This is a genomic window from Lacibacter sp. (genome assembly GCF_035299325.1).
Lineage (GTDB): Bacteria > Bacteroidota > Bacteroidia > Chitinophagales > Chitinophagaceae > Lacibacter.
The window spans coordinates 173,014-275,732 of the sequence record NZ_DATGWT010000040.1; the positions used below are offsets into that span (position 1 = coordinate 173,014).

Sequence of the window (102,719 nt, forward strand, 5' to 3'; positions counted from 1 at the left end):
ACCAAACTTCGCAGGATCACCAAAACAATCAAGATAATCGTCCTGTACCTGGAAGGCAATACCAAGGTTGCGACCGAATTGATAAATGTGATCTGTATTACCAACACTTGCGCCGCCAATCATTGCGCCAAGTTTTAAACTGGCCGCCAGAAGTACTGAGGTTTTTAATTCGATCATCCGTACATATTCATCAAGATGAACCGTTTCTCTTTTTTCAAAATCCATATCCATCTGCTGCCCTTCCGATACTTCCAGTGCGGTTTTATTGAAAAGCCCAAGAATCGGTTTTACATCACCTTCCACTCTGCCGAGGTAATCGTATGACATGGTTAATGCTACATCACCGGCAAGTATTGCGGTGTTCACCCCATGAATGGCATGCACGGTTTGCTTACCACGACGCAGTGGAGCTTCATCCATAATATCATCATGGATCAACGAGAAATTATGAAAGAGCTCAATAGCCGTTGCTACTTGCCACGCATCTGGCTTGATATCATCAAACAACTCATTGCCCATTAACACCGCAACAGGACGTACACGTTTACCTCCAATGCTGAGGATGTGCTGCGCCGCATCATACAACGATGCCGGTTCATGGGGGAAATGACGCTTGTTAAAATATTCTTCGAATTGCTTTAATAATTGCTCAAACGACTGCATAATTTTTTTGATGTATGATTTCTGATGTCTGATTCAGGATTTGTGAAACAATCGGCAAGATAACTAAGTATGATCAGGATGTTAAATCAGAAAACAAATCCGGCATCCTAAATCATAAATCAGCCATCATTTCTTGCCTCTCTTCTTCTTCGGATGCTGAAACTTCGTTGGCTTTAACAGTTTTTGTTCGGTTGAATCAATATGCCCCAGCACTAATTCATAATCCAATTGACGTTTTTCCAAATTTGCTGCCACTACTTTGATCGTTACTTTATCACCCATTCTAAAACTTCGTCCACTGCGTTTACCAACAAGACAATAATCTTCTTCATTATGTCTGAAATCATCGAAATCGCTCAGCGAAAACAGGCTGACAAGTCCCTCGCATTTATGTGCAACGGTTTCCACCCAAAATCCAAATGATGCAACTCCACTCACCACACCATCAAACTCTTCACCCAGAAACTGGCTCATGTATTCCACCTGTTTGTATTTATTGGCAGCACGTTCACTTTCCATTGCCGAACGCTCACGCTCACTGCAATGCTTACACTTTGCTTCCATCTTTTTATCGATCTGCGGTTGCTTGTCCAGGCATTGCTGTAGTACACGATGCACCAATACATCAGGGTAACGACGGATAGGCGAAGTAAAATGACAATAATGTTCAAAGCCCAAACCATAGTGGCCGATATTCTCAGCGGTATAAACTGCCTTCGCCATGGTGCGAATGCCTAATGCTTCCAACACGTGCTGCTCCGGTTTACCATGAGCATCTTTCAGCATCTGGTTGAACGATTCGGCAATGCGTTGGGGTGATGATACATCGAACGTATGTCCATACTTTTTTGCAAACACCATGAACGGACCAAGCTTTGCTTCATCCGGTGTATCGTGCACACGATAAGGGAAAGGAATTGGTTTATCCTTGACGGTAATCTTACCAATAAACTCCGCCACATGTTTATTCGCCAGCAACATAAATTCTTCAATGAGCTGATGCGCTTCTTTACTTTCTTTAATGGTGATACCAATTGGCTTGCGGTTTTCATCTAACACAAAACGCACTTCCTGCGAAGAAAAATTGATGGCTCCTTTTTTGAAACGATCTTTCCGCATTTTTTGTGCAAGTGTATTCAACAGCAGTATTTCATTCTCATATAACCCTTTACCAGCTTCAATAATTTCCTGCACTTCTTCATAGCTGAAACGATGATCAGAATGAATAACGGTTCTTCCCAGCCATACATTTTTGATCTCGCATTTTTCGGTCATTTGAAAAACGGCAGAGAAAGTATATTTATCCTCTCTCGGACGAAGCGAACACAATTCATTTGAAATACGCTCAGGCAGCATCGGCAATACACGATCGGGTAAGTAAACAGAGGTTGCTCTTGCATACGCCTCATCATCAAGCTTCGTTCCCGGCTCCACATAATAACTTACATCGGCAATGTGTACACCAATTTCATATAACCCATTTTCCAGTTTCTGAATCGAAAGCGCATCGTCAAAATCTTTTGCATCAACAGGATCGATGGTAAACGTCAGCACATCACGGAAATCCCTGCGGTTCTTGGCTTCTGCAGCACTTACACCATCCGGGAAACGTTCAGCCTGCTCCATCACTTCATCATCAAAACTTAAATTGAAACCGGCCGCAAGCAAGATCTGCTTCATGGCAATATCATTCTCTGCTTCCTGTTTCACCAGTTCCAGCACTTCACCTTCAGGAACACGTTTGGCTTTATCCCACGATGTGAGTTTCACCACAACTTTATCATTATTCGTTGCGCCATTCAGTTTATCTGTGGGGATGAAAAGGTCAGGCATCGGCCGGTCTGTTTCAGGAATAAAAAAACAGTAATGCTTTTGTATACTGATGCGCCCAATGAACTGCGTTTGTTTACGCTCAATGATGCGGATGATCTCTCCTTCTGTTCTTCCACCGCCACCACCGCTTTTGGTGATCTGTACTTCAACCGTATCGCCGTGTAAGGCTGTATTAAAATGTTGAGGGCGAACGATCACATCACGTTCCATATCAACAACGGTTACGTAGCCCATGCCGCTTCTTGTAATTTCAATAACACCACGATGACTCGCACCCGGATGTTTATGCTTACCACCGCTGACTTTTGATTTATGTTTTGAAGAAGAATCTTTTGATTCTTTCTGCTTCGGTTCTTTGTTTATTTTCTTTTTCTTCATAGTGTTTAATTTGTTGCCACCCGGACACTGATACACGATTTTTTTTATCAGTGTTTCTGTGTGCCTTGTGACTTATCATTTTTTGTCGAGAACTGCTGAATAAAATCAATCACTGATCTTTTCAACTGCTCTTCCCCGTTAAACAAGATACGATGACGGATGGGTAAAACGAACATAGGAAGATCTTCCAGTTCTTCTTTGAATTTATCCAACCGTACGGCATCTTTCTCTGTTGTAATAATAATTTTTGTTTCATGATCCATTTTGCTGAAACGCTTTCGCACCTCTTTCAAATCATCAATACTGAAAATATGATGATCGCTGAATGTTATTCGTTCATACGTGTATGAATTAGAAAGAATATGTTCCTTCAATGGTTCAATATTGGCAATTCCGGTAAGCAGCAACACTTCCAGTTGCTTATGCAATTGATATTCCTGTTGCGGATGCAGGATATGATATGGCACGCCGTATTCAATGGTTGAAAAGAACAGTTGCTGATGCGGCAACGGTTTGATCTCTGCTTTAATTTCGTTTCGCTCTTCTTCTGTTAATGCAGCCGGACATTTAGTTACTACAATGATCTCTGCACGTTTGTAACTGCTTCGTTCATCACGAAGGTCGCCGGTAGGTAAAAAGAAATCACGGGTAAAAAGATTGTTATAATCCGTCAACAAAATATTCAATCCTGCTTTAATAGCCCTGTGCTGAAAACCATCATCCAGGATGATCGCTTGCGTCTTCGGTCTGTCGTGCAACAGTTGTGGAATTGCTTCCAGTCTTGATTCGCCCACGGCCACCACCACATCCGGAAACTTTAAATGAAACTGCATGGGTTCATCTCCAATTTCCAAGGCATTGGTTGATTCGTTTGCCAAAACATAGCCTTTTGTTTTGCGCTTGTAACCACGACTGAGTGTTGCAATATTCACTTCATCTTTTAATAACCGCAGCAAATATTCAACCATTGGTGATTTGCCTGTGCCGCCCACACTGAGGTTGCCCACACAAATGATGGGCATATTGACTGATGTGGATTTGAGCACATTGTTATCGTACAATCTGTTGCGCAGCCATACAATTGCACCGTACAGCAAAGCAAACGGCACCAACAAAAAACGAATGGATTGGAATGTGAGATTAGCCAAATTCATATATGCGCTGTGGCGTAATGCAATAGTTTAAAGGTATATCAAATTGTGCACGGTCGGTGATGGTATCAATAGCTTCAAAATAGCTCAACCCTACCTTCAACACATCGGGCCGGCATTTGGCAAGAAACTTATCGTAAAAACCTTTGCCGTAACCAACACGATAACCGTCGTTATCAAAAGCAAGCAAGGGCACAAATACCAGGTCGATCTGTTCTTCACCAATGAAGTTGCCATTTACCGGTTCATGAATACCCCACTGGTTCTTCATTACATCCACCATCTCGTCATATTCAATATGGAGCAATTCATTCTTTTCATGATCCATACGGGGAATAACGATCTTTAATTCCGGGTTACGGAATTCGAGATAATGTAATAAATGATCGGTTTCTATTTCCTGTTGTTCTTTAATGGCGAGGTAGGTGTGAACGTAGAAAAGATTGGGCAAAGGCAGTTGCTGAAAATGGATGAGGATAAGATCATCAAACCGGTTCCTGTCTCCCACGGTGAGGCTTAACCGCTTTTCTTTAAATACTTTCCTTGCCTCTTTTTTCGTCATTCTTCTTTGGGTTTGTTTACGAAGATAGAAAAGATGGTGGTGCCATAGTTACGCTCCGCCCTGTAAAACGGGAACTGTGTATAACTGTTGCGGGGAGTATGTTCCAATACAAACCATCCACCTTCATTCAGTAATTCATGTTTAAAGATCATCTTGGGCAATTCGTCAATGGTGCCTAATGCATATGGCGGACCTGCAAAAATGAAATCAAATTTTTCGTTGCACTGCTCAATGTATTTGAACACATCCATCTTCACCACTTTCAAATCAGTACCGAGTTTAGCGTTGGTCTGTTGTATGAACGCAGCCATATTGGTATCCTTTTCTACAATGGTTTGGTCGGTTGCACCACGGCTCGCCAGCTCGTAACTGATGCTGCCCGTTCCGCCAAACAGATCCAATGTTTTGAGGCTTTCAATATCGAGATTGTTTTCAATTACATTGAACAGTCCACCTTTTGCAAGATCAGTAGTTGGTCTTGTGTAAGGCATTTTAGCCGGTGGCTGAAATGTTCGTCCGCCGAATTTTCCACTTATGATACGCATGATAAAACCTGGTCGAGTGAAGCTGATAAATGTACCGGGTGTTCTTCCGTTGCTGCCGGGAAACTAAACTGCAGTTCATCTTTCAACTGCAAATTTAAAATGTAAAGATGCAACACATCATACAAAGCCGATTGCTGATCGATCATCCCCTGCAAATAAACAGTGGTTTCTTCCTGTGTAAGATCAAGCTGTTGCATGGCATTGAGAATATAATACAACACATCTTCCGGTGTGTGATAATTGTACGATTGTAATAGTAACCAGTTGCCGTTTTTCTCAACTGTTAATTGCACTTCATTAAAACGAATGGTTGCTGTTACCCTTGCTCCTCCTGCTGCTGTTTTTGTTAACAGCAACGATTGCACATGCCACCACTCGCCTTTCGGAAAACGTTTATTTAATAATGATGCAAGATCTGCATCAACGGCATAATGATTCACGAGGCTTTGCTGCAACACAATGTCTTTCACCAACACATGGTTTGTTTGCGGACCATGCACCAATTGTAATAATTGTTCTTTACCTGGCTCGCTGTTGAGTATTGCAGGCACCAGCACGTTTAAAGGAGCATATTGCAACAGGATCACTTTCTGGTAATTGGTGTGCACCCAGGTATAAGCGGCTGCAATGGTGCTTAACTTCTCTTCTAATTGTGTAGCAGTGATCTGCTGATCCAGTTCAAACACTACCCAACTGTTCACTTTCTTTTCTGTTGGCTGAAATGACGCAAAACCAATAAAGCCGGTACCCGTTTGCACCAGCAGGTAAGCACCTGCAGTATCAACATGTTTTGCTTCGTTCGATTCAATAAATACAGATGGGTGTAACACAGTTATCATTGTTCAATTGCTGCAATAATACGAAGAAAAAGCTGCAAGCGATAAGCAATTAGCTACAAGTAAATGGCTGCCAGCCACATGCTCCACGCAAATACAGCGTGTTTTGTTTTGCTTGCAGCTAACAGCTCGTGGCTAAAAGCTTTCTTCCTATTTTCGCCAAAAACGACACTGCTTGGAAACAGCTTTACCGAAGAATAACCTGCAACTGGAAATTACCAACCGACAAATTCTTTCCATTTCATTACCCATCAGTTTATCGCTGCTGGTACCCTTTCTTAATTTCACGGCCAATAATTTTTTCCTGAGCGGATTGGGTGAAGCTGCACTTGGCACTGCAGGTATTACCGGTGTGTATTTCCTTGTGGTGGCCGTTGTGGGGAATGGGTTAAACAATGCCATTCAATCGCTCATTGCACGCCGGGCCGGTGAAAACAGGCTGGAAGAGATCGGGAAGATATTTTCACAAGGTGTGCGTATTGCTTTCATTTTTGCAGCCATCGGTATTGCACTCACCTACCTGTTTGCACCTATGATCTTCGATTATGCATTGCGTTCGCAAAATGTGGATGCCAGTGCAGTGAACTTTTTAAAGATCCGAGTGTGGGGGCTTCCTTTTCTTTATCTCTTCCAGATGGGAAATGCATTTTTGGTTGGGACGAATAACAGCCGCTACCTCATGATCGGTACGCTGTTTGAAGCAGGTGCCAATATTTTTTTCGATTACGGATTTATTTATGGTCATTTCGGTTTGCCAGAGCTGGGTTTTAATGGTGCCGCTTATGCATCGGTGTTAGCAGAGTTTATTGGGATGATCGTTGTGTTCGTGCTCATTTTTATAAAACGACTGCACCTACGTTTTCATTTATTCAATTACCTGCGTTACAGTAAAGAGCTCACTAAACTGATCCTGAATATTTCCGCACCGCTTATCGGGCAGTTTTCCATCAGCCTCATCAGTTGGTTGATCTTTTATATTTTGATTGAGCATCACGGAGAAAGGGCCCTCGCTATTTCAAACGTAATGCGCAATATTTTTTCACTGGCAGGTATATTCATCTGGGCCTTTGCTTCCACCACCAATGCGATGGTGAGTAATATCATTGGCCAGGGACGAAGTCATGATGTACATAAACTCATCAACCGCATTATGAAGCTGAGTTTCATCTCCGCCGTCTTCATGTTTATCCTTTTCAATGTTTTTGCACATGAGTTGCTGTCGGTGTTTCAATTATCCAAAGAGTTTGTTAATGCAGCTGTACCGGTGTTGCGTATTGTAACAACAGGTATGCTATTTATGTCTATTGCCGTTGTATGGTTGAATGCAGTAACAGGAACAGGTAATACACGTATGAATCTCATTATTGAAGCTGTTACCATTGTTGCCTATCTCGTTTATGTTTACTTAGTATTGGAAGTGTACAAACTAAGCCTGCTGTGGGCATGGGCATCTGAATTAATTTACTGGAGTGTGATCTTTGTGATGGCGTTTAATTATTTGAAGAGTGATAAGTGGAAGGGAAAGGTGATTTAGCTAAGAGAAAAAGAAAGGAAAGAGGAATTAATTTTTTTTGGCATTTATGCTATTACGACATTAGTATTATTGAACAACGAACGATATTAATCTCACAAAAGCTATGAAAAGTAAGTCGACTTCAACGTATCTTTTAAAATTCACTTTTCTTCTTGCGACATTGGTTGCCAGTTTCACTGTGAACAGAATTTTTGGACAGGATACTTTAAAAATAACGCATCAAATCAGGGAAAAATTACCTGTTCCTTTCGGGACGCTTGTTAAACTGAAAATAGAAATAGTTGATGGAAATGAACTTAATGACAAGGGACATCAAAGCAGTTATCTTTTCAGAGTAAAAAGTGTTGATAGCATAATACTTTCTAGTCCAATATTAATTGAATTCAAAGATGAGACAGGAAATTTACCAAACAACGACTTCGAGCTATATAAATATTTATACGATAAAACAACTCGTACCATTTCTTCAAGCGAAAGTGAGAAAATGAAAAAACAGTATGTTGGCAAGGAGTTTAATATTGTTGCATATGAGACCGGAGGATTTACCGGTATTCCTGATGGCTATTTCGAGTATCAGGAGCTTAGACAAGATTATGGATTTCACTTCAGGCATTATCTAATTGTTGTTGCCGATTTCACAAAGAAACAGAGTGGGCAGAAGATCTCTTACCTAAGCGCCACACTTTGCCATCAGACTCTTCTTTGTTAGCTAATCAAATCAATCGTACCTACGGCACAAGAAAAACGCAAAATCAGCGAATGAATATAGTGTTTCTATTCTTCTGTTCCGGAGGAACATCCTGTCGGTAGCTAAATGTAAAAAGATGAACAGCGTGCCGTAGGTACGCATGGTCTTTTTGTATACAAACGCACGCTTTCTGAAAAGTTTTATCTTACAGTCCAATCACCACTCCTTCCGTTTGTATGAAACGAAACCTTAGCATCTGGCAAAAACTATTTATTACTGTTTTCTGTTTCGGCATTGCCATAATTGGTTTTATGCTCAAGCTACCGTCGATGTTCCGTGGTATGGATAAAGAAATGCATGCTGCATTTTATTTTCTTGCTGCAGCTTTCTTAAACATCCTGTTTGCCAAACGCAATTTCATCATTCACGCATTCATCTTTGGTTTCCTGTATATGTTTGGTTACGCTATTGAACTGGCGCAGGAATATTCAAACAAATATTTTCATAAACGTATTCATGGCCGGTTTGATCCGGAAGATGTTGCATCGAACCTGCAAGGGCTTATCTATTTTTCTGCGATCTGGATTGTGTATGCTGCCATCGGCTTTCTGATCAGGAAACCAGTTGTTGCAACAGAACAACAGGCAAACCCAGAATAAGAAATTGTTAGCTCCTGATTTTTTCATGTTCAATTCTTAATTTCATCACATGCAACGAAGACTCTTTTTACAAAAGGTTAGTTTATTTAGCTCATCGCTTTTGGCAGCGCCATACCTCAGCTTTGGAGAAACAAAAAACTCAGCAACTCCAAGGCTTAAGTTTATCACCGCCTCTGACGGACATTGGGGTCAGCCAAATACCGATTTTGAAACTTCGCATCGCAACCTCATCGAAGCGATCGGTAAAGAAGAACATGTTGACTTTGTGGTGTTCAATGGAGATCTCATTCATGATAAGCCCGAGCTTATGCCGGATGTAAAGAAAGTGTATGATACATTGAAAGTACCTTACTATGTGGCAAGAGGTAATCACGACAGAATAAGTCCGGAAAACTGGCTGCAACTATGGAAACATCCTGAAGATTTTGCATTTGTTTCAAAAGAAAAACACGGTATCATTCTTCTCAATTGTTCTAACGAAGCAGGTAAGTATCTCTGCGCAAATGTTGAGTATGCCAAATCAAAACTGGAAGAGTTTAAAAACTTACCGCAAGTGTTTCTCTTTGTTCATATCTCCCAAAATACGTGGACGCAGCACGGTGTTTCCTGTTCTGAATTGCTGGATACCATCGCTGCATATCCTAATGTAAAAGCAACTTTTCACGGCCATGATCATGATGTGGATGGCATTATGCTTTACAAGAAAAAACCATTCTTATGGTCGGGACATTTTGGTGGCAACTGGGGCAACCCCTTCCCATCGTACCGTGTATGTGAAGTTGCTGAAGATGGTAAAACAGTTACCTGTCTCAAAACAGTGAAGGACGGAACTGTTTTAAACAGGCATAATTTATAGTCACAATTTATTCTATTGTACTCCGAAATGTAATTTTCTGGGTAACCCAGGAATCAATTTTTTCGCCGTGTATGGTAGCTGGTTTCCAACCATACGATTCTTTAATTAACCGTGTTGCTTCTTTAACCAGCGCAGGATGTACTTCTTTTGAATTAGTGACCGTAACATCTCCAATTGAACCGGTGGATTGTATAACAAAACTTACTTCAGCCACCTGGTCAGCTGATTGTTGACCCTTCGGAATTTTTACATACTTACTTACAAGTTTCAGGTTGATATTCTTTTGTAAATAATTATTCCAGTCCTCCACACTTTTATATGCTGCAGGCTGTAAAAAGCTTTCGGGATAAAATATTGTTATGGGAAAAGGCGGCAAGGTAAAGACGGCATCGTCTACTTTACCCGGAGCTACACGATAGGCTGTTTCGATAAGTGTGGCATACTCAAATTCTGTTATCACTTTTAAATAAACACTGCTGGTTGATTTTAAAAACACAGAATAATCGCCCATATTATTTCCGCTGTTGAAAGCCAGATCCTGGTACAGTGAGGCATCGTAAAAATAAGTACTGACGGTTTTTGCCCGTTTAATTATAAGCGATTTACAGGGACGACCGGCAATCATTACCGTTTTATCTTCTTTCTTTACACTTACTACGACTGAATCTTCATTGCCTGTAATTGCTTTGTAGATCGTATCAATTCCTTTGAATAAAATAAGTGGTGCCGAAGAATCTTTTAAATGAAACTCAACCGCTTTACTGTTGTCCCGTTTGTAGTTTCCTTTTTTGATGTACACTTTCTGAACAGGCCCCAATGCAAACATCTTACGCATACTCTCATCGCTTACACCTTTTATTTTCGATGTAACCTCCACCTGGTAGTCAACAATTCCTTCAAAGGAAGTTTGCTGTGCATGAACCGCAGGGAAACTAAAAAGAAATAATACAAGACCGGCAAGGCTATGAGAAATTCGCATCGTTAAAATTAAAGAAGTCTGAAAACATTTTAATACACAGCTATTACAATAACGGCACAGTTATAAAACAATCACAATAAAAAAACGCCCAAAAAGCGGGCGTTATAAAGTAATAAGCTGATCGATTAATCCTGCCAGGTATAAGTGAAATTCAGTTTGTGGTATCCGCCAGCATCTTTTACAATAAGGTAACCGTCTGTTTTCGTTTTTAAATAAGTGTATTGTGCATTAGTTACATTACCTGTATAATACCCCGTCTTTGCAGGATCACAGATAGCAAATCCAGCAAAAGCACTGATCACTATGTTATCGAATACGATCGTTTCTATGTCCCAACTGCTGTAATCGCTGATCACACAATTATTGAAATTAATGGTCCATTGTGGAGGAAACGCACCGGGACCTTTAATAGTCGCAGCGCTAACTGTGGCTGAGGTGGGTGTAAAATGCGTGTAATAAACAATAGTACTGTAGGTTGAAATATCTTCCGGAGTCCAGCGAAGATTCAGCTGAAACTTTCTATTGTAAAGTGTGCGCAGGTCTGCATCATCAATCAGGATCTTCACCTTTGTTTTATTATCAGGAAGAGACGTGTAGGTAATTTGTGCCGTTGCAAAACTTCTCCAGTCGTCACCTACTGAATATCTTGATAAAGTTGTACTGATTTTTTCTTCCGTGACAGTAATAAATTCAATGGCAACCTTTGTACCTTCTGCAACAGGTGAAATTGCAAAATTATTCTCAGGGCTTTTATATGTTGTTGCTGTCAGGGTATTACTGGTGGAGGATGCACCACCTTCATCTTTTACTTTTACGGCAATGCTGTGCTGCTGACCGCTTGTTAAACCTTCGATACGATAAGTAAATGTTGTGCCAGTAGTATTGGTTGGATATATTTGTTTTTCTATATTGTCAATAACTGTAAAGTAACTCAGCGGCTCATTTTCGGGGTCTGTTGGTTTAGTACCGTCAATTGTAATGGTCGTAACACCTGTTTCCGTTTTATTGATGGTAAAAGCACCGGGAGCCTGGTTAACAGTAGTTGCGGTTTGTAACGTACTTTCTGTACTCTTGCCCGCAGCTGATTTGGCAACTACTTTTATCGTGTATTGGGTTTGTGGCTGCAATGCAGTGATTGTATAATTCAGCGTGGGAATGCTCCCTGACCTCAAAACATTATTCACATACACATCATAAAAAACAGTTCCGTTATCCGGCAATGTTGATGCATTCCAGATAATATCAATTGCTTTATACGTGGCTTTTGAAAGTGTTACCGTAAATGCAGAAGGCGCTGGAGAGTTAACCGTTGAAAAACTGAAACTTGATTCAGTAGTATTACCAGATGCATCTTTTGCAATTACTTTACCTGTATAACTTGTGTTCTCAGTAAGATCCTCAAGTTTAAAATTCGTACTGGTTAAAGACGTAACAAGGGATTGACCTTTTAATTCAACCGAATAAGTTACGGCTTCATTTTCAGGATCTTTTGCAGCAGTCCAGTTTAATTGGGCGCTCGTTGACTTTACATCAGAGACTGATACTGTGAAACTTTGCGGTGCTTTGTTTGCGGCATCACCAGATTTTTTACAAGCAGCAAATGCAAGTAGCAGAAAGAGGATACAGATTTGTTTCATGTTAATTAGAAAAAATTTGAGCAAAGAAAAGGGAAACAGAATAATAAACAAATTGTTGTTGAACAATTTTTCCTCTGCCGGAACGCAATGTACTGATCGGGCACAGGTGTTTATACTTAACCTTAATAATAGTTTATAATGAGCCGGGGGAAAAAGGCTTACTTGCCTTCAACGCTCTAAGTTTTAACCCAGTTGCTTTGATCCTGTTCTTATTAAAACACAACCGTGCTTTCCCAACAGGAGAAACGGCATTGATGCCTGCAAGTCCCTGCACCATCCATTTGCCATTCTGCCGGTCACGTGCATGCCAGTTATCTTTCTGAATTTTGCCGGCAGGAAAAATATATTGATCGGCTGATTTGATGAGATGATAACTATGCGGATAAGCGGTTACTGCCGCAGCCCAATCGTAAATGGTTTGTAATTGTTTGGATGTTGCAGGATCAATAACGTAAAAAGTTATTCTGTCATCTTCCTTCACCTGCAGCAATGCGCCAACATGATAGTTCCATAACTGGTTTAACCCGCCAATATGATTGCGCAGAAAATAACCACTGAACACCCATGCTTTGTAATTGGGAATCGACCATGCATCTAACAACACACAAACAGCATCAGCTCTTGCTTCGCAATTATTATGTACATCATGCCATTTAAATAGAGGATGGTTTTGAAAAAATGTAAACAGCTTCTCCGCTTCTTCTTTTGTTACGGTTGCATCCGGATTTGTAGTATCAGATAAGAGATAATCAAAAAGTGTAGGAACCAAAACTTCATCCATTACAATGAAGGTAATGCATTGCCGGGGAAGCTAAACAGATTGCGATACTTATGGCGAATGGAAAATGTTTATGAATCGCTTTCCGGTATGCATACCTAAAGCTTCAACAACCCTGCCTTATACAAAGTACTTACCGGTTTATTATCCCAGAACAATTCAAAATCCTCCAATCCCTGCTGTTCATATTCGTCTTTTATTTCCTGCATACTCAGCAGCTTATCATGCTGCACAGAAAGTTTGGGTAAAAGTTGCAGCAACCACTCTCCTTTTGCAGTATCGGTATTGATAGTAATGTTTTCTTTTTTTGTGGCGAAAGTTATCTGTAACACTTCCCAGCTACTTCCCTTTTTTGATTTGGTGATCACTTCCGATTGCAGTACCGTTCCCAGGAATACAACTTTAGCGGCAGGTTTGAATAATGGAATTTCATCATCGAGCAACACATTCACGATATGATCAGCTGCAACCGTTGTCTTTGGCACTTTCACATCAAACCATTTTTGCAAAGGATCATCTAAACAAAGTCCCTGCATATAGTTGAACAATGATTTCTTCAACCCAAAACTGAAACTTTCATGATCTGCTCCTGTTTCATCAATATGCTCAACATCATTATCAGCAAATAAAATCGCAACTTCTTTTGCTTTCTTGACGTTGAAGTGTTCGGGGTTCATTCCAACAGGGCTATGAGCCGTCATGGCAAATTGGTGCCAGAAAGCTGATTGCAACACACCTGTTTTAAACATCTGCCGAACCATCTCCAATGAATCAATTGTTTCCTGCGCAGTTTGAGTTGGGAAACCGTACATAAGATAAGCATGTACCATAATACCGGCTTCGGTAAAATGTTTGTTCACTTTTGCAACCTGTGCAACAGTAACGCCTTTGTTGATAAGTGCAAGCAATCGATCACTCGCAACTTCCAATCCACCACTCACTGCAATACAACCGCTTGCTTTTAACAGCAGACAAAGATCACGGGTGAAACTTTTTTCGAAACGCACATTCGTCCACCAGCTAACTACTAATTTTCGTTTAATGATCTCTAACGCCAATGAACGCATCAATGCAGGTGGTGCAGCTTCATCAACAAAATGAAAACCATTGTTACCTGTTTGTGCAATGATCTCTTCCATGCGGTCGCATAAAAGTTTTGCAGCAATGGGTTCGTAGAGTTTAATATAGTCGAGTGAAATATCGCAGAAGGTGCATTTGCCCCAATAACAACCATGCGCCATGGTTAATTTATTCCAACGCCCATCGCTCCATAAACTGTGCATGGGGTTCACCACTTCAATTACTGAAATGTAATCGTGCAGTAACAGATCGGTATAATCAGGTGTGCCGACTTCGGATTGTTTATAATCTTTACAGGAACTGTTGTTGATATAAGTAACGATCCCATCCTGCAATAAAAATGTGCGTTTCAATTGAGTTGCGTCAATTTCACCAGCAATAAATTTCAACAGTTGTTCAATTGGTGCTTCGCCATCATCTAGCGTAATAAAATCGAAGAACTCAAATACACGTGCATCTTTGAGTGAACGCAATTCTGTATTCGGGAAACCTCCACCCATCGTAACCTTAATGTGTGGATGATTTGCTTTTATCCATTGTGCACTTCTGAACGCTGCATACAAATTACCGGGGAATGGAACTGATATGGCAACGAATTTCGGCTGCACTTTTTCAATATGTTTTTGCAGCCGTTCAATTAATAACTCATCAACAAGCGTTAAAGATTTTTGCAGTTCAGCATACAGTTCATCAAAGCTGTTGGCGCTTCTGCCCAAACGCTCGGCATAGCGACTGAAACCAAAATGTTCATCCACACATTCTTTAATGAGATCGGCCAGGTCTTCAAGATAAAGCGTAGCAATATGTTTGGCTTTATCCTGTAAACCCATTGCACCAAATGCCCAATGAAAATCGGTGAGCTCGGCAAATCGTCCCGCTTCAGGCAATAAGTTTCGTGAAGCGATCAAATGTGCAATAGTTGGATTTTTTCCCTGCAGAAACAAAACCACATCATCAATACTTTTGATATACTCTTCTTTCAAAGCCAGCATACGTTTGGCGTTGGCAGAACCGTTTTGTACATCAGGAATGGATGCAAATATTTTTGACAAGCCTTTCTTTGAAAACAGTTGCAGCGTTACTTCAATACCAAGGTCACTTTGAAAAGAAGATATACCTTTTGTATTGAGAAAACCTTTCAGGTAGGCCGTTGCAGGATACGGCGTATTTAGTTGTGTAAAAGGAGGCGTAAATAAAAAAACCGTTGCGTTCAAATGTGGCGATTAATCTGCAAACGTACAGGAAATTTTTCTTCCATAACCCCCGGATGCTTAGGCTTTCCAGGTGGAGAGCAATTGTTTTGCTTCTGATTTAATGGTTGGATCGTCTGCAGCAGTGTTGGGCAAACGCAGTAAATGATTCAGCGTTTCAATTGCTTTTGCTTTTTTGTTGTTACGGTGATACGCCTTTGCCAGTTCAAGATAGTTCAACACAAACTCCGGGCTTAATGCTTTTACTTTTTCGTAATAATATACTGCTGAGTCAAGTGAGTTTTTTTGCAATCCACCAAAGAATACTTTTACAGCAGCCTTCTCCATCCCGTTCAAATTACTTACTTCGTAATGCCAGCGGGCTATCACAAACAGTGCTTTAAAATTTTGTGGATTATAAGTAAGTGCCCTGTCTGCATAATTCTTGATCTCACGAACGTATTCTACTTTTTCCTTCCCGTTTTTGAGTAACGACATTCGTGCATAAGCAAACGACATGGCTACATTGGCATCACTGTCTTTTGGATTCACCCGCAATGCACGTTCAGCATAGATCTTTGCGGCCTTATAAAAATCCATTTGCTTTTCTTTCGTTGACTGACGACGGCCAATGCGACTGGCCAATTCGCTGCAACGTGTTAATCCATGCAAATGGGTAGGTTGTTGTTTAATTACTTCTTTAAACTTCTGGTAGGCTTCTTCTTCTTTTAATTGCCGTTCGAGCATATCGCCCTGCCTCACAAGTTCTTCAACCGACTGTGCAAACGAAACACCCGTAAATATGAGTGCACTAAAAAAAACAACAATGACTTTCTTCATGTGATCCGGTTAAAATGTTTTGTGCAAGGTTATGCCGGTTTTACCCTGAAAGTTTTCAATGGGTGGCGAACACTTATCAATTTCCACCTTTATTTCCATAATAACGGGAAAACGGGTCTTAATCGTATCACAAATATCCTGTGCCACCGTTTCTATCAGACTGCTTTTTTGCATCATTCGTTGCTTTACGATCTCAAACAAAGCCACATAATTGATTGTCTGCCCGATAGATGTGATTGGTCCCGCAGGTTCATAATACACAGAAAGGTTTACTTCAAACGGACCACCTGTTTTATCTTCTCCGGCATATAATCCATGATGTGCATGAAATTTCAACTCTTTTAAATGAACGGCTATCATGTGCCGAAAATAAAAAAGTCCCGCTGTATCGGCGGGACTATCTTTTCACAACAAAAAATTATACAACTCCTTTTGCTGATAAATAACGTTCTGCATCCAATGCGGCCATACAACCACTGCCTGCAGCGGTTACTGCCTGTCGATAAATTTTATCCTGCACATCACCACCAGCGAACACGCCTTCTACATTTGTTTTAGAAGTACCAGGAATAGTTTTGATATATCCGGCTTCATCCATATCAATAAAGTCTTTGAAGATGGCGGAGTTTGGTTCATGACCAATCGCCACAAAGAAACCTTGAACAGGTATTACCGATTCTTCATTTGTTTTATTGTTCAACACTTTCATTCCATCTACTTTATTATCACCAAGTATTTCGATGGTTTCTGTGTTCCAGTAAACTTTAATGTTCGGCGTGTTGAGTACACGATCCTGCATTACTTTACTTGCACGCATTACATCTTTACGAATCAACATGTGCACTGTTGAACAAAGCTTACTGAGGTATAATGCTTCTTCTGCCGCAGTGTCGCCTGCACCAACAATGGCTACTTCTTTCCCTCGGAAAAAGAAACCATCGCACACGGCACATGCACTTACGCCATAACCGTTGAGTCGTTGTTCACTTTCAAGCCCCAGCCATTTGGCACTTGCTCCTGTGCAAATGATCACACTATCTGCTTCAATGAGTTTTTCATCATCGATCCAAACTTTATGTGGTGTTGAACTGAAATCAACTTTTGTTGCCAATCCATAACGGATATCGGCACCCATGCGTGCTGCTTGCTTTTCAAAATCAACCATCATTTCCGGGCCTTGTACTCCTTCTGCATAACCGGGATAGTTTTCCACTTCTGTTGTAATGGTTAACTGTCCGCCGGGTTGAATTCCCTGATATAACACAGGCTTCAGGTTCGCCCTTGATGCATAAATAGCGGCGGTGTAACCTGCAGGACCTGATCCAATAATCAAACAATGTACTTTTTCTGCTGCTTCCATATTCGTCTTCAAATTTTTAAGTCGACAAAAATAGTCCTATCCATCCAATTGACATGTAACCGTGGTTACATGCGCAGCTGGTGTGGATAATTAGCGGGGAATAATAACCGTAGTAAACTGGTTGGCATAACCGCCAAAGTAACCCAAAGCTCCATTACTGATATTGCCCAATATCTTGGTGGGAGATGAAAAAGGGTTGCCGATACTCTGGTAACTGAATTCTACAGTTCGCCAGAAATCGAATGTGGCTTTATCAATATTGCTGAATTTAACGGTAACTGTATCTCCTTTTTTGAAAAACCCATACTCATCAAAATCAAGGTCAACATTACGATCAATACCACGGTCAACATCAACCATATAAGTTGTGCCATTCACAAACGCATCATCAAACACCGAATTAAACCCCGGCAAAAACGGTTCGCTGTTTACTTTGGTGAAATAGCGTGCATAATCACCAAACGGCTGGGGGTCTGTCACTTTTGCCCTTACCACTATCTTTTTGCTGGTATCAGGAGTATTGGGCGCCTTTAACCACCATAATGAATCAATCGTTTTTCTGATCTGCGGAATATTGGTTGTGGCTTTATACTCTTTTTGCTGCCAAACAATGCGAAGCTGGTATTGCTTGCCCAATTCTCCTTTAATGATCGTTAACGGGCTTGCAGGATCGCTGCTGTAAAAACTGAATGGAACGGTTGTTCCGGGTATTACCACATCGTATCGGCGAAGCTGATGCGTTGTGCCACCGTTAGAAATATATACTTCAGCATCCTTCACCAGTGAATTACTGATCACATCAGCTGAAACCTTGGAAAAATAGTTGAGACTTTTTGTAAGAATCACCACGGGGTCCTGCCCGTTTTCAATGGAAGCGTCAACAGTGAGTAACTGATCGGCGTCTTTCAGGTCAAAATCTACTTTCTTTTCACAACCCAGCAGAATAAATAAGAAACTGCTGAGCAATACAAGTCGTTGCATAGGTCAAATTTACGGGATGATCTTTTGAGATAAACATGAAGAATATGCTAATTGTTTATTTGAATTTGTCTTTCGACTTCGCCCGATATAAATAATTGCCCTTTTACTGCCGCTTAAGACATAAAAAACCCCGACACTGAGGCCGGGGTTGATACTTAATACCCATTATAATTAATTTCCGAGATAGCTCTTCAGCGCATTGCTGTAGCGGGCTTTCTGTAAACGTTTGATCGCTCTTTCTTTGATCTGGCGGATACGTTCTTTGGTAAGATCATATTTCTGACCGATCTGCTCAATGGTAACACCGTTTTCGCCATCTAATCCAAAATAAGCATTTACGATCTCTGCTTCACGTGGGCTGAGTGATTTCAATACACGACGGATCTCGTTACGCAAAGAATCCTTCATTACATCTTCATCAGTATCATCGCTGCCTTCCAGCAAATCACCCATAGCTACATCTTCTGCTTCGTGCACAGGTGCATCTAAAGAAGTGTGACGGGTATTGCTTTGAAAGATATTGTTGATCTCTGTTTCGCTCATTTCCAGGATATCAGCCAACTCTTCGGTAGAAGGCTCACGCTCATGTTCCTGTTCAAACGCCATGTATGCTTTGTTTGCTTTATTGTAAGTACCGATCTTATTCTGTGGTAAACGCACCAAACGACCCTGTTCAGCCAAAGCCTGCAGAATTGATTGACGGATCCACCAAACAGCGTAAGAAATGAATTTAAAACCTTTGGTTTCATCGAAACGCTGAGCAGCTTTGATCAAACCGAGGTTACCCTCATTGATCAGGTCACTTAATGATAAACCCTGGTGTTGATATTGTTTTGCTACCGATACCACGAAACGAAGATTCGATTGTACCAATTTATCCAAAGCCCGTTGATCACCCATTTTGATCCGCTGCGCAAGAGTTGTTTCCTCTTCGGGCGTGATCATGGGAATCTTTGAGATTTCCTGTAAATACTTCTCAACCGCTTGTGAATCACGATTGGTAATCTGAGTTGCAATTTTGAGCTGCCGCATATTAAATTCCTCTTAATTGTTTGAAACGTTACTAAGACAGGGAAAATCGACCGGGAGTTGGGAAAATCTCGTTAAGAATCCACTGTAACCGAGAGCAAAGTTAATCATCAATCGCCGTTTTTCATAGCCCATGTGAATAATTGAGGCTCATATAGGCATCCTTGTATCGTTTTCAGTGGAAACTTAACACTGATAAACAACAAATTAAAGGTTCAGAAGGTTTATTTTCAAACAATAATTTTACATAAACGGTTAACTTGCAAATTTAATAATTGATTGATATGGAATGGATTGATTTAAGAAGCGATACAGTAACACAACCCACAAAGCAGATGAAAGAAGTTATGTGGCAGGCTGAGCTTGGTGATGATGTGTTTGGTGAAGATGCCACTGTTAATAAGTTGGAAGAAACAGCCGCAAAACTGTTTGGAATGGAGGCCGGGTTGTTCTGTCCATCGGGCACAATGACCAACCAGATTGCAATTAAAATGCACACCCAGCCCGGCGACGAAGTGATCTGTGATGAACTGAGCCATGTTTATCAATACGAAGGTGGCGGCATTGCTTTTAACTCAGGCGCATCTGTTCGTTTATTGCAGGGTGATCGTGGTCGAATAAAAGCAAGCCATGTTTTGGATGCTATTAATAACCGTGATGATGTGCATAAAGCCATTTCCAGCCTGGTTGTGCTGGAAAATACCAGCAACCGTGGCGGTGGCAGTTGTTATGAGCTCGAGGATATTGCTGCCATAAAAGAAATCTGCAAGGCTAATGACCTTATCCTACATCTTGATGGTGCCAGGCTTTTCAATGCATTGGTAGCAAAACAACAATCAGCCAACGATTACGGGCAGCTTTTCGATTCGATTTCGATCTGTTTGAGTAAAGGGCTTGGCTCACCTATCGGCAGCGTGTTGCTCGGAACAAAAGAAAAGATAAAAAAAGCAAGACGCATCCGTAAAGTATTTGGGGGTGGTATGCGCCAGGCAGGGATCATTGCTGCGGCAGGCTTATATGCATTAGAACATCATGTTGATCGATTGGCAAAAGATCATCAACATGCAAAGCTCATTGAAGCAACTTTGTTGAATAACCCTATCGTTGAAACGGTATTGCCGGTTGAAACCAACATTGTCATTTTTCGTGTACAAAATCATGTGAATGCTGAAGAACTTGTGCAGAAGCTAAAAGAGAATGGTATTCTGTGCTTTACCATGGGCAAACAGCAGATACGTTTTGTGCTGCATCTCGATATAACAGAGGACATGGTTCAACGTACAATAGAATTACTGAAAAAAATATAAACCCCGGCGTGTGCCGGGGTTTTACTTATTAAAATCAATTTATTAATTATCATTTACTGTCTGAACGTGCAGCTTGTTTATTCTGCGCAATAAAGTACTGCTGAATCATATCGTTCATGATGTTTACAGTTTCACCAAGATGAAGATCGTTTTTAAGCCGGTTGATAAATGACTTGTTGCGTTCTTCTTTATTGGTATTTCCTTTAATAGCTGCAAGATCAACTTCAAGGTTCGACACCTCTAATGGTGCTGTCAGTTTAGTTAACGAATCAATTGTTTGAATAGTACTGCTCAAAGTTTTCTTTTCCTGGCGGAACTTATCAACCTTCAATGAGAAATGCTTATCATCATACTTCGATAACCAATCACTCTTTTCACCAATTAACTTGAATGAAGGGCTTTGACTGATGCGTTGCTTGCTTTGCTGAACAATGTAATTAAAATCAAAATCAGATTTCCATACTTTGTATTGTGCACTGCCAATTTCATCCCATGTTAATGCAAATGGCTCGTCTTTTTCACGAAGCTTCAGATATTCATATTGATCAGGCAGTACAATATCCGGCACAACACCTTTCAACTGCGTACTTGCACCTGTAACACGATAGAATTTCTGAAGTGTCAATTTAATGTTTCCGAGTTCAGATGGATTATTACTTGTCCAGCTTGCACGGTCGAGTTCAATATTACGTTGAACAGTTCCTTTACCATAAGTAGATGTGCTGCCCACGACCAATCCACGTTTGTAATCCTGGATAGCTCCGGCAAAAATCTCAGAAGCTGATGCACTGAATTCGTTTACCATTACAGTAAGCGGACCATCCCATAAAACATTCTTATTTCTGTCACGAAGGATCGTTGGTGATTCATCTCTGCTTTTCACTTGCACTACAGGTCCGTCTTCAATAAACAACCCAACCATTTCAACAGTTTCCATTAAAGATCCACCACCATTGGTACGAAGGTCAATGATCAAACCATTTACGCCTTCAGCTTTCAACTTGATGATCTCTTTTGCCACATCCTGTGCACAACGGTTGCCGTTTGCATCCTGGAAGTCGGCATAGAATGCAGGAAGATAGATATAACCGATCTTATGATTGTCCGGTCCTTTTATGATTGTGCTCTTTGCACGGTTCTCTTCAAGGTCGATCTTTTCACGAATCATGGTTACCACCTTAATGGCACCGCTTGGCTTTTTAACAGTAAGTCTAACTTCCGTTCCTTTCTTACCACGGATCAAACGTACTGCATCAGGCACTTCAAAACCGGTAAGATCCTGTGGTTCTGCAGCGCCTTGTGCCACTTTCAACACAATATCTCCAACCTGGATTTCACCAGATTTTGCTGCTGCACCTGCAGGCACAATCGTTGTGATCTTGATATTGCCATCTTCTTCCAATAAAGATGCACCAATACCAAAGAATTCGCCGCCACTCATTTGCTCATCAAAAGCAATTTTTTCCAATGGTGGTAAATAGCTTGTGTGAGGATCCATGGTTTCAGTTATAGCATTCACCAGGTAGTTGAAACGGTCCTCATCTTTAAATCGGTTACGGAAACGATCGAACATACGATCAAAAGTCTTCAACACTTTTTCACGTGCTTCTTTTTCCATCTGGGCGTTTGTTTTCGCAACAAAACCATCTTTACCCTTATTTTTTTCCTGTTGTTCAACAAGATCAACATAACGGTCGAGTGTGTAATATTTTAATTTCAGACGCCAGGCTTCTTTGCGCTCAGCTTCTGTTTTTGCATAAACACGTTTATCATCATCATCCATATACTTTTCTTCAACAGAAAAATCAAATGGCTTTTGTAAGATGTCTTTGTAGATCAAAGCCACTTCTTCCATTCTCTTTTTGTATACCGTATTGATGGCATAAAATGATTCAAGTCGTGCACCATGGATCTCATCATCGATCTTGGTTTCAAATTTCTTGAATTCTTCAATATCAGATTTCAGGAAATAACTCTTATCAGCATCAAGATCCTTCAGGAACTTGGTAAATACCGTTTTTGAAAATGCATCATCGATCTTTTTGGGGTTATAATGCCCCTCCTCTAAAAACTCACCGATCAGCTGCAGAATGCGTTCGAAACGGTTTGTAGGTTCATTACGGGTAGTGGATGATTGTACGGCGTAAAAGATACTGCCCCCCAACATGAGGACCAGTATGATCAGCAAACTCTTTTTACTAAACATATATTGGATAAAATTTGACATAAAACAATAATCGTAAAATTAACGAGAAAAGGCGTCCTTTTATTAGCCGTTTGTACAAATAAAGCCTTTTAACAAGCTGTTTGGTCAAAAGCTGTGCCCTAAAATGGTCTGTTTCGGGCTAAGAACATGCCTACACACATTATTTCCCCCTCATAGCAACAGCAAGTTTCGAACAAACCACATCAACTAACCGGCTTTTGCTATTTTAGCTTCATGACAGAAAATTCCGATATGCAACTACAAGAACTCATCCGGAAAATCCGTGATTTGGAGCAACAACAGGAATTGAACAGACAACAGCTCAATATTCTTAAAAATGAATTAAGGTCTTTTTTGAATACAAGCAACAATGTAACTCAACAATCAACATCCAGGTCAGTTACAAAACCATCCTTCAGCATAGAGCAGTTCATTGGTTTAAAGCTCCTCAATTTTGTAGGCATCATTGTTCTTTTGATCGGAATTGTGATAGGTGTAAAGTTTGCAGTGGACAAAAATCTTATCTCTCCTCTCCTGCGCATCATTCTTGCTTATTTAGCCGGCATTGTATTATTTGCTCTTAGTTTTTTTCTTCATAAGAAATATGAAGCGTTCAGTGCCATTTTATTCAGTGGAGCAGCGGCAACTTTTTATTTTACTACATATGGTGCATTTGAGTTTTATGGTTTCCTGTCACGACCATTTACTTTTTCATTGATGGTGTTGCTCACCATTTCAACTGTCTGGATCTCTTTACGCTTCAACCGACAGGAAATTGCAATACTTGCATTGGTTGGTGCGTATGGTATTCCCTTTTTAGTTGGCGGAGATTCAGGGAATATTGCAGCACTCTTCACATACCTGTTTGTTATCAATTGCGGCATACTGTTCATCTCATTCAGAAAAAACTGGGAGTGGCTCAAGTACTTGTCATTTGGTTTTAGCTGGCTTATTTTACTATCATGGCTGGTGATCAAATACGATACCAGCTGGTTTAATACAGGAATGATGTTTTCCGCTGCACTTTTTATTCAATTCACCATTACCATTTGCGGGTTCAATTTACTCCGTTCAAAAAAATTAATGGAGAAAGATTACTTCCTGCTTTCGCTGTTAAGTGTATTTTTTTACAGCGCTGTCTTACTACTCTATAAACAAAGCAATGAAGCTTCCACCTATGCAAACATTGCCCTGGCATTGAGCTTCCTGCATTTTACAATCAGTGCGGGAGTTTATTTCTTTTTGAAGACACAACGCAGCCTGAGCAGATTTTACCTGTTAGCCGGCATCGTGTTGCTCATCATTTTTATACCGGTGAAATATGATGGCATTCTTATTTCTGTACTCTGGATAATTGCAGCTTTATTATTGTTTATTGCAGGTTTCATGTTGAAAATTAGTATGCTCCGTTTTCTTTCCTTTTCGTTGTTTGCAATAACAATTATTAAACTGGCAGCAATAGATAGTATGCGATTTTCCACGATTGAAAAGATCATTACCTGGATTTCAATTGGAGCAGTATTACTGGTGATCTCTTTTTTATACCAGAAATACAAACAATTGCTATTTGGGAAAGATGAGCAATAACTTTAATAGTAGAAGTAAACCAGAAGTCGGGATGACTACCGCCAGTTCGAACCTTTTCATAATTGACATCGAGGCAATTTTGTCATCATCGATCTTACATAACGATATGGTTCATTTAATCCAACGATAATTTCCATACCATTAAAGCAGTTTTATAGAATTGTATAATGCTTTCAATTGGAATAGTATCTTCAATTAAAACATCGACCATCCAATGAATTCCTTCGTTTAATTATGAAAGCAAAGGAAATACCTCCAGTTAACGATAAAATGAATACAGCAGGAATTTCGTCGGCTTTTGTTGTTCTTTTCAAAATACAAAAATCTCAAAACGATCAATATACTATTCAAAAAAGAATGATTTTATAATATCTGCAATTACGATTAAGTTCATATATTATTAAAGAATATGGGGATTTCAAAGGCTATGGCTTAACCAATGACTCAAGTTAAACTGTGAACCAAAAAAATACTTCTAACACATTTCTATTCAATATTCAGCGGATAAAGAGCGTCAAAGAGTATTTTATTAACCACCCAACCATTTTGATAAAAATGAAAGCGGGCGGTAGAAACCGCCCGCGTGTTGACTTTAAACCTTATCCGTCAACATGAGAAAATTGCAAAATTTCTAAAGGGATTTATCCCGATAGTGTTTCATTGATACATTCCATGTTTTAATTTTTTATTGGTACAGAACCTGAAGCAGGCAGATTAAAATCAACTTCAGTCAGCGGAACATCAAAATAGTCCATATAATTGTACTCCATAAAACAGTTGCGTACTTCATCGTTTGCAGTACCCGCCAATGCAGCCGGCAGATATACCACTGCATTTAAACGTCCACCCCCCTGTGTTACAGGTGCTGTTACACCCCAACGTCTTGCATCATAAAATGCAAGACCTCTCATAAACAACGCCACTCGTCGTTCTCTACGGTATTCTTCAAGTGCCTGTGGCAAGGTGAGACCTGTTCCCGCAACAGCTGCAATACCGGCATTTTGAAATGATCTTATCTCATCAATTATTTGAAGACCGGCTTCTATCTGACCTGTACGAATCAGTGCTTCAGCTGTCATCAATGCATTTTCTTCGTACGTTCCAGCAACTGAAACAAGTCCTTCATTTTGATTGGTTGCAAAAGTTCCCCCATCTTCAACATTTTTAACTGCCCATCTTGTACCAAACTGTAAACCCCTGCTACTGATATTAGCCGGATATGGCGAAGTATTCAGGTAAAAGTTTTTATCTAACCGATTATCCCCTGCTTTGTATTCCTGTATCAAACGCTCGCTGGGAAAAATAAATTCCTGCGCTGTACCAATGAGCACATAGGGATGAAAAAAAGCACCCACCACATCATTGTTTCCATCAAGGGTCATTCCCTGGCGAAAAATTTTATCTCCTGGTTGAACACCAGCTGCAGTGAGCGTTTTTATTTGATCCCAATCAGCCGGCGTCATATCTCCTATTTTTTTATTCACCAATAAATTTCTTGCTTTCATTGTATTGATCTGTCGTTTCCACATGTCGGGAGTGATCACATCTGCGGGCGCATTGTAAGATGGCGTGATTGATTTAAAGATGGTCTCATAGTCGGTATTTGCAGTTACGCCTGTTAATGCAGCGGCAGCAGCATCAAAGTTTTTATTTGCTTCTGTGATAATTGCCTGACTACTGACATAGGTTCCATTTGTTGTTCCATCTGTATTATCATTAATAATTCCGGCCAGGTACAATGAACCTACCCTTGAATATGCAAATCCTTTCCACCACAGGGCCCATGTTTTAAGAACAGCTTTTTTAGTGGTGGCGTTCCCTGAAAATTTTAACTCCGGATTTTCCAGCGCTTTTAAAAGAATATTTGCCTGTGAAATGTAGAAATATGCAAAAGCCCACTCATACTGAAATACATTTCTGTCTCCTGCCTGACGGCTGTTAAAGCCCTGTAACGAAGTTTTTTGTGTAACGCCAAAGGGGTTGGTGACAACCGTGTTATCCGGCAGTGTTACTTTGTATACCTGATCAGCCCAACGCATACCCCAATTTCCATAAGGGGAAAATTGTTCATCGCCCATGATGCTATGATGAGCATCTGCCACAGCTTTTACATTGGTAACTCCGGCGTTAACCACATTGCCCAATTGCCTGTTGATAATACCTAAAGCAAAGTTGGTAATTCCTCCCTCAGATGTTAAGGACAATGCCGGTGTTGGTTGATTGGGATTAATCAACTGCAGCTTTTCTTTGTTACAGGAAGTAGCTACCGTCATCCATGCCAATGCTGCTATTAAAATTATTTTTATACGCATAAGAAAGAAATTTATTTTTTACAGTCCAAGATTGATACTGATTTGATAAGATTTAAGATTGGGAACACCGAAATAATCAACCCCATTAATTGCACCCAGGCCAACAGCCTGGTTACCTTGGGAATCACTGGTATCTGTAGATTCCGGATCCAGACCCGAGTATTTTGTAAACGTCAGCAGGTTACGGCCAGCAACCGTTACTGATGCTGTACGGAGCCATTTTGCCTTGCGTTTCACTTTATCACCAAGCGTATAAGTGAATGATAAATCCCTCAGCCGCACATAAGAACCATTTTCTACAAACCAACTGCTCGGGCTGATCGAATTATAAAGACTGTTGTAGTATTCGACGAATGCGCCTTTTTGACCATTGATTGTAATTTGCTTATCAAAATCTTTATGCAACCTGTCACGATACATCCATTGACGTGTTATATTATAGATTTTATTTCCTTGTCTCCAATCAAACTGGAAGGACACAAGCAGCATTTTTTTAATGGTAAAACTGTTGGTAAATGAAGCGTTGAATTTTGGAAACGCATTTCCGGCTATTATCTGATCATTCGCATCAGACATGACTGCTCTGTTTGTGCGTTTATCTACTACGGTATTATTAACAACCTCATAAAATCCCCTGTTTGCTTCAGCGATATAAGGTGTTTTATCAGGTCTTAATGCATCCAGGCTTGTAATAGGATACATGGTATTGAATATGCCTAATTGTTCGCCTTCCCTTAGACCAAAAAATCCTGTTACAACTTCTTTACCGTTTGAAATTTTATCCACCACAACTTTAAAAGCGCCTAAGCGTCCACTGAAATTCCAGTCAAAGTTTTTGGTTTCTGCAACATTTACATCAACAGAAAGATCAAATCCTCTACTGCTTAATGTCGCCAAGTTATCCAGCGTATTTTGAAACCCGGTAGATGGAGCAACGTCGGCAGGTTGAATAATATCTTCAGAAATTCTTTTCCAATAAGTACCAGACAGTGTGACACGATTTAACCATGCAGTTTTGCTGGTTTTAAATGTTGCATCTGTTCCGATCTCAAGTTCTTTTGAGCGTTGTACTTTTAACAATGGATTACTTGCCTGTGATGGCAGACTTAAACCAACTCCTCCTGTACCAACTGCTGTAGCATTCAAAATCACCTGGCGTGCATAGCGGCCGGGTTGGATACCTGCTTCTCCATAGGCAGCACGAAGCTTCCAATCAGTCAGCCAGTTTGTTTTTATCCATTCAGATGGACGAACATATCCTGTTACTCTTGGAAATGTAAAGGCATCTGCCGCATCGCCGAATTCGGAAGAGTAATCGGAGCGGACACCTGCACTGATGCCGAACAAATTACCATAGTCAAAGGTTTGATTAATGAGAAATCCAAACGTTGTAAACTCATCATCATAGCTTCCTGCATTTTTGATTTGCGCTACATTAATATTGAATGGAGGATAAGATGGCAAACCGGAACCGTTAGCAAAATACTGGTGATTTTTTGAATTTCTCCAATCATAGCTTACCTGGGTTGTTGACCTCAGTGGAATGCGTATCTTAAAATCATCTTCAAAATCAAATCGCAAAAAGGCGGATGCAAGAGAGTTCTGATAGGTAAATTTTTTAAACCGGCTGGTGATCGAACCTTCAACAGATCCGCCCCAAAATGCTTCACCTGACTGTGGAGCATTTCGCTGATTAAGAAAATAGCTACTTGAATCTGTATTCCAGATCTCCATTCCATATTTATAATCCAGTTCAAGAAATTTAGAAAATTTGTAATTGAGATTTACACTTTGAATCAGGCGGTTTTGTTTTTGGGATCGTGTGTGCCACTCACGTTCCGATAAAGGATTTAACTGATTTTCCTGTTTTGGTTTTACTACTAAAAAACCGGCTGGTCCCCTGAAATTAAAATCAACAAACTGCCATGAATTAACAAGATTGAATCTTCCTGTTGCACTTAACAGATCTTCATCTGTAAAAATCATTTGTGTCGAGGAACGGGCTGTGAGTCCTTTAAAGATTTCAAACCCGAGATTGGCAGAAATATTGGTGCGCTTAAATCCATTATATAAAACGCTTTGCTGATTGAGGTGTGCAACGTTGAGTGAATAATCTGCTTTTTCACCTCCACCAGAAATGTTTAATGAAGTATTATGGGTGAATGCCCTGCTGTATGCGCTTGATAAATGGTCATAGGTTTTCTCCCGATAAGGTTTATCATTTTTTACATTGGCCAGAGCAGCGCCATTAAGACTTGCAGTTACAAATGATGGCGCAGGCCATTTACCATTTACATCGGGAGCAATCCTTGCAGTACCATCTGTAATATAACCCTGCGCATCCGTTACAAAATGATGAAACTTGTTGGTGATCTCATTCTGTCTGATAATTTCGTCAAAGCTTACTTGTGTCCTTAGATCCATCTGTGGTTTTCTGCCACGGACTCCTTTTTTTGTAAAGATCTGGATCACTCCATTGGCACCCTGTGCGCCATAAAGTGTTCCGCCTGCAGCACCTTTTACAACTTCAATACGATCAACCGTTGACAGATCTAACCCATTTAATCCACCATTCACTTCAATACCATCAACCAGAATCATCGGCGGGGTTGCACTCAAATCATTAATGCCTCTTAATACAATTTGTGCGGCAGTACCCGGTACACCACTTGGAAACTGAACGGAAGCACCTGCAATTTTACCCTGCAAGGCCTGTTCCACACTTGCCATTGCCGTTTTAGAAATGTCTTTTGAATTGACGGCACCAACATCAATAGCTACTTTTTTTCTTGAGGTTGCCACACCAACGCCTGTAACAACCACCTCACTCAACGCCTTATTATCTATTTTCAATCTGATCGTCAGCACTGCTGATGCGACAGGAACCTCCTGTGTTTCGTAACCTACACTACTAACAATTAACACAGCATTTGCGGGGATGGATCTCAATTTAAAATTACCATCTCTTGCAGTTGTGGTTCCTGCTTTTCCATCTTTCAATTTTACAGATATCCCAAATAAGGGAGTACCTGTTTCGTCCGTTACTGTTCCGGAAATGTCCCTGTTCTGTGCTAAAGCCAGCTGACAGCAAAACATCAACATTCCCGCAAGAATTAAGAAAGTTTTTCTCATTGCAATTTGTTTAGAGTTAAAAAATGAAAACGAAAATCGATCACCTGTCATGTCGGGCTGTGACAGGTATTAGTTGGAGTTAACTAATACAGTGTTGTAAATATTATCCGGCCACTTTGCTGATGTGCTTGTTTTCGCAACAAACATTTGCATATTGATCCGGGGCGTGGTCGTATTCATGGGTTTGTCCGGCATTATCCATTTTTTCTTCACTGGCATTTTATCATAACATTCATTGTTCTTATTGGCTAAGCATGCGATTCTTAATGACATGAACCAGACAAAATTTATTGTCATAAGTATTTTTTCTTAAACAAGTGACACCACATTCATTGTAACAACGATGAATTCCGGGTGTTCGTACACTCAGCAAATTAGGAACAAGAAAAAAGGATGAAGGAGGGTTTTGTCCTATCGGCTAGGCATTTCTTCCGATCGGACGTAAACTAATTCTGGCAGAAAAACGAAACAGCTCAGCATCTATTTTGCCGGAACTATTTTTATAAGTAACAACAACTGTTTAGTAAAAAAGAATCATGCATCGTATATAAAAATCATACACTGCAACTGATCAAACGTAAATCCTTAAACTACCGGTAGATTATCTCCCCATTATTTTCTTCCGGTGTTCGATCCCCCAGTTCCGCAAGGGAACAAGAACCATATTAAGTGAGCGGCCGTGCTCAGTAATGGCATATTCCACCGTTGGAGGAAATGTATCATACACGGTCCTGGTAATAAGTTTATTCATTTCCAGTTCTTTTAATTCTTTCGACAACATCTTGTCGGTGATGCCATTAATTTCTTTTGAAATTTCTTTAAATCTTTTTTTACCAAACAACAGTGAAATCATAATCGGGAGTTTCCACTTGCCATTTAAAATTTCAAGTGCATCACTCACCTGCAAAATGAATTTGTCACAATCGCAATCAACTGCTCTCTTTTTTGATTTATTTGTTGTCATTTCCTTTACTATACCTGATGATAGTACTATCCAGAAGTATAGTACTATAAAATAGATAGCAAATGTAAATAGGTTTGCAGATAACCTGATGATCTGAATAAAAAAAATTTCTCAACAGGTGGGTAGAAATTTCGGAAATCTCAAAGACATTTTAAGTACTCAAAGATTTTAATCAAATTTAATGCCTCACTGAGTGACCGGTGTTCTTAAACAAAAAAATAAAATAACATGACAAACAACAAGATGAAAGTGGAAATCTGGAGTGATGTAACATGCCCGTTCTGTTACATTGGCAAAAGGAAATTTGAACATGCACTCAATCAATTCAAGGATGCTGACAAAGTTGAAATTATCTGGAAAAGTTTCGAACTTGCGCCGGGCTTTCAAACAGAACCTGTGAAAGATATGTACCAGTTTTTAGCTGCTCATAATGGAGTAAGCCTGGAACAAATTAAAACCATAAGCAACCAGCTTGCAGATTCAGCGTGGCAGGTTGGTTTGCAATACAATTTAGAAAAAGCCATCCCGGCGAATTCGTTCAATGCACACCGTCTTTCTCACCTGGCCAAACAGCGACAACTGCAAGACAAAGCAGAAGAGCGATTATTCAAAGCTTACTTCACGGAGGGGAAAAATATTGATGACATTCCAACACTTATAGCATTAGGTAAGGAAATAGGATTGGATGCAGCTGAAGTAAAAAATGTTTTGGAAAGCGATCAATATGCTGACGAAGTAAGGCAGGATATAGCTGATGCAAATCAGGCAGGGGTAAAAAGCGTTCCTCATTTTACATTCAATGGACAGGAAAGCATTTCGGGTGCACAGGATAGCAAAGTTTTTTTGGAAAAATTAGAACTAGCATTTACAGCGTGGAAAAGTAAAAAGTCCTTAGCTGATATTACTGCAACGGATGGACAGGCTTGCAAAATTGGCGAGGTTTGCAGCTAACCCTGATTACTGTTTATCAAGGGGGCTGAATGTTCTTCAGTTCCCTTGATTTATTTATTCAAAAGGTGGACCAAATCTATTCCGATTGTTTGTCCAGACTTTGGCAACTGTGTTTATTTTAAGCGAACGCATGACAACGAAAATATCTGTTCATGAAAATGCATTTCCTATCGCAATGCTTCAATTATTATTCACAGAATTAGGTCATCAGGCATTAAACGATCGGCTGTTACTGCTTTCTTCTTATGCAATACGATCATCCTGTGCAGGTTCAGGCAATGGAAAACCAACAGGTTTTCATTGAAAGCAATTCGCCTTTTTGGCAGCTGTACCTGTTTCACTTGTTGTAACTTTCCCACAAATGCAACGTTGCTGTTTTTTCGTATATCATTCATGACAATACTAATACAAGTCGTTGCTGATAAATATTTCAGAAGACACATAACACGGTAAATTATTTGCACCACTGCAGGTTCCCTTTTAATCTTTTTTAAGATGGTGTTCGTAGAATTTCCAGAGATCTGTTATTTCAGCTTTTATAGCGTCTTGCAGGGAACCTGTAAAATAATTCATATAAGATAAACGGAATTTCTGTATCCGGTCAGCATATCCATTTTGTAAGGAAATAAAAGTATCAGGATTAACCTCATGAAGGAACGCTTCCAGTGTTAAACCTTTGTTGATGGCAGCGATCGTTTTTACTTTTAATTCTTTCATATAATTCAGCCACGAATGGATAATATCTTTCCCTATATGTATGTCTCCATGCCCACCTACAAAATATTCAAAGTCAAGTACATTTATTTTTTCCAACACTTCTATCCAGGAGTCAGGATGGGCATTCCAAAACAAGGGTTCATAATCATGTACAAGATCACCGGTTACAAGCACTTTATCCTGAGGTATCATCGCTATGATATCTCCCTGTGTATGTCCATCACCCAAAAAATACAATTGCAGATCAGCGTTTTTGTCATGAAGGATAAGTGAATCATAGAAGGTAAGGTTAGGAAGAATAATGGCCGAAGATCTGATGTCTTTGGAATAGGCACCCAACTCATCACTCAATCCGGAAAAATAATTCTTCCTTTCTTCGCTTATTGAAGACAGGGCGGAATCTCTGGCAGCAACTGATTGTTGCCATACCGTTTCACTCCATGATATTTTCTCGTCTTCTGCATATAAAAAAATATGACGGGCTGCTTGTTGTTGTGCAATGATAATCAGCGAAGGGTTTTCCTGTAAGAAGGCCTGAGCTCCCAATATGTGGTCTGTATGATAATGGCTGAAGATGAGGTACCTGATCGGAAGGGCAGATATTTTTTTTCTGATCGCTGCTATTAATTCTTTCGCCATGAACAGGTCTGTCTGTGACTCAATGACCGATAAATATGTTGCGTTTACAATAATGGTTGTTGTGCTGTTAATTCTTGACACACGTGAGGGATGTGCGATATAAACATGTTCCGTCATCTTTGTGATTACAAAAATTTCTTTTGCCTCTTTACCAAGCAAAGTGAGCGTGTTCAATATTTTCAAAAAAAGCAAAACTGCTTTCCTGAGTACCTTCATAATTTAAGTTTGACGTTCAAATAGGAAACAGATATTCTGCTTAGTGCAGTTCAATTAACTTTCAGTTTTCCTTATCAATTTAATACAGCTGCAAATCTTCAGAAGATTTCTTTTATCCTTCCAACAGCCCGCAAATGTTTTGAAGCGATTAGAAATTACTTTGGCAATGCTCAAAAAACCAAATGCCGGTTTATTCGGGCATGTTTTGCATTTACTGTTTCACTAACCGGATTGTTTTATGCTTTTGTCCATTGTTCCAATCTGCCGATAATAAATAGACTCCCCCGGCAAGTAACTGCAGATCTACGGTAAACAGGTTGCTGCCATGCGAAACAGTTACATTTTGTATACGTACCAGAGCACCTTTACTGTCAAAAAGCTTTATTGTTGCCTTCGATGCATTAGCCGTGACGATGTTCACAAAAACAAGATCATTGACCGGGTTGGGCCACAGTCTGAAGACATCGATCCCTGTACAGGAAGATTGCCGTATACTGGAATATTGCTGCTTCCCTTCCAACTCGTACATGGCAATGCGATAAAAATTATTTTCAAGCGGTTTCTCATCTGTAAAAGAATAGTGGTTTTCAGTCGTGCTATTACTGACAGAAGGTATCTCTCCAATCACTTTCCAGTGAATACCGTTTGCGCTCCTCTCGATTTTGAAGCGACTGCTGTTTTGTTCATGCACTGCTGTCCAGTTCAATTGTACTGCAGCTCTATCGCACTGCACATTGAATGAAGTAAAAAGAAAAGCTAACGGACCGGTGGGATCTTCAGCATCAGTGATTCCCGGCAACGCTGACAGTGACATATAAAAAAGACCTTTTGTACTGGCATCCCAAATCCATCCGGCATAAATATCTAATTTATAAGTGAAGTGATCAGGAACAAAACTGAAAGGCACAAAGGACTCCGTAAATGAATCTTTTTTTAAATAGAGAAATGAAGTGTTATTTACTCCGTTAAAGGTATTGCTTGCTAAGAGCAAAGCCTCTCTTGCATTTGCAAGGGAGGTGAATGTTGACGGAAGAAGGCCACCGAATCTGGACCAGCTGAGTCCGTAATCGGTACTGATATAAAAAGTTCCTGATTTTCCTGCCAGCAATAAACTGTCATTAGCAGTTATGATGTCATACACGCCCTCCGTAGGACGTACCTGGCCCAAAAGTAACCGCTCTTCCCATACTGTTGAATTAACCGGGCGGTGGTCATAAATCCCATTGGCAAGTGTACCGGCAACCATTGCATGGTTAGTTGCTGCAATCGAATTAATATTTGCACTTAGCGAAGAAAGTCCTTCAGAGAATGTAAGCCAGCGGTTGCGTAGTACCGGATCTAATTTATACACTGAGTTGCCAAGAGTCGCTGCATACAAATCACCGTTCCATATACAGAAGTCAGACACAAATGGAATTATTCCTGAAGTGATATTTTGCCAGGTTCTGCCGCCATCCACACTTTTTGCTACACCGATTGAATAGGAGGAAACAAAAAGTTCGTTTTTAAAAATGATGACATTATCAACTGAAATAAATTGAGGAATACGACTTGTTGAATCCCATGTTTGACCTGTATCCACACTGATATAAATTATATCTTTCCCTCCTGCATAAAGCGTATTACCCTCACGGTTTAGACTATGAATATCTGAAGCAGGTAATTGTTCAACTCTTTTCCATTGAGCAAACAATACTGAAGAATTCAAAAGTAAGACCAGTGCAATTATCAGTTTCAATTGGTTTGCTTTTAAAAAGTTAGTCGCAAAAATCTGTTTACAGATTTTTTTGTTTTGCATGTTCTCATTTTTTGTCGTACGATTATTCTAAGCTTATTTTTCGGATCCGGTTGCTATTTGCTTCTGCGACATAAATATTGCCCAGCTCATCTATTCCAAGGCCAACAGGGCCATTAAATTTTGCTGAAATTCCCAGTCCATCGTTAAAACCGGAAGTAGTTCCAGCGATAGTTAAAACAAACCCTTCCGGGGTGATTTTACGAATACGATCTGAATCTGCTAAATATAAGTCCCCCGATTGATCAATAACCAGATCTCCCATTGTAGTACTGAATTGAGCTTGCCCGGAATAACCATCCCTGTCACCTGCAGTACCATTACCTGCCAGTGTAGAGATCTCTCCCATAGGATCTATTTTGCGGATCTGAAGGCTACTTTGGTCCACAACAAATAAGTTGCCCATTTTATCAATGGCAATTCCACCCGGTCTGAATTGTGCAGGTCCGAAAACTGTTGACACCTGACCGGCGACGCTGATCTTGCGGATGCGTTTGTTTTCCCAATCCGATACATAAATATTTCCCTGGTTGTCAGTAACAATGCCAATACTTTCGCCAAACATTGCGGCTTCTGCATTCCCGTCAGCAAATCCCCGTTTTCCATTTCCTGCAACAACAGTAACCACTGCATTGGTTGTTATTTTCCTTACACGAAAATCATGCAGATCCAATGTATAGATGTTGCCGCCTTCATCGGAGGCAACACGGATCGGAATGGCAAATCCTGCGTCGGTGCCAATTCCACTTGTTGTATCCTCCATACCGACACCGGCAAACGTAGTAACCTGCCCACCGGCTATTTTCCGGATACGATGATTGAGACCATCTGCAACATAGATATGCCCGTTGGAGCTAACAGCCACGTCCTGCGGCGCACTGAATGCTGCTGTTAAGGCAGGGCCATTAACATAAAATGCTGAACCATTTCCGGCTATGGTCGTTACCACCCATTTTTTGTCTACCGGCGGTTCAAAAGCGCACGTAATTTTATTGCAACTGCTGCTTCCAATAAGCAGTAGGAAACTTAAGCGAATTAAATGTGTCTTCACGATTGAATGATTAAAACTTGATCTGACCCATACTCTGTTGTCAAAGCTGAGTTCGAAATTTCCCAAGAGAATGACACCCAAATTAGTAGCCATCGCTCTTAATAATTATGACAGTTTCCAAATGGTTGTTTTATTCTTCCAACCGGCAACTAATAAAAACCAGGTGGCAGCGAAGTTGGGGTTTGGGTTCTGAATACTGAAAATTTTATTAGGAGAATAACACCATCTTTTGTTTAGCAATCTCAGCTGAATGAAAAAACGTTTCGGGCCGCTGGTGGTTTGTACCAACATCAATGGCATTATGCTTCCCTTCTTTGTTTATGTATCGTTGCAATTAAATTATCCATCAAGTGATGAATATCTTTTAACGTCTGTTCATCTTTAATTGTATCATTCTCATCAATCTTCGTCTTAATAAACTGGATCAACAAATTAAGCTCCTCAATGTTTTCAGCTTCAATAACACGTAAGGTTTCCAGAAGTGCTTTGTGTCCAAATCTTCCATCACTAGATGCGGTAATTAGCGCAGTAGGTTTTTTCCAAAATTCATTTGTTGAAACAGTCCAGTCGATGGCGTTTTTCAAAGCCCCGGGCACACCGTGCGCATACTCAGGCGTACAGATTAAAATTCCATGCGCACTTCTGATTTGTTCCCGAAAGTCTGAAACTGATTTTGCAACATTCCCGTCATTATCATCCGGATTAAACGAAGGTAAACCTGACAACCCATTAAATATGGATATTTCAAGCTGACCGGAAAACAAATCAGCGATTGCGTTCAACAGTTTGAGGTTAGAAGATTTTCTTCTTGTGCTTCCAGATATGGCAACTATTTTCGGGATTGTCATAGACTTTAACAGTTAAAAATGGTATTCATCTCATGTTGTCAAATGATTCGACTTGTTTATCAAACGTTTTCATTTCAGCCGATAGGTAGGTTTTGTAATGCTATTTTAAAAATAGTATGAGCGATCAATAAACCGGCTTTCGAATAATGCCCTTGTAACGGCCAGCAACGGAATCTAAGTCAGTGAATTTATTGTTCAGCGTACCATTAAAGAAAGCATGTAAAATATCTATCGTTGCATACTGCGTCTTTGTAGGAATATGACCAAACTCTGAAAAGCTACTAACAAGAAACCGTGCAGGGGGAGCCAGCAGAAATGGCGCATCGGTAAAACTATAATGGTCGGCTTCAGGTATCTCGTACCGATACCCTCCTCCAAATTGTTGAAAGAGCTGTTGATTTCCCTTTTCATATCTGAGGTAACGATCAACTCCTTCTTTTTTACTTTCGATTAACAGGTAAGGTTTTATAGTAGTTGGTTTTGGTAACTCGCCATATAATGTGCCGTCAATATTTGCAGCAGCTTTAATTCTTGAATCATACGCCATCGCAGCAGCAGCAGTGGCGCCACCTAAAGAATGACCTGTAATACCAATACGATTCTGATCAAGAGATAAAAAAAAGCTGTCCGTATTTGCATTCAGATTACCTATTTGATTTAATACAAACCTGATGTCTGCAATCCGCAATTCAAGCCGGGCTATCATAAATTTGGTAAGGTCAGGATCATCGTTTAAGTGTTTTTCAACCGTAGTGACAATCTTCCCGTTTGCAAGTTGAGTAATCATCGCCTCATAGGGATGATCAATCGCCAACACCACATAGCCATGGCTGGCAAGCCCAGCTACAAGGCTTGTATAAAAAGCACGGGAAGCAACATTTCCTGTCAGAAAAATGATGACAGGCCATTCATTTTTTGTTTTAGCTATTGGTGCGTTCAGTATACCATGGGTATTGATCTTTTCATAGTGATCAAATATCCATCCTGGAAGTATGCCGATTTTTTCAGGCAGATTATCCAATCCGTCCAGATAATCGGAATGAGGGCCTTTCGTATTTTCTTCGGTTGGATACCAAGCCTGCACCACTACATTTCTTTTGTCGTTTAGGTCTGAAGTTATTTGCTCGGACCTGCTGTTATCTATCCACCGGAAAATTCTCGTACCTACTTTATAATCACCTTGAGGTTTTATTAATTCGGGAACAGGTGAAAAAACTGACCAGGGAAGTATTGTGGCCAGAAGCAAACAAATCAAGATAAATCCCTGGAATCTCTTTTTTATTTTACTGCTGTTATCATTTGAGAAAATGGCTATCAATACCATGAATACGATCAGCAAATAACCTGGGAGATAATGCCAGTAAAAGCCCTGTATCAACAGTTGCAACAGCGCCATCATTATAGTAAAAGCAAGAAAAAATTTTATATTACCCTTCGTGCGGCCGGGTATGAAGATCAAACAGGATGCTGTTGTTATAATTGCAATTAAAAGAATGACGTTTATACTTTCCATTTGAACGAATCAACTTTAGTTGAAGGCAATTTTGTAAATGACCAATAAGCATGCATATTGTTACGCTCTGTAAATAAATTAGTCTATCCCGCCACGATTGTTCAAAACTCAAATTAATTCACAGGCGAACTACGGTTGATTGGAATATGAATTGTATTTATTCTCTTATCACTTCTACTGATAACGAGGATTTCTTTTTCTCAGTCTTTCATGTTACCAGTGAACCTGTTGCAATTTTACAAACATCCCCTTCAACAAATATTTCTCCATATCCTTCTTTTTCTTTTGTCACCAAAACTTTCAACCGGCTTGGCCGATTTAAAAATTCACCCTGCTTCAGAATAATTTCAGTATTCTCACTTTCTATTCCATGTTCAACTAAATAGGCACCGACCGGTCCGGCGGCACTCCCTGTGGCAATATCTTCAACTAAACCTTTATTGTCCCAGGTTCTGCCCTGTCTGTTTTCGATGTCCAGCACAAAGAAAAATTTTGCTCCGATTCCGGATAGTTCATTTTCTAAATCTGAAACTGTAACTTTTACTTTTTGTAATGCCGAAGCATTGACTGGCAAAATTAAATAAGGTAGTCCCGTTGATATCACCTGGCAAGGCAGTTTTTTATAATTGTCATCTCTTTTCAAATTCAAAAAATCCAGCATCTTTTCTGCTTCATCTTCCGAGAGTGTTTTTATAAATTCAGGTTTCCCTTGATTCATTTTAGCTGAATAAATGCCGTCTCTTTTATAAGTATTTACCTCCACTGATTTTTTATTCAATTCAATTCGCCAGGTATTCTCCACCATTTCTGGTGAATACAGATCATGTAAAATGGCAGCACCCCCAATGATAGGATGTCCTGCAAAGTCCAGTTCTTCTTCTGTTGTAAAAATAAATGCCCTAAAATCATTTGCGCCCGTCTTACGAAAGAAGATACTTTCAAATTGACGCATTTCCTGCGTAAGTATCTGCATAAATTTTCTATCCCACCCCTGTTCATCCATAAAAACCGTCAATCCATTTCCAGAAAATTTTTTGTCCGAAAAGACATCAACATGGTAATAGTTCATGTTTTGTTTTTAAAATTATTAATTGCATCCCATTGTATTTATCAGCAAAGAGCAGGATTTTGTGAAGGTTCAGCATTAGTATTGTGGTTACTCAAAGCGCTACCGATTTTAATGGTTTTGCTAATGCAAAAATAAACGTGTGATTCACTATCAACATTATTCAGCAAATCGGAAAAAATTGTATATCATTCTTACTGTTTCATTTCAGCGATCCGGTATTTTGTTTTCAAATCCGGTCTTTTCAATTTTATACCAATTATGTTTTATTCCTTCAAGATCGAATGTTTCAATATAGTTCAGTCCAACTTTCTGTAAAATTCTGTTTGAAGCAACATTTTCACAATCAGCCATTGCATACACTTCGTTCACATTGATTTTGTTAAAAGCGTATTGCAATGACACATGTGCCGTTTCGGTTGCAATGCCCCGTCCCCAATACCTTCTTATCAGACGGTAGCCAAGGTCATAATAATTTCTGTGATTGTTTATTAGTTCAGTTACAAATTTAAGCCCCGTCCATCCAATGAATCCCCCGGTTTTTCTGTCTATTATTGCCCAACGACCAATTCCGTTATTGATATATTGCTGCCTGATCGCATTTATTTGGGTAACAACCTGGTCTTTTCCGGTGACGGGCTTGTTCCCTAAATATCTATGCACTTCCGGATCAGCGTCAAGTTCAAAAATCCCATCGACATCTGTCAATTGAATCTCTCTTAAAATCAGCCTTTCTGTTTCTGCTACTATTTTCATTTTGTGAAGCGTTCGGTTTTATTCTGTTAAACCATGAAGTCGGCCTTGTCTTTTTCATCGGGAAGTTTATAAATACCTCTTACTTATACTTATGGATACGCTAATCGTGTGATTTTGAAAACAGGTTGTAGTTGACAAAAATACTTGTATAGTGGACGTTTTTATTATACCATATACCAACCCAGGCATTTTCAATCCCCTTAGCATTCAAAAAATTAATTCCGATATCAAAACGTTTAATAGAATACCCTGCTTCTAAACCTCCGAACACAACAGCAACAGACGGCCTTGCGTAATCACCATTCACTGCTATTTTGCCACCTAATTCACCAATGCCGATTTTTGGCTCAATGAAGAATTGTTTAATATTCTGTCTATACCCGAATAATACAGGGATTAGCCGAGTTGTTATTTTCTCTGTTCCACTTGAATTTTTTGAATTCAATTTCGAAACTCCGGCAGAAAGAATCAACTGCCCGGATTTGCCAATTCCATAAGCAGCCTTTAAAGAAAACCCAAACCCCTGGTCGTCCTGAAAAAAAGGAACAGTTGTTTCTGCGGCTGCTCCCAATGTATAAAATCCTTTTTGCGCATTTACGTCAAGACAGACAATGATGAGAAGCAAAAGAATATATTTATACATATGAAAGGAAGTTTCTGAGCAGGAAACTGTTGCTTTCATTATTTTAGTTTGTTCATTATTTCGACCATCATCTCTGTGACTAAGGCAATGTCATCTGCAGTTGTTCTCCAATTTACAAATGCGGCCCTGATTCCTTTTTGTCTATTATAAATCGTTGCTGTCATAAACACCTTTCCTGTGTCGTTAAGCAATGCCAAAAAGGTATTTATTTTATCCTGATTTTCTTTGCCAGCCAATGTGAAACAAACTGTGTTGAGTCTTACCGGTGCTAATAATTCAAAATAAATATTCTCTTCAATAAATCTTCCGAACTGATCAGCTAAGTTGATGCAATTATCGACAATTTCCTGATACCCTTTTTTCCCATAAGCATTCAATGAAAACCAAACAGGTAACGCTTTAAGACGTCTTGAATTTTCAGGAAGAAAATTTAAATAGCTAAAATTATCAAGCGGGTTTCCTAAATAAGGTGCATTGGAATTTTGAAACGTTTCTGTTTGTAAAAGTGAATGTTTCTCCTTTATGAAAAAGACAGCGCTTTCATAGGGTACATTCAGCCACTTATGACAATCAATGGTTATACTATCAGCATCTTCCCAATCCTTAACAAGGTGCTTATGTGTTTTTGAACAAACAGCAAATCCACCAAATGCTGCATCAATATGCCACCAAAAATTATACTTTTCTTTGAGTTGTTTAATGGTAGAAAAGTCATCAAAATCAACAGTATTTACTGTCCCCCCGCTTGAAATTAATATAAAAGGTGCTCCACCAAGTTCCTTGATCTTGTTTTCTAAATCAGTAACGCTCAATGCCTCTCTATTGCCAGCTTTGGTTTTTATATTTATTACTTTACTGCTTCCAATTCCCAAAAGAGAAAGCGATTTTATTGCAGAAGAATGTGGTGTAGCTGCTAAAATATTTAAGCTTCCGGAAACACCCTGTTTTGCAAAGTCTCTTCCGGATTCTTTTCCTAACCATTGTCTTGCTACAGCAAGACAAGTAAAATTGGACATTGTTGCACCTGTTACAAAACCACCTAAAAAGTCATTTGGTAATTCAAAAAGTTCTAACAACAATTGGATTGTCTCCAATTCAATTACTGCAGAAATATCGCCATGTCCCTTTGTTGAGAAACTGTTTTGGTCATAGATTGTCGTCAGCCAATCGCCAACAATAGCTGCCGGAGTAGAGCCACCAGTTACAAAACCCCAGAAACGTGGCCCGGAAGTCGAAACGATTAAGGGCTCAAATCTTTCATTGAATCGGCGAAGCGTTTCCATTGTTCCTGATCCGCCTTCCGATAAATATAAATTGCCATTTATTACATTTGTCGTCGAAGTTAACCTGCTGGAAATTGTGTGTAGATATGTCAATGCCTGATCTTTTACCTTTTCAAGTAAGTCGTCCATGTTTACCAGGTCATGTTGTAAATGTTTATTCATTGTTCAATTCTTAATTATGCTTCCCGCTAACCTCCGGACATGTCTAATGGTGATTACTCAACAAATCCGTCGTTTATAAACAGCCGTTAACTGTAATGCGACCAAGGCTGAAATTCCTAATACCGTTTCAAAATCAATTAACCACTGAACTTGATCGCTGCTGTGAAAGTTCCTGCCGTGGTCGTTGTCCCCAACGACCACGGTTAGACTTTTAATAAATAAATTCGCAGAATCATTTTTAAACAGCCGCTAAGATTTCCTTTTTTTAAACACATAAGCAAATTTGAAATCAAGCGCCGGATAAATAACTCCACAATCACAATCCATACCCATTGCATAACCAGCCCCAAGCTGTGTGTTGAATAACCAGTGACCTCCTATTGCTCTTTGAATACCCCAATGAATATTTGTCAAGAGAGTCGTTGTTACAGGATCATACGGGTCAAATGCTGATAATGGTTCAGCATATTTTATCCGCAGCCCAAAATAGTTTGCCGAATTTAGTTGGGTATTTTTGCCCCTGCTCATTCTTTTCTGAATATTATAAAAATATTTTGGTGTTACTGAAAGATAAGCCGCCGGTTTTAAAAAACTGTATTCATAATTATTTAGAAAAGAGGGAATTTCGTCGTAGGCTGCATACACATCATATCCACCCCCAACTCCCCCACCTAAGTCAATGGTGAAATTAGCAAACACCCTTGGTTCGTAAGAAAAACCAATACCCTGCAACCCCATGTCCAGTTTTACCAAACTTGTTACTGTTTTTGTTGTTTGTGCATTCGTGGCAATAAAAAAACATAAGAACAGTACCGATAAAATATTTTTCTTCATATTCTGAATCTCCTTAGCGCCATTGAGTTTGTTAAAAGCCTTACAGATTGAAACTAATTGCTGAAAATAAAAACGAAAATTCTATGTCGCAGAAATTCGTTCATTGCACAAATGGCGATCATCCTGTTCTGATACAGGTAATCCCGCTTCCTTCCAGGCTTTCAGTCCTCCGTCAAGATGTGCTACATTGTTATATCCCATTTGCTTAAGCATTTTCACAGCCAATGCTGAACGACCACCGGATGCACATTGCAGAATAATCCGTTTATCCGGATCAAATGCCACACGGTGATAAGGCTGCGAAGGATCTGCATAAAACTCAAGCATCCCTCTTGCTGCATGTACCGAACCAGCTATTTTGCCATTACTTATCAGTTCATCAGATTCACGAATATCAATGATGGTACAATTACCGTTTAACAGCTCCCCGTAAACCTGAAGAGGTGTCAAGTTTTCAATTTCCTGTTTCGCTTCTTTTACAAAGTCAGTTGCTGATTTTACTATCATAGAATTATTTTCGTTCGTTTTTCATTTTACAGTTGCATCCAAAAAAATAAATACGGCACTTCGGTTTTCCAACTGATTGAATTATTCCTGCTTTTTCATTTGTCAACTAAAATCGTTGGCCGTATCAACTTATTTACATTCATATTCATACTTCATAAAGATTGGCGACCGATTTCCCGGTTCTGTATACTCAACAGCAACAATTTTACCTTCTGTATCAAAGTCGTATTGATAAACCATGCCTCCACTTGATTTTAACAGGTTACTGCAACGCAATACTTCATAGCCCAGTAACATCTTATGCAAACTCAGCGAATAGTCTCCATCCTGTCTTGCTTTATCAGTATAGTACTGCAACTCCAACACAGCGGGAGAAATGCTGTTTTTCACCTCTACCATATTATGATTTTGCCAGGTATAGGTAATCGTATTAGTATAATTAGTACCTGAATAAGAAAGTACTGCGCTGGAAACTTCCTCTCCATTGTATTGATACGCTTCATTACGCCATGTCCCGGCTCCATCCATCTCTTCTGTCCTCACATTGGTAGCCAGTCCTGCCGCATTCACTGTAATATTTTTTATTTCCCTAAGTACTCCTAATACGCTAGTTGTTTTGGTAATTCTGTTTCCGGCGTATTCAAAATTTGAAACGCTTTCTTCCGTTTCCACTTTACTTATTTTTCCGGAGTTATTATAGGTTATATGAAATGTATCTTGCGATAATGACCAGATAAGCGTTACAATCCGGCAATGGGAATCTTTTTGTCCGTCATCCTTAACCGGGTGAGGTTTCTGACAACTCCAGATAAACACACTTGTTGCAAGCAGAAATAATATAAATTTTTTCATAGTCGTTTTTTATTATTTGTTAATCCGTATCCGCAGTATTCATTAGTTACACTCATATTCATATTTATAGACAAGAAAGGGTGCCACATTTGCAATAGAAAATGTTACAGTAACAATTCGTCCTTTTGTATCAAACTCATAGAGAATCTCTGCCTCTCCGATGGATTTTACAAGATTTTTAGATATGAATGGTTCATAACCGTTAAACACTGCGTTCATCCAGATATAATCGCCCTGCAGTTTCAGCTTATCGGAGTGATACGCATATTCAGTAGTTACACCGCTACTGTTTCTACTAATCATATTGTGATTCTGCCAGGTATAAGTGGTGGTTTGCCGGGTTGACGAGCTGCTGGTTGTATATAACCTACTGGTCACTTCTTCCCCTTTATATTCATACGATTCATTTTCCCAGTCAGTGCCGGATGTATTGAATTGATATCCTACATTAACAGGCAATCCTGCGGCATTACTGGTAACAATGGTTTTATAGTCAAAGGTCCCGTATGCAAAACCTGTTACTGTCGTCAGACCGTTCCCATATTCAAATGTTGTCTGTCTTTTTTTGCCCGACAACCTGCTTATTTTGCCTGCGCTATTATATGTAATCTTAAACGTATCGCTTCTCAAGTTGTCTATAACAGTTACAATCCGGCATGAGGGATTACCTGCGGGACTTCCATCAATTGGTTTAGATTTATTGCAGCTAACCAACACCAGTAGTAATACGGTTATCAAATAATTCTGTTTCATTCTGTAATTTTTATTTTCTCATTCTTTTTAGTTACACTCATACTCATATTTATAAACCGTCGTCGGGCCGATCTCTATAGAAGTAATTTTCCCATCTGCTTTGCGTGTATAAGTAAAGATTGCCCCGTCTATTGACTTCAGAAGATTTTTTGATCTGTATAAATCATACCCACTCAACAGTCCCTGAAGGAACAAATAGTCACCCTCCTGGCCCGGTTTATCCAGATCATATTCTAACCTTATTATTGTTGCTCCGGATGTTATTGAAATAAGATTGTGATTGATCCATGCATAAGCTGTAACAGATGGTGTTCCTCCTCCGGAATGTGTGCTGGTTGACCTGAAAAGTTCCTCTCCATTGTATTCATAGGTAGTATTTGCCCATTCCGTACCGGCTGCGTTAAATTCTGTTTTCACATTAATTGCTAAGCCATTCGCATTATTCGTAACAACCGTCCGGCCACTGTATAATCCGTTAATCACCTTGGTGATGGTGGTTGTATTCCCAGAATAAAAAAAGTTTGAAACAATTGTCTTAAAAGTTACTGCACTGATCTTTCCTTCATTGTTATAGATTATATGAAATGTATCATTTGTAGTAGGAGTAATAACAGAGGTCAGTCGACATGTACTGATAATATCATTGTCGCTTTTTTTACATCCATAACAAAAAAAAATAAAAATGGCTATGCCAAATAACTGTTTCATTAGTGTTTATATTTAAATAGTAAGCCAAGCCTGTACAAAACAAGCCTGGTAATTATCTGCTTTCAGATCCCTGCTTATAAATTTGAACTCCGTTATCGGATACAGATAATATTTTTTCTGTTTTTAATAGAACATTGCCTCTATGACAGAGACTCAGGTTAACGGAGGAACGCAGATGTTCAACTCTTGCACATTCTGAAAACGTAAGGCAGATATTCAGAAGCAATATCGGTATAACTATTACTCTCAATTTTTTTCTTTCGAATAATTAATAAATGGAATCACATGGAATAATTTACAGGCAAATTAAAATCAATACCTGCCAGGAAACAGATCAGTTTCCTATCGGCAATATTTTTTTTCCTTCCGGCTAATACATTTCAAAACTAACTACGATCTTATTTTGAACCATTTTACAGACTGCAAAAACGATCAGCCAAAAACACCGGGTTATGATGAAATAAAAAATGGGGAGCTGATTGTTACCAGTTTTTTCATCTTATCCGTCATGATGCATCCATTCTGTCGACTTAGTTAAAAATATATTTCATCCCCACTGAAGCCCCAGTGCCTTTTAAATAAATACGTCCTGGTTCATAGCTCACAAAACGCCAGGCAGTAAACTCATTAAAAAACTGGCCAGTGATAAATAACGGAAACCTTTTGAAAGGTTTGTACTCTGCATTTAAATTAGGCAAACTAAGAAAGGCTTTCACCCTTTGATCGAGAAGACCGGCATTTTTCTTTTCATTATGGGAATAATCAGTGCTGGCTTTAAAAGAATTCAATATCGTTATCCTTCCCATCACAGCAAGGTTAAACCGGTCACCCGCCTTTAACAACAGGTTACCCTGAAGAGAAAAAGTCAATTGATTAAGCCTATAGTACCTTTGGTAGGGAGCCTGCAAAAGAATTCCCGCCTCCTTCATATTAAATTGATGAAAATTTGCAACGATTGCTAAACTTCCAATTATTGGCTTGTAAACATCGGAAAAAAACTCTACTCCTGTTCCCATTGTATATCTTCTTCCAAACACGATAGAACTGTCGAAACCGGCATTATAAGCATTATAATCAAAATCAATCACTGGGCGGGGCTTGAGAGCAAACTGATTCCGTTCTTTTTTTACATCAGCGTAAACAAATACAAGTGTCCTTTCTTTCAGCATATATGATAAAGTCAAACCGAAACAATTATCACTGTTTCCAGGAACACTATCCTTAACATTTTCCTGTCTTGTATGGGAGAAGTAATTTGCTTCTATTGCTGTTGATCCTTTTTGCATTGGCACCGGAGATACAAGTGGAGATGCACTATAAATATTTCGTGGCCCTGTACATGAAAAAAGGAAACATACCGGGATTATTAAAAATCCCGGTATGTATAATTTTATGGCTCTTGATTTATTTTTTTTATCAATAAACATATTCAGTAACATTTAGGCATCCCGATTATCTGATTATTCATTTAAAGTCATTTAATAGAAAATGATAGCCTTGCAAATACAAATCTTCCATTAAAACCCATTTGCTGTACACGACGACTGTAGATAAATCTGCCCAATGATACATTAGAGCTATGTGTATGTGCATCCTGGTACACATCAAAGAGATTGTTTGCTCCGGCTGTCAATGTAAAGTGCTTAGTCAGATCGTAACTGAGAGATAGATCAGATACTGTTTTAGCCGCAAACTCCTGGTCGAGTGTTTCTTTCTGTCCTGTATATGCGTTTACTGGGAAAGCGCCGGGGTTAGCAGGATTAATGGTCGGATCAAGATAAGTTACCTTGCCAAAATAGGCGAAGCGAAGCATTACTCCGAATTTGTTATGGTTGTAATTAACCGTAAAATTGGCTTTTGAAGATGGGTTGGCTACTTCTATCCTGCTTTGATCTTCACGGTTAAAATAGTTTCCAATCTGACCGGAGTTAACCAATTTTTCAGATGCTTTAATCACCGGTTTACCATCCGCATCTTTTCTTACTTCATTTTTAATGAACGTTGCAGCCAGTGTAAACCTTAGTTTGTTTGCATGACCAAAAACGGTGTGATAACTTATGACTGCTTCCAGTCCTTTTGCTTTGGTATCAATTGCATTGGTAAAAAAGTTTGCTGTGGTTGCTCCATTGTCTTTTAGCAATTGAGCTAAAGCAGCATCCGTTCCACCATTAAAATTATTGGTCAATACAATCCTGTCCTTAATATTGATCAGATATCCATCGACTGTTATTTCCAAACCTCTTAATGGAGTGGCAGTAAATCCCACAGAGTAATTAGTTGATGTTTCTTCTTTCAATTTCGGAATACCGAGTATTTGAGCAGGCTTGCTGTCATTGGTAAAAGTTCCGCTTTCTGTAGGAACCAGCCCATTTGCCCCGGGTACAAATAATGTATTTGTTTTCGCATAATACTGTTGCTGCATACTAGGTGCCCTGAAACCCGAACTTGCAGCTGCACGAATCGTAAACTTACCGGCAAGTTTATAGCGTGAAGCAAGTTTATAATTCAATGTGCTTCCGAAATCACTGTAATTTTCAAAACGCAATGCAGCTTCCAGCATCCACTTTTCGTTAAAATCCTGTTCCACATCGGCATACAATGCAATATTGCTTCTGCTGAATGTTCCGGCAAACTGTGGTGTAAATCCTGCAAACACCTGTGCACCTGCCGCGGCACCAGAAGGTATGTCGTAATTTCTGTAGGATGATTCTTCGCCGGCTTTCTGTCCGTATTGATCAACTCTCAGTTCAGAACCAAATGCAAGGTTCATTCCATGAAGTACATTAAAATTTCTGCTGAAATCGAAATTGGAAGTGATTTGCTGAAACTTCAATTCACCTGCATTAAATGTTGTTTGTGCATTGCCGGTTGTTTGTACAGCAAACTGTGAATAGTTCACAGAATTATCAACCGTAAAACCAAATGTATTTACACCAAAGGTTTCGCTGAAGCTTGCATTCCATCGTCCAACTTTTCCCTCCAGTGCTGCCGATACAGAATAATCCTGGATATTACTGTTAATAAACGGAAGAAAGCCTTCGGGGTATAGTGACAGTGCCTGATTTCGATAGGTTGCAGATGCTCCGCTGAATACTGCATTTGGATAACGGTAAAAGCCGGCAGCTTTTCCATTTTTCCGGCTATATCCACCAAACACATTCAGGTTCCATCCGCCACCTATCGGAAACTGACTGTTTAACATGAATGCACCGCCCGAAATTTTTGAGTTACCAATACGCATATCAAATGTATTACGGTTGGTTCCTCTTGCGGCCATGATACTATCATCTTTTATCTGCCCGCCAACAGATGGATAAATCTGGCCTGTATAGGTTCCGGCACGGTTACTGTAATCACGGAGGTTATATTCACCACTGAAATTCATATACCCTTTGTTCTTAAATCCAAAACCATAATTCAATCCCGCCAAATAAGTACCACCATCATTTACGGTTATGTCCTTCACCGATGTATTACCAAGTTTTTTAAATCCAAAATCTTTGGTATAGCTGGTCACGTTTTGGCCAAAGGATATATTTCCACTTAACATGTTCGTATTTTTTTTCAGCACAATGTTGATCACTCCTGCTATTGCATCACTGCCATATTGTGCGGCAGCACCGTCTCTTAACAGCTCTACCCGTTCAATCGCTGAAAGCGGAATGGAATTAAGATCGGTTCCTACCTGGCCACGGTTCACCGTACCGTTTACATTTACCAATGCTGATTGATGGCGTCGCTTACCATTGATCAATACCAGCACCTGATCTGTACCCAATCCCCTCAGCTGCGCCGGGTCAACATGATCTGTACCATCGGCAATTGCCTGCCTGCTTGACTGAAAAGAAGGTGCGATATAGGTTAGTAATTGATTCAGATCGATCTGCCCCAGTTCTTTTATCATTGCAGCTACAGGTATCACATCAACAGGTACAGCTGTCTGTATTTTTGTTCTGGAAAGATTTCGTGTACCCACCACCGTTATTCCGGCCAGGTCTGCGGAAGGCTCCAATCCGATTGAATATACTGAAACATTCTCTTCGATCTTTATTGTCCGTGTTGTGTAGCCTGCATAACTAACTGTGAACGCTTTTACATTATTGTCAACCTGAAGGGTAAATGTTCCGTCATTCGCTGTTACCACCACAGCTGTTCTTCCTTTGATCATAATGGATGCAGATTCCAACGGATGATTATTCACACCGTCAACTACTTTACCTGTTATTGTCCGTTGTGCAAATGCCATAGCCGGCATGAACATACCAAGCATCATAATCAGTTTTGTATTCTGAAGATGCTTTCGTGAGCTAACCATTGTGTAAAAAAGCTTTCTAATAACATCAGCAACATGAACTGCGTAATTTCTTCTTCGCATATTTATTTTAGTTTTAATTAATGGGGCGCAAGGTAGAGCGTATGCCTGCCCGGCAAATTCCTCTTTTCCAATCGGCTCTTCTTTTTTCCCAATCGGACAGACACTGCACTGCTGCTGTTAATAAAATGAGAAGTGCTATGCTCCGTTTCTATTTTAATGATGTGTTTTTAGCGGAAACTTTCTGATAGCTGATACACGATGCGTCCATTTACCATTGTAAGCAAACTGTGTGTAGAAGAAAGTTGTTCAACAGGTATTGTAAAAATATCCTGCGACAATACAACAAGATCAGCCAGCATTCCCGGCATCAGCGTACCTTTTTCTTTTTCAGCAAACTCAGCGTAGGCATTTGTTTTTGTATATGCTATTACCGCTTCTTCCCTGCTGATATTTTCTTGAGGGTTTGCCTGCATGGTTGTAATAATTAAAATATCTATGAACGGGCTGGGCGTTCCATCAGGTGAAAGTGAAACAATAATTCCCTTATTGAGGAAAGATCGTAAACGGCCCGATTGCGCATACTTTGGTGTGTGCGCCATAATAATTCCCATGTCACGAATGGCCTTAATTTCTGCAGCTGTGGCATTGGCGGTGAAATTATGTTCAAAGCGTACCCGTTTCGATCTCCATACCGCATCGTTCCCGATTTTTTTCATCAATGATAAAACAACTGATAGCGTACTGTCACCAACAATATGCATCAGTAATTGCGTGTTGCTGTTATATGCTTCCCGTAAAATCTGTGTGATTGTATCTATTGGAAAATCCGTTCTTCCATACCAATCCGCACTATCTGGGTATGCTGTTTTCATTAAACAACTTTCATCAAAGGGGGTACCATCAATCAGATATTTTATACCTGACACATATACCAATGATGCCGGGTGTTGATCAACTTTTTTCCATTCGTCAATTTCCCTCCTCTTCATTGATGTGCCGGGAAATGGAATAATACGGATGCGTTGTGACAAATTAGCTTGGGTAAAAAAATCATTCATTTCGGAAGGAGAAAAATAGTTCATATGCTGAACAGTGGTTATACCCATAGCTATTTGTTGTTGGCTGATTTCCTGTAGTGATTGCACAACGTTTTCCGGCTGCGAAGAAGCTATTGCCTGTAAAGCGGGCCATTGCGCATATTCATACAATGCACCGGTTATTGTGTCACTTCCATCCTTTCTTCTGTACCAACCACCTAAGGGATCCGGCTCGTTTTCTGCGATGTTTAAGAGCTTCATTGCATACGTATTCAGTACCACTCCATGGCCCCACATGATCTGCAATTGTACAGGATTGCGGGGAGCAAGACTGTCTAAGGTCTTTTTGATCGTATGATCGTTATAAATGTTTAAACCGATCATACCCGAGATCCATTCACCCTGCCTTGCTGTCTTTACCAGCTTTGCCACTGAATCTATCACTGATCTTTTATCCGGACCCGGCACCGAAAACTCAGCCTGAAAAGAATTGCCGCCCTTTATGGCCCACCCCAAATGATCATGCGCATTATTAAAACCGGGTATGACTGTTTTCCCTTTCAGCTCTATTTTTTTTGTTTTAGCGCCCGCCAGTTTTTCAATTTCTGCATTTGTTCCAACCGCAATGATTTTGTTCTTTCGGATGGCAATTGCCTCCACATACAAGTTACTCTTCTCTGAGGTGAAAATTTTCCCGCCGGTTAATACCAGATCCGCATGTTGCGCAAACAGTTGCTGCGCATTAAAGCAACCAAGAGTTACAAGGATCATTATGAATGTTCTGCTGAATTTCATTATCAATTATTTTGTTTGATCACAATTTGTGCAAGTTAGAAGCCGGGCACGCTGAGTAATTCTGCTCCTTCCAACCGGCAATGCTTTTTTTCCTATCGGAACAGGGCCTGAATGAAAAATATTTTACAACGATTATTTTCTAACGGCAGGGTATTGGTGATAAACGGTAGAGCTGTATTATCCAAAGGATCACCAAAGAATCTCTGACGGTTTGCGGGGCCTTTTTATTGAAAGGCTGAGTATCTTTAAAGATATTTTAAACAGTAAGCTTTCTTCAATGAATTTGTGTAAGCTGCCTATTTTTATAGTGCTGTTAGTTTACCATACAATAACCGGCAGCAGCCATCTTGCCGCACAAGAAATTTATGAGCATAACTTTTTTCATTACAATCATCAACAGGGGCTTTCACATAATCTTGTGAATGGCATTGCACAGGATTCCATAGGTTATATGTGGATGGCAACTTCATGGGGGCTTAACCGATTCAACGGAACAGATTTCGTACAATTTCACAGCGGCAATCAGTATAATTCACTTCCCGAAGAATATCTCACAGGACTTGTATGGCTTAACAAAGAGAAGCTGGCTGCCAGCAGCAATTCCGGCTTGCATATTATCAATACCGTAACGGGAGAAAACCATAACCTGTTTATTCCCTACAAGAATAAACAGTACCAGTACAAGTTTAATACCCTTATGGCTGTTAACAGTAATTCAGTCGGGGATCTGTTTTTGCTTACCCGTTCCGGGTTTTATCATTTCGATAAAAATTATCGTCTCCTTTTCCGGTTTGATTACTACACATCAGATCAGGTAGCCAACACTGCGTTTTCTTTCGGAAGACAACTTCTGTTCTTAGATGAACAGCGTGTCGCTGTTATTTCCAGCGCAGGAATTTATTGTTACCTCGCTGAAAAAAAACAATTAATAAAAATCAATCAGGTCAATTGTCCGGAGTTAAAAGAATTCGTTGATTACCCTCAACCTGATTTGATTTTTTTTCCGGTCAAACAAGGTCGTTTTTTTGTGATGAACCTTGAAGTGGACAGCCTTTACTTTTATGATATTCCAAAAAATAAACGAAAGGCAACACGGTTGCCTTTTTCAAAGCCCGCAACAGAATTTGGCTATCGTTCAAGATTGTCAGTAATAAGTGATACACTGTTTTACCTGACCGGACACCTTTCGGGATTTTATCAAATCAGCATTGATCTTACATCTGATAAACTTACATTTCATCCTAAAAAATATTTCGCCCCTTATTATTGCAGTCAACTTCTGAAGGACAAAGGCAATCATCTTTGGATAGCTACCAACGATGGTGTGTTCAGAGAGCATAACAACCGTCCTTATGTGTTACAGTCTTCAATACCATCTTCGCTTCTGACACAATACCCCAATCTTATTACGGGTGATCTGTATGGCGATAGCAAATTTTTGTATGTCGCCACAAGGGGTGGAGCTGGATTATTGCTTTTTAATAAGGACTTAACCTATATCCGTAACATCAGTTTTGAAGGGTTCTGGAGAGATCCAAAGAACATTCATTCTGTTGAAGCAGTTAATCATCAACGTTTCCTCACAGGTATTAACGGGCCGCTATGCTGGTTCAATCCTGAAACCGGTCGTATTACTGAAATCAGGTTAAGTAATTGGACAAGAGACAGCAATTGGGTCGCCGATCTGTATACAGACCGTCATCAAAACATATGGATCGCTTCGGAACATATTTATAAGTATGATGCTGTTACGCAGCAATTTTCCATCCTGCCTTCACGGGGTATTCCCCTGGACAAAATAGTATGGCCAAAAAATATCCAGCAGGATGCATCAGGAGATATCTGGATATCGGGCCATGGTTTGATCCGTTATCATGTTAAGACCAAATCCTTTGACAGGCTCATCGATTCATTTCCCTATATTAAAATTCCGGATAAACAGGTTAATTCGTTTATAGCAGACCGCTATAACAATCTTTGGATTAACAGCAATAACAATGGGTTAAGTTGTTACAGTATACAAAATAAAACATTCCGTCATTTTACCCGTGACGACGGGTTGCCTGATCATAACATTGCATCGATGATTATTATCGGCGATAAGTTATGGATTGCCACCTATGCGGGGGTCGCCTGTCTTGATTTAAAAACTTTCCGGATAACCAGTTTTGGAAAAGAAGATGGATTTCCCAGTGAGCCCATTTCAAATGGCGCTGCTTTTTTTTATGATACGCTGCATAAAAAATTACACATCGGGTTTTCTCATACCATTGTGCGATTCGATCCGAACATCATTTCTCAAAAAAGCCCGGCACCCAGTCTTTTTATTGAGAGTATTATCAGCAACAATCAAACGAAATATGTTTCAGGCTGTACCAATTTCACAACATCCTGGCGCAATAACGAAATAAAACTAACCATTGGCACGATTAATTTTTTTACAGGAAAAAGCGAGCGTTTTGCCTACCGGTTTGTGAATGATGAACCAAGCCAGTGGCAGGAACTTGGCAGAAATAACAGTTTCAGTATTTCGAATCTGTCGCCAGGTTATCATCGTATACAGATAAAAGTTTTTTCCGCTACTAACCGTTGGACCGAGCAGATCAGGGAAGTTACTATTAAGGTACTTCCTCCTTTATGGAAACAAACATGGTTCAGGTTATTAGCAGTGCTCCTCATCATGTTCCTGCTTTATTCTCTATCGAACCGCAGGATGGCCGTCATCAGAAAAAAAGAAAGGGCTAAAACACATATCCAGGAATTAAAGGCTGAGAATTATAAAAATCTGTATAAACTCGAACAGATCAGCAACTATTTTTCTTCTTCTCTTTCTGATAAAATAACGGAGGAGGATGTATTATGGGATGTGGCAAAAAACCTGATCGGAAAAATGAATTACCCCGATTGCATGATTTACCTCTGGAATTCCGATAAAACAAAGATGATTCAAAAAGCTTCTTATGGTCCCAAAGGAACACCGAAGGCAATCACCTGTAATCAGTTTGATGTATCGCCGGGGCAAGGTGTAGTTGGTTATGTGATGGAAACGAAAGAGCCATTGCTGATTCCCGATACAAGAAAGGATGCCCGTTACCGTGTAGATGATATCAACAGGCTAAGTGAATTATGTGTGCCGATTATACATAACAATGAATTGATTGGCATTATTGATTCGGAACACCCCGACGTAAATTACTTTAAGGAACGTGATATTCAAATACTCACAACCATTGCCACTCTTGTAGGCAATAAATTAAAGCAGCTTGAATCCGAGCGTTCGCTTGAAATCAAACAAAAAGAAATTGCTTTCATCAATCAACAATTGGCAGAGGCGCAATTGTCAGCGTTGCAAACACAAATGAACCCTCATTTTATTTTTAATTCCCTCAATGCCATTAAGCGAATGATACTTGTCAATGAACAGCAAAATGCCTCCCGTTACCTCAGCAAATTTGCCCAGCTTATCCGCAGTACACTCAACCAATCCAAAGAATCTTTTACCACTTTACGTGAAAATATAGAACATCTTGAAAACTACCTGTTGATGGAAAAGCTGCGTTTCGATGATTCTTTTACATTCCAGATCATTATAGATGATCAGATTGATACAGAAGAAACCCTCCTGCCCACTTTCATGATTCAGCCATTGGCGGAGAATGCCATCTGGCATGGACTGATGCCGCAGGAAGGAGAAAAAAAATTAGTAATCAGTTTTACCATGCAGGATGAAATCATTTCATGTGCCATTGAAGACAACGGTATCGGGATCATCCGTTCTGAAGAATTGAAACGTTTAAGCAGACAGCATCATAAATCTGTAGGCCTCGATAATTTACGGAACAGAATCAAGATACTGAATGAAAAATATGATACAAATTGCACACTTGAATTGACTGATCTGCATCAATATGACGTTAATAAAACTGGTACCCGTGCAGTATTACAAATAAACACCATTACAATAAAATTTCCTATATGAGAGCAATCCTGGTAGATGATGAACCCAGCGGCATCCTTACCTTACGAAAAATGCTGGAATTGAATTGTCCGGAAGTACAAATTGAAGCAACCTGTTCCAATGCCACAACAGCCATTCAAAAGATCGAGGAAATTCATCCTGACCTGATCTTTCTTGACATCAGGATGCCTGGTAAAAGTGGTCTTGATATCATGGCAGAACTGGCCGATACCGATGCTCAAGTCATCTTTGTTACAGCTCATAACGAATACCTGTTGCAGGCATTGCAGTTCAGCGCTGTTGATTACCTGATGAAACCAGTAGATGAAGACAGATTGATAGAATCCGTGCAACGTGTCGAAAAAAAATTAAAGCAGAAAAAGAATACAACTCAAACCGAAACATTACTGTACAATATCAACAAGGCCGGCACTCCATTAGAAATGAGATTATGCCTTCCTACTCAAAAAGGATTTACTATTGTTAAGCTTGAAGAAATTCTTTATTGTGAAGCACAACGAAGTTATACCCTGTTCCGCCTGGTCGATAACAAATCAATCCTGATTTCGAAACCTTTGTTCGATTACGACAAACTTCTCGAGGACACTGTTTTTTTGCGGGTACACAAATCATTTTTGGTGAATCTGATGCATATAAAAGAATACACACGGGGTGAAGGCGGCACTGTTATTATGAGTAATGGTATGGAAATTGAAGTAAGCCGCAGGCGTAAGGAACAATTCCTCATAAAAGTCAAAGAGTTTTTCAGGTATTAATAAAAAACAATCAGCCAGGCCCTTCACCTGATCATTTATAAAAATTCCAACTATGTATTCCAGCAGCAAATAAAACAGTTACACATCGCCGTTACAACAGCGTACTGCACAACTCTACTCAGCTGTTGTTGGGTCAATCGTTGACAGCACTTCACACACAGCATTTGCAGGAAAGCCTCCCTGCTTTGCATGTTCACGAACCTGTTCTTCATTTTCTGCAATGTAAATGCAGTAAATCTTATCTCCGGTTACGTAACTATGCAGCCATTGAATTTGCGGTCCCATAGCATGTAACACGCCACAGGAAGTCTGTGCAATTTCTTTCAATTGATCCGCAGAAAGGTTTCCTGCTCCGGGTATTTCTCTTTCTATTACGTACTTGGGCATGTTTATTTTTTTATTATTAGTTATTCAACTGGTTTCTCAGTCCCTGCTCTTTTCTGAAGCGGCTGTCGATCTTATTACGCTTTCGTTTTTTTTCATCACATCACCTACAATGTTTGCGTGGCGTGAATGGTCAACATTTGTCTTTGTCATCAAAACGATATCCCATTTCTATAAAGACATCTCTAATACCTTCCGTCAGTGCTTCTGAAAAAATTGAAGACCTGCTGTTATACTTTCTAATCAGATCTGCAAAAAAATGTAATGCTTTCATGCTGTAAAAGAATATGTTTAAAGTTCAGCATATCAGCTTGTCAATAACATCATAATTACCAAATGGCGGCTGTTAATCGCTCAACTGTATGTTTGCTTTTACCAATGGTAAAAAATCGCATGCATCACAATGACAGGAGCGTTTTTAGCCGGATTCATGCTGTCAATACCAAGCGATTTATCTATCGCCGGTCAACACAGCTTTTTATGGAGATAGTTAACATTGTTTTGCTTTTTTACTATGAAAAATACTGAATGTAAGTAATCCTGGTACCAGGCAGAACGACTCAACTGTTGTGCCGTTTGGGGGATCACACCGCACATACAACATGTATAATCTGCCAATCGATAAGTTCGAAACTGCGCCATTCAGATGTCTTCTATTTTTGCCTGCTATTGCATTCATCAACTCAGAAAAAGTAACCTATTGAGAAATGAAAAGAATGTTAGAAGATTACCCGTTTTGTAAAGTAACTGTTTGCCTGTTGCCTTCACATCTGCATTTAACATACAACGATAGGAACTGTAATTTACCGGCATAAGGGTTTGCCTTGCTTACAACGAGAAAGTACCGGAAGTCATTGCAGGTTTGCAGCAATGTTTAACGGAACAAAAAATTTATTACTAATGGTTTTAACTCCTTAGCCATCAAATTTATTTGCTTACTGTAATTAGGCATGGAAGATGAACCTACTGAGAATTAACAGCAAGTTATTTTAATTGAAACATGAATAAGTCACTGAACGGAAATCCAACCTTATCTATAGCTAAAAGCAAACGAATTCAATCAATAGATCTACTGAGAGGTATTGTCATGATCATAATGGCCCTTGATCATGTTCGTAACTTCTTTCATTACGATGCATTTTTCTACAACCCCACCGACCTTACACAAACGAATGCATCCTTATTCTTTACAAGAATCATCACTCATTACTGTGCGCCGGTCTTTATTTTCCTTGCAGGTATGTCGGCTTATTTATATGGAGAAAAAAGATCAAAGAAAGAATTGTCTTTCTTTCTTTTAACAAGAGGAATATGGTTGGTGCTGGCAGAAATTTTCATTGTCGGAATGTTCAGATCCTTTAATCCATCCTATCATTATTTAAATTTCCAGGTCATCTGGGCCATCGGTTTTTGCATGATCATACTTGCGGCGCTGATTCATATGAACCGTTTGTTTATATTAGTCGTTGGCCTTCTGCTTATCGGTACGCACAATCTACTTGACTCTGTTCACGTAGCCGGTAATGGGTGGCGGGCCGTCCTGTGGGCGATTCTTCACGATGTGAATCATTTTACATTTGGTCAGTATAGTTTTCATTTCCGCTATCCTGTTTTACCATGGATCGGTGTGATGGCTTCAGGCTATTGCATGGGCATGTTATATTCCCCCGATTATCCCGCTGCAACCAGGAGAAAAATTTTATGCTGCCTGGGCATCAGTGCAATTGCGCTTTTTATCCTTCTACGAAGTGGCAATTTTTATGGAGATGGCTCCTCCTGGTCAACACAAAAAAATTCCCTGTTTAGTGTGTTGTCTTTTCTGAATGTAACCAAATACCCACCATCCCTACTCTATCTGTTAATTACACTAGGGCCAGCTATGATCTTTCTGGCTGTTTCTGAAAAACCATTAAGAGTACTTGGGCAACGTATCAGCATTTTCGGTAGAGTTCCGATGTTCTATTACCTGGCACACATTCTTCTTATCAAGATCCTTGCAATAATGGCAGCACTACTTATGGGCTATCCTCAAATGATCGTATTGAGTAATGGAGTTAATGCCACACCTGAATTAAAAGGATATGGATTTAACCTGGCGATTGTATACGAAGTATGGATAGGTCTTGTTCTCTTGTTGTATCCGGTTTGTAAATGGTTTGATTCGTACAAAAGAGCCAACCAGTTAAAGCAATCATGGCTGAGTTACCTGTAAACCATACCCGGCAGCAAATTTATAACTGTTAAAAGCTCAATTATTTCTTTCATATAAACCAACAATCTTATCAACTATGAAACTTTCACACTTCTTAATGGCGTTGTTTGTTACATCGCTTGCCAGCGCTCAACAGGTCACTGTTTTTGACCAACCCGATTTCACCGGTGGCAGCAGGAACCTTTCTGTTGGCAATTACCGGCTTACTGATCTTAATGACATGCTATCGTCCATCAAAGTGCCGGCGGGAATGGCCGTTATTCTTTCAGAATATGCAGATGAGGCCGGCGGCTATGGAAAATCTTTGGATCTGCTGGAAGATTGTGCCAATCTTTCGCTCTATGATTTTGACAATAAAACCTCTCATATCATTGTATTCAATACCCGCAGCAATGGACTAATATGGGCAAGGGGAAGGTTAGAAAACGGACAATTTGTACCAGGACATTGGGAAAGAGAAAGAGCCAATGGTCAACCACCTCTCAACAACGGACCGGTGGTTTCTCCTTACCTCCAGGCACGTGGTTCGGGTGTTGAATATTGCAATCCCAAACTTTGTCTTACGCTTTTACTGAAACTGGAAGCACTCAATGCCGGTACTAAATCAACGTACTATCCTACAGCATCTGAACAAAAACCCATTATCGACAGTCTTGTTCGTGGCTATGAAACATCTCCTCAAGGTATACTGGCATTGGAAAAGTATAACAAGGCACTGAAAGACTACCAACAGAAATATAATCAGTGGAACCGGCTCCCTCCTTACAAACAGGAACAGATCCCTGAACCGAGAGAACCGGAGAAACCAATTCCTGCCCATAATACGGAACAACTGCGATCAATGGCAGTAACCATTCTCCAGGCAAGGAATCACGCCCGGGAAATTACCAGCACACAACAGAAAATGCTCAATTGCCAGTGTGATGTCATTGGCTATGGCCTCCCAACACCTGTGTTCACTGATACCGCTATTGTGGTCAATGATGTCCGTACAACTCTCCCACGATTTAGCGACACAGCTCTCTTTAACAAAGCGATCAACGACCAAATGGGAATTATTGGCAGTGATTTCAGGCCCAGGAGAAGTATTGGCACAGCAGCCTTCGAACGGGAATTTGACAGGAAGTCAATAGTGGGTTTTGGACTTGACCGGCTGGGTGGCAGCAATTTCAATTTCTGGTTTCCACAAAAACGCAAGAATGAAACAAGTCCCTATAAACAAACGCTGAGCGGGAGAATCAGTGAGGTGAGAGTGGCCAGCGAAGAGATATTAATCGACCGTGATGTCAATATCGACATTATTCCTTCCCCGAATTATGAGTATTTGATCAAAGAAGGTCATCGTCCCGAACTCACAACGCTTACCAGCGCAGGTCAGCGCTTTAAAGGTCAGGCCATCGGTTGTCCCGTAAATTTTGTTGCGATCGAAGCAGAAATCGATATGCAAGCAACGGCCAAAGACAAACTAGTCGCAATGATCAGGCCCCGCACCGGTAAACCGATTTGTCTTTATGGCCCCTGGATATATGATGCGGGGCATTGCGACCATCCGGAGATCCACCCTGCAGAACAAATCTGGTGGAGTTCTGGCATAACCGATCTTGGTAATGACCGGGACTATTACTGCAACGTCTTCTGTGACGCATCAAAACGTTTTTGGTGGCGTGACCAGATGGACAACGGAACGAAAATAAAACCATGGGGTGCTCCACCCATTGAAGGAACGTTTGCGATCGCATTTGAAGCAACACAAGGCCGACCCGCCATAACATTTGAAGTAGCTGATATTGACGCCTATAACGTGGCCAATCCTCCTATGAGAAACAAATCTTATAACCTGGTTTACCAGGGGCAAACAATCGTTTCCTTTATTCCGCACAACAATGCTTTTAAAGTCTCTTATGAAAGAGTAGGAACCGTAGGGGATAAAGTAAGGGGATTCCTGGTTATTTCCACCACGGTGGGCAGCGTTCGCCAAATCGCTACAGAAGTTGTCATCCAACCTCAGGATCCGTCCAAACCTTACAATACCAAAAAAACGATGACTGTTCCATGGGGCACAGATGTCAATAAAATTGACCAAAGATGGGAACGTACAGTTTTCGAAAAAAAAGACGGTCACTATATGTTCAAAATAACAAGATCCTTTTATAAGGGATAACATTTCATTCAACGCATTTACTGATTAAATAAAAAAAAAGTCTATGGCAGAGATCAAAGAAATACTGGCAACAGCAATGATTCCGGTAATTAAAAGAGTAGGAAAATTAGAAATGAAAGAGGTACTCTCAACGATAAAAGAACATAATACAGCAGAAGTATATCGTAACACATTGCAGGGATTGTATTCCAATTTTTCGTTATTGAAATTTGTAACAATTAAAACCAAAAGCCGGTTTGATGACGGCATTGTTGATCTGGTTCTTGAAGCAGTGAAAGAGAATGCCGATGCAGATGGAATTGTACTTGGTTAATCACTGAAATTAAATACTGATCAGGTTTTTGTGGTTTTAGATGGTTTTGGGTCAAGCAAAACCCGGTGTTTCTACACCGGGTATTTTTTATGGCTTTCAAATGACAGCTTTGTATTCAACCCAAAGGTTCAATTGAATTATTTTTTTGATCATTCCCGATAGATAACCTGAGATCATAAGAATTGATCTTGCTGGTAAATAAATTTTACTGCGCTTAGGAAAACGCTTGGTTAATCAGCCGCTGCTGTTCACCGGATCTTCATTTAAAGAGCTCCATAACTTTTAAATTCCTTGCGCAATTAACGACTGCACGCTCAGCTTGCCGTCATTCACCTTATCCGGCTGGAGTTCGATAGGGCCTGTCAACAGAAGTTATGAATAAAAAAGCCGGCAGGTTAACAACTGTAACCCGCCGGCCTAATTAAATCGACTCTTTTTTGTGATTATTTTTTCATTGGACCAAGAAGTTTATACAACATAGAGAGGTACTGATCTGTTGTTTGTGCGCCGCCACTTCCTAGTACGTCATACTTTGCTAACAGTTTTGCCTTTGTCATTTCCTCTGCAGTCTTCCCGGCTCTTATCGACGCTTCCACAAGGGCAATCGTTTCTTTGAGCATCGTTACATAAGCTTCCAGGTCCTTCATCGTAGCCAGTCTGCCATGACCGGGAATCACGATTGCATCAGAGGGAAATAGGGTCAGTATTTTTTCCAATGATAAAACAAGCTGTTTTATATTGCCACCTCCTTCTGTGTAAACAGCAGGGAACATTTCAAAAAAGAACATATCACCCAGGTGAAGAACGTTTGACTTTGAAAAGTAAATCACTGCATCTCCATCTGTATGGCTGTTTGGGAAATGAATCATCCTGATTTCTTCCCCGTTAAAATTCAGGCTAATACTGTCGGTAAATGTTATGGCTGGTAGCATATCAACTGTAGAAGCCGGTTGCCTGTTTCCCGGCCTTAACCGCTTACGGATATTTTCCTGTGCAATGATGGTTGAAGTTTTTTGGAATATCCTGTTCCCTTCAATATGATCAAAGTGATAGTGTGTATTCAACACCATTTTTACAGGTTTGTCAGAAACAGTCGCAAGAGCTGCTTTGAGTTTAACACCCATTACCGCAAGCATATCATCCACCAGCAGTATCCCGTCTTCTCCCACCGACGCTGCCACATTGCCCCCTCCTTCACCATTCACACAATCAAGGAAATAAACATTTCCCCCGGCAATTTTAATTCTGATTGAATCTTCAACAGTTCTTTTTTCATCTATTGGCTTGCACCCAACGATCATGGCAGGTTGTTCTCTAAACATTGCATGAACATCCATGCGTAAGTTTGTTTGTGTCGTGGTCGTACACAGACCAGCGAATGACAACGTGATTAACTTTGATATCATTTGATGATTGATTTGAATATTTAATTTGAATGGCCGACCTTACAGCATCCCTTCAGTACAGTACACTGTCCCCGTCACTCAATTATCATTTGGATTCTTTTTATTCATCTTCATTCAACTTTTTAATCGCATCATTTATGCTGAGAAGAATTGTAGCAGCCTGCTCCATCATTTCATGAATAATTTCTGCCGCAGGTTTAAGCTCTCTAATCATTCCAACACCCTGCCCTGATAAAAGCGGCATTTCTTCCAGGTTTCCTTCAGTAGTAGGAATAGGCGGAAAATTTGTAAATCGCCTCAATATAAATTCCTGTCCAAAAAAAGAAGATTTTCCGATGATCGGCTCATTGGATGTATCACTCGGCACTTCCTCTTCCCTGCCAGTAAACTCACTAACAACTGCATTTTTAATCACACGCATTGGATTAAAAGCCGGCAACTCAGGTCCGAAAATCGGCGTAAGCACAGTATCTGTTCCGTTTTCGTTTATTAATCTTTGTTTGTAATCCGGATGAGCAAAGGCCTCATGACTGGCAACCAAACCTGTGCCTACCCAAACGCCGGCTGCTCCAAGACACAATGCCGCTGCAACCTGTGATCCGGTGGCGATACCGCCTGCAGCAAGCACCATTGTTGGTTGAACGGCTCTTACTATTTCGGGTACTAAAACAAAGGTGGGCAATGTGCCGAAATTATGCCCGCCTGCTTCACTCCCTTGGGCAATAATCACATCAATGCCATCAGCTGCTGCAATTTTTGCATTCTCCACAGAACCTACCTGTTCCCATACTTTTATACCTGCTTTGTGTAAGGCATCAATAAAATCTTTTGATGGATGACCAAAATGAAAAGATACTATTGCAACCTTTTCCTCGATACATACCCTGATATGGTCGATCGTTGTAAAGAGTGTTATAAAATTTACATTAAACGGTTCACTGGTTTCTTTTTTCACTTCGCCTATAATAGAGCGCACAGCTTCAGCTGGTAAAGGACCTGCCCCTACCGAACCGATTCCGCCGGCTTTGCAAACTGCAATGGCAAGATCAGGAGTACTGCCAATAAAAGCCATCCCTGCGGCTACGAACGGAAATTTTACTTTGTATTCTTTTGTTAACCTGGTAGAAATTGTTTGCTGGATCATTGTATAACGTTTTTATATTTTATTGATTTGCTTCCTGAAATTTTTCAATTGAACACGCACAGTTATTACATTGCTGTATCCTTGTCTGATTGCTGATGATACGATGTCGCTTGCTTCGTATTCTGTACGAAGCAATACATAAAAGAAAGCCTGCATACCAATAATTACCGATCGGCGGTTATCATTTTCTTGCCGGTAAAAAAATTAAAACCGGAATGGGTAGTTTTACCTTTTCAACATAAGGTTGTTCACTTACAGGTTGCCAATTGATTCTTGCCTTAAGATTGCAGCTATTCAAGTCTATTTTTTGCATCACCTAAAAAGCCAATCACCTGACAAATGAATGCATTTAAAATCATCACTGAAAGCGGACAGGAGATCAGATTTACCTATTACTTTGACAGTGCACCCATTACTTCGAAAGCATTTTCTGAAATCTTACCCTTTACAAGATTGTTTTATCACGCAAGAGTTTCCGGACAGGAAATTTGGATAAACAACGGACCTGAACTTGACATCATTCAGGAAAACGCATCCGTATTCACCGAGGCAGGTGAAGTAGTACTCGGACCTTTACATCCTGCCAGGTCTAAAACTGCCGGGTGCTTTGGAATTTACTACGGTGAAGGAAAAGGGCTCGATGCCTGCAATATTTTTGCACGGGTTCTTGAATCCGACAAACAAAAACTATTGGCCCTGGGGAATTCCATTTGGAGAAACGGATCGCAACAACTAACATTTACAGCCACTGAATAACGGGCCTGCTTAAGGTCTGAGAATTTACCTGAGTATGGACGAACCATTGATCAATAAAAAGTTTTTACTGAAGAAGTACCCTGGCAAAGGAGGATGGGTATACTCGGCCATTCCTGAAGTGGTAAAAAACAAAAAATCTCCATTTGGTTGGGTAAGGGTGAAAGGGTTCATTGACAATTATGAGTTTAAGAATTACCGGCTGATGCCAATGGGTAATGGACAACTTTTTCTTCCAGTAAAAGCGGAGATCAGAAAAATGATCAGAAAAAAAGAAGGTGATTATGTACACATTATTTTGTACGCCGATAATGACCCGGTTGAAATTCCGGAAGAATTGAAATTGTGTTTACTTGATCACCCCGTTGAATACAAAACATTTTTAGGTTATACATACGGCGAACAAAAAGCATTCATCAACTGGATCGATGCAGCAAAAACAGATGAAACCAAAGTTAACAGAATAGCCAAGACCCTTGACAAACTTTTAAAAAAACAAAAGTTTACAAAAAAATAAATGCAGTGCCTGCGGAAGTAACACCTGCAATATCACTATTCAGCAAACCACATAAACGGCAGGTTTAACAAATGCCGGGGTCATTTAAAAACATCACAACATATGAAACAACTTTATTCACGAAAAGCGGTTCATATTTTTTGGATCGTTCAGTTTTTTTTCATAACCACTGTTTCGAATGCACAGAACAGCGGCCATAACTTCCCTCCTCAAACAACCTATCATTACCAAAAAGTGAAAGCTTTGAGTATGTTTTACCGGGAAGCTGGCAGCAAACTTAATCCCACCATTGTTTTATTACATGGCTATCCTTCCTCCTCGCATACCTATCGAAACCTGATTCCCTTGCTTGCAACAGAATATCATGTGATCGCACCCGACAATCTTGGTTCAGGATTCAGTGACAGACTCGATCCCGATCAGGTAAGATATACATTTGATACACTGGCAAATTATACAACTGCTCTTTTAGACAGTCTCGGTATCAACAATTATATTATGTACCTGCAGGATTTCGGCGCTCCCGTTGGTTTCAGAATGTATGCGAAGAATCCAAAACGAATTTCTCATCTGATCCTGCAAAATGCCAATGCATATTTAGATGGACTTACAACCGACCGACAACAATTCTTTAAATCAGCTCATGACGATACCTCTGCATCGAAGATTGCTTTTTTATTCAGCTTAACTTCTAAAGAAGCCATCATTAAAAAACAGTATTTAGCAGATATCGATTCCACATTGTATCACAAACAATCTCCTGATGCGTGGATCCATGATTTATATTTTTTACAATCAGATGCAGACAGGAAAATTCAGGTGCAGTTATTCCAGGACTATTACAATAATTTATTGAGCTATTCAGCCTGGCAGCATTTGCTACGTACATATCAGCCAAAGACATTAATTGTCTGGGGTAAAAAGGATCTGAAGTTCACGACCAATGGAGCAACTGCTTATTTAAGAGATCTTCCGCATGCAGAACTGCATCTGCTGAACGCCGGGCATTTTGCAGCAGAGGAAAAACCAGGAGAGATCGCTTTGTATATACTTGATTTTTTAAAAAAATGAAAATCATATGTAATACATTTCTGTTCTCTTTTCATCATCCATCAGAAACATCTTTCCTGTTACAATTTTTCGAACAGGCAAATATCACTTCTCACGATGCAGCAAGTAGAAAAGCCTTCCGTTTTTTTATGCTGTAATTAAGCTGCTTTGTTAGAGTAACACCATGAGCTTCTGTTCTGTTTCTATCGCTTAAGGGCATCGCTTTTCGCTCTCTGTTATTTGTTCGCTGCACAATCAACTGATTCATGACAAGAATTGCGCCACTACGTAGCATGCAATTTCTCACCGTTAATAAAACATACACTTCCGTTAGGAAGATGTCAGATTTTTAGAGGATAGCTGCCTGCTAATTTTATCCTCTTGAATTATTCATTGAAAGTTGTTTTCTATGTGATAGATCATTTCTGAAGTAAAAGAGATTTGTTTGTATAAACGGTGCACTGTTCCGTTCTCAGGTGTTCATTCAACTTCAATGTTTCCTAATTGTGAATGATTCTCCAGGTATTCATTCATCAACAAACGACCTCCCCCACTGCAAAGGAATGCTTCTGCTCCGCAGGAATACAGCGGTTATTAATTATTCATCAATCATTTTTTTATTGTACAAAAAATTAAAAACCCGTTAATGGAAAAGGTTAAAACAATCGGGATCATTGGTGCAGGACTGAGCGGACTTGTAACAGCAAAAACCTGTCTTGAATATGGTTATAAAATAAGGCTGTATGAAAAAGAGGCAGAACTGGGAGGCGTCTGGGCTTCCTCACGTAGATATCCAGGTGTTACCACACAAAACACAAAAGACACATATTTTTTTTCTGATTTCCCAATGCCAAGGCATTACCCGCAATGGCCCAGTGGTGAACAGGTGCAATCTTATCTTACGGCTTACGCAAAAAAATTTCATGTTTTTCCATTCATTCAATTCTCCCATGAGATCAGAAACGTAAGGCTTATCGATAATAAATGGTTGGTTACAAGTAAACACAAGGGCACATCATTTACTGAACAAGTTGATTTTCTAATTATCTGTAACGGAACTTTTTCCGATCCCTTTATACCCGAAATACCCGGAATGGAAAGTTTTATTGATGCCGGGGGCCAAATTCTTCACAGTACACAATTTCAAAGTACTGAAATAGCAAAGAACAAACGCCTGGTGGTGGTTGGCTATGGCAAATCAGCAAGTGACCTGGTAACAGCTGCTTCCGCAACAGCAAAAACTACACACCTGGTATTTCGTGAGCCGAAATGGAAAATACCACGTTATGTGAAAGGGATCAATATGAAATACATTTTGCTGAACCGCTTGGGTGAAGCCCTGATCAAACCTGCTGATCAGCACAATTACATTGACCGGATTGTTCATAAAACAGGATTGGCTGAAAAGATGCTCTCCTTTATGGAAAGCTATATCATCAAAAAACAAATGTTGCGTGAACTTGATCTCATACCATCTTCCAGTTTAAAGGAACAGGCTTTTGGTGAAATCACATTAGAAACACCTCAATTCTTTGAAAAGATCAGTAAGGGGGAAATTATTATAAAACAAAATGAGATTGCATCATTCAAGGGAAAGCAGGTCATGCTTAAAAACGGTGAAGAAATAGAATGCGATCTCGTTGTTTTTGCAATTGGCTTTAAGCAAACAATCCCTTTTCTGCCAGATCCCATCAAGGAGAGATTCATGGATGAAAAAGGCAACTATCTGTTGTATCATCATATACTTCCCGCCGGCGTTCCCTCGCTTGCTTTTGTGGGATACAATTCTTCCATACAATGTCCTATATCCTCTGAATTTGCGGCCTTATGGGTTTGTGAATACCTGAAGGGAAGAATACCAAAACCAACGGCTGAACAAATACGAAACGAAGGAATCGAATTTATCAGGTGGAGATCAACGTTCAGACCCAATGGCGCTTCAAGAGGGCTTAGTACAATGCCTGGAACCATTCACCATGTTGATATGCTGTTGAAGGAAATGAATGCTCCCTTACCATTCTGGTCACTACTACCCGACTGGCTGCTCATCATCAAGCCTTCACGGTATAAAAAACTAAGAAAGAAAATTATCCGGAGAAATCATAACGGTACCGGACATACGATTGAGCAATCGTTCAAAAAAGCCAGCCATTTAACAGTCGTCCCCTAACAACGTTCCGTCTATGAACCATTCAGCAGATTACAGCAGGAAAGCGATCATTCTGTTCCTGTCTATCACATTTACATTCAGCTCTATCTTTTATCTCCTCATCATTCATACAGGAAAACTGGGAAGTGGATTTAATATGTTTGTCACGGGTTTAATGTGGAGCCCCGGTTTGTCCGCTATTCTTACATCCCTGTTAGTTAAAAGGAAATTATCTGCCCTGGCATGGCAATGGGGCAAACCACGCTATCAATTCTGGAGCTATGTTGTTCCACTGTTCTATGTGATGATCGCCTATATCATCATTTGGTCATTGGGTTGGGGAGGATTTTATAATAAGGATTTTGCTACCCGGATTGACACCGCTTTTGGATTTACAAATCTGCCTGCCGGTGTCAACCTGTTTTTCTATTTCATCATCATGGGATTGTTGGGCATGCCGGGAAGTGCCTCCTCCGCTTTGGGTGAAGAAATCGGATGGAGGGGTTTCCTTGTACCGGAACTTTCGAAACGGTTCAACTATACACACACTTCACTGATAACCGGAGGTATATGGGCAGTCTGGCATTTTCCCATTCTTCTCTTTGCAGATTATAACAGCGGTACAGCTTATTGGTATGGGCTGAGCTGCTTCACAGTAATGGTGATCAGCATGAGCTTCATCATGACATGGTTTCGATTGAAGTCAAATAGTTTGTGGACAGCTGTATTGCTGCATGCAAGTCATAATCTGTTTATTCAGTCAATCTTTACCCCACTCACTACAGACACCGGTCATACAAATTATTTTATTGATGAGTTTGGAATTGTGTTGCCGGTGATCTGTGTGTGCTTCGCTTTCTTCTTTTGGAAAAGACGCAGAGAATTAATGAACAACCCTGAAGATGTTGCCTGCAAGGATCCGCAGGTCAATCAATGAACGGGTATATCTGTTGAAACAGGTTTTTAAACCATCTCTTATGCCCGTCCCTATTAAAACGAACGAATGAATTAATCGCACAACAGGAGGCGAAACATTCCAGGCCGTTCTGATCGCATGAAACACCTTTTTATTCAATAAACAAAAATTAAAAAATCATGAAAAAAATCTTGTTTGTACTCATTGCAGCCAATGCAATTAGTTTCACGAGCTGTAACAAAGGGAAAGGAACCAATCCTACTCCGGCAGTTGTAAAAGAAGTGAAGTTCCGTGACCATCCTACTCTGGGAAAATATCTTGTCGACAAAGAAGGCCGTACACTTTACTTCTTTGCGAATGATGCCAATGGGCAAAGTGCCTGTGCCGGTGGATGTGAAGCAGTATGGCCTGTGTTTAATATCGAAAACCTGAAGCAGGAACAACTGGCCGATGGATTACCATTTGCTGATTTTGGCATCATCACCACCGCATCAGGAAAAAAACAGTTAACCTACAAAGGATGGCCCTTGTATTACTATGCACCGCTGAATAATGGCGTTAACGAAAAAGAAGCTCCCGGGCAGGTATTGGGTGAAGCAGTGAACGGTGTATGGTTTGTTGCTAAACCGGATTATACCATTATGCTGGCCAACACACAACTGCTAGGAAATGATGGCAAAAATTACCTAGGTAATTATACAGAGGGCATTGGCAAAACAATTTATTTTACTAACGACAAAGGACATACGCTTTACACCTTTAAAAATGACAAGCTCAACGACAATAATTTTACTGCCGCCGACTTTTCTAATAATGCTGTATGGCCCGTTTATGAAACCGATCAAATTGTCGTTCCTTCAGTACTTGACAAAGCCTTGTTTGGTTCTATCACCGTCTTTGGCAAAAAACAATTAACCTATAAAGGATGGCCTTTGTATTTCTTTGGCCAGGATGCACAAACACGGGGGCTTAACAAAGGGGTAAGCGTTCCGGCACCAGGTGTATGGCCGGTTCCGGTAAAAGATATGGCAGCAGCACTCCCTTAAAAAAACTGCCAAAATAAATAATGAAGGAGATGATCACTTGTGATCATCTCCTTTCCCAAACATTCATTGATAAATCCGGCAGATTTATTAACGGCCCCAACCTAATTCACAAACAAAATTTTCAAAACAACAGATCATTTATAAAATGAAACAGTTCAAACTATTTACAACGGCTTCAGTTTACACGCTCACCTTCATTGCATGTTTAACAGCCTGCACTTATAGAAAGACAGATCCTGTTGTACCAACCTGCGATGTTTCTTTCCCCTCTACGTTTAGTCAAAAAGTAGCACCAGTCATCCAAACAAACTGCGCCGGTTGCCATAACAATGCAAACCGCAGTGGTAATATTTCGCTGGAAGGATATGATAATATAAAACTGGCGGCAGCAAGTGGAAAATTATTAGGCACCATCAATCATGCGCCTGGCTTTGCCCCCATGCCGCAGGGAGGAAATAAACTCGACCCCTGTATCATTTTGAACATTAAGCGATGGATCGATGATGGATCTCTCAATAACTAAAACAACAAAAGACATGAAGAAAAGCGTGAAAATAGTTTTGTTGGCAGTCCTTGTTCTGGTTGTGTTTGCCGGGTTATATGCCACAAAAGAATATAACCGTACTTATAGCTCTGCCGAAAAACTCAAACCAGCTTATACGTATGATGCAATAGAACTTGTAAAGGAATTTGAAACAGACGAATCAACCGCAAACAGAAATTTAAATGATCAGGTGATCGCTGTAAGAGGCAGTATCAGCAAGATTGAATTGAATGATACCACACAAACGCTTTTACTCGGAGGTCATCCGTTTTCGGGTGCTGTGCTTTGCCAGTTTAGTCCGGGTTATGAGCGTGAGTTAGCAAAACTGAAAGAAGGCGACACAGTCATGGTTAAGGGTATTTGCACTGGCATGTTGATGGATGTTATTCTCATCCGCTGTGCATTCCATAAACCCTGAAAATGAAAATTGGCCAGTATAAACATTTTTAAAAATCACTTTTTATGCAGAAACTATTTTTATTACTCACGGCACTTTTTACAGGCATCCTTGGTTTTTCACAGGGAAGAGTATTTACCAAAAGTGCCGCCATTTCTTTTTTCTCCAAAACACCGGCAGAAAATATAGAAGCACATAATAAACATGCAGTAACAGTATTGGATCAATCCACCGGAGAAGTTGAATTCAGTGTATTGATGAAAGGATTTGAATTTGAAAAGGCATTGATGCAGGAACACTTTAATGAGAATTACGTAGAAAGCGATCAATTTCCTAAAGCAGTTTTTAAAGGGAAAATTAACGAACCTGCCAACGTGAATTATTCAAAAGACGGGCACTATAAAAGTACTGTAACAGGCAAGCTTAGTCTTCACGGAGTAACAAAAGAAATTACCGCACCGGTTGTAGTTGTTATCGCAGGTGCTGTAATCACTGCTTCATCTGAGTTCTCCCTCACATTAAGCGATTATAAAATTGCAGTTCCTTCATTGGTAAAAGATAAAATTTCAAACACGGTAAAGATCACTGTCATCAGTCGTTACCAGCCGCTCAATTGATCTCCTTTCGTTAGAAGCTGATCAATGAAAAAAAGCACAAACCGAATTTAATGTTGGCGGTCCCCTGCCAGTAAAAAAAAATTATGACAAAGATTTTATTACTGTTTCTCTTCTTCTGCACGGCAACTGTTGCAAGAGCCCAGGATGAATCAAGCCTGCTCAACGAATTGGAAGATGACAAACCAAAGAAAGAATACATATCAAATGCGTTCAAATCATCCAGGGTCATCAACGGGCACTCCATGGAGTTTATCGGTAAGGGAGTACTGGATTTTCGCATCCTTCACCGGTTCGGAAGAGTGAACCAGGGCGCTAGCCAGTTGTTTGGATTAGATCAGGCCAGTATGCGGATGGGGTTCGATTATGGGCTGGCGAAGAATCTCACAATCGGGATCGGTCGCTCTACATTAAAAAAAGAACTGGATGGTTTTATCAAATACCGGCCCGTATGGCAATCCAAAGGTCCGGGTGCTGTTCCGTTTTCCCTGGTGCTGGTGGCAGGCATGTCCGTTCACACATTAAAAAATACTGACCCTGCAAGAAAGGAAACCTTCACAGCAAGGTCCGCTTACTATTACCAGGTAATTGTCGGAAGAAAATTTTCAGAACGGTTTTCGCTTCAACTCAGCCCCACACTTGTTCACCGCAATTATGTTGATGCAGCCGATGATAATGATATCTATGCCCTCGGAATCGGTGGCCGGTGGAAATTAACAAAACGCATGGCCATTATAGCCGACTATTTTTATCCAATAAACGGCTTCCCGAAAAATTTCAATGACAATCCCCTCTCTGTCGGTATTGATGTTGAAACAGGCGGACATGTTTTTCAACTTCATTTTTCCAATACCGCAGGGATGAACGAGCGCTCATTCATCACAGAAACAACCGACAGGTGGGGCAAGGGAGATCTCCGGTTTGGATTTAACCTCTCAAGAGTGTTTACGCTGGATAAACGCAGGAAGGTTGCTGTACAACAACGTAAGGCTCCTCTTTCAACGTATTAATGCAGCGGGTAATAGCCGGCTTTTTCGTTTCACTATATACTGTCCGCCCGGGAGATCACGCAAAGGCCCCGGGTATTTATCGGCTCTGTTTTCCTGAAGGCAAACCAGAATTCAGGCTAACATTTGATAAACAGATTTTAAATTAAAAAATTTTGACGTCTTTCTTTAATCAGTAATAATCATTACTAACTAGTCTTTCACTATACTGATGCAGCGAGTGAGATACTGTGTTTTTATTTCAATAAATTCAGCAGATGATCGAGCAACCGTTCAGTCATCCGAATGATTTTTGTACTAACGGTTCCCATTAAATGCTCACGCATCTTTGATAAAAATAATTCTTTCTAATTTGAACTGACCAGCAGCCGGAGTTTGCTCTTCATCACCAGTGTCTTGTTATCGGTCCCTCTTGTTTTATCAAGTGACCCGATACAGAAGATATGAATCTGCAGAAATTTATGAGCTGGCAATTGTGCTTTTAGCTGAATTGTGTTGGCAAGGAAGGCAGTTATCAAAATCCCCCATTTTCCTTCGTTGAATTCGCACTGCATCTGCTGAAAATCCGTTCAAAAAAAAAGAACGGATTTTTTATTGCTGAAAAATATAGACTAAGCAAGAAACGGGTTTTATACTTTTTATATACTTGTCATCTTTGGACCTAATCATAAAAATAAAAACATGAAAGAAATGAAAAAACTTGTCTTCCTGCGTTTGCTGCTGTTCGCATGCATTTTTACTTCAACCAAGTTTGTTCAGGCACAAGAGAACGTATCAAAAAATCAAAGCGAAATAAACAAACAAATTGTGGTAAAGTGGTTAAACAATTTTTGGGGAGCCAACTACAATCCGGCAATCATCGATGAACTGGCAGCTCCAGGTATGATCTTGCAATATTCGCTGCACAAGCCAAGAAAAGGGCAAGTCGATATTAAAGATTTTATGAAAAACTTCCGTGATGCGTTTCCCGACCTGGCTTTCACAGGAGCTTATCCACTATTGGCAGATGGCGAGTATGTAATTGCACGATGGATTGGTGGTGGCACACATACAGGCAAAGCATTTAGTGATTGGCCCATCGGGAGTTTGCCGGAAGCAACCGGTCGCAAAATGTATTTTAGCGGAACAACTGTATTTCGGGTTGTAAAAGGTAAAATAACAGAGGAAATTGGATTAGATGATGGATTAACAGCATTAACCCAATTAAAACTTGTTGTACCAAATAAGTAAAAAAATAACCCGAAAAGAGGCTGCCTGAATAGTTAGGGGCAGCTTCTTTTCAATAGAACAAAATGCAAACTATTCAATCAAAAATTGCTGCGGTCAATTGGCAAAGCATTACCGGGGAAATGCACCAACAAGGATATTCTGTTATTACAAAACTATTGACAGATGAACAATGCCAGGAACTGATCGATGGTTATAATGATACTGCTTTATATCGAAAAACCGTGGTAATGGAACGCTACCGTTTTGGTTTAGGCGAGTACAAATATTTTAATTATCCATTGCCTGATCTTGTTCAAAACATACGTACCGGTATCTATTCAGAACTGGCACCCATTGCGAATGCATGGTTCAAAGCGTTGAACATACACAAAATATTTCCTGCTACGCATCAGGAGTTATTGCAACAATGCCATTTAAACAATCAGGTAAAAGCAACGGTATTAATTTTAAAATATGGCAAAGGCGGGCACAATACGTTGCATCAGGATTTGTATGGAGATGTATTTTTTCCAATCCAGGCCGTATTATTTTTAAACGAACCGGATACAGACTACACAGGTGGCGAGTTTGTATTGACCCAGCAAATACCAAGGGCACAATCAAAAGCAATTGTATTGAACCCAGGGAAAGGTGATATGCTGATCTTTACAACTAACTTCCGGCCAATCAAAGGAACGAAAGGTTATTACCGGGTGAATATGAAACACGGTGTAAGCGAAATTCACAGTGGCGAAAGACATACAATGGGCTTTATCTTTCATGATGCAATCAGTTAAACAATGGTTCGTCACATCAATATTGATCAGAAAGAACTACGCAGGAAAATCAAAGAAAAAAAAATTGTTTTGCAGGAAACAGCAAATTAAAGATATACGGAACCTTGCAATGTAAAAGTGGTAAAAGAATGAAACAGTCGAACCGGGTTTTCTTTGCATCAGAAAATGAAGCAATTAAAAATAATTTCCGCCCTTGTGGAAATTGCATGAAAACAGCTTATAAAAAATGGATCTATTTAGTAACGAAAAAGAGGGTTTAAAAAATTTATTGCCGAAAGATGGCATTGTAAATTATTACGGCAAGATCATGTCTGTCGACAAAGCAAATCAATATTACAACTGCCTGTTAAATACCATTGAATGGAAAAACGACCAGGCTTTTATTTACGGGAAAATGATACTTACTAAGCGAAAGGTTGCCTGGTATGGCGACAGCGCATTCCAATACAGCTATTCAAATACAACGAAACAGGCCCTGCCCTGGACAAGCGAATTATTAGCATTAAAATCCATCATTGAAGAAAAAACAAAGGAGACATTTAACTCCTGTTTACTTAATTTATACAATAGTGGCAACGAAGGCATGGCGTGGCATAGCGATGCAGAAAAAGATCTCCGGAAAAATGGAGCAATTGGTTCCTTGAGTTTTGGTGCCGAACGAAGGTTTTTATTGAAGCATAAATCAACCAAAGAAACTGTTGCAGTTATTTTAGAACACGGCAGCCTTTTAGTCATGAAAGGTACCACGCAAACAAACTGGCTGCACAGACTGCCACCTGCATCCCTCAGGATCAGACCAAGAATCAATCTGACGTTCAGAACAATTATTCATTAACATCATCACTGCAAAAAACGGGTTGAATGCTGCTCGCTTTCATCGTTGTTTCTTTTGGATTGTAATGTTTGTGGTATTCCGAACAGGCTTATCCTGTCAGGATATTTTTCCGCCTGGTACAATTCCAAAAAAATCCTCCCGCCAATTAGCAATGAGCAAAATCTAATTCTACAGACGTTGAGATGGCGTTAGCTATCGGATGCGTTAGTAAAAGAGCGCTGTAGAAACAACGCTCTTGTCACATCAAAACCAAACTGCTGATCAATTGCTAGCGTACAATAATTTTCCCCTTCATAACCGGATGCAATGTGCAATAGTAATCAGCTGATTCAATCACAGTTAATTCCCAGCTTTGCGAAGTTTGCAGTTCAGAAGAAGCCCATTTTTTAGAGGTCTCTTCTGTAACATTATGAACGACCGGGTCATTATTGGTAAATATTATTTTATCGTCTTTACCCACGTACATTTCAGCAGGCGAAAACTGCATTCCCTTTATTCGCACGTAATGTACCTGTTGTATATGTTCAACGCCATCATCTGTTTGCCCGCCCTTGCTTACTTCTTCATCAGCACAACTTATCAGTGCGACCAGGAAAAAAAACAGCAGCCTGCAATCTATTGGAAAGATTAGTCCTTTTATCATTTACTGATCAATTTTTGCAGCATTTCTGCATGTGAAAGGTGGATTATTAAAGCAGGTAACACATTTTGTAATAAGAGTTTCAACTCAGCATTCTCTGTTTCAGGAATTAAAACAGTTTCAACTGCTGCAATAACTGCCTTATGGTACTTTACCTCGTTATTGATATAAAGTAAATCGAATGATTTCCCTTTCTTAGCCAGCAATTGTTTTTTAACTGTTTCGGCCTCAGCGAGCAAACTTTTTGTCAGGGTATTTGTTTGCGGCGTTACTTTCAGTTTTTTCGCCAGCGCAACCGCCTGCGCTATGACGACCTTATGATCATTTGCCATTGTCTGGGCAAAATTCACAACCTCTGCATTTTTTGAAATCCTTAAAGCAATCAGCGCATACTCTATATCAATCTGGTTGGCTACAACGGCTACAGAAGCAACTTCAGGATCACTTAGTTCGGTTGTTTGCTGTCCGTAACCTGCTATTGACAGAGAAATCAGCGTTGCTGCAAATCCTGTTCTGATCATTCTAAACACATTGTTTTTTTTCATCTTCGTTTTTTTAAATAATGTTTGTACTGTTTAGAGTAAAGCAGCAATAAAAGGTTACAGAAAAATTTGTACGTTTCCTCACTATTTCCACATCATCCAATTGAATGATACCAATCCTGTCTTTATCAAGAACTATCTCTCAACAACATTTTTTTTTGAACGCAGCTGTATTTCAAGCTACCCAATCGGGAGTTTTTTTATTGGCCATACAACATGTGTCAGGTATGCGGGGGAAGTTTATTTTAACTTTGCTGACCAGGGTCAACAGCGCCGGTAATTTTTGTTATCACACAGTTCGTTTGCCGCATTAGCTCCCCTCCCTCCTGCTACTTTATAAGTGACAGAAAATTGCTTTTTGTTTCTTCATTTTGGAAACGGCCATCATAGCATGCAGTAACCGTTCTGCTGTCGCTGTCATTTACCCCTCTTGATGCAACACATAAATGCGCAGCATCGATCAGCACCGCCACATCTTTGGTTTCGAGAATTTCCTGTAACTCTTTGCTGATTTGCACCGTCAGCCGTTCTTGTACCTGTGGTCTGTTCGCATAATATTTCACCACACGGTGTATCTTCGATAACCCGATCACTTTGCCTGAAGAAAAATAGCCTACATGCAGCTTCCCCATAAAAGGAACAAAGTGATGCTCGCAATTTGAATAGAAGCTGATATTTTTTTCAACAAGCATTTGATTATACCTGTATTTATTTTCAAACAATGTTATCGATGGCCGGTTACGTGGATCCAATCCAAGCGTATGTAAGATCTCCCTGAAATGTGTGGCGATCACATCAATCTTTTGTTCATTATTCATATCGAAGGCATCAGCTCTTAAGGCTGTTTCAAGGTACTTGCTCACATAGTGCTCCGTCGCCATATTCTCTGCCGGCTGCTCATTTTCGGCAAACCTGATTACTCTTCCATGTTCATTCATACGTTCCTTTTTTTAAATTTCTATACTTGCTTTTTTCGTCTTTCAACTATCCTTAGACATCATTAGAGAAAACACGACGAAAAAGGTTACAAAAAATATTTCTGTTAATTTTGTAACCTTTTAAATTTTATCTACTCTATTTTTTAAGTCAAATATGAACAGCCGGGAGATGAATGAGACGATTACAATTTCTGACGTGGATTTGGTGAAGGGTATTCTTAGTGGTGAAAAGAACCTGTATACACAAATTGTGCGACGGTACAATCAACGCCTTTACAGAATAGGCATGTCTATTCTCAATGATGACACGGAAGTCGAAGATGCGATGCAGGTCGCTTATATCAACGCATATCAGAGTTTGGGAAAATTTGAATTCAGGGCAAGTTTTTCTACATGGCTTACGAGGATACTTGTCAATGAATGTTTCTTACGAATAAAAAGAAGAGACAAAACAATTATTATGAATGATGACAACCTTGAAGCTGCCATGCAGCAACAGCAATCAAATCATCATCACTCACCCGTTACTAAAGTGCTCAATACCGAGTTGAGAAATATCCTGGATGAAGCGATCCGGGAATTGCCTGAAATATACAGGGTCGTTTTTGTCATGCGTGAAATTGAAAACATGAACGTAGCCGAAACCCAGGCCTGTCTTGCAATCAACGAAGTCAATGTAAAGGTCCGTCTCAACCGGGCAAAAGCTATGTTAAGAGGATTACTCAGTAACTATTACAATACAGAAGATATTCTGCATTTCCATCTAAGACGATGCGATGCAATCGTCGAAAAAGTGATGGCAAACATCTGATTGTTAAACAGCATTTCGCAGCTGCAGCGAAACACTTTATAATTCTTTATTACCACATTTTACATACTGAACCCATTTATAAAATGTTAATGCCCTGCTTCAGAACAAAAGGCCCTGTTTTATAAAATACTCTTACTTATCTGACTTGAACAGCTGACAAATATTTAGGTTAACTGTATAACAAAAAAAGGCTGCTCAAAACCATTAGACAGCCTTTTGAAAGAACAAATAGTCAGTTCCCAGATGGCATCAATTCAAGAAGCTTTAATGCCTCTTCCATTTGTAAACCCAGCGCTTGCAGGTATTGCTGTACTTTATCACAAGTAATACAATCCTTATTTTCCATTTTAGAAACCGCCTGTTGTTTCACACCCAGTTTCGAAGCAAGTACGGGTTGCTTTACTCTTTTTAAGGTTCTCAAAAAACGCAATTGTTCGCCGGTAAGTTTTAAAGTGTTGTTCATGTTGATCTTAAGCGTTTGAAATTCAAATTAGAGAACATTTCAATATTTACCTTTTTTTTCTATACTTAAGTTTTAACTGTGTGGTTGTTTTTTACAACTGTGAAAATTTGGCGCACTGCTGTTTTTGTCAGAGTTTAGTCTCAAACATTTCTACCTTGATTGCCAACCTTTCAAATGACAATGCTGTAAGCGTAACACAGCAATTGCTTCACAAACTCCAGATACCCTTTAGTTATACTGGCGTAAAAGAAGCTATCAAACAGCATCCCGATTATCCAAGCATCGCATCCCTGCACGATGTGTTAAATCAATACAAAACGGAAAATATTGTTTTACAGATCAACAAGGAAAAATTGCAGGAAGTGCCTGTACCGTTTATTGCGCACCTGCAACGAAAACCTAACGGCTTTGTTACTGTCACAAAGGTCACCAACAGTAACGTAACCTATCTGCAAGCAAATTCTCTTTCAAAAGAAGTAACGGTTCCGGTTGAAGAATTCCTGGACAAATGGAGCACCGTAACATTGCTTGCAGAAAAAAATGAACAGTCGGGCGAACCTGATGTTAAACAAAACAAAAAGAAAGACCGAATAAACCTCTACAGAGCACCATTGCTTTTAGCAGCATCTTGCGTCGTCTTGCTTTTTACATTCCTACCAGTTAATCATTCACTTACAATAATCATTGCACCCTTTCTATTGAAACTGGCGGGTGTTGTTGTTTGTGCTTTATTACTGTGGTACGATATTGACCGGACCAATCCATTCCTGCAAAAAGTATGTAACAGCAGCAAAGCAACCAATTGCAATGCGGTGCTTCAATCAAGCGCAGCCAAATTGCTTGGCGTAATCAGTTGGAGTGAAATCGGTTTCTTTTATTTTTCAGGATCACTGTTGTTCCTCATCCTGGGCAAAACAACAACATTGCCCGCTCTTGCGTGGCTCAATCTCTTTGCACTACCCTATACCGTTTTCTCCGTTTTTTACCAATGGCGCATTACCAAACAATGGTGTCCTCTTTGTTTGGCCGTACAGGCAATATTACTGCTGGAAGCAACTTTTTTTATCAGCGCAGGCTATTTGCAATCGTTTGTGTTAGCAGATGTAATGAACTTGTTCATCATTGCATTTTTGATACCGGTATCGGTTTGGTATTTTGTAAAACCATTATTGAAAAAAAATAAAGAAGCTGAAGAATACAAAAATCGTTTTTACCGGATAAAAAACGATAGCCGGATTTTTGAAGCGTTGCTTGAAAAACAAAAGAAAATAACGATCTCAACAGATGGACTGGGCATAATCTTGGGAAACCCACAGGCAAAACATACAATTGTAAAAGTCTGCAATCCTTATTGCGGACCATGCGCAAAGGTTCACCCTGAAATACATCAGTTACTCCGCAATAATTCCGATGTCAACGTGCAGATTATTTTTACACCAGGACCTGAAGAGAATGATAGTCGAAATAAACCAGTCAAACATTTACTTGGTATTGCTGAATCTCACAATGAACAATTAATTGAACAGGCGTTGGACAGCTGGTACATGTCGGATAAAAAAGATTACGAGGTCTTTGCTGCAAAATATCCCATGAATGGAGAATTGAAAAGACAGGACAAAAAGATCGAATCAATGTATAATTGGTGCAATGAAATGAAGATAGAGTTTACACCCACTATTTTTATTAATGGATACCAGTTGCCGGAAAATTACAATGTAAAAGACTTGAACTTATTTCTTTCCTCTTAGCCTTGGAAAGAAAGCCTGCAAGGCTAAAGGTTGCAGTTGCAAATGCAACCTGCGGGCGGCCATTACTGCGTTCACGGGCTTAAACGAGAAGCAATGATTTTTTAAATTAAAAAGTAAAATTTAAATGAAAAAGTTTGAATTATTAGGTAAGAGATTACCCAAACATGAGCAGAAACTCTTTATGGGAGGAAACGTAGCTGAAGAATTTACAGACGGGTCAGGACCTATCTGCTTAAGTTGCACAGAAGATTATGATTGTGCCCGGGTGAATAAAGGAAAGTGTACTAACTCAACTTGCGGCAATAAGACAGCAAAGTATTGTGATATGTCTTAATCATAAATGATATGGAATGGCTTTAAAACCATTCCATATCTTATTTAAAAAATTGAATTAATACAGATTTCTATGCGCTTTTTGAGGTTATTAATAATCATGTGCTTTCTATGTAATAATATTTTACATTGTCAACCAGCCTATAATTTTAAGATAACTGTAAAGAGTTCTGATACAAACGTAGGCACATTACACATTGGTGAGGCTTATTATTTGGCCCAATATGAAGCTGCTTTGTTCAAAAGTGATTCGGCTTCTTACATCGGTGGATTGTACAAATTTGAAAATAAAATTTTATACCCAACTGCAATTAGAGTATTTAACCTTAACGGGTTTAACCAGTTAATTTTCATAGATACCGGTTTAAATGAATTAGAAATTGTTGTTAACAATAAAGCTCGTCAGTTAAAAAGTAATGCTAAGATAGAAATGGAGCATAAGTTTTTTTTAGAACAAATGGGTGTAAAGCATATTGGGGAACAAATACCTATGCAAAAGTTTCAAGCCTATGTCAGTCAGCATCCAACATCCTTTGTTGCTCTTTATGCATTAATCGATCAAATGTTTAATTATCGCTTTTCCCCTGAAATGAGAAGTATTGCAGAGAATTTCGATACAACTATTAAGTCAACGAAAGCTTTTTCCTATTTCAAGGAGCAATACCTGGATAGAAAGAAGTTTGTTGCCATGAATGTAATAAATGAACAAGGGAAGTCCGTTCGCTTAAATTTAAATTCCGGAAAATATACGCTGTTAGACTTTTGGTTTGCCGGCTGTAAACCTTGTTATGTGGATATGCAAAAACTTAATCAAAAAATGAGCAGGGTAAAAAATAAACTGAATATCATTTCTATAAATACTGATAGCCGGGAAATATTTAAAGAATCAAAGGCCCGTTTTGCCAAACAGCATCTTTCCTGGAAAAGCTATTGGGATTATGATGGGGTAAAGTCGCAAAAGAACATTTCCTTATATAAATACCCTACTAATTTGCTGATTGATAAAGATGGCTACATTGTAGCCACAGACATAGATATAGAAAAGCTGGAGGATTTTATAAAAGATTAATGCACAAAAAAAGTGCAGTCTAGATAAATTTCACAGCGCATACCTTCTGGAAACCTGATGAGCAACTTGCAGAGTAGTACACTTTTAAACTAAGCCACAGTGTCATTTTATTTTTTCCAACAACAAGACTCCATGGATTGCGGCCCTACCTGCCTGGCCATGGTCTGCAAACATTATCAGAAAAATGTTTCGATTCAAACACTTCGTGATAAAACACAAATCGGCAAAGAAGGTGTAAATTTATTAGGTATCAGTGAAGCTGCTGAGCAAATCGGCTTTCGAACCAACGCTGTTAAAATTACCTATCAGCAATTAACGCAAGAGGCACTGCTGCCTGCCATTTTGCATTGGAATCAAAATCATTTTGTGGTGGCGGTACCGCAACAATCAAAGGGAAATAAGTTTATTATTGCTGATCCCGCAAACGGAATAATTACCTATACGAAACAGGAATTCTTACAACATTGGATCAGTAATAAAGAAGATGGTGAAGAAGAAGGAATTGCACTTTTACTCGAACCCACACCTGCTTTTTATCAACAGGAAGACGATGCTGTCAATCAAACAACCGCTAAATCAACACTGGGCTTTCAACGTATTTTTCAATACATCTTTCCGTATAAAAAATTAGTTATCCAGCTTTTCTTAGGATTGGGCGTAGCCAGTATCCTGCAATTAATACTCCCCTTTTTAACCCAAAGCGTGGTTGATACCGGTATCCATACCGGCAACCTCCATTTTGTTTACATTGTACTGCTTGCACAGTTAGCCTTGTTTGCCGGCAGGCTCTGCATAGAGTTTGTACGCAGCTGGATCCTGTTGCACATCAGCACCCGTATCAATATTTCGATACTTACTGATTTTCTCATCAAGCTCATGCGTTTGCCGCTAGCTTATTTCGATAGTAAAAAAACGGGCGATTTGTTGCAGCGCATGAATGATCATAAACGGATTGAATCATTTCTTACAGGTTCGTCCATCAATGTATTATTTTCTCTGGTTAACCTGCTCATCTTTTCAATTGTGCTGGCCGTATTTAATACAGGTATTTTTTTTGTATTTGCCATTGCCAGTATATTGTATGGCGGGTGGGTGGTGCTGTTCTTAAAAAAACGAAAAGAACTCGACTATAAACGTTTTGAAATTGCCGCACAGGAACAGGGTGCCACCATCCAGCTCATCCAGGGCATGCAGGAAATAAAATTAGCCAATGCAGAGCGGCCCATGCGTTGGAACTGGGAACGCCTGCAGGCAAAACTTTTTCGCTACAGCGTTAAAAGTCTTTCGTTAAATCAATGGCAGCAAAGCGGTGCATTTTTCATTAACGAAGGCAAAAATATTCTCATTACGTTCTTTTCTGCTAAAGCTGTTATTGATGGGCAAATGACACTGGGCAGTATGCTGGCTGTACAATACATCATCGGTCAGTTAAACAGCCCTGTTGAACAACTTATCGGTTTTTTACAAAGCTGGCAAAATGCAAAGATCAGCATGGATCGTTTAAATGAAATTCATACCATCGATGATGAAGAGCCGGAACAACAGCATTTATTAAAAGAACTACCATTGGCTTTCCAACGCAGAATTGTCGGCGCTTCTGCTGATGTGCTGCATACAACAAATGATTTATCTGCATACAATGATCTCATGTACGCATCAGCTAACGATCCCGTACAACCGAAAAACAATGTACCTGTTAGCGGTCATATTGAAAATAGCTTTTCGCTTAATGGCAGAGAAAGCATTCAGCTCGCCAATATCAGTTTTACCTATCCGGGTGCTGGAAATGATGCGGTGTTAAAAAATATCAACCTTCAGATACCACGGGGAAAAACCACTGCTATTGTTGGTACCAGCGGAAGCGGCAAAACAACTCTACTGAAATTGTTGTTGAAATTCTATGCACCCCAACAGGGTGAAATTAAATTGGGCAACACTTCTTTTGCTAACATCAGTCATGCAGCCTGGCGATCTCATTGCGGCGTTGTCATGCAGGAGAGTTTCATTTTTTCCGATACCATTGCCCGCAACATTGCTGTCGGTGCAGATAAAATTAATATGGAGCAACTTTACCATGCAGTAACGGTTGCTAATTGTAAAGAGTTTATCGAAGAACTGCCCTTAGGCTTCAATACAAAAATCGGTGCAGAAGGCTCCGGCATCAGCATGGGTCAAAAGCAACGCATCCTCATTGCAAGAGCTGTTTACCGTGATCCCCTGTTTTTATTTTTTGATGAAGCCACCAATAGTCTTGATGCCAATAATGAAACAGTTATCATCAACAATCTCCATTCCTTTTTTAAAGGCCGCACAGTACTTATTGTTGCCCATCGTTTAAGCACGGTCAAACATGCCGACCAGATCGTGGTCATCCACAAAGGCGTCGTAACTGAATGCGGCACTCATGCACAACTCGTTGCCCTGCGTGGCGAGTATTATACCTTGGTAAAAAATCAATTAGAACTGGGGAACTGATATGCCTGCTGCATCCACCATACAACACCAGCAATTGCTGAGCAACGAAGTGCAGGAGATCATTAGTTATCAACCGCACTGGATCATTCGCAAAGGGAATCTTTTATTCTTTTTTGTATTTGTGTTCATTCTTGCAACCACCTTTTTTATTCAATACCCCGATATTATCCGGGCAAGCGGCAGGCTTGCTGCTATCGACGGGCCCAAACATGCCATAGCTCGTACCGATGGAAAAATTGAACAGCTGCTGGTGAGCAATGAAGAGAACGTGGTCGAAGGACAACCATTAGCATTTTTACAAAGCAATGCAAAACACAACGAAGTCCTGCTGTTAAACAACTGGATTACCTCATCTGAAAAAATTATCGCCGGTGACAGTTTGCAGCAATTTATCAACGCTCCCCTGCCTTTGTTTTTTTCATTGGGCGAACTACAGGCTGATTATGAACAGTTCAGGATTCAATGGAAAGAACTTCGTGATGCATTGGGTAACGGCTATTATCAAAAAAAACAACAGGCAGTGGTGGTCGATCTTAATCTATTGCAACAACAAAGAGAAGGCTTATTGGCACAAAACAGTTTACTTGATTCCGATTTTGTTTTGCAACAGCAGGAATACAAAGCCAAAGAATTACTAACATCTCAAAAAGTGTTGGCACCTTTAGAACTAAACCAGGAGAAAGGAAAACTGCTGCAAAAAAAACAAGGGCTTGAGCAAATGAACAGCCAGTTATTGAGCAATTCCATTAACAGTCATAATAAAACAAAGGAACTGCTCGAACTTGATAAATATGTATTTGATCTTAAGATTAAATTTCAGTCGGCTCTGTTTGTTTTGAAAGCAAACACGCAGGAATGGATCAAACAATTTGTGATCACAGCTCCGCAAAGCGGGCAGCTGTATTATACTGGTTTTCTGCAGGAGAATCAGTTTGTTTCCTCCGGAACAGAATTGTTTTTTGTACAGCCTCTTTCATCAAACTATTATGCAGAATTAAAAGCCGGTCAGGCAGGTATCGGTAAACTCGCATTAGATCAGAAAGTCTTATTGTATTATGATGGCTACCCTTCCGAAGAGTTTGGCTACCTGACTGGTAAACTCAGTTATATCAGCCCGCTCCCGGGAAGATCGGATAGTTTCCTGGTAAAAGTTGAGTTGCCGTCGGGTAGTCTCATCACAAACAGGGGAAAGCAGATTTATTTCAGAAACAACCTGCATGCAAAAGCCGAAGTAATAACCAATAACCGGCGTTTGATCGAACGGTTCACAGGAAAATTGTATGAAATGATAAAACGTTAATGTAACATAGCATCGATTGAGTTTACAATACAAACTGCTGAATGATGCAGAAATCTGCGGGTAATTGTTTCATCTCTTATCTTCTGAAAGCATGCAGGAAAGTCATAATAGTAAAAACCAATTGAAACCTTTATGAGGCATCAAATGCCCGCCACATGCAAAAGCACTTCCTAGCATCAGGCAGTGGTTGTTTTTTACAACCATGGTTCTGTTGTATTATTCATTACATCGAAGTATTTTCAGATTGAAATAAGTTTTTTCATACCAAAAACAAAAACCAATGAAACTAAATCCGGGTTTTGGGATTGTTCTTTCAAGAGAACAGCAAAAATTTGTTATGGGAGGTCCAATGAGCACCTGTAATGGAGAAATAGAATATGTCTGTAAATCTTCTTACACGGTGGAAGGTTGTTCCGGTTGCACCTATGCAGATCCCCCCGACTATACGTTTACAGAATGCTGGATGGCCTGCGCAAATGAAATCCCTGCAGGGGCAGAAAACTGCAAACCAAGAAACTGGTCAACAGCCTGGGCAGGATGCTAAGCATAACGGGTTCGGAAATTTATTTTCACAATTTTTAAATAGCGGAGTCCGGAACGAAAACATGCATTTATTGCTGTCATTTATTCGCCACCCTGCTCCAACTAATCGTGTAATTCTTTGGAGAGGCTGCTTTTTTTAGCCAGCCTCTTTACTTTCATAAATAAAGGCCAGTTCTTTTCTTCCTTCCTGCAATACCGGTTGCAACGCTTCATCTGCTGTTGCTGCTGCGAGTGGTATAAAGCTTCCTGTGTCCGATAACGTATTTGTCCGTCCAGCGTCTCACACAGTGGACCCCAGGTTCAATGGGAATATTACCGCTTTCTGTTCAACCCCCTATAATCGCTTTAATACATTCCAATCCTGCTTCTGAATTCTTCACGATCTCTTCTGCCAATGTATCAGGATCGGGAAGCTTATCTTAATCAGCAAGTAATTGACCTTTACGCCAGGTAATCGTCCGTTACATCATTAAAATCTATTCCACCAAATTGTTCCTTTACAAATCCACCCATTTTAGTACATTGCTTGGTGGTCTTCTTTTCTTCTTACGTTCAACATACTCTTTAATTTGGGCCGCATCGTCAGCGTTTGGTTGAAGTCTTAAATACTCTTCATAACATTCAAACATGCGGTCTGTTTCCTCGTACGAAAGACCTTCAGTTTTAAGTAAAATAGAATAGCTTTTCCCAATGAACCAATTTGCACCATAATATTGCCCGCTTTTTTTATCAAGCAAGGTCAGGGCTTTTTCAAAGCGCATAATTGCTTTCCTGTCTTGCCCGTTTTTGAAATGCCCAATGCCGCTGTACCAAATTGCTCCAACATGATTTGAATCACTGGTTAGAATTTTTTCAAGTATATTTTCAGCTTCTGAAAATTTTTTCTGTTCTATCAAAGTCAGTCCAAGTTGGCATTGGTAGATTAAATTTGTCGAATCCAATTTAATACCCTCTCTAAAAGTTTTCTCTGCCTTTTCAAACTTACCATTATTCAAAAATGCATTGCCCTTCTCTAAATAGTTGTCCTGCCCAAAACTTGTCAGGGAAGTTGCAACGAATACAAGTAGCTGTAGAATAATATTTTTCATTAACGATTAGTTTGAAAGTAGTTACTGTATATAACTTTCTGCCCGCCCGGGTTCTCACGTTAGATATCTGGGTATTTATATATGCTGAATTTCGGAATACCTGACAGCCCCTGTCGAAGTTGTGTAAATTCCCGTACTACCGGAGGGTTTATTTCAATTTACTTTTAAGGTTACATATCGAGTCAATTTTCATTCCATTCAAGGAAAGGTGAAACTCTCCACTTGTCAATTCGTTTATTGGGACTTTCTTATATTCTTCTACAAGACATTCGCAATAGACATTTATGTCGTTGGTTGAAGATATTTGTAAGTCGGATAGTTGCTTCATAAGATTTCGTCTCACCCCCTTTTCAAAATCAGGTGTCCATTGCACATCTGTTACCGAACCTGCACACTCTTGCAATCGGTATTTGTCGGTGTTTGCACCATTTTGAATTTCAATAATGATATTTGAGAATTTACCACTTTCAAATTCAGTTTGATATTTTTCAGCAAGGTCTTTATCTGCAGTCAGCTTTGTTACCACACAAACGCAATACTGCCGGCGCTGCTTTTCGTCAGGAATAATTTTTTTGCTGCCATTCATAAACTCAGCAATATCCACGTTCACCCCGTTCACATTTACAATTTCAGGAGGAAATTTAAAAGTAGCCATACTTACAAAAGCAACCAGAATGAACATAATAAAAGTCAACCCGAAATATTTCAAAAAATTCCAGGACTTTAGTTGGAATTTTTCTTTAGAGATACCACTCCCAAGAAGCCAGGCACAAAGAGTAAGCATGAGCAAAACAACTACTATAATTCCGGGGTCAAAAAAAGAGAAAAGCTGTTTGCTTGCGTTAATGTACTCTTCACCTATCCCATATATCAGCAATAATGCAAGAATAATTTTGACTATTTTCATAACACATTTTTCTATTGAGTAGCACCATGCCTCTGGTGCATTGCTGATTATTCTCCCTTTTTCTTTTTATCTTTTTTGTTTCGTTTTTCCTGGTCTTTATTTATTTTATCAACCACGTCCCTTGGAATTACTGTGAGCTGTTCTGTTTTACAGCTCCAGATATTCATATACTTTTCTGAAACAACTATATGCTGCTCCCATTTAGCAAACTTCCCATAAAGCATTAATGTGCAGATGTCCGTTGCAGTCATGAATTGTCCTGTTTCAGGCAAATGACTGTGCATAGCACCAACCGTTTGTTTTCCCTCCTCCTCTTTTGTGCCATAATAAACAGGAATTATATTCTTATGAAGCTGCTTCTTTGTAATAAGTTTATTGTTGTTATCAAAAGTCAACAAGTAGTCGTTTCCAAATATTACAACGCCACTGTTTTTTGGTCCTGTCAAAACAAAAACCTTCTTTTCCTGACCGTTGATTAATGGAATTAAGTTTAGATTGCTGTTGTTGTATGATTTAAAAAGAGTATCAGAGCCAATTTCTGCCAATGCGAGTTTTCTGATTTCATACAGGTCATTTTCTATCTCTGTAAAATTCCGCACTGTTAAATTCACATCTGCTGTCTTTGTATTATATGTACTATCAAATGAGATAGTCCCTATTATTTTTGGCTTGTCGTCTTTTGAAAAGAATACACATGTTGACACATTGCTGCTGGTATATGAAAAGTAACCGCCAACATTTTCTCTGTTTTTATAATTTTCCAAAAACAAGTCTGTTCCGTACCATGAAGCCATTTCAGATTTATACAAAAGCTTTCCCTCTGCAACAATTGGCTGAGCTTCGGCCGTCGGATTAGTTTGTCCTGAAACACTTAAACTTAAAAGCGCCAGGATAAAAGTCAATATTTTGCTCATTGTGTTGTGCGTTTTTTTTCTGTTTACCAATATTCTATCGTGGTTGAATCTGTTGGGTTTTACTTTCTGCACGCCCCGCAGATAAAATTATCTTTTCAATATCAATTTCACAAGTCAAGCCTCCTGAAAAAACTTAACGAATCAACATCACAAATCCTTTCGCTACTTGTGGCTTATTGCCTTCCAGTTGATAAGTACATTTCCATGTAAACATTCCCGGACCTTGCGGATAACTGGCCAACGTTCCATCCCATCCTTTTCCTGGTTCGGTTGTTGTAAAAACCATTTTGCCCCAACGGTTAAAAATGCTGAATTGATATTGAACAACATTACCACCAATGATGGGATAAATCACATCATTAAGATTGTCGTTGTTGGGAGTAAAGGCATTAGGAACATAAATACCAGTAAGACAATCTTTGGGAGCAACAAGAACACTATCACTTCCAACACAACCATTTTGATCGGTTACAGTAAGCCAATATAATCCCGGCTTAGTAATAGTAACATTGCTGTTTACGGAATTATTATCCCACAAATAAGAGCGAAACCCTTGCTCAGATATCAAGGTTAATTTATCGTAGGTACAAATGGATGTATCAGCTGGTAAAAAATTGGCAGGAAGAGGGAGTAACGACGTTATGCTTGTTGTATCGGAGCCAACACAACCATTATTGTCGGTTACAGTAACATAATACGCTCCCGTTTGATTCACCGCTAAGGTTCTTGCTGTACTGCCATCATTCCACAAATACGCAGCAAAGCTACCTGCATCCAACAGTTTACTGCTACCGCTACAAATGGCACTTTCAGAATTAAGACCAACCACCGGATTCCTGAATACATTCACAATACGAATCGTATCAAATGATTTACATCCCTCGACAGTAATAGCTTCAACAGAATAATTGCCTGCCGCATATGCTGTCAACTGTTGGGTGTTGCTTCCACTACTCCAGTTGTATTGCGTAAACCCTTCACCAGCATTTAACACGATACTATCTCCCTCGCAAAAACTCGTATCAGCTCCAAGATTAACTGGCGGCGAACGAAACACAGCAACCCGAACTGTATCGAAAGCAAAACAACCCGGCGTTAACTCTGCTCTAAGCAAGTAAGACGTATCAACAGTTGGATTGACAATAATGTTTTGTGTATTCGTAGCACTCACTTGATAACCGGGCGACCAGCTATAACTGATAAATCCTGCAGGCCCGTTTAACTGAAGAGTGTCATTGTTGCATTTGTTTCGATCCGGGCCAATGCTCAAAGGAATAGGAGGATGATCTTTCACAATAACAGTATCTGAATAAGATGTACCGCAACCATTAATTGCCGTAACATAATAAGTTCCGGGAGTAGTAACCGTGAAAATGGAATCAGCAGATCCATCCTGCCATTGATAAGAAGCGAAACCGCTGCCTGCTTTTAGTACAACCTGGTTGCCTGGACAAATCACTGTATCGGCTCCAATATCCAACGAATAAACTGCCGGAAGCACTTCTATGAAAATTGAATCCTTCATGAGTTGACAACCCATCAAGCTTGCATTGATATAACCCTTGCCCGGTGCATTAAAGAAAAATTTGTAAGTACTGTCGTTTAGTTTAGTTACCTGGCTCACGAAACTGCTGTCATATTCCAATGGAACAAGGCTGCCGCATGCTTTATTCTTGCCAATCGTGATCGTAACATTGTTGCCCGGGCATATGGTAGTAGCAGTTGAACGAAGAACCAACGTATCGCAATTAGAAACCACCACACAGGCAGGATCGGGATGAAGCGAAAAGTTCCATTGTTCGAATTTCTTAACCCGGCTTTCCCTGAAGATATTCGGAAGCACTGAATTAATTCGCCTGTTCGCCGGCTCAAAATTAAAATAATAAACAGTGGTGGATGAATCCTTTAACCCAATACATAAAGATGCTGTATCTGAAGTATGAATACGGTAGTAGTCAATTCGTGAACCTTGGTCGCCGGTTTTAGTACTGTCTCCCATCAATTTTATATTCAAAAAACCACCATCAGCAAGTTGCAGACTTGCCGGCTCATAGGGTATCCCTTCATTGGCATGCAGTCGCTTTCGCTGATGATAGATCTGGTCATCCCTGAACAGGCAAATAATAGTTTCAGCGTTATAACTGCTCACATAATCCAGCATTGTAAAAAGGCCACTCCCATCAGGGAACAAACTGATCTTTGTATTACAGCCATTGGCCTCCAGCCGGTTTTTAAACCCCCAGGCCTTCACAAAATTGAGGTTCTCATCCAGGTCTATTACACCCGCATGAAAAAGATCGATTGTTCCGGTAAAAGCCGGAAACTGAAAATACCGGGTGGTAGGCCCGCATAAACGATAATGCCCGTTGTTCAACTTCACCACTTGGGTACCTCTGTATAAACGGGCCAGCGATGCGTCACCTGTTTGGCTGATCGATTTGGTAAACAAGGTGTCACCATTCGTTTTATTGAGTGCTGTCACTTGAACATAGCTCTGGTTATAATAACCATTCACAAGATCAAACAACAACACGTGATCGCTATTAATAACAATGCCAAAAGGTTGTTCACTATCGTACCCGTCATAACCATTACTCCAGGAAATACTTCCATCTAAAGAGGAAACTTTTGTTACACAACTGATACCTCCCCAAAGACCGCCTGTAAAATAAATAGCACCAGTTGCCGGGTCTTCTTCAAGATCGGTTAGCGGAAAAGAATCTCCGCTGCCATTAAAACCCTGCCATAACCTCGCTTCATAAGTTTTCAGCCAAATGAGGTTTCCGTTATTATCCAGTTTGGTCAACACAAAATCGTCGTTACCGGAAATTTTGTTTTTTGTTCTCCCGGCAAGTAAGATAGAGCCATTGGCTAATTCAATTACTCTGGTATAATAGGTGTAATCGGTTCCGCCAACTTCTATACTGTCGTATAGCTTTGCCCATAGCACGTTACCTTCAATATCCGTTTTAATACAATAGCCACCGCTCTCTATCAGGTAGGGTGTGTATTCCCCAAATTCACCAGTTACAATCACGTTGCCATCTTTTGTCTTGCAGGCGTCATTTGTATAAAGTACCAGCGAATCTTGTTTCAAAAAATTTCTTCCGGAGATGGTATAGCAAATGGCATTGGTTCTGAAAGAAGTCGCTTGCTGTTGGTTATTCAACAGATAGTTTGGAACGAGTTGCTGCCCGATGGCCTGCTTTGGATTATTTTCTTTGCGAATTAGCTTTGCACCTGTAAGGGGTGCTGAAACATGATTCCTTCTGCCGGCATTTGCTGTTTCATTGGTGGATTGGATTGAATCGATCGCCCTGGCATTTTCCGTAAACGCCCTTGATCGTATTGAGTTGGGAGTTGGTTTACTGCCAGCTTGCTGTGCATCAACAGATGCATGTAACCATATACAGGTAATTAACAAGAGTAGGATTTTGGAAGTGGGCATATATTTTAGTTTCCTTGCTTCGCAGCAATGTTATCTGAAAGGGAGATTGCTTAAAAATTAAGCAGCTTTCTTTTTCCTTCCTTGCTGAGCCATCGTTAAAATAATAGGACGCAACGTCATTTTAATAAAACTGGTAGGTCGGCCACTTCTTACATAGTTCTCATTTGTTACCCGGTCGTGCATGTAAAAATCAACAATTGTTTGCCCAACTCGAGCGGGAGGATTGGATGTACGCATCGTCAATCCCGTACTTGGATCGGTGCGCAATGTGTAACCACCATCTATCCTGCTTATTTTAACCCCGGTATTGTATAGCACAAACCGGTAAACCGATGTGTCTTTGTATTTCGAATTTCCATCCTCTAAATCAGCCGGCGAAATCATCACATACTGATAACCCGTATAATTAGCTTTAAAGGCATCATCAATATCTTTTGTACCGGCTGCATGCACTTTTTCAGGGTTTCTAAGTTTGGGCAATTGCAATACCAGCAAAACATGTTTGTTAGGATCAAAATGGGGAGGAATCATTTCGGGGTTTGGTGCCCACTTAATTTTTTCCTCTTTCTCTTGAGCAAATGACGTTTTACCTGCAAATGTGGTTAAAATAAGTGCGAATAGAATGCTGGTTAGTTTCATCTTTTGGAATTAAAGAAATGAATTGGAAACGAATTAAAAAAAAGCAACCTCATAAACTTTATAAGTGTGCATAACAGAACGATAACTGTGGGAATAAAGACAATTCTCATGTGCTGATTTTCCATCTGATGGTCATTTCACTCCACCAAACACATCCCTTAAATCTATTTCTTCAATCATATAGTTTGGTCTTGGTCGAATGATTTTTTTAACAACTCTAATCCAAAAGTTTTTGTCTGAAAAATAGTGTGTCATGCTGCAGAGTTCCTGGTTGTACCCCATTGGCTTGCTCACTTTGGAAAACTGTAACCTGCCATGAATGAAGTACTTTGTTTCAGTTCCATTTAATCCCGATTTTAAAATCTGATTGATAGCGTCAATATTAACCTCAATAAACGGAAGCCCCACTTTTACAAATCTGATTTTTTCTCTTTGCTCAAAGTCATTTTCATAGAAATACTCAAGCTGTTCAGCATTGTGGCCGGGTGTTTTGGGGTTTGTGATATCTAGTGTAATAAGTCGGTCACCCTCGAGATAACCTACTTTAATCACCGTCTCATTATCACCCAATTGCTGCTTGTAAAACTCTAACGTACTTTTATTTTTTTCGTTCGTATCAATGAGCTTAAACTGACCGTTTTTGGTCAGCAAAGCATTGATATATTCTTGCCAATTATTTTGATTTTTCATATTCTGCTTGCGTAAGGTGCGCTACGATTGGCCTCGGGATTTATATATGCTGATTCACTGAATCGGTTACACGAGGCCCTGGGGCGGCCGAAAAATCACATATCACAACCAATCAACTCAATCTTCAACTTTAAAGCCCAAATCATTGTCCATTTTAATTCTCTCATCCTTGCTCAATTTATTTCGCACTGCCCGAATTGTATAACCACCCCTTAAAACATTGTTGTCTAAGTACATCCAATCGGTAATTTCATCTTTACGAACAATTACGGTGTCGCCGTATTTTACTTCAAGTGTTTTTTCAGCATCGTTATTTACAAATCCTTTATAAGTTCCATTCACCAGAATGATTCCTGCAACCCACATATGCTCCCCGCCATCATCTGGTGTCAGAAATCTTTTTTTAACTGCAAAATCAGTATAGGAAGAATTGCTACTTTCTAAAGCCTGGTCAAATTCATCTATTGTTTGTCTTGCCTTAGCGATAGCTAAATTAAATGATGGGTCTTCCGGAGTTACTGTATAAGTGTCTGAGGTTGTATCATGACCCAATTCATCTAACCCGGTTTGGTTTCCAAACTGATCGTTACCGCAACTCAGGAAAAATGGTATGATGATAAAAAAATGAATGTGTTTTCTCATTTGTATAAGGTAATTTCTTCTGTTTGCCGAAGTCTCACACTATGTACCTCGGAATTTATATGCTCCAAATCTTTCGTTTTTACTATTCAAACTCGCAATAATCGCTTTAAAACTTTCCAACCCCGCTTCTGAATTTTCAACGATCCCTTCAGCTAACGTATCAGGATCGGGCAAGTTATCTAAGTCATCCATTGATTGGTATTTGAGCCAGGCTATGTACAGACATATCATCAATTTGAAACCTAATCTGCACAAACAGAAGTTGCAAACCCCGTCTTCGAGTTAATGGGGAGCAGCGTAAGCTTTCCATTCTTCCATAAGGCAGGCACTTCAGAATAATTATTCGCTTCAATAAATGCAGTTCCCGCAACATAGGCATCCTTTCCTGATACAAATACAGAATATCCTTCACTCGATATGCTGTGTTCCATTGGAAGCAACTGGCCGTTCTTCCAGAGCGAGCACCCTCCGGTTGAAAATCCAGTTACATATACATCCTTTCCGGAAACAAATACATCGTTTGCAGACGCACTCGTAGTGCTGAGCCTGGTGGGAACCCCATTTTTCCAGACATAAGCAAAATTGCCAACAACATAATCGTCAGAAACACCGGTTGTATATACGTCATTGCCAGAAACAAAGACAGAAGTCAGTTCAGATGTTTTCGGTGATAAACTTTGGTATAGTGGTTGTTGATTCTTAAAAACAGTTTGTTCCCATTTACCGTTTACGAATATAGATCCGGTTGAAAAGAGATCCTTGTTCGATGCAAATATATTCCAGAAGAAAAGATAATCATCCGACTGATAATAGACTACTCCATTCTTCCATACTACTCCAAAGATCTTCCCGTTAATAAAAATACTACCCGACACATAAACATCTTTACCTGATATGCTCACACTAAAAGCCTGTGAATCATCACCGCCCAAATAAGTGGCAACTTTATTTTTCCATAGTGTTGCTCTGGAAGGCTTTGTAAAGGAATAGGTTGTTCCTGCCACATACACATCTTTACCTGAAACAGCAATGGATCTAGGTTCTGCCATGTCTGGCTTTCTGCTGAGATCAGTCGCCACTCCATTTACCCAAAGTTTTGCAATGGTATATGCGGAGTCTGTGCCGTAATAATGAAACTCCATGCCGGTTACATACACATTCTTTCTGGGTATAATCGGCGGCTTATCACATTGCACAAGAACAATCGCAATAGTGAAAAGACAAAGCAAATAAGTGCGGAACATTCTCATAATAAAACAACAGTTTAAAAAGAGGTTTTTGGGGCTTTGCTTGCCAAGATAGAAAGTAATGCCGGATATAGGAAGCGGAATCCACCGCTGTTGTTAGCACCTTTACTATTTTTTTAAATACCCTGTTTTATGGCACCTCTCAATGTTTAATACCAAAAAAGCTTGTAAACAACCGTCCCTCTTATCCGTTCAATTAAAACGATATCTTCTCTTTTAATTTGACTACTGTTTACAAAATCTACCAACAGGTTTTCATTATCAAATTCTTTTACTTTCAATTGTTTCATATATCCAGTTTTATTTTTTTAGCAGTAAAAAACAGGGCTGTTTTTAACAGCCCGATCAATTCATCTTCTAACGCTTCGGTTTTGAAGTATTACCCGGTTTGGGTGGCGCCGGAGGATTATTTCCCCTTCCCCCGCCGGAAGGTTTACCTGTTGTACTTGGGCCATTTGGCGGCCTGCTAACTGATTTTGCCATAAACTTATTTTTCACCAAAATTCACAAAGAGAAAACAACCGGCAAACACCAATGTAACAGCAAGCCTTTTTATGTAACAGCTATGCAAGTAACAGGAAATACAAATCGGGAAAATAAGGATGCCTCAGCTAGGCAATACCCAGCTCTTGTTTCAGTTCATTGATCTCCTCAATTTTTTGCAGGCTCAGTTGATAGGAAGATTGATGCTGAAATAATTTATCAATTTCAAAAAGACGGGTATGATACAACTCCTGGTCAAACTTCGAATCAATCGGTATCTCATGCACGTCCCTGTTTTCATCAGTTTGTAACTGCTCATGCAATACAAACTTTTTTTTCTTGCTGAACACGTAATGGAAAATATGAACGGCAAAAGAATTATGCACCCTTAACAAATAGTTACTCCCCCGTTGAATTGCTGTCAGTAGTTCATCAAAATTAATATCGTTTTTATCAAACGTTATTTTCACCTGTTCCCTGCCTCCTGATCTTGGGCGAATGGCCTTCTTCAAAAAAATATCCTTAGGTCGCTTCCTGCTATGGATGGCAAGTACATCACTTAGTCGCACCAGGTATGTTTCCGACGTATCAGCTTTTTCACCACTGCACAGTAATTCCATTGGCGCAGGATCTAAAAGCAAATCGGCAGCAGCAGCAGCAAACGCTTTCGACTGGAAACTTCCCAAAACCTTCTCAATGCCCGCATTACGACGCAACCGTTCAATCTCGAAATGAAGCAGTTCAATCTCCTCCTGTAAGGCAGCATTGATCTTCTTTTCGTTTGCTAATTTTTGTTTCAGAAACTTATTCTCTTCATCGGGAGTAAGCCGTTTCATAGTAAATGCTGTTTCTTTTTATTTCCCTCCGTCCGGAGTCTCACACAGTGGACCCCAGGATTTAAATATCCTTTATTTCTCAGACGAGTCTCCTGAAAGGGACTCGTCGTGGTTCGTTTGGTTACGCTACTGCCATGGTTCGTGTCTCACGAACCGATTATTATTCCCTCCCTGTTCGTGAGACACGAACCGGGGCGTTAACGAAAGAACCTATTCAACCGGAAGCATGTTCAAATTATCTTTCGCCCACTGGTCAGTTGAATCAAATTTTAATAGCTGGTTATAAATCTGCCTTGCTTCCCTGTACTTTTTATTCTTATGAAATTCAAACGCTTTTTCAGCCAGCTTGTGAATTTCAAGTTGTTTCAAATTAGCTTTTGCAAACACATTATCAGGATCCCTGCTTATGATCTTTTTGTATACCTCCATCGCTTCATCAGCCTTTTGATTTTTATGAAGTTCGTAAGCCTGATGAGAAAGCCATGCAGTTGAAAAAGGATTCCAGAATAGGGATGAAGTTAAAACCAGGATCACTGCAACGCCAATAAGCCATTGTTTATAAGAAGCAAACCTGGTGATAAAAGCAATCAACATCCCCCATATTATTCCCCCCACATGTGCGGCATTTCCAATTTCCCATAACTTAAACTGTGTTAATACAATGCATAGCACCAACCAAATTAAAAACAGCCTGATTGTTTTTTTATCAAGATAGGCTTTGTACGCATCATCGGATTTACCCTTGATAAGAATATACCCAAAAAGAGAATAGCCAATTCCTGACAGCCCGATTCCCGTTGAGTCAGTAAATGAAAGCTGTGTTATGGAACTCACGAATGCAGAAGATAAAATCAGCAGTACATAAAACCCTTTATTACTTTCAAATTCAATTTTCTTTCCAAAAATCCACAACCAGTAAAGGTTAAAAGCGATATGCCATATTTCAACATGTAGAAAATTGGAACTGATAAGTCCCCAATAGCTTCCATTAAAAATATCGGTGGAAGAAGGTGCGCCCCATTTCGCATAAATAGTCCAATCATCAAGCTGTTCTTCCAGGTTGATACCGATAAATAAAATAACGCTTACCAGGCAACAGATATAAGTAATTACCGGAACAAACTTTTTATAGGAATCATTGATCGTTGTTTGTGTAGCTTGTACTGTCTCGTCCATAATTATTGATTTTTCGCCCCGGATCATACGGACGAAATTAAATTTAGTTATTGACGTTAATTTATAAACGTAATAATTGCTTCATCGTTTTTAGTCGCCAGTGCATACACTTCCTTAATGGTTTCAAAATACTCAATCAGGTAATCAACTGTATCCGGGTTATCCCACACATCCGGAAAAACGCCCGCCTCCTTCATTTTACCGGCATCAAATCTTTTCTTTAGCTCATCGGTTGAAATGGTTGCAATTTGTTCATGCAGTTCTTTCACCTGTTCGGCTGTAACATACTGCCCCGGCCCGTATCCAAGATCCTGTTCTTCGTCTATCACCTGGTCGCTGAATAACACCTTCGCTAATGGATCTGTATTATTCTCAAAACTATGTCCGGTTAATAGAAAAACGATGCCGTCCCATGATTGATCGATGTCAACTAAATTGGGGTCTTCTTCGTCAGTCTCATCATTATAAATTCTGCTCTCCAGTAAAGAGCTGTCGTTTAAATAGTCTTCAAGCTCCGCTCTTGTAACCCGAAGTAAATTGGCAATCATGCTCATGTATCGAATGTTGTTGTTTAATTTTTGGAATTTCGTTCGCCCGGGGTCTCACGCAGTGGACCCCGGCATTTATATATTCTAACTCCCGGGGTCGGTTACACCAGCCCCCGGGCCGATGGAAAAAAAGCAGTTGTGAGCGGCAGCTATCTATTTAATTGATCGTTTTTTTATAAGTCATCCACTGCTGGTTGCCGCCATTTAACGTTTTAGAGTAAGTTGTTAACCGAACCCCATCATTAGAAATAATGCGCATTGTATCACCATTCAATATAAATGTGGAGGAATCTAAAACTCTATAAGGCGACCAACCTGTTGCATTTGTTGTATTAAACGTGTAAAACGCTGTATCTGTTTTACGAAATTCAACAAAATCACCTCTCTCGTTTGCGTAAACCGTCGTGTCTCTTACGCCAACACATAAAATTTTAAACATGCCTATTTCCCATTTCCCAACTATGGGATTATAAATTGTTGCCGAAGTCGGCGCTGATTGAATGTTGCCCGGAATTTTAGGAATACTGTTTGTTGCACTTGCATCAAGAGCTTCTTTACTGCAGGAATAGAAAACAATGATAATGAAACATAATCGCAGGCATAAATTTTTCATGTTGGTTTGCTTTTTTAGAGTGAAGAAGGTATAAAGTTTCATTTTAAATTCTTAGAGATCCCACTTAAATATTCATTAAAAAAATTTTCCGCCCGGGGTCTCACGCAGCAGCCCCGGTGATTTATATATTCTAACTCCCGGGGTCGGTTACACAAGACCCCGGCCGACAAAAAGTAAATAAGGAAAAAGAAGAAGGCTTTTCAGATACCGACAGTGTATTGGTTTGTGCCCTGCAAACAGTTACAAGAAAGAGAAAAATAATACAACAGCAGGACAGCAGTCTAACCATATGCAATCCTTTGAAACCAGCATGTAAATTTAAGGCTCACGACAGCTAAGCTATCCTGCTGCATCCTGCATTGCTATTTCTGCAAATCACGTAGCGCTGCTAACTTAAAAACATGTTGTCCGACTATAAAATTTTTAAAATAGCGAAGATCTGTTGATGTAGCGGAGTGTGGCCTTTATCCCCTCCTTGGAGGTAACCAAGCATTGCGAAGGTTAGGAACATAGTTCGGGGGTGGGTTCTTTTACTGGTGCAGGTCTCCCGACCTGTACCTATCCGTTACTTAATTTGGAATTGTATGATGTGGTTAGATTTGTAACGACTGGACACAGGTTAGAGACCTGCCTTTACTTTGATTTAAGATGAAATGAGATTAATTTTTCAAAGGAAAAGCAGAGGTGAACTTTGAGACTTGCTAAGTTTTTAGGCTTATCTGGCGCATTAGTCCTCTGCTTATCCCTTTGACATTGTGGTTGAAAGCATCAAATAGAATGTTAGACTTACAGGTCTATTAAAGGCTTTAATGCACTTCAACCTTTTCTTTATTGCTTAAATTAAAGTTATGAAAAAGAATTATCAGTTTTTTGTCGGAATTGATGTTTCTAAAGAGAAATTGGACTATTGTATTGTTTCTGATGCCACTTCTTCGCAGCATCAATTTGGTATTGTTTCAAATACCGAAAAAGGGATCAGGCAACTATTAGCTGCACTTAAAAAAAGTAATATTACAAAGGCTGAAACACTTTTTTGCCTGGAAAATACAGGTGTGTATTCAATGCCACTTTGTTATTGGTTACAGAAAAATCAGTTTGATTATTGGGTAGAATCGGCTTTGCAAATTAAAAGGGCTAAAGGAATCAGCAGAGGAAAGAATGACAGTGCAGATGCAAAAGACATTGCTCTATATGCTGTTGCCCATTTGCATCTTTTGAAATTATCTGTTCTTCCTGAAAATGACTTTATAGAGTTGCGGTTGCTATTGGCGGAAAGAGAAAAATTGATAAAAGCAATTGTAGCTTTTAAAGCAACAAGAGAGAATGAAAAGTTTCTTCCTGCCGTACTTTTAAAAACAACTTTAATGCACAGTAAGAAAACGGTTCAACTGCTGCGAAAACAACTACTGGCTGTAGAAAAGTCAATACAAGGCTTGATCGATAAAAACCCGGTATTTAAAACACAGGAAAAGTTATTGCTTACCGTTCCTGGTATTGGGAAACAAACCGCAGCCAATTTAATTGCAACAACAAATGCGTTTACTACGTTTAAAAACTGGCGAAAATTTGCTTGCTATTGCGGCATAGCCCCTTTTGAATACAGCTCAGGCAGCAGCATCAGAAAGAAAACAAGAGTTAGTCATTTAGCCAACAAGAAAATGAAATCTTTACTTAACATGGCTGCTCTGTCTGCTAAAAAAACAGATGCAGAATTAAAAGATTACTATGACAAAAAAGTAAAAGAAGGCAAAAACAAAATGTCGGTTCTGAATGCTATTAGATGCAAAATCGTTAGCAGAGCCTTTGCAGTAATAGATAGAAATAACCCTTTTGTTGATCTAAATAAATTTAAAGCTGCAGCCTAAAATTGTTGCGGTTTTATTTGATTATGATCATAGAATGCGCCAGTG

At 39.8% G+C, this 102,719-nt stretch carries 93 protein-coding genes (1 of these 93 running past the window's edge); 34 read left to right on the plus strand and 59 right to left on the minus strand.

Annotation, left to right across the window (positions count from 1 at the left end):
* The 6 genes from VK159_RS21405 to VK159_RS21430 all read right to left on the minus strand — a co-directional run.
* A protein-coding gene (locus VK159_RS21405; protein WP_324232212.1) for a polyprenyl synthetase family protein crosses the window boundary here: on the minus strand, positions 1 to 663 show its 5' portion. 300 nt of this gene lie to the left of the window's left edge; only the first 663 of its 963 coding nucleotides appear in the window; its start codon is at positions 661 to 663; the stop codon falls past the left edge of the window.
* 126 nt (positions 664 to 789) lie between these two features.
* Positions 790 to 2,874: a ribonuclease R gene (rnr, locus tag VK159_RS21410; protein WP_324232213.1), complete on the minus strand. Its 2,085-nt coding sequence runs from the start codon at positions 2,872 to 2,874 to the stop codon at positions 790 to 792.
* A 47-nt stretch (positions 2,875 to 2,921) separates the two neighbouring features.
* Positions 2,922 to 4,028 carry a tetraacyldisaccharide 4'-kinase gene (gene lpxK, locus VK159_RS21415; RefSeq protein WP_324232214.1) on the minus strand — a complete coding sequence of 369 codons (1,107 nt, stop codon included), beginning with the start codon at positions 4,026 to 4,028 and terminating at the stop codon, positions 2,922 to 2,924.
* Complete coding sequence (locus tag VK159_RS21420) at positions 4,015 to 4,587, minus strand: 5-formyltetrahydrofolate cyclo-ligase (RefSeq protein WP_324232215.1); 573 nt, start codon at positions 4,585 to 4,587, stop codon at positions 4,015 to 4,017. Before VK159_RS21420 ends, lpxK begins: the two co-directional genes overlap by 14 nt.
* Positions 4,584 to 5,132, minus strand: a complete 549-nt coding sequence (locus VK159_RS21425; protein WP_324232216.1) for an RsmD family RNA methyltransferase — start codon at positions 5,130 to 5,132, stop codon at positions 4,584 to 4,586. The genes VK159_RS21420 and VK159_RS21425 overlap by 4 nt, the downstream gene beginning before the upstream one ends.
* Positions 5,120 to 5,971, minus strand: a complete 852-nt coding sequence (locus tag VK159_RS21430; protein ID WP_324232217.1) for a DUF3822 family protein — start codon at positions 5,969 to 5,971, stop codon at positions 5,120 to 5,122. Before VK159_RS21430 ends, VK159_RS21425 begins: the two co-directional genes overlap by 13 nt.
* Before the next feature lie 172 nt (positions 5,972 to 6,143).
* On the opposite strand from VK159_RS21430, the gene VK159_RS21435 reads away from it, so the two are divergent.
* From VK159_RS21435 to VK159_RS21450, 4 genes are all read left to right on the plus strand, one after another.
* Positions 6,144 to 7,502, plus strand: a complete 1,359-nt coding sequence (locus VK159_RS21435) for an MATE family efflux transporter (protein ID WP_324232218.1) — start codon at positions 6,144 to 6,146, stop codon at positions 7,500 to 7,502.
* Positions 7,503 to 7,605: 103 nt separating this feature from the next.
* Positions 7,606 to 8,211, plus strand: coding sequence for a hypothetical protein (locus VK159_RS21440; protein ID WP_324232219.1), 606 nt, complete (start codon positions 7,606 to 7,608; stop codon positions 8,209 to 8,211).
* 215 nt (positions 8,212 to 8,426) lie between these two features.
* Positions 8,427 to 8,849 carry a hypothetical protein gene (locus tag VK159_RS21445; protein ID WP_324232220.1) on the plus strand — a complete coding sequence of 141 codons (423 nt, stop codon included), beginning with the start codon at positions 8,427 to 8,429 and terminating at the stop codon, positions 8,847 to 8,849.
* Between the two features lie 49 nt (positions 8,850 to 8,898).
* The gene (locus tag VK159_RS21450) at positions 8,899 to 9,705 is read left to right on the plus strand and encodes a metallophosphoesterase family protein (protein ID WP_324232221.1); all 807 of its coding nucleotides are present in this window, start codon (positions 8,899 to 8,901) and stop codon (positions 9,703 to 9,705) included.
* Between the two features lie 7 nt (positions 9,706 to 9,712).
* Here the strand turns inward: VK159_RS21450 and VK159_RS21455 are convergent, their stop codons facing one another.
* The 9 genes from VK159_RS21455 to VK159_RS21495 all read right to left on the minus strand — a co-directional run bounded on the left by VK159_RS21455 (position 9,713) and on the right by VK159_RS21495 (position 19,582).
* The gene (locus VK159_RS21455; protein WP_324232222.1) at positions 9,713 to 10,684 is read right to left on the minus strand and encodes an energy transducer TonB; all 972 of its coding nucleotides are present in this window, start codon (positions 10,682 to 10,684) and stop codon (positions 9,713 to 9,715) included.
* Between the two features lie 125 nt (positions 10,685 to 10,809).
* Positions 10,810 to 12,321, minus strand: coding sequence for a fibronectin type III domain-containing protein (locus VK159_RS21460; protein ID WP_324232223.1), 1,512 nt, complete (start codon positions 12,319 to 12,321; stop codon positions 10,810 to 10,812).
* Positions 12,322 to 12,454: 133 nt separating this feature from the next.
* A complete protein-coding gene (locus tag VK159_RS21465) occupies positions 12,455 to 13,102 on the minus strand; it encodes a protein-glutamine glutaminase family protein (RefSeq protein WP_324232224.1) in 648 nt (215 codons plus the stop codon).
* 95 nt (positions 13,103 to 13,197) lie between these two features.
* Positions 13,198 to 15,393 carry a B12-binding domain-containing radical SAM protein gene (locus VK159_RS21470; protein ID WP_324232225.1) on the minus strand — a complete coding sequence of 732 codons (2,196 nt, stop codon included), beginning with the start codon at positions 15,391 to 15,393 and terminating at the stop codon, positions 13,198 to 13,200.
* A gap of 57 nt (positions 15,394 to 15,450) precedes the next feature.
* On the minus strand, positions 15,451 to 16,209 hold the full coding sequence (locus VK159_RS21475; RefSeq protein WP_324232226.1) for a hypothetical protein: 759 nt from the start codon (positions 16,207 to 16,209) through the stop codon (positions 15,451 to 15,453).
* Positions 16,210 to 16,218: 9 nt separating this feature from the next.
* On the minus strand, positions 16,219 to 16,569 hold the full coding sequence (gene folB, locus VK159_RS21480; RefSeq protein ID WP_324232227.1) for a dihydroneopterin aldolase: 351 nt from the start codon (positions 16,567 to 16,569) through the stop codon (positions 16,219 to 16,221).
* 58 nt (positions 16,570 to 16,627) lie between these two features.
* Positions 16,628 to 17,569 carry a thioredoxin-disulfide reductase gene (gene trxB / locus VK159_RS21485; RefSeq protein ID WP_324232228.1) on the minus strand — a complete coding sequence of 314 codons (942 nt, stop codon included), beginning with the start codon at positions 17,567 to 17,569 and terminating at the stop codon, positions 16,628 to 16,630.
* A gap of 90 nt (positions 17,570 to 17,659) precedes the next feature.
* On the minus strand, positions 17,660 to 18,550 hold the full coding sequence (locus VK159_RS21490; RefSeq protein ID WP_324232229.1) for a DUF4249 domain-containing protein: 891 nt from the start codon (positions 18,548 to 18,550) through the stop codon (positions 17,660 to 17,662).
* Between the two features lie 171 nt (positions 18,551 to 18,721).
* The gene (locus VK159_RS21495; RefSeq protein WP_129132464.1) at positions 18,722 to 19,582 is read right to left on the minus strand and encodes a sigma-70 family RNA polymerase sigma factor; all 861 of its coding nucleotides are present in this window, start codon (positions 19,580 to 19,582) and stop codon (positions 18,722 to 18,724) included.
* Between the two features lie 281 nt (positions 19,583 to 19,863).
* Between VK159_RS21495 and VK159_RS21500 the strand changes: the two genes are divergently transcribed.
* Positions 19,864 to 20,886 carry a GntG family PLP-dependent aldolase gene (locus tag VK159_RS21500; RefSeq protein ID WP_324232230.1) on the plus strand — a complete coding sequence of 341 codons (1,023 nt, stop codon included), beginning with the start codon at positions 19,864 to 19,866 and terminating at the stop codon, positions 20,884 to 20,886.
* Positions 20,887 to 20,935: 49 nt separating this feature from the next.
* On the opposite strand, the gene VK159_RS21505 is transcribed toward VK159_RS21500, so the two are convergent.
* Complete coding sequence (locus VK159_RS21505; protein WP_324232231.1) at positions 20,936 to 23,092, minus strand: carboxy terminal-processing peptidase; 2,157 nt, start codon at positions 23,090 to 23,092, stop codon at positions 20,936 to 20,938.
* A gap of 252 nt (positions 23,093 to 23,344) precedes the next feature.
* Between VK159_RS21505 and VK159_RS21510 the strand changes: the two genes are divergently transcribed.
* Positions 23,345 to 24,679, plus strand: coding sequence for a DUF2339 domain-containing protein (locus VK159_RS21510; protein WP_324232232.1), 1,335 nt, complete (start codon positions 23,345 to 23,347; stop codon positions 24,677 to 24,679).
* 677 nt (positions 24,680 to 25,356) lie between these two features.
* Here VK159_RS21510 and VK159_RS21515 read toward each other — a convergent pair.
* The 3 genes from VK159_RS21515 to VK159_RS21525 all read right to left on the minus strand — a co-directional run bounded on the left by VK159_RS21515 (position 25,357) and on the right by VK159_RS21525 (position 31,087).
* A complete protein-coding gene (locus tag VK159_RS21515) occupies positions 25,357 to 26,991 on the minus strand; it encodes a RagB/SusD family nutrient uptake outer membrane protein (protein ID WP_324232233.1) in 1,635 nt (544 codons plus the stop codon).
* 18 nt (positions 26,992 to 27,009) lie between these two features.
* Positions 27,010 to 30,123 (minus strand): SusC/RagA family TonB-linked outer membrane protein, encoded by a 3,114-nt coding sequence (locus VK159_RS21520; protein ID WP_324232234.1) that lies wholly within the window; start codon positions 30,121 to 30,123, stop codon positions 27,010 to 27,012.
* Positions 30,124 to 30,724: 601 nt separating this feature from the next.
* Positions 30,725 to 31,087 carry a helix-turn-helix domain-containing protein gene (locus VK159_RS21525; RefSeq protein ID WP_324232235.1) on the minus strand — a complete coding sequence of 121 codons (363 nt, stop codon included), beginning with the start codon at positions 31,085 to 31,087 and terminating at the stop codon, positions 30,725 to 30,727.
* Positions 31,088 to 31,315: 228 nt separating this feature from the next.
* Here VK159_RS21525 and VK159_RS21530 point away from each other — a divergent pair, with 228 nt between their 5' ends.
* Both VK159_RS21530 and VK159_RS21535 read left to right on the plus strand, forming a co-directional pair.
* Entirely contained in the window at positions 31,316 to 32,038 is a 723-nt protein-coding gene (locus VK159_RS21530; RefSeq protein WP_324232236.1) for a DsbA family oxidoreductase, read from the plus strand.
* Positions 32,039 to 32,168: 130 nt separating this feature from the next.
* Positions 32,169 to 32,342 (plus strand): hypothetical protein, encoded by a 174-nt coding sequence (locus VK159_RS21535; RefSeq protein ID WP_324232237.1) that lies wholly within the window; start codon positions 32,169 to 32,171, stop codon positions 32,340 to 32,342.
* Positions 32,343 to 32,518: 176 nt separating this feature from the next.
* Here the strand turns inward: VK159_RS21535 and VK159_RS21540 are convergent, their stop codons facing one another.
* The 17 genes from VK159_RS21540 to VK159_RS21620 form a co-directional block, all read right to left on the minus strand.
* Positions 32,519 to 33,610 carry an MBL fold metallo-hydrolase gene (locus VK159_RS21540; protein ID WP_324232238.1) on the minus strand — a complete coding sequence of 364 codons (1,092 nt, stop codon included), beginning with the start codon at positions 33,608 to 33,610 and terminating at the stop codon, positions 32,519 to 32,521.
* A 211-nt stretch (positions 33,611 to 33,821) separates the two neighbouring features.
* Positions 33,822 to 35,408: a T9SS type A sorting domain-containing protein gene (locus VK159_RS21545; RefSeq protein WP_324232239.1), complete on the minus strand. Its 1,587-nt coding sequence runs from the start codon at positions 35,406 to 35,408 to the stop codon at positions 33,822 to 33,824.
* Between the two features lie 22 nt (positions 35,409 to 35,430).
* A complete protein-coding gene (locus tag VK159_RS21550; RefSeq protein ID WP_324232240.1) occupies positions 35,431 to 36,456 on the minus strand; it encodes a hypothetical protein in 1,026 nt (341 codons plus the stop codon).
* Positions 36,457 to 36,755: 299 nt separating this feature from the next.
* The gene (locus VK159_RS21555; protein WP_324232241.1) at positions 36,756 to 37,304 is read right to left on the minus strand and encodes an NADPH-dependent FMN reductase; all 549 of its coding nucleotides are present in this window, start codon (positions 37,302 to 37,304) and stop codon (positions 36,756 to 36,758) included.
* Between the two features lie 124 nt (positions 37,305 to 37,428).
* On the minus strand, positions 37,429 to 38,628 hold the full coding sequence (locus tag VK159_RS21560; RefSeq protein ID WP_324232242.1) for a dienelactone hydrolase family protein: 1,200 nt from the start codon (positions 38,626 to 38,628) through the stop codon (positions 37,429 to 37,431).
* Between the two features lie 397 nt (positions 38,629 to 39,025).
* Positions 39,026 to 39,886 (minus strand): PhzF family phenazine biosynthesis protein, encoded by an 861-nt coding sequence (locus tag VK159_RS21565; protein WP_324232243.1) that lies wholly within the window; start codon positions 39,884 to 39,886, stop codon positions 39,026 to 39,028.
* 204 nt (positions 39,887 to 40,090) lie between these two features.
* Positions 40,091 to 40,639: a GNAT family N-acetyltransferase gene (locus tag VK159_RS21570; protein ID WP_324232244.1), complete on the minus strand. Its 549-nt coding sequence runs from the start codon at positions 40,637 to 40,639 to the stop codon at positions 40,091 to 40,093.
* 100 nt (positions 40,640 to 40,739) lie between these two features.
* Positions 40,740 to 41,321, minus strand: a complete 582-nt coding sequence (locus VK159_RS21575) for a hypothetical protein (RefSeq protein WP_324232245.1) — start codon at positions 41,319 to 41,321, stop codon at positions 40,740 to 40,742.
* Positions 41,321 to 42,727 (minus strand): pyridoxal phosphate-dependent decarboxylase family protein, encoded by a 1,407-nt coding sequence (locus VK159_RS21580; RefSeq protein ID WP_324232246.1) that lies wholly within the window; start codon positions 42,725 to 42,727, stop codon positions 41,321 to 41,323. Before VK159_RS21580 ends, VK159_RS21575 begins: the two co-directional genes overlap by 1 nt.
* Positions 42,728 to 42,976: 249 nt before the next feature.
* Positions 42,977 to 43,561, minus strand: a complete 585-nt coding sequence (locus VK159_RS21585; RefSeq protein WP_324232247.1) for a hypothetical protein — start codon at positions 43,559 to 43,561, stop codon at positions 42,977 to 42,979.
* An 81-nt stretch (positions 43,562 to 43,642) separates the two neighbouring features.
* Positions 43,643 to 44,068, minus strand: a complete 426-nt coding sequence (locus tag VK159_RS21590; protein WP_324232248.1) for a rhodanese-like domain-containing protein — start codon at positions 44,066 to 44,068, stop codon at positions 43,643 to 43,645.
* A gap of 129 nt (positions 44,069 to 44,197) precedes the next feature.
* Positions 44,198 to 44,920 carry a hypothetical protein gene (locus VK159_RS21595; RefSeq protein WP_324232249.1) on the minus strand — a complete coding sequence of 241 codons (723 nt, stop codon included), beginning with the start codon at positions 44,918 to 44,920 and terminating at the stop codon, positions 44,198 to 44,200.
* Positions 44,921 to 44,962: 42 nt separating this feature from the next.
* A complete protein-coding gene (locus VK159_RS21600) occupies positions 44,963 to 45,673 on the minus strand; it encodes a hypothetical protein (RefSeq protein ID WP_324232250.1) in 711 nt (236 codons plus the stop codon).
* 27 nt (positions 45,674 to 45,700) lie between these two features.
* Positions 45,701 to 46,381: a hypothetical protein gene (locus VK159_RS21605; protein WP_324232251.1), complete on the minus strand. Its 681-nt coding sequence runs from the start codon at positions 46,379 to 46,381 to the stop codon at positions 45,701 to 45,703.
* Positions 46,382 to 46,911: 530 nt separating this feature from the next.
* Positions 46,912 to 47,808 (minus strand): hypothetical protein, encoded by an 897-nt coding sequence (locus VK159_RS21610; protein WP_324232252.1) that lies wholly within the window; start codon positions 47,806 to 47,808, stop codon positions 46,912 to 46,914.
* 47 nt (positions 47,809 to 47,855) lie between these two features.
* Entirely contained in the window at positions 47,856 to 50,756 is a 2,901-nt protein-coding gene (locus VK159_RS21615) for a TonB-dependent receptor (protein WP_324232253.1), read from the minus strand.
* Positions 50,757 to 50,923: 167 nt separating this feature from the next.
* Positions 50,924 to 52,528, minus strand: a complete 1,605-nt coding sequence (locus tag VK159_RS21620; RefSeq protein ID WP_324232254.1) for an amidohydrolase — start codon at positions 52,526 to 52,528, stop codon at positions 50,924 to 50,926.
* A gap of 277 nt (positions 52,529 to 52,805) precedes the next feature.
* On the opposite strand from VK159_RS21620, the gene VK159_RS21625 reads away from it, so the two are divergent.
* The gene (locus VK159_RS21625; RefSeq protein WP_324232255.1) at positions 52,806 to 56,507 is read left to right on the plus strand and encodes a sensor histidine kinase; all 3,702 of its coding nucleotides are present in this window, start codon (positions 52,806 to 52,808) and stop codon (positions 56,505 to 56,507) included.
* Positions 56,504 to 57,262: a LytTR family DNA-binding domain-containing protein gene (locus VK159_RS21630; protein ID WP_324232256.1), complete on the plus strand. Its 759-nt coding sequence runs from the start codon at positions 56,504 to 56,506 to the stop codon at positions 57,260 to 57,262. Before VK159_RS21625 ends, VK159_RS21630 begins: the two co-directional genes overlap by 4 nt.
* 114 nt (positions 57,263 to 57,376) lie before the next feature.
* On the opposite strand, the gene VK159_RS21635 is transcribed toward VK159_RS21630, so the two are convergent.
* Together VK159_RS21635 and VK159_RS21640 are read right to left on the minus strand one after the other, a co-directional pair.
* On the minus strand, positions 57,377 to 57,649 hold the full coding sequence (locus tag VK159_RS21635; RefSeq protein WP_324232257.1) for a DUF4242 domain-containing protein: 273 nt from the start codon (positions 57,647 to 57,649) through the stop codon (positions 57,377 to 57,379).
* 130 nt (positions 57,650 to 57,779) lie between these two features.
* Positions 57,780 to 57,920 (minus strand): hypothetical protein, encoded by a 141-nt coding sequence (locus VK159_RS21640; RefSeq protein WP_324232258.1) that lies wholly within the window; start codon positions 57,918 to 57,920, stop codon positions 57,780 to 57,782.
* A gap of 726 nt (positions 57,921 to 58,646) precedes the next feature.
* Between VK159_RS21640 and VK159_RS21645 the strand changes: the two genes are divergently transcribed.
* The 3 genes from VK159_RS21645 to VK159_RS21655 all read left to right on the plus strand — a co-directional run bounded on the left by VK159_RS21645 (position 58,647) and on the right by VK159_RS21655 (position 62,332).
* Entirely contained in the window at positions 58,647 to 59,858 is a 1,212-nt protein-coding gene (locus VK159_RS21645; protein ID WP_324232259.1) for a DUF1624 domain-containing protein, read from the plus strand.
* A 76-nt stretch (positions 59,859 to 59,934) separates the two neighbouring features.
* Positions 59,935 to 62,019: a hypothetical protein gene (locus VK159_RS21650; RefSeq protein WP_324232260.1), complete on the plus strand. Its 2,085-nt coding sequence runs from the start codon at positions 59,935 to 59,937 to the stop codon at positions 62,017 to 62,019.
* Between the two features lie 43 nt (positions 62,020 to 62,062).
* Complete coding sequence (locus VK159_RS21655; RefSeq protein ID WP_324232261.1) at positions 62,063 to 62,332, plus strand: hypothetical protein; 270 nt, start codon at positions 62,063 to 62,065, stop codon at positions 62,330 to 62,332.
* 443 nt (positions 62,333 to 62,775) lie between these two features.
* Here the strand turns inward: VK159_RS21655 and VK159_RS21660 are convergent, their stop codons facing one another.
* A complete protein-coding gene (locus tag VK159_RS21660; protein WP_324232262.1) occupies positions 62,776 to 63,669 on the minus strand; it encodes an MBL fold metallo-hydrolase in 894 nt (297 codons plus the stop codon).
* 169 nt (positions 63,670 to 63,838) lie between these two features.
* A complete protein-coding gene (locus tag VK159_RS21665) occupies positions 63,839 to 64,882 on the minus strand; it encodes a nitronate monooxygenase (RefSeq protein ID WP_324232263.1) in 1,044 nt (347 codons plus the stop codon).
* 339 nt (positions 64,883 to 65,221) lie between these two features.
* Here VK159_RS21665 and VK159_RS21670 point away from each other — a divergent pair, with 339 nt between their 5' ends.
* The 14 genes from VK159_RS21670 to VK159_RS21735 all read left to right on the plus strand — a co-directional run bounded on the left by VK159_RS21670 (position 65,222) and on the right by VK159_RS21735 (position 76,716).
* Positions 65,222 to 65,638 (plus strand): DUF3830 family protein, encoded by a 417-nt coding sequence (locus VK159_RS21670; protein ID WP_324232264.1) that lies wholly within the window; start codon positions 65,222 to 65,224, stop codon positions 65,636 to 65,638.
* A gap of 34 nt (positions 65,639 to 65,672) precedes the next feature.
* The gene (locus tag VK159_RS21675; RefSeq protein ID WP_324232265.1) at positions 65,673 to 66,152 is read left to right on the plus strand and encodes a YdeI/OmpD-associated family protein; all 480 of its coding nucleotides are present in this window, start codon (positions 65,673 to 65,675) and stop codon (positions 66,150 to 66,152) included.
* Between the two features lie 102 nt (positions 66,153 to 66,254).
* Complete coding sequence (locus VK159_RS21680; protein WP_324232266.1) at positions 66,255 to 67,223, plus strand: alpha/beta hydrolase; 969 nt, start codon at positions 66,255 to 66,257, stop codon at positions 67,221 to 67,223.
* 625 nt (positions 67,224 to 67,848) lie between these two features.
* Positions 67,849 to 69,372, plus strand: a complete 1,524-nt coding sequence (locus VK159_RS21685; protein WP_324232267.1) for a flavin-containing monooxygenase — start codon at positions 67,849 to 67,851, stop codon at positions 69,370 to 69,372.
* Between the two features lie 13 nt (positions 69,373 to 69,385).
* On the plus strand, positions 69,386 to 70,288 hold the full coding sequence (locus VK159_RS21690; protein ID WP_324232268.1) for a type II CAAX endopeptidase family protein: 903 nt from the start codon (positions 69,386 to 69,388) through the stop codon (positions 70,286 to 70,288).
* A 158-nt stretch (positions 70,289 to 70,446) separates the two neighbouring features.
* A complete protein-coding gene (locus tag VK159_RS23740) occupies positions 70,447 to 71,313 on the plus strand; it encodes a hypothetical protein (RefSeq protein ID WP_324232269.1) in 867 nt (288 codons plus the stop codon).
* A gap of 145 nt (positions 71,314 to 71,458) precedes the next feature.
* Entirely contained in the window at positions 71,459 to 71,836 is a 378-nt protein-coding gene (locus VK159_RS21700; RefSeq protein WP_324232270.1) for a hypothetical protein, read from the plus strand.
* 13 nt (positions 71,837 to 71,849) lie between these two features.
* Positions 71,850 to 72,275, plus strand: a complete 426-nt coding sequence (locus VK159_RS21705; protein ID WP_324232271.1) for an OB-fold protein — start codon at positions 71,850 to 71,852, stop codon at positions 72,273 to 72,275.
* 44 nt (positions 72,276 to 72,319) lie between these two features.
* The gene (locus tag VK159_RS21710; protein ID WP_324232272.1) at positions 72,320 to 72,871 is read left to right on the plus strand and encodes a YceI family protein; all 552 of its coding nucleotides are present in this window, start codon (positions 72,320 to 72,322) and stop codon (positions 72,869 to 72,871) included.
* A gap of 83 nt (positions 72,872 to 72,954) precedes the next feature.
* The gene (locus VK159_RS21715) at positions 72,955 to 73,878 is read left to right on the plus strand and encodes a DUF5777 family beta-barrel protein (protein WP_324232273.1); all 924 of its coding nucleotides are present in this window, start codon (positions 72,955 to 72,957) and stop codon (positions 73,876 to 73,878) included.
* Between the two features lie 687 nt (positions 73,879 to 74,565).
* Positions 74,566 to 75,105, plus strand: coding sequence for an ester cyclase (locus VK159_RS21720; protein ID WP_324232274.1), 540 nt, complete (start codon positions 74,566 to 74,568; stop codon positions 75,103 to 75,105).
* Positions 75,106 to 75,167: 62 nt separating this feature from the next.
* Positions 75,168 to 75,881 carry a 2OG-Fe(II) oxygenase gene (locus tag VK159_RS21725; protein WP_324232275.1) on the plus strand — a complete coding sequence of 238 codons (714 nt, stop codon included), beginning with the start codon at positions 75,168 to 75,170 and terminating at the stop codon, positions 75,879 to 75,881.
* Positions 75,882 to 75,985: 104 nt separating this feature from the next.
* Complete coding sequence (locus VK159_RS21730) at positions 75,986 to 76,141, plus strand: Ada metal-binding domain-containing protein (RefSeq protein ID WP_324232276.1); 156 nt, start codon at positions 75,986 to 75,988, stop codon at positions 76,139 to 76,141.
* Entirely contained in the window at positions 76,108 to 76,716 is a 609-nt protein-coding gene (locus VK159_RS21735) for an alpha-ketoglutarate-dependent dioxygenase AlkB family protein (RefSeq protein ID WP_324232277.1), read from the plus strand. The genes VK159_RS21730 and VK159_RS21735 overlap by 34 nt, the downstream gene beginning before the upstream one ends.
* A gap of 268 nt (positions 76,717 to 76,984) precedes the next feature.
* Here VK159_RS21735 and VK159_RS21740 read toward each other — a convergent pair whose 3' ends face one another.
* From VK159_RS21740 to folE, 3 genes are all read right to left on the minus strand, one after another.
* The gene (locus VK159_RS21740; protein WP_324232278.1) at positions 76,985 to 77,359 is read right to left on the minus strand and encodes a plastocyanin/azurin family copper-binding protein; all 375 of its coding nucleotides are present in this window, start codon (positions 77,357 to 77,359) and stop codon (positions 76,985 to 76,987) included.
* Complete coding sequence (locus tag VK159_RS21745; RefSeq protein WP_324232279.1) at positions 77,356 to 77,901, minus strand: DUF4142 domain-containing protein; 546 nt, start codon at positions 77,899 to 77,901, stop codon at positions 77,356 to 77,358. The genes VK159_RS21740 and VK159_RS21745 overlap by 4 nt, the downstream gene beginning before the upstream one ends.
* A 326-nt stretch (positions 77,902 to 78,227) precedes the next feature.
* Positions 78,228 to 78,836, minus strand: a complete 609-nt coding sequence (folE, locus tag VK159_RS21750; RefSeq protein ID WP_324232280.1) for a GTP cyclohydrolase I — start codon at positions 78,834 to 78,836, stop codon at positions 78,228 to 78,230.
* 169 nt (positions 78,837 to 79,005) lie between these two features.
* Between folE and VK159_RS21755 the strand changes: the two genes are divergently transcribed.
* Positions 79,006 to 79,647: an RNA polymerase sigma factor gene (locus VK159_RS21755; RefSeq protein WP_324232281.1), complete on the plus strand. Its 642-nt coding sequence runs from the start codon at positions 79,006 to 79,008 to the stop codon at positions 79,645 to 79,647.
* Between the two features lie 232 nt (positions 79,648 to 79,879).
* Here VK159_RS21755 and VK159_RS21760 read toward each other — a convergent pair whose 3' ends face one another.
* Positions 79,880 to 80,110: a helix-turn-helix transcriptional regulator gene (locus VK159_RS21760; RefSeq protein ID WP_324232282.1), complete on the minus strand. Its 231-nt coding sequence runs from the start codon at positions 80,108 to 80,110 to the stop codon at positions 79,880 to 79,882.
* Between the two features lie 155 nt (positions 80,111 to 80,265).
* Here VK159_RS21760 and VK159_RS21765 point away from each other — a divergent pair, with 155 nt between their 5' ends.
* The 5 genes from VK159_RS21765 to VK159_RS21785 all read left to right on the plus strand — a co-directional run bounded on the left by VK159_RS21765 (position 80,266) and on the right by VK159_RS21785 (position 87,579).
* Positions 80,266 to 81,858 carry a thioredoxin domain-containing protein gene (locus tag VK159_RS21765; RefSeq protein WP_324232283.1) on the plus strand — a complete coding sequence of 531 codons (1,593 nt, stop codon included), beginning with the start codon at positions 80,266 to 80,268 and terminating at the stop codon, positions 81,856 to 81,858.
* Positions 81,859 to 82,264: 406 nt separating this feature from the next.
* Positions 82,265 to 83,260: a TlpA disulfide reductase family protein gene (locus VK159_RS21770; protein ID WP_324232284.1), complete on the plus strand. Its 996-nt coding sequence runs from the start codon at positions 82,265 to 82,267 to the stop codon at positions 83,258 to 83,260.
* A gap of 99 nt (positions 83,261 to 83,359) precedes the next feature.
* Positions 83,360 to 85,735, plus strand: coding sequence for a peptidase domain-containing ABC transporter (locus VK159_RS21775; RefSeq protein WP_324232285.1), 2,376 nt, complete (start codon positions 83,360 to 83,362; stop codon positions 85,733 to 85,735).
* A gap of 1 nt (position 85,736) precedes the next feature.
* Positions 85,737 to 87,035: an HlyD family efflux transporter periplasmic adaptor subunit gene (locus VK159_RS21780; RefSeq protein WP_324232286.1), complete on the plus strand. Its 1,299-nt coding sequence runs from the start codon at positions 85,737 to 85,739 to the stop codon at positions 87,033 to 87,035.
* Between the two features lie 280 nt (positions 87,036 to 87,315).
* Positions 87,316 to 87,579, plus strand: coding sequence for a hypothetical protein (locus tag VK159_RS21785; RefSeq protein ID WP_324232287.1), 264 nt, complete (start codon positions 87,316 to 87,318; stop codon positions 87,577 to 87,579).
* Positions 87,580 to 88,075: 496 nt separating this feature from the next.
* Here VK159_RS21785 and VK159_RS21790 read toward each other — a convergent pair whose 3' ends face one another.
* The 15 genes from VK159_RS21790 to VK159_RS21860 form a co-directional block, all read right to left on the minus strand.
* Positions 88,076 to 88,666, minus strand: coding sequence for a hypothetical protein (locus VK159_RS21790; protein ID WP_324232288.1), 591 nt, complete (start codon positions 88,664 to 88,666; stop codon positions 88,076 to 88,078).
* Positions 88,667 to 88,814: 148 nt separating this feature from the next.
* Complete coding sequence (locus tag VK159_RS21795; protein ID WP_324232289.1) at positions 88,815 to 89,573, minus strand: hypothetical protein; 759 nt, start codon at positions 89,571 to 89,573, stop codon at positions 88,815 to 88,817.
* Between the two features lie 47 nt (positions 89,574 to 89,620).
* Complete coding sequence (locus VK159_RS21800) at positions 89,621 to 90,559, minus strand: hypothetical protein (RefSeq protein ID WP_324232290.1); 939 nt, start codon at positions 90,557 to 90,559, stop codon at positions 89,621 to 89,623.
* Positions 90,560 to 90,620: 61 nt separating this feature from the next.
* On the minus strand, positions 90,621 to 93,935 hold the full coding sequence (locus VK159_RS21805; RefSeq protein WP_324232291.1) for a gliding motility-associated C-terminal domain-containing protein: 3,315 nt from the start codon (positions 93,933 to 93,935) through the stop codon (positions 90,621 to 90,623).
* A gap of 57 nt (positions 93,936 to 93,992) precedes the next feature.
* The gene (locus VK159_RS21810; RefSeq protein ID WP_324232292.1) at positions 93,993 to 94,574 is read right to left on the minus strand and encodes a hypothetical protein; all 582 of its coding nucleotides are present in this window, start codon (positions 94,572 to 94,574) and stop codon (positions 93,993 to 93,995) included.
* Positions 94,575 to 94,706: 132 nt separating this feature from the next.
* Positions 94,707 to 95,264, minus strand: a complete 558-nt coding sequence (locus VK159_RS21815; RefSeq protein WP_324232293.1) for a hypothetical protein — start codon at positions 95,262 to 95,264, stop codon at positions 94,707 to 94,709.
* 117 nt (positions 95,265 to 95,381) lie between these two features.
* Positions 95,382 to 95,906: a DUF2314 domain-containing protein gene (locus VK159_RS21820; RefSeq protein ID WP_324232294.1), complete on the minus strand. Its 525-nt coding sequence runs from the start codon at positions 95,904 to 95,906 to the stop codon at positions 95,382 to 95,384.
* A gap of 39 nt (positions 95,907 to 95,945) precedes the next feature.
* On the minus strand, positions 95,946 to 96,098 hold the full coding sequence (locus tag VK159_RS21825; protein ID WP_324232295.1) for a hypothetical protein: 153 nt from the start codon (positions 96,096 to 96,098) through the stop codon (positions 95,946 to 95,948).
* Positions 96,099 to 96,148: 50 nt separating this feature from the next.
* Positions 96,149 to 97,156 carry a hypothetical protein gene (locus VK159_RS21830; RefSeq protein ID WP_324232296.1) on the minus strand — a complete coding sequence of 336 codons (1,008 nt, stop codon included), beginning with the start codon at positions 97,154 to 97,156 and terminating at the stop codon, positions 96,149 to 96,151.
* 146 nt (positions 97,157 to 97,302) lie between these two features.
* On the minus strand, positions 97,303 to 97,443 hold the full coding sequence (locus tag VK159_RS21835) for a hypothetical protein (RefSeq protein WP_324232297.1): 141 nt from the start codon (positions 97,441 to 97,443) through the stop codon (positions 97,303 to 97,305).
* Between the two features lie 67 nt (positions 97,444 to 97,510).
* Complete coding sequence (locus VK159_RS21840) at positions 97,511 to 97,636, minus strand: hypothetical protein (RefSeq protein WP_324232298.1); 126 nt, start codon at positions 97,634 to 97,636, stop codon at positions 97,511 to 97,513.
* Between the two features lie 128 nt (positions 97,637 to 97,764).
* Complete coding sequence (locus tag VK159_RS21845; protein WP_324232299.1) at positions 97,765 to 98,472, minus strand: hypothetical protein; 708 nt, start codon at positions 98,470 to 98,472, stop codon at positions 97,765 to 97,767.
* A gap of 210 nt (positions 98,473 to 98,682) precedes the next feature.
* Entirely contained in the window at positions 98,683 to 99,648 is a 966-nt protein-coding gene (locus tag VK159_RS21850) for a rhomboid family intramembrane serine protease (RefSeq protein ID WP_324232300.1), read from the minus strand.
* A gap of 56 nt (positions 99,649 to 99,704) precedes the next feature.
* On the minus strand, positions 99,705 to 100,202 hold the full coding sequence (locus VK159_RS21855) for a YfbM family protein (protein ID WP_324232301.1): 498 nt from the start codon (positions 100,200 to 100,202) through the stop codon (positions 99,705 to 99,707).
* Positions 100,203 to 100,353: 151 nt separating this feature from the next.
* Complete coding sequence (locus VK159_RS21860) at positions 100,354 to 100,809, minus strand: lipocalin family protein (protein WP_324232302.1); 456 nt, start codon at positions 100,807 to 100,809, stop codon at positions 100,354 to 100,356.
* A gap of 848 nt (positions 100,810 to 101,657) precedes the next feature.
* Between VK159_RS21860 and VK159_RS21865 the strand changes: the two genes are divergently transcribed.
* Complete coding sequence (locus tag VK159_RS21865; RefSeq protein ID WP_324232303.1) at positions 101,658 to 102,674, plus strand: IS110 family transposase; 1,017 nt, start codon at positions 101,658 to 101,660, stop codon at positions 102,672 to 102,674.
* Positions 102,675 to 102,719: the final 45 nt, after the last annotated feature.

Bases quoted from the DNA above. Each gene is read 5' to 3' on its own strand.
- VK159_RS21545 (WP_324232239.1), bottom strand. From the start codon at position 35,408: ATGCAAAACAAAAAAATCTGTAAACAGATTTTTGCGACTAACTTTTTA.
- VK159_RS21560 (WP_324232242.1), bottom strand. From the start codon at position 38,628: ATGGTATTGATAGCCATTTTCTCAAATGATAACAGCAGTAAAATAAAA.
- VK159_RS21585 (WP_324232247.1), bottom strand. From the start codon at position 43,561: ATGAAGAAAAATATTTTATCGGTACTGTTCTTATGTTTTTTTATTGCC.
- VK159_RS21770 (WP_324232284.1), top strand. From the start codon at position 82,265: ATGCGCTTTTTGAGGTTATTAATAATCATGTGCTTTCTATGTAATAAT.
- VK159_RS21785 (WP_324232287.1), top strand. From the start codon at position 87,316: ATGAAACTAAATCCGGGTTTTGGGATTGTTCTTTCAAGAGAACAGCAA.
- VK159_RS21810 (WP_324232292.1), bottom strand. From the start codon at position 94,574: ATGAAACTAACCAGCATTCTATTCGCACTTATTTTAACCACATTTGCA.
- VK159_RS21505 (WP_324232231.1), bottom strand. From the start codon at position 23,092: ATGTTTAGTAAAAAGAGTTTGCTGATCATACTGGTCCTCATGTTGGGG.
- VK159_RS21610 (WP_324232252.1), bottom strand. From the start codon at position 47,808: ATGTTTATTGATAAAAAAAATAAATCAAGAGCCATAAAATTATACATA.
- VK159_RS21650 (WP_324232260.1), top strand. From the start codon at position 59,935: ATGAAACTTTCACACTTCTTAATGGCGTTGTTTGTTACATCGCTTGCC.
- VK159_RS21820 (WP_324232294.1), bottom strand. From the start codon at position 95,906: ATGAGAAAACACATTCATTTTTTTATCATCATACCATTTTTCCTGAGT.
- trxB (WP_324232228.1), bottom strand. From the start codon at position 17,569: ATGGAAGCAGCAGAAAAAGTACATTGTTTGATTATTGGATCAGGTCCT.
- VK159_RS21680 (WP_324232266.1), top strand. From the start codon at position 66,255: ATGAAACAACTTTATTCACGAAAAGCGGTTCATATTTTTTGGATCGTT.
- rnr (WP_324232213.1), bottom strand. From the start codon at position 2,874: ATGAAGAAAAAGAAAATAAACAAAGAACCGAAGCAGAAAGAATCAAAA.
- VK159_RS21705 (WP_324232271.1), top strand. From the start codon at position 71,850: ATGAAGAAAAGCGTGAAAATAGTTTTGTTGGCAGTCCTTGTTCTGGTT.
- VK159_RS21755 (WP_324232281.1), top strand. From the start codon at position 79,006: ATGAATGAGACGATTACAATTTCTGACGTGGATTTGGTGAAGGGTATT.
- VK159_RS21420 (WP_324232215.1), bottom strand. From the start codon at position 4,587: ATGACGAAAAAAGAGGCAAGGAAAGTATTTAAAGAAAAGCGGTTAAGC.
- VK159_RS21850 (WP_324232300.1), bottom strand. From the start codon at position 99,648: ATGGACGAGACAGTACAAGCTACACAAACAACGATCAATGATTCCTAT.
- VK159_RS21780 (WP_324232286.1), top strand. From the start codon at position 85,737: ATGCCTGCTGCATCCACCATACAACACCAGCAATTGCTGAGCAACGAA.
- VK159_RS21685 (WP_324232267.1), top strand. From the start codon at position 67,849: ATGGAAAAGGTTAAAACAATCGGGATCATTGGTGCAGGACTGAGCGGA.
- VK159_RS21440 (WP_324232219.1), top strand. From the start codon at position 7,606: ATGAAAAGTAAGTCGACTTCAACGTATCTTTTAAAATTCACTTTTCTT.
- VK159_RS21515 (WP_324232233.1), bottom strand. From the start codon at position 26,991: ATGCGTATAAAAATAATTTTAATAGCAGCATTGGCATGGATGACGGTA.
- VK159_RS21570 (WP_324232244.1), bottom strand. From the start codon at position 40,639: ATGAAAATAGTAGCAGAAACAGAAAGGCTGATTTTAAGAGAGATTCAA.
- VK159_RS21795 (WP_324232289.1), bottom strand. From the start codon at position 89,573: ATGAAAATAGTCAAAATTATTCTTGCATTATTGCTGATATATGGGATA.
- VK159_RS21555 (WP_324232241.1), bottom strand. From the start codon at position 37,304: ATGACAATCCCGAAAATAGTTGCCATATCTGGAAGCACAAGAAGAAAA.
- VK159_RS21740 (WP_324232278.1), bottom strand. From the start codon at position 77,359: ATGATAAAAGGACTAATCTTTCCAATAGATTGCAGGCTGCTGTTTTTT.
- VK159_RS21450 (WP_324232221.1), top strand. From the start codon at position 8,899: ATGCAACGAAGACTCTTTTTACAAAAGGTTAGTTTATTTAGCTCATCG.
- VK159_RS21845 (WP_324232299.1), bottom strand. From the start codon at position 98,472: ATGAAACGGCTTACTCCCGATGAAGAGAATAAGTTTCTGAAACAAAAA.
- VK159_RS21490 (WP_324232229.1), bottom strand. From the start codon at position 18,550: ATGCAACGACTTGTATTGCTCAGCAGTTTCTTATTTATTCTGCTGGGT.
- VK159_RS21540 (WP_324232238.1), bottom strand. From the start codon at position 33,610: ATGAAGGTACTCAGGAAAGCAGTTTTGCTTTTTTTGAAAATATTGAAC.
- folE (WP_324232280.1), bottom strand. From the start codon at position 78,836: ATGAATGAACATGGAAGAGTAATCAGGTTTGCCGAAAATGAGCAGCCG.
- VK159_RS21630 (WP_324232256.1), top strand. From the start codon at position 56,504: ATGAGAGCAATCCTGGTAGATGATGAACCCAGCGGCATCCTTACCTTA.
- VK159_RS21860 (WP_324232302.1), bottom strand. From the start codon at position 100,809: ATGAAAAATTTATGCCTGCGATTATGTTTCATTATCATTGTTTTCTAT.
- VK159_RS21620 (WP_324232254.1), bottom strand. From the start codon at position 52,528: ATGAAATTCAGCAGAACATTCATAATGATCCTTGTAACTCTTGGTTGC.
- VK159_RS21600 (WP_324232250.1), bottom strand. From the start codon at position 45,673: ATGAAACAGAATTATTTGATAACCGTATTACTACTGGTGTTGGTTAGC.
- VK159_RS21530 (WP_324232236.1), top strand. From the start codon at position 31,316: ATGACAAACAACAAGATGAAAGTGGAAATCTGGAGTGATGTAACATGC.
- VK159_RS21625 (WP_324232255.1), top strand. From the start codon at position 52,806: ATGAATTTGTGTAAGCTGCCTATTTTTATAGTGCTGTTAGTTTACCAT.
- VK159_RS21465 (WP_324232224.1), bottom strand. From the start codon at position 13,102: ATGGATGAAGTTTTGGTTCCTACACTTTTTGATTATCTCTTATCTGAT.
- VK159_RS21510 (WP_324232232.1), top strand. From the start codon at position 23,345: ATGCAACTACAAGAACTCATCCGGAAAATCCGTGATTTGGAGCAACAA.
- VK159_RS21525 (WP_324232235.1), bottom strand. From the start codon at position 31,087: ATGACAACAAATAAATCAAAAAAGAGAGCAGTTGATTGCGATTGTGAC.
- VK159_RS21790 (WP_324232288.1), bottom strand. From the start codon at position 88,666: ATGAAAAATATTATTCTACAGCTACTTGTATTCGTTGCAACTTCCCTG.
- VK159_RS21805 (WP_324232291.1), bottom strand. From the start codon at position 93,935: ATGCCCACTTCCAAAATCCTACTCTTGTTAATTACCTGTATATGGTTA.
- VK159_RS21495 (WP_129132464.1), bottom strand. From the start codon at position 19,582: ATGCGGCAGCTCAAAATTGCAACTCAGATTACCAATCGTGATTCACAA.
- VK159_RS21865 (WP_324232303.1), top strand. From the start codon at position 101,658: ATGAAAAAGAATTATCAGTTTTTTGTCGGAATTGATGTTTCTAAAGAG.
- VK159_RS21815 (WP_324232293.1), bottom strand. From the start codon at position 95,264: ATGAAAAATCAAAATAATTGGCAAGAATATATCAATGCTTTGCTGACC.
- VK159_RS21835 (WP_324232297.1), bottom strand. From the start codon at position 97,443: ATGAAACAATTGAAAGTAAAAGAATTTGATAATGAAAACCTGTTGGTA.
- VK159_RS21825 (WP_324232295.1), bottom strand. From the start codon at position 96,098: ATGGATGACTTAGATAACTTGCCCGATCCTGATACGTTAGCTGAAGGG.
- VK159_RS21665 (WP_324232263.1), bottom strand. From the start codon at position 64,882: ATGATCCAGCAAACAATTTCTACCAGGTTAACAAAAGAATACAAAGTA.
- VK159_RS21605 (WP_324232251.1), bottom strand. From the start codon at position 46,381: ATGAAACAGTTATTTGGCATAGCCATTTTTATTTTTTTTTGTTATGGA.
- VK159_RS21840 (WP_324232298.1), bottom strand. From the start codon at position 97,636: ATGGCAAAATCAGTTAGCAGGCCGCCAAATGGCCCAAGTACAACAGGT.
- VK159_RS21590 (WP_324232248.1), bottom strand. From the start codon at position 44,068: ATGATAGTAAAATCAGCAACTGACTTTGTAAAAGAAGCGAAACAGGAA.
- VK159_RS21460 (WP_324232223.1), bottom strand. From the start codon at position 12,321: ATGAAACAAATCTGTATCCTCTTTCTGCTACTTGCATTTGCTGCTTGT.
- VK159_RS21615 (WP_324232253.1), bottom strand. From the start codon at position 50,756: ATGCGAAGAAGAAATTACGCAGTTCATGTTGCTGATGTTATTAGAAAG.
- VK159_RS21520 (WP_324232234.1), bottom strand. From the start codon at position 30,123: ATGAGAAAAACTTTCTTAATTCTTGCGGGAATGTTGATGTTTTGCTGT.
- VK159_RS21675 (WP_324232265.1), top strand. From the start codon at position 65,673: ATGGACGAACCATTGATCAATAAAAAGTTTTTACTGAAGAAGTACCCT.
- VK159_RS21710 (WP_324232272.1), top strand. From the start codon at position 72,320: ATGCAGAAACTATTTTTATTACTCACGGCACTTTTTACAGGCATCCTT.
- VK159_RS21855 (WP_324232301.1), bottom strand. From the start codon at position 100,202: ATGAGCATGATTGCCAATTTACTTCGGGTTACAAGAGCGGAGCTTGAA.
- VK159_RS21645 (WP_324232259.1), top strand. From the start codon at position 58,647: ATGAATAAGTCACTGAACGGAAATCCAACCTTATCTATAGCTAAAAGC.
- VK159_RS21430 (WP_324232217.1), bottom strand. From the start codon at position 5,971: ATGATAACTGTGTTACACCCATCTGTATTTATTGAATCGAACGAAGCA.
- VK159_RS21715 (WP_324232273.1), top strand. From the start codon at position 72,955: ATGACAAAGATTTTATTACTGTTTCTCTTCTTCTGCACGGCAACTGTT.
- VK159_RS21640 (WP_324232258.1), bottom strand. From the start codon at position 57,920: ATGAAAGCATTACATTTTTTTGCAGATCTGATTAGAAAGTATAACAGC.
- VK159_RS21725 (WP_324232275.1), top strand. From the start codon at position 75,168: ATGCAAACTATTCAATCAAAAATTGCTGCGGTCAATTGGCAAAGCATT.
- VK159_RS21830 (WP_324232296.1), bottom strand. From the start codon at position 97,156: ATGAGAATGTTCCGCACTTATTTGCTTTGTCTTTTCACTATTGCGATT.
- VK159_RS21720 (WP_324232274.1), top strand. From the start codon at position 74,566: ATGAAAAAACTTGTCTTCCTGCGTTTGCTGCTGTTCGCATGCATTTTT.
- VK159_RS21635 (WP_324232257.1), bottom strand. From the start codon at position 57,649: ATGCCCAAGTACGTAATAGAAAGAGAAATACCCGGAGCAGGAAACCTT.
- VK159_RS21760 (WP_324232282.1), bottom strand. From the start codon at position 80,110: ATGAACAACACTTTAAAACTTACCGGCGAACAATTGCGTTTTTTGAGA.
- VK159_RS21425 (WP_324232216.1), bottom strand. From the start codon at position 5,132: ATGCGTATCATAAGTGGAAAATTCGGCGGACGAACATTTCAGCCACCG.
- VK159_RS21690 (WP_324232268.1), top strand. From the start codon at position 69,386: ATGAACCATTCAGCAGATTACAGCAGGAAAGCGATCATTCTGTTCCTG.
- VK159_RS21595 (WP_324232249.1), bottom strand. From the start codon at position 44,920: ATGAAAAAATTTATATTATTTCTGCTTGCAACAAGTGTGTTTATCTGG.
- VK159_RS21735 (WP_324232277.1), top strand. From the start codon at position 76,108: ATGGATCTATTTAGTAACGAAAAAGAGGGTTTAAAAAATTTATTGCCG.
- VK159_RS21660 (WP_324232262.1), bottom strand. From the start codon at position 63,669: ATGGATGTTCATGCAATGTTTAGAGAACAACCTGCCATGATCGTTGGG.
- VK159_RS21475 (WP_324232226.1), bottom strand. From the start codon at position 16,209: ATGAAGAAAGTCATTGTTGTTTTTTTTAGTGCACTCATATTTACGGGT.
- VK159_RS21670 (WP_324232264.1), top strand. From the start codon at position 65,222: ATGAATGCATTTAAAATCATCACTGAAAGCGGACAGGAGATCAGATTT.
- lpxK (WP_324232214.1), bottom strand. From the start codon at position 4,028: ATGAATTTGGCTAATCTCACATTCCAATCCATTCGTTTTTTGTTGGTG.
- VK159_RS21565 (WP_324232243.1), bottom strand. From the start codon at position 39,886: ATGAACTATTACCATGTTGATGTCTTTTCGGACAAAAAATTTTCTGGA.
- folB (WP_324232227.1), bottom strand. From the start codon at position 16,569: ATGATAGCCGTTCATTTAAAAGAGTTGAAATTTCATGCACATCATGGA.
- VK159_RS21700 (WP_324232270.1), top strand. From the start codon at position 71,459: ATGAAACAGTTCAAACTATTTACAACGGCTTCAGTTTACACGCTCACC.
- VK159_RS21500 (WP_324232230.1), top strand. From the start codon at position 19,864: ATGGAATGGATTGATTTAAGAAGCGATACAGTAACACAACCCACAAAG.
- VK159_RS21580 (WP_324232246.1), bottom strand. From the start codon at position 42,727: ATGAATAAACATTTACAACATGACCTGGTAAACATGGACGACTTACTT.
- VK159_RS23740 (WP_324232269.1), top strand. From the start codon at position 70,447: ATGAAAAAAATCTTGTTTGTACTCATTGCAGCCAATGCAATTAGTTTC.
- VK159_RS21655 (WP_324232261.1), top strand. From the start codon at position 62,063: ATGGCAGAGATCAAAGAAATACTGGCAACAGCAATGATTCCGGTAATT.
- VK159_RS21445 (WP_324232220.1), top strand. From the start codon at position 8,427: ATGAAACGAAACCTTAGCATCTGGCAAAAACTATTTATTACTGTTTTC.
- VK159_RS21745 (WP_324232279.1), bottom strand. From the start codon at position 77,901: ATGAAAAAAAACAATGTGTTTAGAATGATCAGAACAGGATTTGCAGCA.
- VK159_RS21535 (WP_324232237.1), top strand. From the start codon at position 32,169: ATGACAACGAAAATATCTGTTCATGAAAATGCATTTCCTATCGCAATG.
- VK159_RS21455 (WP_324232222.1), bottom strand. From the start codon at position 10,684: ATGCGAATTTCTCATAGCCTTGCCGGTCTTGTATTATTTCTTTTTAGT.
- VK159_RS21575 (WP_324232245.1), bottom strand. From the start codon at position 41,321: ATGAAAGCAACAGTTTCCTGCTCAGAAACTTCCTTTCATATGTATAAA.